Here is a 115,343-nt window from a genome sequence, read left to right as displayed (position 1 = left end):
TGCAGCATCACTTACCGCAAGCGCTGCAATATTTAGAAGAACAAATGCCCAAAGAAGGGTTTATTGGCGAGCATTTTTCAATGGCTGAAATCAGTGTATGGAGTATTTTAAGAAATGGTTGGATGGCAGGGCTGCGATTAGAGCAAGAGTACCCAAAACTCCATAATTACTTAATGCTAATAGAACACGAACCCATTGTCGCGAACATGGTCAGTGAAGAAGACCACGAGCTAAGTAGCTTTTATTGCTCCCCGATGAGTTTTGCGCAATCAGCCTCTTAATCAGTCAATACTAGACCTATGCTTAGCTCAGTTTCTTACAGTAGAGGTGTGCTTTAACATGGCACACCTCGCTCAGTGCTTGCTTTTACTATCGTGGTCAATAGATACAAGCTAGTTATGATCAACTTTAAAGCGGGCAATTTCTTCCACGCTCGCATCAGGCGTCGCGCCTTGTGATGCCTCAGTCGGAAAATCACGCTTTAGCTCAGCTTTGGATTTAAATTTGATTTCACCACCCGCTTCAACACTCATATGCTCAGCTTCTGTATTATGGCGCGATTGATACAACATCACAGCCTGCATAGTGGCATCACGTTGCTCGGGCGTAAGCGGTGTCCCGTCAGGCCATTTACCAATCTCCACTGCCGTCATCAAGCGCTGATAGACCTCAGGTGTCATCGCTTGCAAAATTTGTTCAACATCCATTCTAGGTAACTCCCACTCTATTCTTTCTCATCGCTGTTATTGTCGTATCAAGGCTTGGCTAATACGTAACTTTGTTATGACGCTATAGTAAGCGTAACGCTACCATTGCCGAGCCACTCAAAAGTGTCAAATCGTAGCGCTGAAAGTGCCCCGACGATCACAGCCTCTCAACCATTGACAACACTCCTCACAGTCACGATGACGGCACCTATGAATTTCGCAGCCGAGTGCGAGGACAATCATTGCAGTTCACTTCGAATCAATTGATAATTCACTTAATAAAAACAAAGCACTTGGATACTGAGATTCCTGAACTGTCCTCACACTTCTCTATCTTTTCATCCTATCAATAATGCTTTGCGCTAGAATAGCAGCTGCGTTTTTCCGCAATGCCGTCAGTCACCACAACAATGAGCAATCCATTAATGCGATCAGCTTTCACCGTCACATTCCGTCCCGCTTTACTTAAATACGTAACCATTGCCAGTTGCGCACTCATTTTAAGTGGTTGTTTTGAGCGCCACCGTTCAACCGATAGTCTGTGTGAAAGCCACCCTCAAATTTGCGAACAGTTAAATGTTCGGGATGGACAGTGCCGTTTGCAACGTACCAAGTTGATTTGGAAACGTTTTGATGTAATGAACAACCCAATCGATACTGAAAAGTTTAAAGAGCTTAAATTTACTTACGATTACCAGATGTGTTTGGAGTATGCGGCACGTATTGAGCCAACCGAGCACAAAGAGCGCAAGACCAAACGAATGAAAGCGCTGATCCACAGTTACGATTCCATCAAACGCCTTAATAATGAATTAGCAGAGTCCATCGATCCTGAAATCATCTACTATCGTTGGTCTCAAGGTGACAAGCGTGCCATGCGCCAGTTCTTGAAACTCGAAGGAAAACCTGCTTTAGAAACCCCAGAGTTACAGTTAGCGCTCGCGACTTATTACAACGGTAAAGATCAGGTCAAAACTCAAAACATTCTGCTGCACGCACTCAGCTTGTATCAGCAAGGTGACAAGATACAGCCAGAGATTATTCAGACTCTCGCAACGATTGCGCACCAACAAAAAGACAGTGCCAATGCTTACTTGTGGATCCAAGTAGGGAAAGAGTTTGATATGCCGTCAGCAGAGCAAGACAAACTTGCCCGCTTCTATCCAATGGCAGAAGACGCAAGAGAGGCGCTTGATAAAAAAGCCAAGCGTATAGTCAAAGCGCTGAAAAAAGGAAAGTTCCACTCGGGCTACCTGTAATAGCCTCTCAGAGAACAGCCGGATCAAAAAAGGTACCCTCGGGTACCTTTTTACGTATTAAGCTCGGGGTTAAGATTTAAAAATCAAAGATACCGAGTTTACACAATAGCGTTCACCCGTTGATGGCGGTCCATCGGGAAACACATGACCAAGATGGCTGTCACAAGCAGCACAACGGATCTCAGTACGCTGCATCCCATGAGAGTTGTCTTCTAGAAAGCGAATCGCTTTATTTTCAATTGGCGCATCAAAGCTGGGCCATCCACAACCCGAATCGTATTTGTTGTCAGATTTAAATAATGGCGCTTCACAACAAGTACAGTGATATAACCCAGTTTCACGATTATGAAGTAGCGTGCCACTAAACGGTGCCTCGGTGCCTTGTTCACGACAGACATGATACTGTTCAGGGGATAGGTGTTCTCGCCAGTACGCATCAGATTTAATTGTCATTGTTTTTCCTGTCTCTTCCTTTTTAAGCTGAGCAGCAAGCTGCTCATCTCTAATCATACGTAGAGTCATTCAAATTCGCTACCAAACCTCACCGAATAGCCTCACTACAAAATTTTGGCTCTCCACGACTATCCCAGTAGTAATAATTACAAAAAATGGCTCTCTTCAGTTTGTTTAACTAAAAAAGCAGCGGTTGAATGTTACAAAGGAAAATAATTCTCATCTCAGCCTAAAACCCATCGGGAGTCACAACTTGAAATGAGTGCAGTGAAAGTTTTGATTAAAAAGTTGCCACTATCCACAACTGTGGCACATACTTTTTGCGCTATGGCTATTTAGTTATCGGAGTAATCGACGCATCATCATATGAAACTACAACGATATTATGAAAAGTTAACAACAGCTCGTGGTGGCTAATTAATCAAGTTTCGTATGATTTGTCGGCAATGTAGTGGGAATGTAAAAAAGATCCGAACTTTTTTTTGACCTTAAGCAATTTAACCTCCTTTTTTGCTTGCAGGGTCACCCAGTATTCTGTAATTTTACTACCAGTTATCTTTCATTAGAAATTAAGTTGTGGAGCAACTACAATGACTATCAAAGTAGGTATTAATGGTTTTGGCCGTATCGGTCGTTTTGTATTCCGTGCAGCTCAAGAGCGTAACGACATCGAAGTTGTTGGTATCAACGACCTAATCGACGTTGATTACATGGCATACATGCTGAAGTACGATTCAACTCACGGCCGTTTCAACGGTACTGTTGAAGTTGAAGGCGGTAACCTAATCGTTAACGGCAAAACTGTACGTGTAACTGCAGAACGCAACCCTGCTGACCTTAAGTGGGATGCAATCAACGTTGACGTTGTTGCTGAAGCAACTGGTCTTTTCCTAACTGACGAGACTGCACGTAAGCACATCGAAGCTGGTGCTAAGAAAGTTGTTCTAACTGGTCCTTCAAAAGATGCGACTCCAATGATCGTTATGGGTGTTAACCAAGACACTTACGCTGGTCAAGACATCGTTTCTAACGCTTCTTGTACTACTAACTGTCTAGCGCCTATCGCTAAAGTTCTTAACGACAAATTCGGTATCGAATCTGGTCTTATGACTACAGTTCACGCAACTACAGCTACTCAAAAAACTGTAGATGGTCCTTCTGCTAAAGACTGGCGTGGTGGTCGTGGTGCTTCTCAAAACATCATCCCATCTTCAACTGGTGCTGCTAAAGCTGTAGGCGTTGTTCTTCCAGAACTAAACGGCAAACTAACTGGTATGGCTTTCCGCGTACCAACTGCTAACGTTTCTGTAGTTGACCTAACAGTTAACCTGAAAGAAGGCGCATCTTACGAAGCTATCTGTGCAGCAATGAAAGAAGCTTCTGAAGGCGAACTAAAAGGCGTTCTAGGTTACACTGAAGACGCAGTAGTTTCTCAAGACTTCATCGGTGAAGTTCAAACTTCAGTATTCGATGCTAAAGCTGGTATCGCTCTAACTGACAACTTCGTTAAAGTTGTATCTTGGTACGACAACGAAATCGGTTACTCGAACAAAGTTCTTGACCTAATCGCTCACATCTCTAAGTAATTGATACTTAGTCAGTGATGATAAAAGGCGGCATTTAAGCCGCCTTTTTTATATCTGTAATTTGGCTAGACATAGTGATAATCTCAGTCTCTCTTCTGGCTTAGTCATAATCAGGAGTCGCATTGAGAAAAGAGTAAACACAGCTCCCTTAAGCGGTAATAGTAGGCATGCTAATGTACCGATATGGCTTATGACCTGACGCCAGCTCTACCATTTGGTATGAATTTTAACTAGCTACAACCGTCTTCTACCAGAACCTCACTCACATCACGCTTAAAATAATTTTGAAGGATTCAAATCGAGTTACAAATTTAACAAATATGTTTTAATTTCTATTGATAATTTTAAATGAAAAATAAGTATTAGCTTGTATTGTTTTTTAACCACACCGCGTCAAGTAGCCATACAAGGTGATATTAGTAAGGAAATAATGATCATGGATTTACGTAATCTCCCAACCGTAAATGCTCTTTCTGATGCTGTTACTGTCTGCGAATACAATGGCATCAGCATCGTTCGTATCATTCACGAAAAAGTAGAAGCCGGCATTTCTCTGCACGGCGGTCACTTAATTTGGTTTAAACCAGCTCAACAAGATGATGTAATTTGGTTAAGTAAAGAAGCCATTATCGATCCGGCGAAAGCCATTCGTGGCGGTATTCCAGTATGTTGGCCTTGGTTTGGTAAAGCGGGTAACCCGTCGCATGGCTTTGCACGTAACAGCCAATGGCAGTTAAAAGAACACCGTGAGAATGAGAACGGTGTTATCGTTGCTCTTGGTTTGCAAGATACAGCGCAAACCCGTGAGATCTGGCCGTACCGCTTTGACCTCACCATCACCTTTGAACTCGGTGATGAGCTTAAAGTGTCACTCACTTCAACCAATACCGACGATAAAGCATGGTCTTATGGCGGTGCGCTGCACACCTACTTTGACATCGCGAGCATTCGTGAAACTCACCTCACTGGCATGGGTGCAAGTTACCTTGATGGTGTTCAGGGCGGTATTGCTTGTGAAGGTGGTGATTCACTAACGATTGATCAAGAAGTTGACCGTGTATATAACGCGCCAGAAGCTGTAGTGACGATTCACGATGCACCACGCCAACGTCAGATCCGAGTGGAAAACCACGGGCACAATGCGGCTGTAATTTGGAACCCTTGGCAAGCGCTATGTGAAGGCATGGCTGATATGGCAAATGATAGCTTTGAGACTATGGTATGTGTTGAATCAACCATCCATGGTGAAGGTGTAACCTTAGAGCCGGGGCAATCACACACCCTAGCGACTATCATTAGCTTGGCTGCGGTGTAACTTAAAGCCTGCAAGTAAAAGCAAGATAGAAAAGTAATAAGATGCGGCCTCAGTGCCGCATTTTTATGCGAGCATGCTAGTGTTCGCTTCTATTAATACCCAGCCGTTGCCATCAGGATCAGCAAAAGTCGCAAAGCGCCCACTGATCAAGGTAACAATTTCCGACAACCCTACTCCTCGCCCAGCCAGTTCATTGTAAGTAGAAGTAATATCATCGGTTTGTACCACTAAGCCTTGTACCGAACCCGCTTTCATTCCAGCGAATGGACGTACCAAACTGATCGTGGTTTCTGCGCCTTTAGGTGCCAATTGCACCCAACGCTTATCGCCCGAGGCATGATGGTCTCGGATCAATTCGAACCCCAATGCATCGCGGTAAAACAATAAAGCCTGCGCCTGATCTGACACCGGAATTGAAACAGTATCAACGCGAGAAATTCCCATAAAAACCGCCCCCAAAATAACACTACTTAACTAGCTTAAGTCAGAGTTGTTGATTTAGCTCACAAAAAAAGCAATAACCTCACAAAATAATCCATGCATAGATCCTATGCATGATAATGCACCAAAATGCAGCTGCAATTTGTCTCAACTCTGAATCATGTATGAAAAAAGCCAAAGATCTCGCATCTCAGACCAGAGAGCACATCTATGTGAAAATCGTGCATCTATTTGCAATTCAATTCACTGAAGTCGGAATTATTTTCAACACATCCGACTAATCACCCACATCAAGTACTCACATCACAAAAACGTTAAACAAATGTAAATATTTTCCATCCTAACCTTCTTGCTTATCCGATTTTTAAGGAGGATAGTAAGAATATGTCTAAAAAACACGCAGGTGTTAATCAACAAACAGGTTCCGAAATTTATTTAAAAACCAACAACTCAGTGACGCAATTTGATTAGTTAGGTCTAGTCTTAAAGATATGAGGGATGTGAAAGTTATCTGTTCTCGTCCTTTCTAATTGATCAGAGAACGATTCAGGGGGCATACCATGAGTATTTTTGACCATTATCGTCAACGCTATGAAGAGTCCAAGGATGAAGAGCTTTCATTGCAGGAATTCCTTGAAATCTGTCGCAACGACCGCAGCGCTTATGCAAACTCTGCCGAACGCCTACTAATGGCGATTGGTGAGCCAGAAATGATCGACACAGCTCAAGACCCACGCTTGAGCCGCCTATTCTCAAACCGTGTGATTTCTCGGTACAAAACCTTTGAAGATTTTTATGGCATGGAAGATGCCATTGAACAAATCGTGTCTTATCTTAAGCACGCCGCACAAGGTTTAGAAGAACGTAAACAAATCCTTTACTTACTAGGTCCTGTTGGTGGTGGTAAGTCATCTTTAGCTGAAAAACTTAAAAGTTTGATGCAAAGAGTTCCTATTTACGTACTGACTGCCAATGGCGAACGTAGCCCAGTGAACGACCACCCGTTCTGCCTATTTGAAAAATCTGAAGATGGTGAAATTCTAAATAAAGAGTATGGCATCCCTCATCGCTATCTCAACACCATCATGTCACCATGGGCTGCGAAGCGCTTACATGAATTTGGCGGTGATATTACCAAGTTCCGCGTAGTAAAAGTGCGTCCATCAATTCTAGATCAACTCGGTATTGCGAAAACCGAGCCAGGTGATGAAAACAACCAAGACATTTCATCGCTGGTTGGTAAAGTGGATATCCGCCAACTTGAGCACTTCTCGCAAGACGATCCTGATGCGTACAGCTACTCAGGCGCACTGTGTAAAGCCAACCAAGGTTTGATGGAATTCGTAGAGATGTTTAAAGCACCGCTTAAAGTGCTGCACCCTCTACTAACTGCGACTCAGGAAGGTAACTACAACGGTACTGAAGGCTTATCTGCCCTACCGTATGACGGTATCATTCTGGCGCACTCCAACGAATCCGAATGGCAAACCTTCCGTAATAATAAGAGTAATGAAGCCTTCCTTGACCGTGTTTACATCGTCAAAGTGCCTTACTGCTTACGTATTTCAGAAGAGACTAAGATCTACGAAAAACTACTGCAAAGCAGTGAGTTAGCTAACGCGCCATGTTCACCTAGTACGCTCGATATTTTATCGCGCTTCTCTGTTCTTTCTCGTCTGAAAGAGCCTGAGAACTCAAGCATCTTCTCGAAAATGCGTGTCTACGACGGTGAAACCCTTAAAGATACCGATCCAAAAGCAAAATCATACCAAGAGTACCGTGATTATGCGGGTGTCGATGAAGGTATGACCGGGCTATCAACTCGTTTCGCCTTTAAGATTCTATCGCGTGTCTTCAACTTCGATCACTCTGAAGTAGCGGCGAACCCAGTTCACTTGTTCTATGTACTTGAACAGCAAATTGAGCGTGAGCAGTTCCCACAAGACACCGCAGAGAAATACCTAGAGTTCTTAAAAGGTTACTTGATTCCTAAGTACGTTGAATTCATTGGTAAAGAAATTCAAACCGCCTACCTAGAGTCTTACTCTGAGTACGGTCAGAACATCTTTGACCGCTATGTGAGTTACGCCGACTTCTGGATTCAAGACCAAGAGTACCGTGATCCAGAAACAGGTCAGCTATTTGACCGCTCAGCACTGAACAATGAGCTGGAAAAAATCGAAAAACCAGCTGGTATCAGTAACCCTAAAGATTTCCGTAATGAAATCGTTAACTTTGTCCTTCGTGCCCGTGCAAGCAATGCAGGTAAAAACCCGAACTGGACTAGCTACGAAAAACTTCGCACTGTGATTGAGAAGAAAATGTTCTCTAACACCGAAGAGTTGCTACCAGTCATTTCCTTCAATGCGAAAACGTCAACCGAAGAGCAGAAAAAACACGATGACTTCGTCGCTCGTATGATGGAGAAAGGCTACACCCGCAAACAAGTACGCTTGCTATCTGAATGGTATCTACGCGTACGTAAGTCTTCGTAGCCGAAACGGACGTATAAGGGGGAGCTTATGGCGCATTTTATTGATCGCAGGCTCAATGGTAAAAACAAAAGCACGGTTAACCGCCAGCGCTTTTTACGCCGCCACAAACAGCAAATCAAAGAATCGATTGCTGATGCGGTAAACAAGCGCTCGATTACCGATGTTGAGAGCGGGGAGAATATCACTATCCCCTCTCGTGATATCAAAGAGCCGAGCTTTCACCAAGGACGCGGTGGACAACGTGAAGTTGTCCACCCGGGCAACGACCAGTTCTCACCTGGCGACCGTATTGAACGCCCTCAAGGCGGGGGCGGACAAGGTGGCGCAGGTGAAGGACAAGCGAGCCCTGACGGTGAAGGCCAAGATGAGTTTGTTTTCCAGATCTCCAAAGACGAGTATCTCGATTTACTGTTCGAAGATTTGGAACTGCCAAACCTAGAAAAGAACCAGATGAACAAAGTGGTCGAGTGGAAAACCTTCCGCTCAGGCTACAAGTCCACTGGGGTGCCGTCGAATATTGCAATCGTTAAGTCATTGCAAAACTCCTTGGCTCGTCGAACCGCTATGTCAGCAGCCAAACGTCGTCATTTACGTGAATTGGAAGCCGAATTAGCCCGTCTGAAGTCAACGGAACCGGCACAACCTTTTGAAGAGGAAAAAGTCAAAAACGAAATACTGGCATTGAAGGAAAAAATCCGAGCAGTGCCGTTCATCGACACCTTTGATTTACGTTACAAGAACTATGAACGCCGTCCGCAGCCCACCAGCCAAGCGGTTATGTTCTGTTTGATGGACGTTTCAGGTTCTATGGATCAAGCCACCAAAGACATGGCAAAACGTTTCTACATTTTGCTGTATCTGTTCTTGAACCGTACTTACAAGAATGTCGATGTCGTTTTCATACGTCACCATACGCAAGCAAAAGAAGTAGATGAGCACGAGTTCTTCTACTCCCAAGAAACCGGGGGCACTATCGTCTCCAGTGCGCTACGCATGATGGATGACATCATTAAGAAACGTTACCCACCGGGTGAATGGAACATTTATGCAGCGCAAGCCTCGGATGGTGATAACTGGGCTGATGATTCACCGGGTTGTCGTCAGTTGCTGAAAGAAAGCATTCTGCCAGTAACACGTTACTACTCGTACATTGAAATCACCCGTCGTGCCCATCAAACCTTGTGGCGCGAGTACGAAACACTGCAAGCCAGTCACGACAACTTTGCAATGCAAAACATACGGACTGTGGAAGACATCTTCCCTGTATTCAGGGAGCTATTTAAGAAACAAGTGAATCATCAATAGCCGATGTCTATGCGCTTTAGGGGAGTGAGTTTATGGTGACAACGACAAAGACAAAGACAAAGCCACTCAGTGATGGACCAGATTGGACTTTCGAGTTACTCGATAAGTACCACAACGAGATCAAACGTGTCGCCGCGCACTATCGGTTGGACTCGTACCCGAATCAGATTGAAATCATCACCGCTGAACAGATGATGGATGCCTATTCGAGTATCGGGATGCCAATCAATTATCACCACTGGTCTTTCGGTAAACGATTCATTGAAACCGAACGTGGCTACAAGCATGGGCAAATGGGGTTGGCCTACGAGATAGTGATCAACTCCGACCCTTGTATCGCGTATTTAATGGAAGAGAACACCATTACCATGCAGGCGTTGGTTATGGCACACGCCTGCTATGGTCATAACTCTTTCTTTAAAGGTAACTATTTATTTAAAACTTGGACCGATGCTAGCTCAATCATCGATTACCTACTGTTTGCTCGTAACTACATTACAGATTGCGAAGAAAAATACGGTGTTGATGATGTCGAAAAGCTACTCGATTCGTGCCATGCGTTAATGAATTTTGGGGTCGACCGTTACAAGCGCCCCCAAAAAATCTCATTAGTTGAAGAAACGGCGCGCCAGAAAGCGCGGGAAGATTACCTACAAACCCAAGTGAATGCCCTGTGGCGAACCATTCCAGTGTCGAAGGACAAAGAGGATGTGTCGGAGGAAGTGCGCTTCCCTGCTGAACCGCAAGAGAATATCTTGTACTTCATCGAGAAACACGCACCGCTACTGGAGCCTTGGCAACGTGAGATAGTACGAATTGTGCGTAAGATCAGCCAATACTTCTATCCACAAAAACAAACCCAAGTAATGAACGAAGGTTGGGCTACCTTCTGGCATTACACCATTTTAAACCACCTCTACGATGAAGGGCTTGTGACTGACCGTTTCATCATGGAGTTTTTACACAGCCACACCAATGTGGTGGCGCAACCGGAATATAATAGCCCGTATTACAGCGGCATTAACCCTTACGCACTGGGTTTTGCCATGTTCCAAGATATTCGCCGTATTTGTGAAGATCCAACGGAGGAGGATAAATACTGGTTCCCTGACTTTGCAGGTAAAGATTGGCTAGAGACGGTCCATTTTGCGATGGAAAACTTCAAAGATGAAAGCTTCATCAGCCAGTTCTTATCACCCAAAGTCATGCGAGATTTCAAATTGTTTGCCGTGAATGACGATGACCGCCATAACTATGTCGAAGTCAGTGCTATTCATAACGAAGAAGGCTATCGCATGATTCGTGAAAAGCTCTCTTCACAATACAATTTGAGCAATAACGAGCCGAATATTCAGGTTTGGAATGTAGCACTCAAAGGCGACCGTTCATTGACGCTACGCTATATTCCGCATAACCGTATTCCACTCGCAGACAGCCACCAAGAGGTACTCAAACACATGTACCGCTTGTGGGGTTTTGATGTGACCTTGGAAGAAGAACTCAGTGATGGCCGTAGCCAGATTATTGCTACCTGCCCGGTACGCAATACCCAATTTGGCGCTGATATTTAATCAGATGGCATTTCAATGAAAAACAGTAATTAATAGCCACATAACAAAAACGCGATGTTTCCTAAGAAACATCGCGTTTATTTATTCGGGCTTAGTAATAGCAAGCTTAATGCTTGCGCTCTTACTGCTCTTCTTCGTGCATGTAGCGAGCAATAGTTTCACGATTTTCATACCAAATCGCGCCACTATCACGGCCGTACTTCTTAATGCAATCTGCAACCATGTCATGACGATGTTCATCACACAGAGCTTTCAGATCACGGTAGAAGCTCAGTGCCAATTCACACGCTTCACGGCTCATGAAGTAGTAACCGCCTACACGAGTGTAGATCTTACGTAAACCGTTAATAGTTAGTACATACAGCGTGTTACCTGAGCGCGATGCCATACCTTGGAACAAGCGGTAATCGTAATAGTTAAATGCGCGTGCGCGACAAATTGCTTCGCACAATTCAGGTTGGTCTTTACCGTATTTATCAACGATTTTTTTCACTTCAGCTTGTAGCTCTAGTTTCGCTTCATTGTCTTCAATGAAATCAGCGAACGAGTCTGCATTAAGCAAAGCTTCGCAAGAATCGATGATCGAATCGATCAACTGGCTTGATTCTTCACTGTTACCTTTCACCGCATAGCGCATAAATACACTACTGATGTCGGTACGTGCAGAAAGCAAATCAGCCAACACGCGTTGTACGTCCTGACCTTCAAGCGTCACAAGCGTGTCTAGAATATTCAGACCCGAAGTGTCCATGTAATTATTTACACGTGTCGGTTTACCATGCTGGATGGTCAACCACCCATCACGCGCCAAACGTTGTAGCACTTCGCGAAGCGTCGTACGTGTAACACCAATCAGTTCTGAAAGTTCACGTTCTGCTGGCAAGATTGAACCCTGCGGAAAGTGATTATTCCAAATACTTTCAATGATGTACTTCTCAGCAAATGTTGCTGGGCTGTCAGCCTTTATAACCATTTAAATCTCTATCCAATCGCTTCTTGCTTATATTTATTCACTCATCATACCACTAGTTAAGGATATGACGAAATCTGCCGGAAAGCTCAATCTTATTTTGCTTTATGCTAAGAGCAAATTTTGACATAGCGCAAGTTTTACTGAAAGCAATAAATGTAAATTGCATGAGCTAATGTTCTAGCACACCTGAACTCCCGTTTTAGAATGTCAATGAATTAATATTCCATGGTTCATAAAGCATTTCTTGACTGATAATGATCAGGCTGTACAGTTAGCACCGAAATGAACTGGGAGCTGAAAGGAAGCTGCTGCCTGCTTTAAGTTAAATACCATCCAAATGGTCTTTAGCTTAGAGAGTCTCACTAGAATACTTAACCGCAATCCATGGTTAACCCTTCTCTTAATGACGACCAAGGCGCCTCTGCTGTCAGTCCATGTATACCCTGTGGGACTAGGCTCGTTTTTCCACCTCCTATTGGGTATCTTGTTACGCTACTTTGATTGCTTTATGGCATGATATTAAACCATTACAACTTAGTAGATTTTTATGCTTAATCCCTGATAGATAAGCATTGGTTAGTAAAATCTTCACTTTTAATATGTCAGCACATAGCAAGCCCTGTAAGTGGGCATCATTGTGGATGCGAGCTATTGAAGGGGGGAGATACGTTATAACTAAACCAATTGTGAACTAGATGGTGAGTTTACAAGAGACTGATTCATGGCTATTTCGCTGGGAAACGCCTTCGTTAAAAACTTTCTAGGTAAGGCACCTGATTGGTATAAAGTTGCGATTATTTCGTTCCTGATTATCAACCCGATTGTATTTTTTCTAATTGATCCATTTACTGCTGGTTGGCTGCTTGTGGTTGAATTTATATTCACCTTAGCAATGGCACTTAAATGTTACCCTTTGCAACCTGGTGGTTTACTTGCCATTGAGGCTGTTGCCATCGGCATGACTAGCCCAGAGCAAGTCAAGCACGAGCTAGTTGCAAACATCGAAGTATTACTACTGCTGGTCTTCATGGTAGCTGGTATCTACTTCATGAAGCAGCTGCTGCTGTTTATTTTCACTAAGATCCTGATTGGCATCCGCTCGAAAATTTTACTGTCATTGTCATTTTGTATCATGGCGGCTTTCCTTTCAGCTTTCTTGGATGCCCTAACGGTTATTGCTGTGGTTATCAGCGTGACTGTCGGCTTCTACAGCATCTACCACAAGGTCGCGTCAGGACAAGAGCCCCATGCCGCTCATGACCACACTCAAGATAGCCAAATCCACGAACTAAGCCGTGATGATTTGGAAAACTACCGTGCTTTCCTACGTAGCCTGCTAATGCATGCGGGTGTTGGTACGGCATTGGGTGGTGTAATGACCATGGTAGGTGAACCACAAAACCTGATCATTGCTGACCAAGCCGGTTGGTTATTTGGTGAGTTCATCTTACGTATGGCACCTGTAACTATTCCTGTCTTTATCTGCGGTATCTTAACTTGTGTGTTAGTTGAAAAATTCCACCTTTGTGGATACGGCGCCAAGCTACCAGAGAATGTCCGTAAGATCTTAAAAGACTACGACAACGAAGAGCGTAAACGTCGCACCAACCTTGATTACGCGAAACTAATTATCCAAGCCGTTATTGCGGTATGGCTAATCGTCGGCTTAGCGCTTCACCTTGCAGCGGTAGGTTTGATTGGTTTGACTGTAATTATCTTTGCAACCTCGTTTACTGGTATTACGGAAGAGCACGCGCTAGGTAAAGCCTTTGAAGAAGCACTGCCTTTCACCGCATTACTTGCTGTGTTCTTCTCTGTGGTTGCTGTGATCATCGACCAACAGCTGTTTACCCCAATCATTTCTTGGGTATTGAGCATGGAAGGTAGCGCTCAGTTAACCATGTTCTACATCGCGAACGGTCTGTTATCTATGGTATCGGACAACGTATTTGTGGGTACGGTATACATCAACGAGGTGAAATCAGCCCTACTTCATGGTGTGATTTCTCGCGATCAATTCGATATGTTAGCCGTGGCAATCAACACAGGTACTAACCTACCATCAGTGGCAACGCCAAATGGTCAGGCAGCCTTCTTGTTCGCACTAACATCAGCACTTGCACCGTTAATTCGTCTTTCTTACGGTCGCATGGTATACATGGCACTGCCTTATACCATCGTGCTAACTCTTGTTGGCTTGGCTGGCATCGAATTTATGTTAGTGCCAATGACCGAATGGTTCTATGATATGGGCTGGTTAGTGCACAACACAGCGGAAGCAGCTTCAAGTCTCGCTCCTGTTGTTGGACATTAATTGAATTTTTTTGACATTTCATAGTCTCAATAAGAATAAAGCCCTGATTGATCAGGGCTTTGTTATATTGTTTACTATCATTTGGTTATTGATGCCACCCGCTCCATAGCGCTGGCTTATTCAACATGTAAAGAGATGAATTAATGCAGTTCCTATACTCCTTTTCAAAAAGCCGACTGTCTTGGCTCCTCCTGTTTGCATTCGTGATCTTTTTTGAAGGCTGCGCGTTATTTTTCCAACACGTCATGAAACTTCCACCTTGTGTCATGTGTATCTATGAACGTGTGGCGATGTTTGGTATCGCAATCGCGGCTATCGTCGGTATGTGTGCACCACAAAACACTGTCGTGCGTTGGTTAGGTTTGGCTGGTTGGGGTTACGCTGCGTATGAAGGTTTAGTGTTATCGCTACAGCATGTCGATTACCAATTAAACCCATCGCCATTTAACACCTGCGCACTCTTTGTTGAATTCCCCGATTGGGCACCATTGAACCAATGGCTACCTGGCGTATTCGAAGCGTATGGTGACTGTGGCAAGATCGTATGGATGTTCATGGGGCAAACCATGCCACAATGGTTGGTGATCATTTTCGCAGGCAACCTTATTGCACTAGCGACGATTGTCATTGCCCAATTCTTTGGCATCAAAGCTGAACGTGAGCAAAAAACGGCTTAAGCGTTAATTGCTAGCGAACCATCAAATACAACAAGGGCGCTCCTAGGAGCGCCCTTAATTTATCTCGCCTCTATGAGCCTTACATTGCCAAAGCTTGTAAAGCATCAACAATTGGCAGATCTGCCGGACAAAGATCGTAACGACTGAGATCTTCTAGCAAAACCCACGCCATTGCCTGATGACTGTGTAACTCAACGTCACCTGCTTGCCAATGGCTTAAATAGCCTTTGAGCTCGATTACCTTATCGCCGTAGTCAAACACACTATCAGCCAACCACTGTCCTGTTACCGTGTTTATCGTGAGCTCCTCATGTAACTCACGCTCAAGCGCTTGCTCGGGTGTTTCTCCAGCTTCTACTTTTCCGCCGGGAAACTCCCACAAACCGCCTTGGCTCGCATTTGGCAATCGCTGTGCCAGAAAATAGTGACCGTCTTTAACAATCACCCCAGCTACGACGGTGATAATCGGCTTATCTACCTGTTGCGTCATTTATTTACCGCAGCATTGCTTGAATTTTTTTCCGCTTTCACACGGACAAGGATCGTTACGGCCTGTGTCTTTATATGGATTAACCGCTTGGGCAGCAGCACCAATTTGTAGCTCATCAGCCGCCATCACCACTTCCGTAACCATCAACTCAAGTTGTGGATACAAGCTTGCTGGCGCTGGCATATTATCAATCCCCGCCTCTGCCATTTGCGCAAGCGTTTCTTCTTCGTTCATCGCCAGCATTAGGGTTGTGATCAATGCCGAAAGCATATTCATCGTGCCATCAGATAGCGGCTGATCCGCCCATGCTGGCTCAATGTGTGGCCATACTGATAGAAAGCCTTCCGCAAAGTGCTGCAAACCTTCATGCACGCCTTCAGCTTCAGACCAAGCCACAGCTTCAGGTAAATCGTACTCACCCGCTTTAATGTGGCGGTACTGCATTTCGAAATGATTCAAGATGGCAACTTTATGTTCATCAGACACAGTCACATCTGTGTTTTCCATGCCATCATCCACCAGCACAGGTAGCCATACTTCTGGCTCCAGCGGCTTAGGGTTAGCATTGGCCGCCAACAGCGCACCTTCAATGAAAGCCGCAGGCATGCCTTCCCAGTCAGCAGGTAAAGTCATTAATGTTGTCATGTCTAATTTTCCGCGTTACCACAATATTCAAAGGCGGGATTATACAGCACCTTTTCATGACTACCAGCGCGACTGAAATTAAGATAGGTCAATAAATGCCATGATTTTGCCGCAAAGATGTTGAAATTCAATGCAAATAGAGGCAAAACTAGACGGCTTAGATGGAGAAGGATCGAAAGAACATGACGCAAAATACCACCCAAGCAGTCATCGCTGGCGCAAGCGGTTTAGTTGGCGATGAGTTACTTCATCAATTGCTTGCCCATGATGAGATCCGCACCGTGTATTCGCTTTCGCGCCGTGAGCTTCCTTTCCATAGCAAAAAGCTAGTGCAGATTGTTCATCCTGAGCTCAGAGTGACCGAATGGAGCGATCAACAAGCCACACCACAACTTGGCTTCATCTGTTTAGGCACCACCCTCAAGCAAGCTGGTAGCAAAGCCGCGCTCAAAGCGGTTGATTATGATTTAGTGAAAGACGTCGCCACGACGATGAAGATGATTGGGGTTCAACATATTATCGTCATTTCGAGCTTATTTGCTCACCCGCTCTCACCGTCACATTACCTGCGTTGCAAAGGAAAAATGGAAAAAGCCATCAAAGCAATGGGCTTTGAGCACTGTACCTTTGTCAGACCAGGGCCGCTAAAAGGTGAACGCTCTAAACCTCGTAGAGATGAAGTACTCACCCAGGGTATCTTGCAGGCATTGCAGCCTCTCCTTATTGGACCATTAGCGCATTTCACGCCAATCCCCGCCGAGCATTTAGCAAAAGTCATGCTAGAGCAAGCACTTCAGCCACTCTCCCACTCTCCAAGTGCAAATACGATCGTAGGAAAAGATCTTCTCGCCTAGATGACATCACTCGCATTCCACACTACAATCACGCCCCTTCACTAGGCGAGATGAATAAGAGCGATGCGAGTAATTTTAGGGCCGATGGAAGGCGTCTTGGATCATTTGATGCGCGAGATGCTAACCGACATTAATGACTACGATCTGTGTGTGACCGAATTTGTCCGCGTCGTCGATCAACTCCTACCCAATAGTGTGTTTTACCGCCTCTGCCCAGAGCTACGCCAAGGTGGTAAAACCAAGGCTGGCACCCCGGTTCGAGTCCAATTATTAGGCCAAGACCCACACTGGTTAGCGGAAAATGCTCACCGTGCAGATCAACTTGGTTCTGCTGGGGTGGATATCAATTTTGGCTGCCCAGCAAAAGCCGTTAACAAGAGTCGCGGCGGTGCTGTGCTACTGAAAGAGCCTGAGCAAATTTACCAAATCGTTAAAGCCGTACGCGCAGCCGTTCACCCGACAAAGCCTGTCACCGCAAAGGTGCGTTTAGGTTGGGATGATCCTGAGCACTGTTTTGAAATTGCCGATGCCGTTCAGCAAGCCGGAGCCGATGAAATCACGATCCATGCTCGTACCAAAGTAGATGGTTACAAAGCCGAGACCATTAAATGGGACTATATCGGTCAACTACGTCAAAAGCTGCGTATGCCGATCATTGCTAACGGTGAAGTTTGGAACTATCAGGATGGGCAGCGCTGTATTGAAACAACACAAACAGACGCCTTAATGGTGTGTCGTGGTGCCTTGAACTTGCCGAACTTGTGTAATGTGGTGAAACACAATGAAGCGCACATGAGTTGGCAACAAGTGCTTGCCCTACTCCTTAAATACTCCCAGTACGAGATTAAGGGCGATAAAGGGCTTTATTACCCGAACCGAGTAAAACAGTGGTTTGCCTACCTGCGCCACGAATACCCGCAAGCCAAAGCCTTATTCGCAGATATTCGTAGCCACAATAAAGCAGCGCCTATCGTGGAAATATTAAAAGGCGCACACGCTGAACTAGACTTATAGCCAGTCTAAATGCTCATTGTCACGCAGCGGGGTAGCATTTGGATCCGCTAACTCGCGCTGACAATTGTAACGATAGCTATAATCATCCCATAAGATATGGTCTAGGCTATCTTTTTTATCGTGACCACTTTCATCATTGAAGTGTCTGGTGCGAAGATCCATCTTAGTTTCACTCATAACCTACCCCATAGATTAAATGATGTGCTTACTCTATTTATAGACCATCACTAGTTACATAAATATGACACTAAGGTATAAAAAGCCTTATCGCTGAAGTTAGCCATTACTGCGCCAACTCTCCCCTGCACTTTATCCAAGCCCAAAACGACGAAAACCCCAGCAAAACTGAGGTTCTATAAATACTTTAATGTACTAACCGCTTATTAATCAGCGATTTGGGTGATTCAAAATGTGGTCTTCCCAGTCTATCACGTCAATTTCGTACACGATTTTACCGCGAACCGATTCATCTGCTTGGTGCATAGCTTCTTTAGAGCCAGTGATCAGCGGGTGCCACTCAGGTAAATCCTTACCTTCGGCTAATAGGCGGTAAGCACAAGTTTCTGGTAGCCAAACAAACTCATCAATGCGCTCACGCGTGAGCTTCAAACATTCTTCGCCAGAGGCAAAACGGTTTGGGTAGTCACGGCAAGAGCAAGTTTTGTCGTCCAGCAGGCTACACGCCACATTGGTGTAGTAAATATCGTCGGTGTCGTCGTCAATCAGCTTGTGCAGACAACATTTACCACAACCGTCACAAAGTGATTCCCACTCTGCGTCTGTCATCTCACGTAAATCTTTTTGCTGCCAAAACTGCGTCATACCTATCACCTTCAATCGAATTACTCTTTGCTAATAGCGCAAAGAAGGCGGTGTTATAACGAGCCAATCCGTAAAGTGCAAGCATTTGCGACTGCTAACCGCACAATTAGCACTGGAATAATAATCACTCTTATCTGCGGCGCTAATTCGATGCTTTTTACGACTCAAAAGGACTCATTTTTGACCCGCTTTACCAACAGTGGTAACGTGCGCGTCCTTAATTCAGCGCACTCAAATTATAGGTAACTTTATGGAATGTCGTTTAGGCTGCGGCGCGTGTTGTATCGCCCCTAGCATCTCATCTCCTATTCCCGGCATGCCAAATGGCAAACCAGCAGGAGTTCGCTGCGTTCAACTCAATGATGAAAATTTATGTAAGCTTTTTGGCAAGCCAGAACGACCAAAAGTGTGTCACCACTTTAAAGCCTGTCCTGATGTTTGTGGTTCGAGCAATCAACAAGCACTCGATAATATTACTGAGTTGGAAAATATTACCTAACATCATGACCTGTGGACATACAGGTCATGATATTGTCTAGTCATCTATTCGTTAGTGACTTTACCGGTCAAAATTCGTAATGCAGACTTAGCATGCTCTACCGCCTGATGGCCTGAGTAAGTTAAGTAGCCGCCGTCTTCTTGAGTCACTAATCCTTTTGCGTACAAACGCTTAGCTGCATCAATCATTTCAGGTGCGGCATCACTGTGCACCTTGATTCCTTCTAAATCGCTATGCATCGGAAATTTAACCAGAAGGTTAAGTTCTGAAACCAAATCGCTGTTATATGGCATAAATACCTCTTATATATGATCGTTGCGCTGAATTAATACTAGCGTGTTAAGCAAAGAAAACTAGGTGGCGAGATCAACTCTCTACCACTCGCTTTCAGCAATAAAGCGACCTAGCTCAAAGATTACGAAGATTCCTCATCCAAGCGAAGTGAATGAAACCTGCGTAGACTTTCACAAAAATCAGAGTTGAACAAAAAGCGTACAAGGCTCAGATACAAAAAAACCGCTCAAAAGAGCGGCTTTATAATCAATAGCTTGTATAGGTTAAGCTTGAATACCTACGATCAACCAAGGTGCATTCGGTGCTGTAAGGTCACGCTCAAGGTGCCAGATATCGGTAATGTCTTCTTCTATACCTTCATGGCTGTCTTTGTAACGTCCAGTAAACTGAATACTTAGCTGAGCAAGACTTGCGTTGTAATCGGCGCGAACCAACTCTGCATCCACATACATCACTTCAGTGTGCTGTTCACCTTCAAGCTTGGCACGCTCAGACGATAAATCAGCAAACAGTGCTGGTGATACGTACTCACGGATCTTCTCAAGCTCGTTATGGTTCCACGCGCCTTGAATGATACGGTAATGATCGCGAGAACCGCTTAGGAATGCATTCATATTAAAGTTCGGCGGCAAGTTAAACGGCACTTCGCTGTCACTTGATACAAAACCTTGATTTGCGTTTGCCGTGTTGGCTGCTGTATTCATCTCAGGCGCTTGGCGATATTGCTGGTTAGCTTGCGGCTGTTGCGGCGAGTTTCCAGCATACGCTTCACGATGCCCCATCGGCGTCGCTTTGTTACTGCGCATGGTTTTAAATAATTTAAAGATAACAAAGGCAATCAGGCCAAAAATCAGAATATCCATAAACTGGATACCTTCAAATGCACCGCCAAAGAAAGCAGCTAGCAGGCCACCTGCTAATAAACCACCAAGCAGACCACCCATCAGACCTTTTTTGCCTGACTGTGCTGCTGGGTTCGCATTTTGATTTTGTTTACCAATCGAGTCCGTTTGTTGAGGCTGTTGTTTTTTAGCAGGAGCTGTTTTGAAGCTCTTACCAAACGACTTACCGCCACCAAATTTCTTTGCATCTGCGTGCGGAGCAACAAATGCCACCGTAACAATCAGCGCAAATAGCGTAAAAAAGCGTTTCATCCAGTAATACCTTTGCCAATAATAAGCTCCCAGCATCCTAACGCTGCCAAAAGGAAAGTCAATCAAACAGGTATCTCAAAATGTTACGGCTGCTGTCATAAAGACACCTTTGCTTTATTTTCATCCGATTAGACTTTCTTCGCTAGTCAGCTAGTGCTAATACTTAACGTAAAGCGATAATATAGTCGCGCTTATATAAATGGCGTAAATGCTTTAAGGGGCACACCAACCATGCAAGTACAAGATACACATAGCAAACTCATCGGCTATCTATTGTGGATTTTTGGTTTTACTGGCGCCCACCGTTTTTATTACGGCAAGCCAGTGACTGGCACCCTGTGGTTTTTCACCCTAGGATTATTTGGTATCGGTTGGTTAATCGATTTATTTTTGATTCCGTCAATGGATCGTGAAGCTGATTTACGCTTTGAAGCTGGTGATATCGACTACACGGTGGCTTGGTTACTACTGACCTTCCTCGGTTTTTTAGGCGTACATCGTATGTATATGGGGAAATGGTTAACAGGCATCCTTTACTTGTTCACGTTCGGTTTCTTCTTGATTGGGATATTGGTCGACTTCTGGACGTTGAACGACCAAGTATCGATTGAAAACAGTCAAAACAATCGCGCTTAAGCGTCATTATTTTGACCAACAACAAGGCGTTAAGGCTAGAGTGAGAGTGGGCTCACAACCTGTTTTGTAATAAAACACCCAGCTTGAATTCACCTTGACCCTTAGTCCAGCTAGCGATTAAAATATCGAACATCGTTCTATATTATACTGTGATGTATCGGTGCTCTAATATAAGCAAAGCAATTAACTGCACTGATGTTTTTTACAAAATTTAAGAGATTATTTAATGGCAAGACGAAATGATCATACTCGTGAAGAGCTAGTGAGTATGACGCTAGAGCAAGTTAAGCTCTTCCTTAGCGAACGCCCTCATCACGAATTAAGTCTTCGTAAGGTTGCGGCTATGATTGGCTACGTACCAAGCACATTGGTTAATGTGTTCGGTAACTACAATCTATTGCTTCTACATTCTGTTGCCCAAACTCTTGATGAAATGTCAGTTGAAGCTGCTGCGGAAATGGAATCTGCAACTTCATCTGAAGATGCGCTACGTAAGCTAGCCTACTGCTACCTAAACTTTGCATCTAAGAATCCATACCGTTGGCAACTCATTTTCCAACACACGATGAACGGCGAAGAGCTACCTGAGTGGCAATCTGAGCGTATCAACAACATGACGGGGATGCTGGAAAAGCTGATCAAAGATATTAACCCAGATCTTGCTAGCGATGCCGTGCTAGAAGCTAGTCGTGTTATTTGGTCAGGCGTTCACGGTATTACACTACTGTCTGTTGATGACAAGCTTTTCACATCAACACCAGTTAACGGTCAAGCACTGATCGATAATCTATTAAACACCTACCTAGCCGCCTGGAAACAATAAGTAACCGAAAATGAGTAACACGCCACAGACGCGGCTATTAACAAAACAGCGTTTTTTACCTTATTTCCTGACGCAAGCGCTAGGTGCTTTCAATGACAATGTTTACAAGAACGTGTTATTGATTTTGATCGCCTTCGCTGCGCCGGGTGCTTTGCCGTTCAGCTCAGACTTAGCCATTAACTTAGCAGCAGGACTGTTCATTCTGCCTTTTTTCCTTTTTTCAGCATCTGCTGGGGTATTGGCTGATAAGTACGACAAAGCACAAATTATGCGAGTAGTAAAACTGGCAGAAGTCGTGATCATGGCCGTCGCGGCTGTTGCGCTTCTGTTTGAAAACTACTTGTTACTATTGGTACTGCTGTTCTTGATGGGCACCCAATCCACTTTCTTTGGACCTGCCAAGTATTCGCTATTGCCGCAACATCTAAAAAAAGAAGAACTGGTTTCGGGTAATGCCCTTGTTGAAACTGGTACATTCATTGCGATCTTGTTGGGTACCTTAATTGCCGGTGTGATTGCCAACCAAGAACAAGCTAAGCTCTTAGCGGCGATCAGCGTTGTGAGCTTTGCAGTAATGGGCTACCTCACCTCTCGTTGGATACCAGAAGCAAAACCTTCAACACCGAACATCACTTTTAAATGGCAACCGTGGAAACAAACACGCCATACCCTTGCGCTGGCGCGTAAGGACAAGACGATATTCCAATGTGTAATGGGGATCAGCTGGTTCTGGTTCTTAGGCGCCTGTTACCTAACGCAATTTCCTAACTTTGCCAAGATTTATCTAGGCGGTAATGCCGCTGCTGTATCTTTCTTGCTTGGCTTGTTCTCTATAGGGATCGCGATAGGTTCTATGCTTTGTGATCGCTTGTCTGGTCATCGAATCGAACCCGGTATCGTGCCATTAGGCAGCTTAGGCATCACTATCTTCAGTGCTGATTTAATGTTTGCTACCCCAGATAGTATTGCGGCAACTGAATCTTTTTTAAGTTTTGTCCAAAACCCTGAGCTATTACGCATCTTTATTTCGCTTACCATGCTTGGTGTTTCAGGTGGTATCTTTATCGTACCTCTGTACGCCATGATGCAGCACCGTGCAAAACCAGAAGAACGCTCTCAGATCATTGCGGCAAACAACATTTGGAATGCCTTATTTATGGTGGCAAGTGCCATTAGTGCCATTGTGTTCTTATCCGTAATTGAGCTTTCAATTCCGCAGTTCTTCTTCCTACTTGCGATAATGAACTTAGCGGTGGTGATTTATATCTATTATCAAGTTCCTGATTTCTTCTGGCGCTTTGTGGTATGGGTTGTGACTCACACTATGTACCGTGTCAAACACAGCGACTTGGATAAGCTACCGTCAAAAGGCGGCACCCTGATTGTGTGTAACCATGTTACCTATATGGACGCATTGTTACTGGCAGGTGCTACACCTCGCCCTATTCGCTTCTTGATGGATCGTGATATTTATCAGCTACCTCTGATCAAATCCTTCTGCGATGCGTGCCATGTGATCCCAATTGCAGCCAAAGATCGTCGCTCGATTGTGAAAGCGTTTAATGAAGTGAAGCAGCGTCTACGAAACGGTGAGGTGGTGTGTATCTTCCCAGAAGGACAACTAACCTACGACGGTGAAATGGGACCTTTCTTGCGCGGTATCGACATCATGCTGAAGACCACGGATCCTGATATCAAGATTGTGCCTATGGCACTACAAGGCTTATGGGGCAGTTACTTCAGTCGTGAAGGTGGCAAAGCACTGCTGAAAGTTCCAAAGCGCTTTTGGTCAAAAGTGAATATTGTGGCGGGTGATCCTATCCTAGCTGGTGAAGCAAACTCACAAACACTACGTGAGCGAGTTTCAGAGCTAAGAGATAACAAAGGCTGATTACTCTTCTCAAGCATAAAAAAAGGCGCTGGTTAGCGCCTTTTTCATATCTATTTGTAGCAAGTGAAAGCTCCGGCATCACTGCGTGCGAAGCCAACTTTGTACTTGAGCACGAGAGATTTTAATGCCACGCGCCATTAACTCTGAAGGTAGCGTAAAGTAACGAACGGGGCATTTAAAGCGTGTCACCGCTTTAGCCATATAGTTTGCTAACTCTTGTTCCAGCTCTGCTGACAACGCCGCTTTCGTCGCCAAAACTGCGACAGGACGCTGCCCAAATTCGGCATCGTCAATCGGCAGAACAAATGCTTGCAGCACTTGTGGGTGTTGTAGCAAGACTTTCTCTATCGATTCAGGCTGAATATTCTCACCACCGGAAATAAACATATTGTCAGCGCGACCTAAAATCACCAGCTCATCTTGCTGCCACTCTCCGAGATCACGAGTACGAAACCATGCATCAGTTGAAAGCTGATCAACGCTCAATTCAGGCTCTATCACAGGAAAAATAGTGCCGTTTTGGTAATACCCCAAACAGAGACTCTCGCCTCGCACCCAAATTTCACCGTCCTTAACCATCACTTCGCGATTAGGCAACACTTGCCCTACACCATTTGAAGCATCTGCTCGCTTAGCGGTTACTGTCGATGCCATCTCTGTCATGCCATAGCCGCACCAACATGCAATCCCCGCCGCTTCAGCTGCTGAAGTCAAGTCGGTAGGGATCACCGCACCGCCTAATAGCACTTCTTTTAAGCTCAACGAAGAAGAGCTAGTACTAATATCATCTGAGTTCTGCTCTTGAGCTTGCAGCACACGTTGTAGCTGAGTAGGCACCAAAGAAGCATGTGTGACCTTAGTTAGCTCTTGCTCCAAATCACCACCAGCCGGGATCGCCATCTGCGCCCCTTGCTGTAACCAGCGCCAGACAACGGCCATGCCCGAAACATGAAACAGCGGCAAAGATAATAGCCAGCTATCCCCTTGCTGATAATTCATTTTCTCCAGCAACCCTTGGGCACTCGCAAGATGCTGCGCGGCAGTATGAACTACGGCTTTAGGCATCCCCGTCGACCCAGACGTTAAAGTAAACGTCACCGCTCGACTCGGTTGCCAAGTCACAGGAACAAGATGCTGCTGATTGAGTTTCTCAAAGCTGATGTGTTGCCATTGCGCTGAAGCAACAAAATCCACACTTTCAGCTTGCCACACAACATTGGGTTGCAAAGCATCAAGTAAATCTGAGAGCTCTTGAGCTGAGAAACGCGGATTTAAGCCGAGATAACGCGCACCAACACGGACAGTCGCTAACAATAGCCATACCGCCTCAAGTGAATTAGGCGTGATAGCAGCAATCAATTGATCTCGTTTTACACCTTGAGCTAACAAGCCCTGAGCATAATCTTCTACTTTTTCGCTTACTTGTTGCCATGTATAGCTTTGCTCACCATACGACAAAGCGGCCATCATCGGCCGCTTTGTTGCCCAGTGTTGCCAGGGCCAAGTGGTGAAAGGAGCAAGCGTTGAACTTACTGCTGCCATACCACCTCTTGTTCTGAAAGTGGCATCACAGGCAATTCGCACTCAGGCCATGCTTGCTCAAGCTGTGCTTTGAACAACTGCATAGTATCAAGACCAGGGATCACATCTGCGGTTTGCCATTTAGCAAAACGAGCAAGTTGATTCAGACCCAAGCTTGATTCCATGCTAGAGCTGATGATCGCTGTCAGGCCTTGCGCGTGCGCTTGCTCAACCAATTCGATACAACGAGCTACCGAGCCGACCAACGTTGGCTTGATCACAATCGCCGCCACACCCGGCTCAGCTTTCACTTCAAAACCTTCATCACGCACGGTTTCATCCCACGCAATGTTGATTCCTGTTTCTTGGGCAAAAGCGAGACTCTCTTCTGGCGTCGTACATGGCTCTTCAAGGAAAGCAATACCACTGCGATGCTCTGGCTTCACATACTTAGCGAACTGATGCGCCTTCGTCGGAGTCCACTGGCGATTTGCGTCCAAACGCAGTTTCACCTCAGGAATCGCTTCAATAAACATGTTTGCCACGATACCGTCGCGTACCGCTTCGTACATGCCCACTTTGATCTTGGCGATTTTATCACCAGACATGGCATTAAGACGCACCACCAAATCATCAGGATCACCTGAACACAATGGGGCCACTTGGTAGTTACCTTCGACTGGTAACTCACCAGCTAGCTCCATGAGAGCCATACTCAAACCGAATGCGACAGATGGATATAGCTCACCAAAATCTTGTTCGCCAGTTGCTTGCCAGTTAGCTAGCCAAGCTTGCGCTTGCTCACCCGCTTGCTCTAACGTTTCATGGCTAAACTCAGGCAAAGGAGCAATCTCACCACGACCAATCGCATCACCATCACGTAGCTCAACAACCCAACCTTCACGGGTTACTAAACGCTGAGTACGCAAAATAACGCCAGTATCCATCGGCAGTTGGTAGCGGTACAGTTTTACACTTCTCATACCAGCTCGCCTTATGGGTTACGTTTGAATTTGCTAAAGTCAGGGCGACGTTTTTCGTTGAAAGAGTTACGACCTTCTTGGCCTTCTTCTGTCATGTAGAACATCATGGTTGCGTTACCAGCAAGTTCTTGCAGACCCGCTTGACCATCACAATCAGCATTCAACGCAGCTTTCAGGCAACGTAGTGCCATTGGGCTATGTTGAAGCGTTTCACGACACCAACGCACAGTCTCACGCTCTAACTCAGCGTAAGGAACAACGTGGTTAACTAGGCCCATATCCAGTGCTTCTTGCGCATCGTAGAAACGACATAGGAACCAAATTTCACGCGCTTTTTTCTGACCAACGATACGAGCCATGTATGATGCGCCCCAGCCACCGTCGAACGAACCTACTTTAGGACCCGTTTGACCAAACTGTGCGTTATCAGCAGCGATAGTCAGATCACACATCATGTGAAGTACATGACCACCACCTACAGCATAACCAGCAACAGCAGCAATCACAGGTTTTGGACAAGTACGAATTTGACGTTGGAAATCCAGTACGTTTAGGTGGTGAGTGCCTTGATCATCTTGGTAGCCGCCGTAATCGCCACGGATCTTCTGGTCACCACCAGAACAGAATGCGTCTTTACCTTGACCAGTAAGAACAATCACACCAACGTTTTCGTCGTAACGTGCATTTGCCAATGCATCGATCATTTCTTTTACTGTCTGAGGACGGAACGCATTACGAACCTGTGGGCGGTTGATGGTAATTTTGGCAATACCGTCGGCTGATTTTTCAAAAAGAATATCTTCATATCCTTCTGAACAATCCGTCCACTCAGCTGGCGCGTAAAGTTCTTCTTCTGTCAGACCTACTGTTCTAGCCATGATTCTTTCCTAATTTCTTCAATTACATTGCTGCGACTAACAGCAATTTTTAACAAACTCTTTGATGTACTGTGCGAACAACTCTGGTTGCTCAACATGTACGTTATGCCCCGCATCAGCGATAGCAATAGCATTCACCTCTGCCGCCGTTGCCAGACATTTAAATTTCTCATCGCGCTCACCATAAAGATAACAAAATGGCACAGTAAGCGTTTTTATCTTGGCAAGTAATTCCGGTTGCTTCGCTAAGCTTGTAGCCAGCATCATCTGTGCAACACAGTGACCAAGATTATCACTGCGTTTTGTGATCAAACTTTGTCTTTGGTCATGATCCAGTGATGAAAATACCGGTTGTTGATACCAATCCGATAAAACATCGGTCATGGGCTGATCGGCAAAACGATGAGCCCATTTTTGGTCATTTGCAAATCTTGTAGCACGTTCTGTCGGTGGTAACCCAAAATGACCACCTTCAACTACTAAGCCTATCAATTGTGGTTGCTTTTTTACGCGCTCGGGTGTCTGTGAGCCGGATTGATTAACCGCATGGTACATACCAACCCTAGCGCCCATCGAATAACCCACCAGCACATATTGTTCGACATTACGTTCAACCAGCGTCTGTAATAAACTCTGATTTACCCCATCAAAATCTGGTGCCGACACAGCATGACTGTGCCCATGGCCCGGTAAATCGATGGTCAAACAAGGGTAAGCTCGGCTTAGCTGATCGATCACCTGACGCCAGTCACTACCATTACCAAGCAAACCGTGCAGGAATACCAGCGTTGGTCGCGACGTACTTTGCACCGTCGCATGAGACTGAACATCCAGCGGATAAAAGCTTTCAGAATAAAGCCGCATCTCTTACCTCAGCCATCAAGGCTTTAAGTCGCTCACCGGCATCACCCGCAGGTGTTTTCACTTCGATAAGCGTCGTCCCCATATGATCTAGCGCTTCATATACTGCCGCTTGAGTTTGTTCAAGATCCGCTGGACAGCGATAGCTTAAATCAAACATGCGAGCAGCATGCTCAAAATCCAAGCCATGCGGCATACGATAGAAATCATCGCGCTGCTTTTCAGGGACAGGCAATAAATCAAAAATACCGCCACCATCGTTATTCGTGACGATCACCACCATTGGCGCTTGAGTTTGGCGTAACAATGCCAAGGAATTTAAATCGTACAAGAGTGACGTATCACCCAGTAAACAAATCATCGCCTGAGCATAATTCTCTTGCTGTCGACCACGCTGTACACCAGCCGCTGTTGCAATCAAACCATCGATCCCTGACGCTCCGCGATTACTAAAGGTCACCGCATTGGGCATGGTACCGCACATATCGAGCAAACGAACTATTAGGCTATTGCCAAGAAACCATTCTGCTGGTGCGGCTTCTCTCGTTTCATCGTGCTCTACAACCCACATCGGTAATTGTGCTGCTAAGCTCAGCTCTGACAAGTCTTGAGTATGCTGAGCCAACACCGTTTGATAACCATTCGCAGCAGTGACCAACGCTTGTGCCCAATGGGCGTTGCTTGAAGTGACTTGTGTTGCCAGCGCTTGTTGCGCCCAAGATTGGCAATTAGCTTGGATGCGTAATCCACGACGATGACTGGCATCAAGACGTGAACTAATAGGATCAACTAACCAATAGTTTTGCCACTCTTGTTTCGCAATCCATTGGCCAAGGCGCTTAGAAACCAGACGACCACCAAACTGCAGCAAGGTATCCGCTTGCGCTAAGTATGCTTGACATTGCGAGTTTTGCAGCCAGACATCAAAACCTTGATAGTCAGATGTGCCACCACTTTGGGGGTCGGCAAGTAACGGCCAGCCCAATTGATTAGCAAGTGCTTCTACATCGGCAAATTCTTGAGGCGCTAACTTACCCGCCACAATCACACCACGACCTTGAGCAAATGCTTGCCACACGCTTTTATCTATCTGTGGTTGTGCAAGTGAATTAGCTTGAAACGCAAGATAAGGCTGGCTATCTTGCTGCCAGTGAGTCACGGGGCGCAAGTAATCGCTAAAATCGACCGCTTCGCCATAAAGAGGCTCAGGGTAATGACAATTGAAATGCACAGCGCCACCATGAAGGATTTGCTGATGCATAGCTTCATCAAGAGTGGTCAGCAACCATGCAGGTGAAATATCGAGCGTTGGCGATGGAATATCGTAAAATGCAGTAACGTGAGATGAGAATATGCCGTGTTGAGTAATCGCTTGATTAGCACCACAATTAATGAGCTCTGGCGGACGATCAGATGTTAGCAACACCAACTTTTCTTTGGTTAATCCGGCTTCAGCAACTGCTGGTAACAAATTAGCGACTGCGGTACCAGATGTCACAATCACCGCCACCGGAGCTTGCTTAGCTTTCGCTACCCCCAAGGCAAGAAAACCTAAACCGCGCTCATCAAAGTGAGTATGCAAAGTCAGATGTTCATGCTTAGCGGCGGCCAAGGTTAGCGGTGTAGAACGAGAGCCCGGTGCAATACAAACATCTTGTACCCCTAACCGCGCTAACTCATCTAACATCAAGCTAGCCCAACATTGATTAAGCGCAGCACGATACGAAGTCGATGGCATCAAAGTTGCTGCGCTAGGCTGAAGCGGTGTTGCACTCATGCTGATTGACGCTCCCACTTCTCGGTCTGCTCAATATTGTGCTCGCTGTTACACACATCAGGTAAATTAGCATCAATTAAGCTGTACAAAGTCGAGGTCTTACGATCGAGCTCTTTCCATTCGCTATCGGCTGTAGAGCCCGGCACAATGCCAGCGCCAGCAAAAAGATGGATTTCTTCACCCATGATCAATGCACTGCGGATCGCAACACAAAACTCACTACGTTGACGGCTCAAAAAGCCCACCGCACCGCTATACCAACCACGCGCGAAAGGTTCATGTTCAGAAATAAAATCGAGCGCTTTATCACGCGGCAATCCAGCAATGGCTGCTGTTGGCTGCAAATTATCTAGCAAATCCGCGTTATACACTTGCTCGTGCAACTGACCATCGATGCTACGTTTTAAGTGCTGTACTTTACGCAGTCTTACTAGTTCAGGGACTTGTGCCACATTTAGCTGTTGGCAGCATGGGTTTAAACGCCCCACAATATCATCGACCACTAAGCGGTTTTCATAGCGGTTTTTGCTGTCGTCTAACAGCCATTGCGCCAGGCGACCATCTTCGGCTTCTGACACACCACGACCAATCGTGCCCGCTAAGGCTTCCGTTTTTAGATCATGGTGATGACGTAAAAACAAACGCTCTGGCGTCGAGCCAATGAAACAATGCTTAGCATCAAGCGCCATCATAAAATGGAAGCTATTGGTATTGCTGTTGCGACTCGCTTTCAGCAATTGCGCTGGCGAAATTGCATTATCGAGTTTTAACGTTGTGCGGCGAGCCAACACCACCTTCTCAAACACTTTCTGAGAAATGGCATCAAGCGCCTGACCAATCATGTTTGACCAGCCTGAAAAATCTGGCGCATAAGAGCGCGAGAGTACCTTCGCTCGAATTCTGCTGATTGAGGTCGTGGCATAAGTAAATTTATGCAGTGCTTTTACCAAGCTTTCACGACTTTGAGTTTCAGCAGGAATATTCGCTGCCAAGTGCCAAGCTTGATCCATTCGAATCACTTCGCATTGTGGCAAAAAGAAAAAAGAGGACAAACAGCGGCGATTACGATCGCTACGTCCGTCAAATGAACGCCCCCCCCAAACACGCTGATCATCGGCAAGGATCTTTTCCGCCGCCATCGGGTCGGTAAAGGTTTTGATTTGCCCAAGCGCCACGACTTCCTCTCGGCTATCACGCGATTGCCAATAAAACTTAGGAAATACAGGTTGAGCATCCATCCAATCGATAAGATCCGTGTTTGCAGGTAAATCCATCTTTACCGTCACACGATGTGTTGATGGGGAAGCGTGTTGAATTTTTAGGATTAGTTCTTCAACAGCAGTTTGTAACGCAGTCAAGGTAACCTCACTCAGCTCTATAGCACCTTTCGGCTCGTCCCTGGCTGATCGTTAATGCGCCTATCACTGGACACATAAATTCTACCTTCGTTATACCAAATAACGATATATGAAAGTCAACCCATTATCGTATTCGATGGCATAACCATAAAATGAATAAGTCATTCTACCCTAGTAATCTCTTTCTGACTAATAAAGTCATGATTCAACATGAGCTGTCACAAGCATTCACATTCCGTCATTAATTTGGTTACGATCTTGATACGGACTAGTATTAAAAATGTGATATCAACCAAGCATTTGCGTTTCTACCTTACGGGAAGGGGCTGCATAATTCTTCACCTAGCGAATTACACTGGATAAAACAGAATTTAATAACATAAAAAACTATTTTGCCTCATTATTTCCTGTAAGGTATTTATTTCCAACCGAATTATCGTGTAATTTATCGAAATAACATTATTTATTGTCAGGAACATAAAATGCAGAACATCGGGATGTCCTCCAAGCTCAACAATGTGTGTTACGACATTCGAGGGCCGGTGCTGAAGCATGCCAAGCGCATGGAAGAAGAAGGCCATAAAATTCTGAAGCTTAACATTGGCAACCCAGCCCCATTTGGCTTTGATGCTCCTGACGAAATCTTGGTCGACGTGATCCGCAACCTACCAACATCGCAAGGCTATTGCGATTCCAAAGGTATTTATCCTGCTCGTAAGGCGGTTGTTCAACATTATCAAAAGCGTGGACTGCTTGATCTAGACGTCGAAGACGTTTACATCGGCAATGGGGTTTCTGAGCTGATCGTCATGGCGATGCAGGCGCTACTGAACAATCAAGATGAAATTCTGGTTCCTGCGCCAGATTACCCGTTGTGGACTGCAGCTGTGTCGCTATCGGGTGGTACGCCGGTGCACTACACCTGTGATGAACAAGCCGACTGGTATCCAGATCTCGACGATATTAAGAAAAAAATTACTCCGCACACTCGTGGTATTGTGCTCATTAACCCGAATAACCCAACAGGTGCTGTGTACAGCCGTGATTTCTTATTGGAAGTGATTGAAATTGCCCGCCAACACAAGCTGATCATCTTTGCCGATGAAATCTACGACAAAATCTTGTACGACGGTGCACAGCACACCTCCATCGCCCCTCTGGCAGAAGATGTGTTCTGCGTGACCTTCAACGGTCTATCGAAGTCTTACCGTGTCTGTGGCTTCCGCGCAGGTTGGATGGTGCTATCAGGACCAAAATACTTGGCAAAAGGCTATATCGAAGGGTTAGAAATGCTCGCTTCAATGCGTTTGTGTGCCAACGTGCCTATGCAACACGCGATTCAAACCGCATTAGGAGGCTATCAAAGCATCAACGAATTGATCCTTCCGGGTGGGCGATTATTAGAGCAGCGCAACAAGGCCTACGATTTGATCACCCAAATCCCGGGAGTTAGCTGCGTCAAACCTAAGGGCGCTTTATACCTGTTTCCGAAACTCGATCAGAAGAAATTCAATATTGTGGATGATCAGAAAATGGCTCTCGATTTTCTACAACAAGAAAAAGTGCTGCTCGTTCACGGCACAGGTTTTAACTGGAAGAAGCCAGATCACTTCCGCATTGTGACGCTACCACGGGTTGATGATTTAGAAATGGCAATTGGGCGTCTTGAGCGCTTCTTGCACACATACCGCCAATAGCAGCAAGCGCTAACCTAAAGCCAAACGAAAACACGACTCTCTTAGCCCTAGCCTTTTCGCTGGGGCTTTTTCTCTATCCCACCTCGAACTAATACCACCCTCACAGCAAATTCTGTTATTTTTAATACATAATTCTATATCGCGTCTCAACTTCATAAGCTGTATATCATGAAACGTAGTCACTTCTTTGCTCATCTTGCTCGAATGAAACTGATCCAACGCTGGCCTTTGATGCGCTGTGTTGCCACTGAAAATATCTCAGAACATAGCTTACAAGTGGCTTTTGTTGCTCACGCCCTCGCACTGATCAAAAACCGAAAGTTCGATGGTAACCTCAACCCAGAACGTATCGCATTGTTAGGTATGTTCCACGATTGCAGCGAAGTGATCACCGGGGATATGCCAACACCGATAAAATACTTCAATCCCGCGATTGCCGAAGAATACAAAAAGATCGAATTAGCTGCTGAGAAAAAGCTGTTATCTATGCTCCCGGAAGAGTTTCACGATGATTATGCCCCGCTGCTCGATAGTGAAAAAATCAATCAACAAGATTATGCGATTGTGAAACAAGCCGATTCTTTGTGTGCTTACCTCAAATGCTTGGAAGAGTTAAACGTGGGCAACCATGAATTTGCCAAAGCCAAAGCCAACATTGAGCAAAACTTACAAAAACGCTCAACGCCAGAAATGGAATACTTCTTAGCAACCTTTGTTGATAGTTTTAACTTAACACTGGACGAAATCAGTTAATGACCTCATTCACGCTCGACCCTATTTGGCAGGAACGCAAAAGTAACGAGCAGAAAGCCCGCCGTAACGATCACCGCTCCGTCTATCAACGCGACCGTGCGCGGATCTTACACTCCGCCGCTTTTCGTCGCCTACAAGCAAAAACCCAAGTGCATGGCGCTGGTCATCATGATTTCTACCGCACCCGCCTTACACACTCGCTCGAAGCATCCCAAATCGGAACAGGAATTGTTGCCCAACTCAAAATAAAGCAACCCGAGTTTCGACCTCTATTGCCCTCCACCAGCTTAATGGAAAGCTTGTGCTTAGCCCACGACATTGGTCATCCTCCTTATGGTCATGGCGGTGAAGTGGCACTTAACTATATGATGCGCAACCACGGTGGTTTTGAAGGCAACGCACAAACCTTCCGTATTGTGTGTCAGTTAGAACCCTATACCGAACACTTTGGCATGAATCTCTGCCGTCGAACCTTACTAGGGTTACTAAAATACCCTGCTTTTATTAGCGACACCCGCTGTGACGTGCTACCGCCAGATGTAGCGCACTATCGTCACCTCAAAGCCAAAGACTGGCACCCCGCGAAAGGCATTTACAACGATGATGCCGCAACCTTTGAATGGGTTTTAGCCTCTTTAAGTAACAATGACAAAGCCTTGTTTGGGTTAATGCGCGAGCAAAGTGTCGCACCCAATCAGCACCAGAAGACCCGCTTTAAGTCCCTCGATTGTTCAATCATGGAATTGGCTGACGACATTGCCTATGGCGTGCATGATCTTGAAGATGCCATCGTGATGGGGATTGTTAGCCGTGAACAGTGGCTCGAAGTGGCGGCAAGTCAATTAGCAGAATGTGGTGAACCATGGTTAGAAGCACGCATTAGCGAACTCAGTGAGCAGCTGTTTGGCTCGCATCATCAGCGTAAAGATGCCATTGGTGCGTTAGTCAATGCACTGCTGACCTCGATTCATATCGCGCCTAGTATTCAAGACGGATTACACTGCTTTGATGAGCCGTTATTGCAGTGGAATGCTTTTTTGTCTGAACCGATGGAAGTCGTACTCAACATTCTCAAACACTTTGTGAGCGAGTACGTAGTGAAGAAGCCAGAAATCCAATTGCTGGAATATAAAGGGCAACAGCTCGTCATGGAGCTCTTCGATGCTTTTGCCGCGGATCCAGAACGCTTATTACCGGAAAATACACGTGAGCGCTGGCTCACTGCTGTCGCGCAAGGGGATAATGAGATGCGCGTTATTGCGGATTACATCTCGGGGATGACTGATGGCTTCGCACAGCGTCTATATAGCACGCTATTTCACCCAACCAATGCAATGAGTGTTGGCAGTGAAGGGCACGGTTTTTAACGCCACATATAAACCACATCCACAATCCATATAAAGAGTTAGCAGCAGGAACTTAAATAACCACTCTAACTCTTTAGTTAACTTAGCCTTTATTTAACTTGCAACAATGAAACCATGCCCAAATCGACTGGATCACTTACCTCGATAATTACGCTCAAATACCCCTTCCGGCATTTGCTGAATTTGAAACTCAATCATCTGATTAAACGTATCAAGCAAAGGCGTGAAGTTGACGTGTTGGCCCTCCAGCGCTGTTAAAGCAAGAAAACCCGCTTCCACCGTAGAGACACCACTATCACGAGGTGATTTTCTGATCCGGTAATTTCCCGCTACCACATTATCCAAACTCACCGTTGGCAATGAATGAAGGTTGCTCGATAGCTGCCACATCTTGTAGGCTTTTTTCCAAGTGCCATCAAGCAGTATCAAAGTCAGAGGCTTCAACTTTTCACCATTAGTCGATTGCACTTGCCGCTGCTCAGCCAATACAGAGATAGGCGTAGCATCATCTCCTGGGTATATTAGCCATGCTTCTTGCTCATTATCAGACAGTAACTGATTCAGCTTTTCATGGTTACTAAAGTCTTCGCCAACCAAAACATCGCAGCTTGCTAACGACAGCGAAAGGATGCGCGCGGTGCCAATTGCACGATTTACTTCAGAGGGATGTTGTAAAATATACAATTGCGTTTTAGCATCAATAGCTTGTATCCAGTGACAGATACAGGCTTTTTTTGCTTTTCCACATTGTTCGCAATATCGACTCATGAGGTTGCCTTGTCTACTCGCCGTTTTGTAATTGTTGCTACCCTATTGGGTATTTTGGCTCAGTTACCTTTTATCCACCCTTGGTTGGTGTGGGAACGTCAATTGATCCTGAGCGGAGAAGTGTGGCGCATACTAACAGGAAACCTAACCCATACCAATTGGTCACACCTTGTGATGAATGCTTTTGCCTTTATTATCATCACTTTTATCTTTCGTGCCCATATTGACGTAAAACGCTACAGTGCTGTCATTCTAATTACTAGCCTTGTAATTGGCAGTGCGATCTTTGCCAGTTCAATGCAATGGTATGCGGGGTTTTCAGGGGTATTACACGGCTTATTTGGCTGGGGAGCGATTCAAGATATCAAAGCCAAGACCAAAGGCGGACGACTCATGTTATTAGGCTTAGTGGCCAAAATTGGCTGGGAACAATACTTTGGCGGCTCAATGAGTACTGAGAGTTTGATTGATGCGCGTGTCGCAACTGAAGCGCATTTTATTGGTGCGATTTGTGGCTGTCTCTTAGCCCTTGTTCAGCTCTATTTTTACCCGCGCTACAAGGCGTTGAACTTAAGAAAATAAAGGAGAACCACATACCTCTCTCCTTAATTAACTTAAAACGGCAAGCTACAACTTGATACGTTCGCGATTTTTGTCAACTGTCGCTAAACCGATACCTTTCACTTTAGCGAGATCTTCCGGCACTTTGAAAGCACCAAACTGTTCGCGGTATTGAATAATACTTTTTGCCTTTTCAGGGCCAACGCCCACTAAGAGCTTATCCAGTTCTTCAGCATTGGCATCATTAATGTTTATGGTGATCTCAATCCCTTCATGACTGTCAGTATTAGCCGACACTGTCATTGGTGATAGCAAAGCTGCGCATACCACAATTATTCCCACTAGTTGCTTCATAGTTTCTCTCTCAATGCGATGTTAGGAAAAACCACTTATAGCGAGAAAAGCAAGCTAACCAAACAGTCAATAGATTTGATTGTTTACAAAAAACAACGGGCCACACATTGGTGGCCCGTTAAGCAATCTATTGATTACATTTAGTTTGTAGCTGAATCCAATGTTGGGTAAGCCACATCTGATGTATCACGAAGCACTTTTAGCGTCGCCATAATATCTTGCTGTGCATTCAGCTGCTCTAGCTGTTGTGCCATTTGGCTATCTACAGCTACAGGTTCAACATCAGCATCAACGACTTTATCTAGCGCAATGATCATCACATTACCCATTGCATCGCGGCTCATGCCGTAAACTGCTTTATCATCTGCTGGTTTCGCTAATTTAAACACCGCTTGTGCCAGCATAGGATCAGCACCATTACGGGCGATAGTTTGCGTATCAGCAAAGCTTAGGCCTTCGTTTGCAACAATCTCTTTGTTGCCTTCACGAAGCGCTTTAAGCAGCTCATCAGCTTTTGCTAGTGCTTCCTGCTCACCTTTCTGTGCTGCAAGCTTGCCTTTCACTGACTCTGCCACGTCTTCAAACGGCAATACTGTTTCAGGGCGAGATTCATCAACACGAACAACAATCACATGCTCTGGTGCTAATTCAATGAGTTCAGAGTTATAACCATCTTCAAGTACTTCAGGTTTCATCAGCTCAGTAAATACAGCAGGTTTTTTCAAGATCTCTGGCGCGTCCGCTTCAGAGATAAAGCCTGTAGTTTTTACTTCAGCACCAACAGCGGCAGCTGCGTCATCTAGCGTGTCTGATACTTCATAAGCTGTCTTCGCTAGCGTTTCTTGCATATTGTAAAACGCTTCGGCTGCACGTTGTTCACGAAGATCTGCAAGGATCTCGTCTTTCACTTGCGCTAGCGGTTTAACCACTGACGCTTTAATCGCATCTAGCTTAATGATGTGGTAGCCAAACGCAGACTTCACAACACCTGAAATATCACCTGTGTTAGCGAGTTCAAACGCTGCTTTATCAAACGCAGGATCCATCACGCCCGCTTCAAGCCAATCTAGCTTACCACCGTCTTTAGCACTGAAGGTATCGTCTGAATCACTTGCCGCTAATGCCGCAAAGTCAGCGCCGTCATTTAACTTAGCCAGTAACGCTTCAGCTTTCGCCTTCGCTTCATCGCTATCACCTTGAACAAGGATGTGACTAACTTGACGCTGTTCAGCGCTGCTATACTTAGCTTGGTGCTCGTTGTAGTAAGCTTCTAGGTCTTCATCAGACACTGCAATTGTGTCTTTCAAACCTTTACCTGAAAGCTCAACGTAAGACACTTTAACTTGCTCAGGACGAGTAAACTGTTGAGGATTTTGCTCGTAGAAAGCTTTAATTTCGTCGTCAGCAATCTTTGCATTCTTAGTGAAATCATCAAGAGATAAGGTCAGAGTGCGAACTTCGCGTTGCTGAGCTTCAAGCTTACGTAGTGCTGTTAACTCACTACTGAGCGCAAAATCACTAGTTTGGATCGCGCCTAGAAGTTGCTGACGTAGCATGTTGCCACGAACATACTCTGCAAATTGCTCAGGTGTGAAATTAGAACGACGAAGTAGCATATTGTAAGTATCGTTATCAAACTTACCATCACGCTGGAATTCAGGCATAGCCACAATCGCATTACGCACTTGCTCATCACCAATGCGAAGACCAAGCTCGTTAGCACGTTGCTCAATTAGAATGTCGTTAACCATGCGATCAAGTACACTACGACGGAACTGTTCACCGTAAGCAGGATCACCCAATAGCGTATTGAAGTAGTCGCCCAATTGAGCCTGCATGCGGTTTCTTTCGTTATCGTAAGCTTGTTTGAACTGACGCTCGCTAATTTCTTTATCGCCTACTTTTGCAGCTACTGGCTCTGAACCGCCGGCAAGGTAACTACCTACACCTGCGAATACAAAAGAAAAAATGATCAGGCTCAGAATGATCTTAACCCAAATGCTGCTAGCGCCTTCGCGCAATCGCTCCATCATAACTTGCCGTATCTCCTAATTATCCGAGCTGGCAGAACTGCGTTAATACTTGCTTATCAACAAGACTAACAATGATACCGGTATTAAATGTAAAAAAGCGCATCTCAGTGATGCGCCCTTCTGTCGGTTATTTCCAAGTCGAACTTGGTTAATGCGATTGTACGCAAATAACCTCAGGCTAACGCCCTTAGTTTACAGAATCTTTTAAAGCTTTACCTGGTTTGAAACCTGGAACTTTAGCTGCTGCGATTTGGATCTCAGCACCAGTTTGTGGGTTACGACCTGTGCGAGCAGCACGCTCACGAACAGAGAAAGTACCGAAGCCCACTAGCGCTACTTGATCGCCATCTTTCAGTGTTTCAGAAACAGCATCGATGAATGCATCTAGTGCACGACCTGCTGACGCTTTAGAAATATCTGCACCTTCGGCAATTTTATCAACTAACTGAGTTTTGTTCACGATTTCATCCCCTCTATGAACATTGTCCGTAATCTCCAAAATGGCACGGACAATCAAATTAACTTGGACCTAATTATACCAGTACATTCAACCGATGAAGCGTGTAAGCCTTGGTTTTGTTAGGCTTACAGCAAAATTAGACCTCACTTATAGCCAGTGCGAAAAACGCTGACAAGCCTTTTTATACCTGACAGCGTTTTTTCTTCACTTAACTTTGCTGCATGTCACTCTTTTGAGTGTCAACCAGCTCAATACCTGTTGGATTGTCTTGCAACGCAATGGTCAAGACTTCATCAATCCACTGTACTGGGCAAACCTTCAGATCAGCGATAACGTTATCTGGGATCTCTTCCAAATCACGCTCATTCTCTTTAGGAATAAGTACAGTTTTAATGCCACCGCGGTGAGCCGCTAACAGCTTCTCTTTCAGACCACCAATCGGCAGCACTTCACCACGTAAGGTAATTTCACCCGTCATTGCCACATCGGCGCGTACCGGGTTACCCGTTAAGCTCGAAACCAAAGCAGTACACATTGCGATACCTGCGCTTGGACCATCTTTTGGTGTCGCGCCTTCCGGAACGTGAACGTGAATATCACGTTTTTCGTGGAAGTCAGGATTAATACCAAGACGTTCCGCACGGCTACGTACCACTGTCATCGCTGCTTGAATAGACTCTTGCATCACATCGCCAAGCGAGCCGGTGTAAGTCAGCTTACCTTTACCTGGCATGGATTCAGTTTCAATGGTAAGCAAATCGCCACCCACTTCAGTCCAAGCAAGGCCGGTTACCTGACCAATACTGTTGCTTTCATCAGCTTTACCGTAGTCAAAGCGTTGAACGCCCAAGTATTCTTTCAGATTATCTTGGGTGATAGACACCTTAGTGACATCTTTGTTCAACAAAATTTCTTTCACTGCTTTGCGGCAAAGTTTAGAAATTTCACGCTCTAGACTACGCACGCCCGCTTCACGGGTGTAGTAGCGAATAATGCCCGTCAGCGCAGAGTCGTCCACTTCAATCTCAGCAGGCTTCAAACCGTTACGCTTGATTTGCTTGTCGAGTAGGTGGCGTTTCGCGATGTTTAGCTTTTCATCTTCGGTGTAACCCGATAGACGGATCACTTCCATACGGTCAAGCAATGGACCTGGAATATTCATTGAGTTCGAAGTAGCAACGAACATCACATCAGACAGGTCGTAGTCAACTTCTAGGTAGTGATCGTTAAACGCGCTGTTTTGTTCCGGATCTAGTACCTCAAGTAGCGCTGATGATGGGTCACCACGCATGTCTGAAGACATCTTGTCGATTTCATCCAGTAGGAACAGTGGGTTTTTCACTTCCACTTTGGCCATTTTCTGGATCAATTTGCCCGGCATAGAGCCAATGTAAGTACGGCGGTGACCACGGATTTCCGCTTCATCACGCACCCCACCCAGTGCCATACGCACGTATTTACGGCCAGTTGCCGCAGCAATCGACTGACCTAGTGAGGTTTTACCCACACCAGGAGGACCAACCAAACATAGGATAGGGCCTTTCAGCTTATTCACACGGCTTTGTACTGCGAGGTACTCAAGAATACGTTCTTTCACACGCTCTAGACCGTAGTGGTCTGCGTTAAGCACTTCTTCTGCTTTCGCTAGGTTCTTCTTAACTTTAGAGCGCTTAAACCAAGGCACGCTTAGCATCCAATCGATGTAGCCACGAACAACCGTTGCTTCCGCCGACATTGGCGACATCATTTTCAGCTTTTGTAGCTCTTGCTCAGTTTTTTCTTTCGCTTCAGCAGGCATTTTCGATTCTTCGATTTTCTTCTTCAAAGATTCGAACTCATCCGGTGCATCGTCAAGCTCACCCAGCTCTTTCTGGATCGCTTTCATTTGCTCGTTGAGGTAATACTCGCGCTGACTCTTCTCCATTTGCTTCTTCACGCGACCGCGAATACGTTTTTCAACTTGAAGCAAATCGATTTCTGATTCCATCATCGCCATCAAGAACTCTAAACGTTCTACAATATCGATGATTTCCAATACCTTTTGCTTGTCTGCCAGTTTTAATGGCATATGCGCAGCAATGGTATCAGCCAGACGCGCGGCTTCATCGATGCCGTTAAGCGATGTCAGCACTTCTGGTGGGATTTTTTTATTAAGCTTGATGAAACCTTCAAACTGGCTAATCGCAGTGCGTACCAGAACTTCCTGCTCACGCTCGTCCATTTCTGGCGTTAACAAGAACTCGGCTTCTGCACTGAAGAAGTCGTCATCAGTCAGGTTTTCAACTTTTGCACGCTGCTGACCCTCTACCAGTACTTTTACCGTACCGTCAGGGAGTTTTAGCAACTGGAGAATCGTCGCCACTGTACCTACATCGTACAGGTCTTCGATAGAAGGCTCGTCCGTGGCCGCTTCTTTCTGAGCCACCAACAGAATTTGTTTGTTGTTATCCATCGCCGATTCAAGGCAACGAATAGATTTTTCCCGGCCCACAAACAATGGAATAACCATATGAGGGTAAACCACTACATCACGTAATGGCAGAACGGGGATTTCAAGGCGTTCAGAACGCTCCAGGTTCATATTTTTCTCTCTTCCGTTCAGTTGTATACCTGAGTATATGGGGGTAAAGGCGCAAGATTCAACGGCAGAAACAACAGAAAATAAAAAAGGAGGCATTAGCCTCCTTTTTTTAGTCACTCTGGATGGTAATTAAGCAATTACTCAGCACCAGCAGCTTGATTTTCATTGTTTTCGTAAATCAGTAACGGCTCAGACTCGCCTTTAATTACTGATTCATCGATAACAACTTTGCTCACGCCTTGCGCCGATGGCAATTCATACATGGTATTAAGTAGAACTGCCTCTACGATTGAACGTAGACCACGAGCACCAGTTTTACGCTCCATTGCTTTACGTGCGATAGCCACAAGTGCATCGTCACGGAATTCAAGCTCAACGTTTTCAAGCTCTAGCAATGCCGCGTACTGCTTGGTTAGCGCGTTCTTCGGCTCACGTAGGATTTGAACAAGTGCATCTTCATCTAGCTCACTTAGGATAGCAGCCACAGGAAGACGACCGATGAACTCTGGGATCAGGCCGTATTTCACCAAATCTTCAGGTTCAACTTGCTCGAACAAATCACTTAAAGTACGGCTTTCATCTTTCGAACGCACTTCTGCGCCAAAACCAATGCCAGTACCTGTCGCAACACGTTGCTCAACCACTTTATCTAGGCCAGCAAATGCACCACCACAGATAAACAGGATTTTCGACGTGTCCACTTGCAAGAACTCTTGCTGTGGATGCTTACGGCCACCTTGAGGCGGTACAGAAGCAACAGTACCTTCGATCAGTTTCAACAATGCTTGCTGAACACCTTCACCCGATACATCACGCGTGATCGATGGGTTGTCTGACTTACGAGAAATCTTGTCGATTTCATCGATGTAAACAATACCACGCTCCGCTTTCGCTACGTCGTAATCACATTTTTGTAGTAGTTTTTGGATGATGTTTTCTACGTCTTCACCCACATAACCTGCTTCTGTCAGGGTTGTGGCGTCAGCCATAGTAAACGGTACATCCAGCATGCGTGCTAAGGTTTCAGCCAGCAGCGTTTTACCACTACCAGTTGGACCAATCAGCAAGATGTTACTCTTACCTAGCTCCACACCTTCACTGTTGGTGTCGCCATTACGCAAACGCTTGTAATGGTTGTATACCGCAACAGCAAGAACTTTTTTCGCATGGTCTTGACCAATAACATAATCGTCAAGATTAGTGCGAATTTCTTGTGGTGTCGGAAGCTCATTGCCATCACGCTTAGGCATCACTTCTTTAATTTCTTCGCGAATAATGTCGTTACATAGATCGACACACTCATCGCAAATATAAACAGAAGGGCCAGCAATCAGCTTACGAACTTCATGTTGGCTTTTGCCGCAGAAAGAGCAATAAAGTAGTTTCCCACTACCATTGTCTTTTCGCTTATCTGTCATTCGCTAACCTCTTTTCGGGTTTACCCCATCATTGCCTTGTTTTGAGTGTATAACAACTCTGGTTATTTTGCTCCCAAGCTGCTGTTAGCAAACTCGCAGAACTGCAACCATGGTTAGTCACGCTTACTCATAACAGCATCAACCAAGCCGTATTCAACCGCCTGATCTGCAGACATAAAGTTATCACGATCTGTATCGCGTTCAACCACTTCTAGCGGCTGTCCTGTATGCTCTGCAAGCAAGTTGTTAAGTTTTTGCTTGATGGTTAGAATTTCTTGTGCATGGATTTGAATATCCGATGCTTGACCTTGGAAGCCACCTAGTGGCTGGTGAATCATAATACGTGAATTTGGCAACGCAAAGCGCTTACCTTTTTCACCACCAGCAAGTAAGAATGCACCCATTGAACACGCTTGGCCCATACATACTGTGCTCACATTAGGCTTGATGTGCTGCATAGTGTCATAAATTGACATACCAGCAGTCACGCTACCACCTGGGGAGTTGATGTAAAGGAAGATGTCTTTATCTGGGTTTTCAGCTTCAAGGAATAGTAGCTGAGCAACTACTAAGTTAGCCATGTGATCTTCAACCTGACCGGTCAGGAAAATAACACGCTCTTTTAGTAGTCGGGAATAAATGTCGTAGGAACGCTCACCACGCGAAGTCTGCTCGACCACCATAGGAACTAGCGCATCCATAATTGGTGACATGGCGTTTTTTTCTTGGTAGCTCATAACGTTATATCCCTAAAATAAATGGCCCGAATGAAATAACTCACACGGACCATTGTTAGCAGAAGATTTCACGCAAAGTCAAATCTCTGCAGTAATTTCAGCAAATTAAGCAGCAGGTTGGTTCATTAGCTCGTTGAAGCCAACTTCTTTTTCTGTAACCTGAGCTTTAGCAATTAGCGCATCGATAGCTTGCTCTTCAAGAGCAACGTTACGCATGTTGTTCATCATTTGCTCGTTCTTCTCGTAGTATGCAACTACTTCAGATGGATCTTCGTAAGCAGAAGCCATTTCGTTGATTAGCGCTTTAACACGCTCGTCATCCGCTTTTAGCTCTTCAGACTTGATCACTTCACCTAGTAGAAGACCAACAACTACGCGACGCTTAGCTTGTTCTTCGAATAGTTCACGAGGAAGCTCTGGTGCATTCTTCATGTCGCCACCGAAACGTTGTGCAGCTTGTTGACGAAGAACGTTGATTTCTTGATCGATAAGTGCAGCAGGTACTTCGATGTCGTTTTGCTCGATTAGGCCGTTAAGAACTTGGTCTTTGATGCGACCTTTAACAGCTTGCTTCATTTCGCGTTCCATGTTCTTACGAACTTCAGCTTTTAGGCCGTCTACAGAACCGTCAACAACGCCGAACTTAGCAACGAACTCTTCAGTTAGTTCAGGTAGCTCTTGCGCTTCAACTTTGTGTAGTTTGATAGCGAAAGAAGCTGCTTTACCTTTTAGGTTCTCAGCGTGGTAATCTTCTGGGAAAGATACTTCTACAGTGAACTCTTCGCCCGCTTTCTTACCAACGATACCGTCTTCGAAACCAGGGATCATACGACCTTGGCCCATCGCTAGTGCGAAGCCTTCAGCTTTACCGCCTTCGAACTCTTCACCGTCGATAGAACCGTTGAAATCGATAGTTACACGGCTGTCAGCCACTGCAGCTTCTTCAGTCTCAGACCACGTAGCTTGTTGCTTACGTAGTGTTTCGATCATAGTGTCAACGTCTTCGTCTTTTACTTCTACCGCTGGTTTTTCAACAGCGATTTTGTCTAGACCTTGAAGCGCGATCTCTGGGAATACTTCGAAAGAAGCTTTGAATACTAGATCTTGACCTTCTGCAAACTCAACTGGAGTGAAAGTTGGTGCGCCAGCTGGGTTGATTTTCTCTTGAACGATCGCTTCGATGAAGTGACGTTGCATAACTTCGCCCATCACTTCTTGACGAACTGAAGCGCCAAACATGCGAGCAACCATTTTGATCGGTGCTTTACCTGGACGGAAACCATCGAAACGACGATTTTTAGCAATTTTCTGCAGCTCAACTTTTACTGCGTCTTCAATGTTTGCAGCAGGAACTGTGATAGTTAGGTGGCGTTCTAGGCCTTCAGTGGTTTCAACGGTAACTTGCATTTTATTTAACCTCAAAACTTACTCAGATATCTGAGTGATGTTGCCGATCAGTCTTACACTGACGGTGGCATCCTTTCGTGTTATGGCAGTATCGCGTGACACTCACCACAACGCCTTAATTCTGATAATTTCTAACACTACTGACCTTAAGGTCACTGAGATAGAAATTAAAAACGCGGCATTATAACGGTCTGACCCTCTCAGGTCGAGGCCAGTACTTATAAACCATGACTTCTCCACAAAATAGGGACAAAAAATCGATTTTCAAGGGAATTAGCAAAAAAAAGGCATTTAATTGCTGAAAATCCACACAGGCGCGCACTTTTGCTACACACTTGATATCCCTTTAGATAAATACCGCGCATACGAAAAAGGCCCCAGCATAAAATGCTGAGGCCTTAGAATAATGGCACGCCCTGTAGGATTCGAACCTACGACCACATCCTTAGAAGGGACGTGCTCTATCCAGCTGAGCTAAGGGCGCACGGGCAACGTGATTAACGTTACGGGGCGAAATTATACGTTGCTAAGATCCAAGGTCAACGCTTTTTGCCTTTTTTTAATTACATGAAACTTCAATCGGTTAAACTTACAGCACTCCACTCATTTTCACCCCAGGACTGCAGAATTATCAATCTAATCTGTGGAGATAAATCCACCATCAATTGTTTTAATCCCTTATTGTTTAGCAACAGGTAGACAAGCTGTCACCATTTTATCAAAACCATAAAACTTGATAATTCTTTGTTTTAACGCAATGCAAACGTTTGCGCTGTAGCTATTAACCCTAACTTCTGCGACAATAACGCCTAGTGACAAAAGTTAAATCATGCTTTGCTCGCTTTAACCTTTGTTATTCCCTTTTCATCGCGGTACTGGCTTATAAACCAGTATCAATGCGGTAGTTAGTTATAAGGATCACTATGAGCGCGCAAATTATTGATGGCAAACTTATTTCACAAACAGTTCGTCAGGAAGTGGCAGCCCGTGTTAAGGCTCGCGTCGATGCGGGGCTACGAGCGCCAGGGCTTGCGGTTGTTTTGGTCGGCCAGGACCCTGCATCTCAAGTTTATGTAGGTAGTAAGCGCAAAGCATGTGAAGAAGTCGGCTTTATTTCTAAGTCGTTCGATCTACCAGCAACCACCAATGAAACCGAACTCCTTTCTCTAATTGAAGAGCTCAACAATGACAAAGAGATTGATGGCATCTTAGTCCAGCTACCGCTACCTGCAGGTATCGATAGCACTAAGGTTCTAGAGCACATTACGCCAGAAAAAGATGTCGACGGTTTTCATCCTTACAATGTTGGCCGCCTTTGCCAACGAATGCCAAAACTGCGCTCATGTACGCCAAAGGGTATTATTACCTTGCTAGAGCGTTACAATATCCCAACCCGAGGTAAACATGCCGTAGTCGTTGGCGCTTCAAATATTGTTGGCCGCCCGATGACAATGGAATTGCTATTAGCTGGCGCAACCACAACAACTTGTCACCGTTTTACCCAAGTTCTTGAAGGTCACGTACGCCAAGCTGATATCTTGGTCGTTGCGGTTGGTAAACCAAACTTTATTCCTGGCGAGTGGATCAAAGAAGGTGCCACAGTGATCGATGTAGGTATCAACCGCGTTGAAACTGGTAAGCTTGTTGGTGATGTGGAATTTGAGGTTGCGAAAACCAGAGCCAAACACATTACTCCTGTACCTGGTGGTGTTGGCCCTATGACAGTAGCGACGCTGATTGAAAATACGCTACTGGCTTGCGAACAATTTCATAGCGAATAAGCTGTAACAAAGTAGCTAGCGATAAACGTTAGAATAATCACCAAGCCTTAAAATGCAAAAAGCAGCCAAATTGGCTGCTTTTTCATATCTAAATCACTTCAATCACTTAAAGCGTTTTAGCTAGCTCTTTGATGTAAGCCGTAAAGTCTTCACCCAGGCTATCGTGACGTAAACCGTACTCAACAAATGCCTGCATGTAGCCAAGCTTACTACCACAGTCATGGCTGACACCTGACATATGGAAAGCATTCACTTGCTTGTCACGCATTAGCATGTCAATTGCATCAGTTAGCTGAATTTCATCACCAGCACCAACAGGTGTTCTTTCTAGTAGTGTCCAAATTTCAGCTGGCAATACATATCGACCAACAATAGCTAAGTTCGAAGGCGCTTCTTCAACCTTAGGCTTCTCAACCACTTTGGTCATCGCAGCCGTTTCACCTGCTTTAAGCTCGGTACCGTTAATATCGGCAACACCATAGCTTGAAACGTCAGCCATTGGCACAGGCTCAACCATTACCTGACTAATGCCAGTTTCGTTAAAGGTTTTTACCATCGCAGCCATGTTTTCAGTACGCAGGTCACTCGCCGCGTCATCCAAAATGACATCTGGCAATACCACAGCAAATGGTTCATCACCCACTAGAGGATGTGCACACAGTACCGCATGGCCCAAGCCTTTTGCTTGACCTTGACGTACGTGCATAATGGTCACATCTGAAGGACAAATGTGCTGCACTTCTTCAAGTAGTTGACGTTTAACACGCTTTTCAAGTGTCGCTTCAAGCTCGAATGATGTATCGAAGTGGTTCTCGATTGAGTTTTTCGATGAATGTGTTACCAACACAATCTCTTTAATACCCGCAGCTACACACTCAGATACCACATGTTGAATAAGTGGTTTATCAACAATTGGTAGCATCTCTTTTGGGATTGCTTTAGTAGCAGGCAACATACGAGTACCCAAGCCAGCGACAGGGATCACGGCTTTGCGTACTGGGGAAGTCATCGTCATGTTCTATTCCATGAAAATATTAAAATTGGGCAAACTATAACAAAATACAGCTGCTATTGATAAACAACCAATAGGCTGAAATCAAACTAAGCTCGTAAAATTTAAAAACAACAGTGAAATATTGACTATTTTTTCGCTATTTCTTTATTATCCAAGCTAACTGTAACTTGTTTACCTAACAAGTTAATCAACATAAATGAGCGTTTCTCGCCATCCGGCTCTTGGTAAATCGCCTCAATACCTTTAAATTGTCCGCTCTCCAACACCAACTTCTCACCTTTAACGAATGGTAATGTTGAAAGCTTAACTTGCTGTTCAGGGGTGTTCTCATTCAGCATTAAGCCGTACAGAAGCTCAGGTCGAATTGGGCGAGGCATGCGGCCTTGGCGAATAAAATCAGCTACGCCGCGGGTTGAGCGCACAGTCGTATAGCTAATCTCTTCAGGATCAAAATAAACGAACATGTAGCTTGGAAAAAGTGGCTCTTCCACTTGAACTCGTTTACCACGCACAACTTTATTAATCATGACCTGAGGGTAATAGCACTCAACCCCTTGACGATCAAGGTTAAGCACAGCACGCTCTTGCTCACTGCGCTTACAATAAAGTAGAAACCACTGTTTCATCATTAATCCATCTAAATTTCAGTTCCATTTAAGGTTATCAGTTTCACCTCTTATTGCACAGTGATATCAGGTTAGTTGAACATTCCCTCTCCAGCGACTTTTTGGCAGAAGCGGCTATAGCCACCCGGCAACATTTGTAACAATAATGAAAAACATCAACTAGCAAAGCATCAACCCAAAATAAAACCAAAAAACAGAATAAACATCCAATATTAAAACAAAAAGCAGTCAATCCCATCATTTAACCTTGTGAAAGATTAGATTTCAAAATTGACCAACAAACAAGCAAATACTTAAAAATCAAAAGGTTACGTTTTTAATGTTTTGTTTTGCAAATGTAAAAACTTGCAGATGATAATTTTGTCCTTTATAAAAAAGAACGAATATGCAAACACATAACAACCCTTACAAAGAGAATAATTATGAGCAATCGAAGTAGCGGTACCCTATTAGGGCACCCAAAAGGCTTATTCTTACTGTTTAGTACAGAACTGTGGGAACGCTTCTCTTACTATGCGATGCGTGCCATTTTAGTATTGTACTTAACAGATAAGACCATGGATGGTGGCTTAGGTTGGTCGACTCAAAACGCACTTGAGTTATATGGCATCTACACCGGTCTCGTTTACATTACCCCTCTCATAGGTGGCTGGATCGCCGATAACTTTTTAGGCCAGCGTCGCTCCATTATCATTGGTGGTATCTTAATGGCGTTAGGTCAGTTCACACTGGCACTACCAAATAGCATGGTTGATCCGCATGCGATTACAGCTTTTTATCTTGGTCTTGCCCTGCTGATCATTGGTAATGGTCTGTTCAAGCCAAATATTTCAACCATGGTGGGTGACCTATACCAAGACGGGGATAACCGTCGTGATGGCGCATTTACTATCTTCTATATGGGTATCAACCTAGGCTCACTACTTGCTGGTATCATTGCTGGTACAGCGGCAGCAGCGTACGGCTGGAAAGCAGGTTTCCTTACTGCTGGTATCGGTATGCTTATCAGCCTTGTAACACAGCTAGTCTTTGCTGAGCGTCTACTTGGTGACATTGGTAAAGAACCTGCGGCAAAACGTGCAGCGGCAATGACCAAATCTGGTCAAAAAGAGCCATTAACCAAACAAGAACGTGACCGCATGAAAGTTATTCTTATCATGGGTATGTTCGTGGTCATTTTCTGGGCTGGTTTCGAGCAAGCGGGCGGCCTGATGAATATCTTTTCACAGCAATACACCGACCGTATGATTGGTAGCTTTGAGGTTCCAGCCGCTTGGTTCCAATCACTAAACCCGTTCTTTGTGATCACCTTAGCACCTGTTATTGCTGCTATTTGGGTTAAATTAGGTCCTAAAGAGCCAAGTTCTCCGGTGAAATTTGCAATGGGTCTGTTCTTCCTTGCGCTTGGTTTTGTATGCATGATCGGTGCAGTACTTCAGCAAGGTGGCGACCTAAATGTTAAAACATCCATGTTCTGGCTAGTTGGCGCGTACTTCTTCCATACACTTGGTGAGCTTTGCCTATCTCCAATCGGCCTATCAATGGTAACCAAACTTGCTCCGCTTCGTTTGGCATCACTGATGATGGGTGCATGGTTCGGCTTTAACGCTATCGCTAACTACGTGGCTGGTATTATCGGTGCTCACGTTGGTGAAGCTGGCCCAATGGCTATCTTTAGTGGTATCGCTATTGCAGCAACTGTGGCAGGTGTACTACTGCTACTATGCTCGAACCAACTTATTCGCTGGATGCACGGTGCTGAAGGCCATGTCGTTGAAGAATCTGAAGAGCTAACAACAAGCACAGCAAACGCGTAATCACGTTCTTCAAAGTCACTTACTTTGAATAACACGCTGTGCTAAAAAATGACAAAACGAAAAAGGTTGCCCATCGGCAACCTTTTCTTTATCTACGGATTTGATAACTAGGTTATCTCTACAGCTTCGAAGCTGCTTACCTCGTATTACAACGCTTAATGGTGACACTAAAGCTCGCTGAACCAATTTCACTAAGCGATAATCGCCCACCAGATTCAGCTAAATAAATAGTTTCAACCCTGTTGTTAGCAGCACTTTGCCCAAGCCAAGCTTGCGTGGAAATCGTATAGTTGCTGTCACTGGTTTGAAACACCGCTCCTAAGCCACTCGATAACACTTGCAAACTGCGATCACAAGCATCAAAAATCCCGAAAATACCGCGAATTGGTGACGCGTAGCCAGAATGGTGCATCCCCTTCTCTATCAAACGTACTAAATGGTTTAAATCACTTTCATCTGCCATCCGAGTTCGGAGGTAATCATTGAAAAAAGCACGAATGAGTAAGGTTGTTGCAGTACTGTTTTCACCAGCGGCGGAGTCAACCAGATAAAAGGCCAACCGCCCGTCCATCAACCAAGTGTAATCAAGCAATACTGGCTGCACATCGGCCGCTTGCAACACACAATAGTTTAGCTGCCAGTCGCCTTGACGAGATTCGGTTTCAGGCATTAATCCCAGCAACAGCTCTCGTGCCGCTTTAGGATTGGCTTGCAGCTCCTTAATATGCCATTCCAACTCTTCATCAATATCAACCCCATCGTCACCAATATTGAACCAATTGTTAGAAAAGTCTTGTTCTGCTACGGCTGAGTCTTCTGATTTAAGCACAGATAACATGGCAGATTTGAGCACCATAATGTTATCAAGCGGTTTGATCAGGAAATCTTTCACACCATGACGTAATGCATTAGCAACATCAGCCATATCACCAGTACCAGAAATGACAATCACAGGAACCATTGGGTATTGCGCTGCAATTTCTTCAACAAACTCCATTCCCGTCATCACAGGCATCGACAAGTCACACAATAGAATGTCAGGAATGGCATCACGCAACGCTCTTAACCCGTCTAGCCCATCATCAGCCTCACGCACCTGACATCCTTGGCTATTCAAAAAGCCAACGATCATATTTCGGAAGATCGGGTCATCTTCCACAACAAGTACGTCCTTACCCTCTAGCAATGGTGCCTTCCTCCATAATTGTACCGATGCATTCTCTTTACGAGTCTTATGTATCGCTGATTTTGGTCTATCAAGATCACTGTGCATAAGGATTCCTGATTGTCTATCAACCTATAGAAAGCATAGGTGCTAATTACACATTCGTCAGGACAGATAAAAATGCGGCGGCGGTTAAAAACTAAATCTCGAATCCAGTTCAAAAAAACACAGAAAAGTAGGCAATAGTTCGCCTTTCATGACACAATTTATCGTTCAATTTTGATTCATAACAAAACATAAGCGGTTAACAATCGCTTACAAGCTATTTTGTTATACAATTCCCTATTATGAGTTTTCAGTAATGATGTGTTATGAAACTTGACGATTTGAATTTATTCCGCGTTGTTGTCGAGCAAGGGAGCTACACCGCAGCGTCACGCAAGACCCAAGTACCTGTTGCCACCTTAACCCGTCGTATTCAGGCATTAGAAGAATGTTTAAGCATTCGACTTCTTAACCGACATGCGCGCAAATTGTCGCTTACTGAAGCTGGACAACGCTTTTACGATGACTGTGGTCCGTTGTTAGAACAACTGGTCAGTGCTACTCAGCACATTAGCGAAGAATGTAAAGGTGCAACAGGTAGGCTGCGCATTGCTGCGCCATCTAACCTAACCAAAGTAATGCTACAACCTATGCTCAATGCCTTCATGAAACAGCATCCTGCTATTCATTTAGAGCTTCATATGAGCAGCGAACCAGAGCAACTCGATCCTACCGATTGGGATGCGATTTTCCGTGTAGGTCCGCAGCGTGACTCGACATTGATTGCTCGTAAAATCAGTGCCGTTAAAGATATCTTGGTTGCTAGCCCGCTGTACCTAAAAGAAAAGCCAGCACCAAAACACGCGCAAGAGTTGCACGAGCACACCCTACTCAAAGGGAATCCGCTACTGCGCTGGCGTTTAAGCGATCATCAAGGTGAGACTATCACGATTAATGATCGCGGACGCTTTGAAGCCAACCAGCTCGACGTTGTTCGCCGTGCTTGCTGCGATGGCTTAGGTATCACCCTAATGCCGGATGTAATGCTAGAAGAGTTCATCGAATCTGGTGAACTGGTTCAGATCCTCAAAAACTGGTCAGCTAACCCACGCGAAGTGTTCTTACTTTACAATCACAGGGATTACCAACCTGAGAAGCTGCGCTTATTCATCGAGTTTGCCAGCCATTACTTCGAGCTAAATTAACAACACGCTCAGCATCACTTACCTTCTCAGACACGTTGTTATTTCACAACGTGTCTTACCCCCAAGCTTGCGATCCCTCACATTCCTGACTAAATGTTATTACTATGTAAGCGCATAATAGCGGTCGTACATGCCTTACCGACACCCGTTTTGTTAATGACAACTGCGTTCATTGATCGATTCATTAACCAAATAGGTATCAATAATACCAAGACACTTTTCTTGGTATCACATTGGACAGTAATGAGCTATGAGCGAAAACGTAAGCAGAGTCTAATATTACCCAGACAACTCACTGTCAATACTAATATTTGACCCTTGTACCTCGCTGTGACGTCCATCGTTCATACAAAATGAGGACAGGTTATGATTTTGGGACACCTTTTTGGGCTATATGCTCACCCTAAGCAAGAATGGAAGACAATTGATAAACAACATGAAGGGATCAGTAGTTGTATCAGCCATATCATGCTCATTGCTCTACTTCCCTCAACATTTGCTTATATTTCAAGCGTCTTTATCGGCTGGCGGATCGGCGTCGGTGAACCACTATACCTCACTCCTGCTAGTGCGCTCGGTATGTCAGTGGCTATGTACTGCGCACTCATTGCGGGTGTATTCGCCTTAGCCTACCTAAGCTACTGGATGAGTCACACCTTCGGCTCAACTCCAACGTTCACCCAGGCGCTCGAACTCGCCGCTTACACTGCAACGCCACTCTTTATGGTCAGCATTGCGGCTATCTACCCACAAGTCTGGTTCTTAATGATTGCAGGCTTAATCGGCGTCGCCTACTCCGTATACTTACTCTACACAGGCGTGCCTATATTGATGCACATTCCTGAAGAGCGCGGGTTTATCTACGCCAGCTCGATTGTGACTTGTGGCTTAGTGTTACTGGTTTCGATCATCGCATCTACCGTTATCCTGTGGAACCTTGGCCTTGGCCCTGTCTTTAGTCATTAAGCCTGATTAAGAGTAAAGGCTGTTCGCCATTAGAAACCATAACACAAACTAAAACGGGAGCCATATAGGCTCCCGTTTGTACTAACCGCTTATTACTTATGCTTTATCGCGACTTCTTAAGCCGCAAAGCACTCGCAGGTTACACACCTTCGTTGTGCAACTCTAAGTTAGCAAGATCTTGTTGGATCTCACGCTTAGTTTTTGAATCTTCACTGCGTAGCGATTCAAGGTAGTCAAGGTACGATTGATCGATATCGCCCGTCACATAGCTGCCATTGAATACCGAGGTCTCAAACAGCGTCACATCAGGGTTCCCTTCAGCAACCGCTGCCACCAAGTCTTCTAAGTCTTGGAAAATCAGGCCATCAGCGCCGATCAGTTTACTAATTTCTTCAACTTCACGACCGTGAGCAATCAGCTCATTCGCACTTGGCATATCAATACCGTATACGTTCGGGAAACGAACTTCTGGCGCAGCTGACGCTAGGTAGACCTTGTTGGCACCCGCTTCGCGCGCCATCTCGATGATTTGCTCAGAGGTAGTACCACGAACGATAGAGTCATCCACCAGCAAAACATTCTTGCCTTTGAACTCAGAGCGAATCGCATTCAACTTACGACGCACTGACTTACGGCGCATTTGTTGCCCCGGCATAATGAATGTACGACCAACATAGCGGTTTTTCACAAAACCTTGACGGTATGGTTTGTCCAATGTGCGGGCAATTTCTAGTGCGCTGTCGCACGAGGTTTCAGGAATTGGGATAACCACATCGATATCCATATCTTCCCACTCACGCTTAATTTTTTCACCCAACTTAGTCCCCATGCGAACACGAGCTCCGTACACCGAAATTTTATCGATAAACGAGTCAGGACGCGCAAAGTACACAAATTCAAACACACAAGGGTTCAGTACCGGATTCTCAGCACATTGCTCGGTGTAAAGTTGACCATCGAAAGTGATGTACACCGCTTCACCTGGTGCCACATCACGTACAAAATCAAAACCCACCGCATCCAATGCAACAGACTCAGATGCCACCATGTACTCGGTTTGTCCTTCGACTTCACGTTTACCCAAGCAAAGAGGACGAATGCCATTAGGATCGCGGAACGCCATTAAACCATGACCAATCAACATAGCAACGACCGCATATGCGCCACGAACCTGTTTATGAACAGCACGAATCGCAGTGAAAATATCTTGAGGAGTCACAGGAGAAGACTCTGTGCTGTCTAGCTCATGAGCAAGAACATTAAGTAGCACTTCAGAGTCTGACGTTGTGTTGACGTGACGACGCGCTTGTTTAAACAATGACTCACGAACTTCACCTGCATTTGTCAGGTTACCATTGTGCGCCAGAGATAAGCCGTATGGCGAGTTTACGTAGAATGGCTGTGCTTCAGAAGCACTGGAGCTACCCGCCGTTGGATAACGAACATGACCGATTCCCACATTTCCTTGCAGGCGTTGCATATGCTTGGCTTCGAATACATCACGCACCAAACCGTTAGCCTTACGCAGACGAAAACGATTGCTTTCTAAGGTAACAATACCCGCCGCATCTTGGCCGCGATGCTGCAGCACAGTCAGTGCATCATAGATAGATTGGTTTACCGGGGTTGACCCCACGATTCCGACAATACCACACATGTCCTAAAATCCTCGTCACGCATATAAAGCCGGCGCTAGTGCGCGCCGGTGAAAAAGCTTGATGTGTCTTTGATGTAGGAGAAGAACCATTCAATCACTACGCCGAATTGAGGGATCAATTGCGACTGTTTCCACCAGTCAGCATTTGAAAAGCTCGTAAAGGCGTCGATGAAGAACAACAGTGCTGAAACGATCAACACCCCTCTCACACCACCAAACACGATTCCCAAAACACGGTCTGTACCAGACAGCCCCGTCTTTTGTACCAGATGTCCTATCACATAGTTTACAACCGCGCCGACAATCAACGTGGCAATAAATAGAGCGGCGATGGCACTACCGTTACGTACCATTTCGTCTTTAATGTTGGTGAAGTAAGCAGCCAGTTGCGTGTAAAAATTACTCGCGACAAAAAATGCAGCAAACCAGATCACCAACGACAATGCTTCTTTAACAAAACCGCGGATCAAACTAACCAGCGCCGAGAAGCCAATTACGCCTAAAATTACGTAATCAATCCAAATCATCATTTGTTGTTTTCGCCTTGATGTTGCGTATTCTAACAGAAAAAATGAGAACGCAAACGTTTACCTAAGGGTTTAGTGGGTTAAATCTAAGCAATTGCCCTTTTAAACCGGTGATTTTTTCTAAATCTTTGAGCTGACCAGATAACTCCTCTTTGGAGACATTTGGTCCAACTACCACGCGAGCGTAGTCACCAGGTTTTAGCTCTTTTGGAAATACGTGAGCTTGGTAACCTGCTTTGCGAAGTTTAGCCACCAGCTTATTGGCATTATTTACATTGCCAAAAACACCTAACTGCACAACCCAACCACTTTCCTTATACCCCTGCTTTGGCGGTTCTACTTTAGTAGGCTCAACCGGTAGTGGGGCATCCTCAATTTGCGGCTCTTCATCAATCACCACAGTCACAGGCTCTTGCGGTAATTCAACGTCCACAAATTCAGGCTCAGGGATCGTTTCAAAGGCTTCTTCTGCGTTTATTTCAGGTTGAAGCGGAATGCTGGCAAATTGCTCTTGGTAATGTTGCTTCTTACCATCGAACAAATCTGGGAGGAAAATCACTCCCAGTGCCACTAAGATAATTGTGCCGACTAAACGGCTCTGAAACTTACTTGCCACTGTTACTCCTGTTTGGCTGCAATATGGCTAGCGATTTGGCCCACAGTGTAAAACGAGCCAAAAACGATTACCATCTCATCCGGTTGCGCTTGAGATAGGGCGTGATCATAAGCTTGTTCTGGGGTTGCAAAGCCTGAGACACCATCACCCACATGAGCAATAATCTCTTCTGCTTTTGCAGCACGTGGTCCTTCTAATGACGCGGGATACCATGCATCAACCACATCTGTCATCTCAGCTATGGTTGCAGCGATATCTTTATCATGCAGCATAGCGACAACCGCATGAATACGCGCCTTACCTTCTTTTTGCTTTAGCTTGACCAGTTGTTTAGCAAAGTACTGGGCTGAATGCGGGTTATGCGCCACATCCATGATCACCAATGGTTGCTCGCTCACGCGTTCCATTCGCCCAGCTAGCACCACCTTTTTTAAGCCATTCACGATATTGCAATCACTGATATCCAGCTCAGCCGTTCCTAACGCCATCAGTGCCGTAGCCGAATTCGGTAATGGCAGTGCCGGAACAGGAAGGTCATCAAGCTCAAAACAACCGCTATGCCAGCGCCAAGTGTCCCCCTCGACTTGATAGTCAAACTGATAACCCACTTGGAATAACTTGGCACCAATATCATCAGCATGGGCAGCGACACTCGCAGGCGGCGTTGGCTGACCACAGATAGCGGGTTTGCCGCTACGGAAAATGCCCGCTTTTTCATAGCCAATCACTTCGATGTCATCACCAAGCCAATCAACATGATCGATTGCAAGACTGGTGATAACCGATACATCGTGATCCACAATATTCGTCGCATCTAAACGACCGCCAAGACCAACCTCAAGCAAGACCACATCGACACCGTTCGATTTGAACAACTCGAGTGCCGCTAAGGTACCGAATTCAAACAAACTTAAACTAATCTCACCACGGTATTGTTCGATTTGTGCAAAAGCTTGGCTATGTGCATCATCAGCTAGCTCTTCGCCGTTAATACGCACTCGCTCGTTATAACGCACTAAGTGAGGTGAACTATAAACACCGACTTTGTAACCGGCATCAAGCAAAATAGCTTCTAAAATGGCACAGGTAGAGCCTTTACCATTGGTACCCGCAACAGTGATCACTTTCGGTGCGGGTTTGGTTAATTGGCCTCGTTCAGCTACCGCTTGGGCACGATCTAGCCCTAAATCGATAGCACTAGTGTGAAGCTGTTCAAGATATGACAGCCAGTCTGCAAGCGGCGCGGTTGCAGTTGGTGCTTTTAGGTTGGTCATTAAAAATTATTCGCTTAATCACTTACTTGTTGGTATGCACTATACCAAACTGCTGGAATCTAAAAAAACAAAAACGCCGATGAAAATCACTTTCATCGGCGTTCATAATATCGCTATAAGCGACACACTAATCTGTTGCTAAATTATGCGTCTTGCTCGTTGCTTGGCTCTTCTTCTTTCACTTCCGGCGCGCTATCTACAGATACCACTAGCGGAGAAGGTTGCGCAGTTAGCTTAGCAATCAAGCCACCAATACGCTGGCTCATTTCACGACGATCAACAATCATGTCAATCGCACCATGCTCAAGCAAGAATTCACTACGTTGGAAGCCTTCTGGTAGCTTCTCACGTACGGTTTGCTCAATAACACGCTGACCTGCAAAACCAATCAGTGCTTTTGGCTCACCGATGTTGATATCACCCAACATCGCAAGACTTGCCGATACACCACCCATTGTTGGGTCAGTCAGTACTGAAATGAAAGGTAGGCCTTTCGCAGACATACGCTCAAGCGCCGCACTGGTTTTCGCCATTTGCATCAGCGACATTAGGGCTTCTTGCATACGAGCACCGCCACTTGCCGAGAAACAAATGAGCGCGCAGTTGTTTTCCATTGCCGCTTCAACAGCTTTAACGAACTTCGCACCCACAACCGAGCCCATAGAGCCGCCCATGAATGAGAATTCAAACGCACACGCAACAACCGGTTGGTTCAGTAGCGTACCCTGCATCACAACGAGGGCGTCTTTTTCGCCACTGTTCTTTTGAGCCGCAGAGATACGATCTTTGTATTTTTTCGAGTCACGGAACTTCAGTTTATCTTGTGGTTCCATCTCTGCCGCAAGTTCCACTTGATTGTCTTTATCAAGGAAAGTTTCTAGACGGCGGCGTGCCTTCATACGCATGTGATGATCACATTTTGGACACACTTCTAGGTTAGCCTCTAGATCAGCGTGATAAAGCACTTGTTCGCAAGAAGTACACTTGGTCCATACACCTTCAGGGATAGACGCTTTGCGAGAAGAAACAATGTTGCTCTTCGTTAGGATCTTTTCAAGCCAGCTCATGAATGACCTTTTATCTTAAAATTCCCTCGCTCAATAGGTGCGAAGGAAACAAATTCGTTAGTTATCCCTAAGCTAACGCAGCGAGCTCAGGTTTATAAGAGTGGAATTAAAGCACAAAGTTGCCAATCTGTAGATAAAAAACTGGTTGTACCTTGTGGGATGGAAGCCAATATAGCAATGTAATATGCCCTCGGACACACTACATTGCTAAAAATGCTGACTTAATCAGCAATTAACCGACTAGATTTCGTTTCAGCTGCCATCTCTTAGTCTGTAATGAACAACGGACCTGCTGGCACTTTAGGGATGCCGAACTCTTCTGGGTAATCCACTTCGATCAAATACAAACCGCCCGGCTTAGCTGTTGCACCTGCGATGCTGCGATCTTTTTGCTCAAGTAACCAGCCCATCCACTCAGGCTTTTCTTCACCGCGACCCACTTTAATCAAGCTACCAGTAATATTGCGTACCATGTGGTGTAAGAACGCATTCGCTTTAATATCGATGATCACGTATTGACCATGACGTGTCACCTTCAAGTGGTGCAGGCAGCGCCACGGTGAATTCGCTTGACAGTAAGTCGCACGGAACGAGGTAAAGTCGTTCTCACCTAACAGGTACTGACCTGCTTCGTGCATTAGCTTCTCATCTAAATCACCGTGATAATGACTCACACCATGAGACAAAATCGCAGGGCGCAGTGCCGTATTACAAATAACATAGCGGTAACGACGTGCCGTTGCTGAAAAACGAGCGTGAAAATCTTCAGATACTTCTTTTGACCAACGAACAGCGATGTCTTTAGGTAAGTGGGTATTCACCCCCATCGCCCACGCTTTTAATGGGCGATCACAGTCCGCATCAAAGTGAACGACCTGACCAGTACCGTGAACGCCTGCATCCGTTCGCCCTGCACAAAATACTTCAACAGGTTGATTAGCAATCTTCGACAAGGCCTTTTCTAATTCGCCCTGAACACTGATCACATCTTGTTGGCGTTGCCAGCCACGATATTTTGCACCGTCGTATTCGATACCTAAAGCTATTCGCATAATTTACTTCGTCTTAACCAAGGCTTCTCAGCCTAGAATGAAAAATTGTTGAGGATTATAGCAATAATGCAGCCTCAATAAAAAAGCGCAGACTAAATAGTCTACGCTTTACGTTAAATCCGTTGCCTTAAATGGCACTCAATGGTTTAGCGTACCTTGGCGAGCAAAGCTTTAGCTTCATCAGCACTCTGCGCGTCACCATTTTGAGCGATATCTTGCAGCAAATCAGCAGCGCCTTCACTATCGTTCATCTCAAGGTAGGCTTTGGCTAAATCAAGCTTACTCGCATACTCACCTTGGCTATCTACATCATAGGCTGGCACATCAGAAAGAATATCAGGGAACTCATCCAAACCGACTTCAAGGTTCAGTGGCTCACTATCGATGTCCATCTCTTGATGCTCAAGCTCTGACTCTTTTAATAGCTCATCAATACTGATGTAAGGTTTAGCAGCGACACTGTCTTGCTCTTCAAGTAGCTCGCTATCTGCTTCAGGGTATAGCTCAACCTCTTCATCAGCTAGCAGTGAAGGCTCATCAATTTGCTCGCTGTTTGATTGTGCTTCAACAGCATCATCATCAAGATCATCGAGCAAACTATTAGCATCAAAGCGATCAACTTCTTCCACCTGCATTTGCGGCTGTTCAGACCAATCTTCGCTTGCTAATGAAGGCTCTTCAGATGCCGTTGCCCACACTTCGGCTTCGTCATCCGGTACGTCGAATGCATCATCATCAAGCACAGGCTCTTCGTTAAACAGTAACTGATCGCGCTCTTGACTCTCGATATCATCGATGCCAATTGGAATCGTATTATCAAGCTGATTTTGCGCTACTTGCTCATCCACTTGAGGATCAAAAGCCGATAAATCGATCTCAGATTCAACCTCAGGTTGAGCATCTCCAGCAACAGGCTGATCCAACATTAAGCTATCAGGATCAGTTAGCAAAGCGTCCATATCGAGACCAGCACTGTCCACCAAAGCTTGCTCCATTGTCGGTACAGGCTGTGGTGATGTTGGTACGACATTGCTATCAGTTTCCACTGGCGATGCTGTTTCAACTTGGTTTGACGCTTGGTTATCAAACTCAGGTTCTGATTCTTGTTTTAGCTCAGATTCAAGTTCAGGAGCAATACCCTGTTCGATATCATACTGCTCAAGCTCATGTTGCTCATCGAATGACGCTTGCAGCGCTTCATCTTCGCTAAACTCAGGCAAACTTGCAGGGTCTATCGTTTCAAACTCGAAACCTTTATCCGCTTTCGCGACATCGAATGCCGTTGGCTCATCGGCAGCAAATTCAGCCTCACTCTCATTTGTCTTTTCATGAGACAGAGAGCTAGCTTCTTTATGTTGCAGATCGGCATGTTCTTCAACTTGCGGCTCAGATTGTAAGCTAGGTTCAGGTGCTAGCTCATGAGCAACTGACTCTGCATCATGAGAGTGATGCGAACCTTGAGCCGCTTCTGCTGCCTGTTGTAATTGTTTGACGACATTATCCAGCATTGCCGGATCGTCTTGCTCGACCTCAACCTCTGGCTCTAGTGGCCCAGCTTCTGGGTCTGACCATGCCGACTCTTCATCAAACTCAGGCAAATCATTATCACTAATGAAGCTGTCTGCTTGATGTGATTGTGGCTCAACCTTGTCATCACTGGCTGATGCATCTTCTTCATCCAACGCCTCTAAATCATTAAACGCATCTTCCTCTGTAAATTCAGGGAAGTCCGCAAGATCGAGTACGGGTTCAGATTCACCTTGAGGCGCTAATTCTGTAGATTCTGGTGCTAATTCAGTTTGAGACGGCTCAGATACTGTCGTGTCAGGAACACTGTATTCAGAAGCACTTTGCTCAGAAGTAGTGTGTTCAGGAACAACGGCCTCGGCGGCTTCTATATCACTTAAAGCATTCTCATTTAAAGAAGTGTCACTCGAGTCATGCTCAGCTTGAGCATCTTCATGCTCCATCTCTTCCAGCCATTCATCAACACTACGACCAACAGGGAAACCTTGCTGCGTGTATTGCTCTAAATCAGCTTGGCTAAGGTCTTGACCACCCTGGCTATGTGTATCCTGCTCTAGCGCTGGTTGTTGCTGTTCAGCAACTTCAGCTTCGGCAGTTAACTCAACTTCTTCCGCGGTGTCATTCGCAGCTTGAACATCATGCTCTGTAGACACAGCTTCATCGGTTTGTGGCAGAGTATCATCGCCTGCATCAGCACCGTGCTCATTAAACAGTTCTTCAACTTCAGCTAATAACGCATCTTCATCGCTTGGCGCTAATGTCGACTCAGGTGAAGATGTTTCAGCAAACAGCGCATCAAGATCATCAACCGCTAACTCAGGTTCAAGTTCTTTATCTTGATGTTTAAATAAATCCTCTGCTGAAAACTCAGGCTCATCACTTGAATTAACATCTGCACTAGGATCTGGCTCTAAGTTTGCTTCAAACAGCTCATCAGCTTGAGGAGCCGTATCATTACTGTCAGTAGCTAGAGCATCATTTAAAATGTCATTAAATACTGTTGATTCAGGTGCAAAGTCGGCATCTTCATTGTCTTCTGCCGCAACATCAACAGAATCAGCCCCAGCGACGGGCTCGAATTCAGGATCTAGCTCAGTGTCGAGCACTGGCGAAGACGCATTAGAAGCCAATGAAGTGTCAAGCGAGTCAATCGGGTTATCAGCGAAAGCATCAAGGAACGCATTTCGCTCCTCATCCGCTAGCGGTTCATGAACTTCAAACGTACTATCTTCAGCTACGTTAGTATCGAGCATATCATCAGCTAACAACGCTTCAGTATCTAGCGCCGTCAATTCGCCTTCAAGCTGCTCAGCAACGGCCTCTTCAGATTGCTCTTCACTCGCATCTGGTAACTCTGAATCGATTGGCGCAAGCTCAGACTCCAGCTGTTGCAGGGTATCATTAAGCTCGCTCGACTCGAGTACATCTAGCTCGGTGGCAGATTCAACCGCAGGCTCTTGCTCATCAATATGAGTTAGTTGAGATGGCTGCTGAAATTGCGATTCGGGCGCTGGTTCTGGCTCTGCCTGTGACTCTACCGATGGTTCACTTTGATCTTCTGCTACAGGCGCAAATTCAGGTTCAGCCATTTGTGCCAACAAATCGTCGATATCACTATTATCGACAGTTTGATCCCCTGCGATCGACTGATCTTGCAAAGGCTGCGCTTCAGCTTCAGTCTGCTCAACTGGTGAGTCAAATAAGTCTTGGTCATCGAAGCCTGGCAATGAAGTTGAGGAATCAAGCTCATCACCTAGCAGTTCATCGAGTAACTCGGTACTGTTTTCATCGATCACCAATTCATCAATGTTGACGTCATTGCTTTCAATGTCATCAAAATCATTAACCAGACTACCAAGCTCAGGATCTAACTCGTCATCTTCATCGTCACCAACTAACTCATCGAGCAGCGCAGTGCTGTTTTCATCAATTTCAATGTCGCTATTAAATAACGATGACTCTTGCTCGTCTTCATTAAGCAATTCATCAAGCAAAGCCGTGCTGTCTTCCGAGATCTCGATATTCGACTCGTTATCTAAGCCAAGATCATCGTCATCCATCAGTTCATCGAGGAGCGCGGTGCTTGTTTCGTCAAGAAGCGTTTCGTCAAGCAGTGTCTCATCTAACAGAGCATCATCGTCTACCTCAGAGAACACATCATCTGGCAGCGCTACGTCTGCCGCTGTATCAGCAGAGCTAAAAACCGCCTCTGCTTTTGCCTCTTGCGCTTTTTCTCCAGCGGTGCTGTCACCTGCAAGCAAACCCGCTTCAGGATCTGCCATTGCACTTGCTTGTGCCAATGCTTCATCAATCGCCGCTTGTTCAGCAATTTCATCGCTAACCGCTTGTTCTGGCGAATCAAAGTTAGCAAATAGTGCATCTAACTCATCTTGAGCAACAACATCATTACTGTTATCGGACGCGCTATCTTCAACCACACTTGATGCACTGTCTTCTTGCTCAACTTCTGCCAGCAAATCATCCAACAGCGATTGATCAAGCATACCGTTTTCCAGCGCTTCATTGCTCTCGCTATCATCTTCGGCAGAGAGATCAAAATTAGGTTGCTCATCGCTACCGTCTTGTAACGACTGCTCCCACATCGCCGCTAGCGCTTCATCTGAGCTCAGTTCAGAAGACTGATCCATCTCATCAAGCGCACGCTCCATATCTTCCAGACCTAGCGCTTTATCATCACCAGTCACGGAAATACTGCTCGCCGCACCGATTGACGTATCGATATCAAAGTCATCGCTACCCAAATCTAGAGTATCGTCATCTTCTTTTAGGTCTGGGCTGTAAAGACTGTCTTCTGGCGAATCAAACAAGGCATCATCTTGAGCAAACAGATCATCGATATCATCGCCATCACTCAAGGCTAAATCACTGTCATCACTTGCAGCATCAGCCGCTGCCAACATTGGGTCTGCTGGCGGGATCATTGCAGGTTCAGTCGTTTCAGGACCTTCAAGCGACTTCGCTTCATCGCCCTTTTCTTCTTTACGACGACCAAACAGTAAATAAGACACGACACCGGCAATCAAAGCACCAGGAATAAATGCGGCTGCCGCTAATGCCCACGGATTTGCCGCTAAAGAGTCCAGCATCGAAGGTTCTTTCACTTCAGGCTGCACTACAATCGCTTTTTGCTGGGCAAGAAAATCTTTTATTTCATCTCGTAAGACTTCATCGTCTGATTGTTGATCACGCAATGCGGCGACTTCGTGCTGCATTTCTGACAGGCGAACACGCAGTAAGTGGTTACTTTCTAAGAGCTTAGTAATTTGGACATCGGATGCATCTAGCTGCTCTTGTAACTGACCCGCCATTTTTTCAGGCTTGGCTGGGATCAACGCGGTTTCAGATTCTGCAACTTGTGTTGATGATCTTGCCTCTACAGTTGCCGATTCAACAGTTGCCGCTTCGACTGCTGCTGGTGCGGTTGTTGACGCAGGCGCAACAGATGCGGTACGAGTTTGTGCCGGAGGAGTCGAACGTGAAGCTTGCGTATTAGTAGCTGCATTCGTATTTGTCGGACGCGTGCTAGTCGAGCGCGAAGATGCATTCGCAGCAGGCTGAGTATTACGGTTTGCTGACGCGGTACGAGTCGCTGGTGCTGGACGAGAACGTTGATCTTGCTCTAGACGCAATTTCACCGCATCGGTGTTTTCACGGCGAATTTGCGTCAGGGTCGGCATATTTAAACGGCTACCTGGGATCAAACCATGAATATTGCTATTTTCAAACGCGTTTGGATTGGCACGATAAATAGCACCAATCACTTGATAAACAGAAACTGAGCTTGATGGTCGATATGCGGAAGCGATCCCCCATAAGGTTTCGTTTGAGCGCGTTGGACCATACTGGTAGCTACTTCCTACATCTGGAGAAACGGAGGCAGCAGAAGCTTCACGGTATCGCTCAGATACACGTGGTAAAGGCTGATCTTCCTCTGGACCAATAATACGGACAGTATTCGCCTGAGCGGAGAAATGAATCGCTGTCGTAGCAATGAATGCAGGAAGAATAAAACGTTTAATCAGGTTAGATACGTCAGGCACGGCCTGGAGTCCTCTCTGGCGGAAACTCGAAATCAATTGGATAAATACAGTCAAAACTTTCAACACTGCACTTATCAAACAGATCTGTTGTTAGGGTATTACTATATCGGACAGCACGGCTGAAACTGTAGCACGGTTGTCAAAAATGTGGCGTTGCTGGAAAATTTAAGCAGACGAGGTGACACTTTAACCATAGTGGCAACCACAGTGACTACCACCTAGACATTACCGTCACCTCGCCTAATCAACCTACTTAACCAGTAAGCTTCTTAGCTCGCTAATTACAGGTAGTCTGCAATCAGACGTTCCGCAATTTGTACGCTATTCGTTGCTGCGCCTTTACGTACGTTATCTGCCACGACCCATAGGTTCAAACCGCATGGGTGGCTGATATCTTCACGTACACGTGCAACCATCACATGGTCTTTTCCAGGTGCGTCTGTTACTTGCGTTGGGAAGTCATTACCTTGGAACAACTCAATACCTTCTGCATTTTCTAATAGCTGTAGCGCTTCATCAATATGCACTGGTTGACGAGTTTCAATATGCACTGCTTCTGCGTGGCCATAGAATACAGGTACACGCACACAAGTTGGATTGACACGAATTGTCTCGTCAGCAAAGATTTTTTGCGTCTCCCAAACCATCTTCATTTCTTCTTTGGTGTAGCCGTTATCCATGAACTGATCGATTTGTGGCAAACAGTTAAATGCAATTTGCTTGTCGTAAGCATTGTTTTCCGCAGGAAGGCCGTTAAGTAGCTTCGCAGTTTGACCTGCTAACTCATCAATACCTTTTTTACCCGAGCCTGATACCGATTGGTAAGTCGCAACGTTAATGCGCTCAATACCGTATGCGTCATGAAGCGGCTTCAATGCCACCAACATTTGAATCGTTGAACAGTTAGGGTTAGCAATAATATTGCGGTTACGGTACTCAGCAATCGCGTCTGGATTTACTTCTGGTACCACAAGCGGTACATCGTAGTCGTAACGGAAGCATGATGTGTTATCGATCACGATCACGCCTTCATCAGCAGCAATCGGTGCCCAGTGCTGAGAGGCTTCAGCGCCTGCTGAGAACAACGCAATATGAACTTGTGACCAGTCGAAATCTGCAACGTTAGTTACGCGTACCGATTTATTCTTAAAGCGCACGGTTTCACCTGCACTACGCTCAGAAGCAAGCAGGTACAGATTACGAACAGGAAAATTGCGTTCCTCTAATACTTCAACCATTGCTTGACCGACAGCGCCAGTTGCGCCGAGTACGGCAATATCAAATTCCTGACTCATTGCGTTACCTCAATTGTAAAACCTAATTTAGCCAGCGACTCTACCCCAAAACTGGTCTCTCCCGCTACCGTAATCGCACTATATTCACGTCGATCCCAGTAATTTTTCCGCATCAAGTCAAAAGCCATTGCCATCTGTGCGCTATCACCTTGGGTTTGCACCATAGTACGGCGAAATAACGCGTCATCTTTGCGCACATCGTAGATAAGTTGGATCAAGGTAAATAGCTCAGCTTCGTCCCATTGCTTAGCCAAAGTAACAAAAGGAATTGGCGCTTGCGGTAGCAAGCTCGCTGCACTGACTTGAGTTAAATCACTCTCGCTATTTTCGCATGGCTGCTGAGCTAAAAACTCACAAAAACGGTTATAGACCATAGTAGTGCCACGCGCTTTACCCTCTAAACCATAGCCTGCGATATGTGGGGTGGCAAAAGCCAGTAAAGGTAAGAGTTCTAAATCGACTTGCGGCTCGAACTCAAATACATCCAGTACAGCAGTTAGCCTTTGACTCTGCGCTTGGAGGGCTGCTTTTAGTGCTTGGTTATCCACTACCGCACCACGTGCGGCATTGATCAAAATGGCGTTCGGTTGCATCGTAGCCAGAAACTCGGCGTCCACCAAATGATGACTCGGGTATTCGCCTTCTTTGGTTAACGGTGTGTGCAAGGTGATCACATCACATTGCTGGCGGATTTGTTCGAGGGAATGAAAAGTACGAGGATCACCATCTGCTTGTTTCAGCGGATCATTCAGCAAATAACGAATGCCCAATGCATCTAAGCAGCCTGCTAAGTAGGTGCCGACATTCCCCGCACCAATAATGCCGATGGTTTTGTCTAAAATAGAAAAGCCTTGCTGCTGTCCCAATACCATCAAGCTACTAAGTACATACTCCGCAACACCAACTTTGTTACACCCCGGTGCTGCGGTGAATGTGATCCCTTTCTCTGCCAATAAAGCTTGGTCAACATGGTCGTGACCCGCAGTTGCAGTGCCAACAAATTGAAGACGATTCGCTTTCGCTAATAAAGAGGCATTAACCTTAGTCACCGAGCGGATCATTAAAGCATCAATATCGATTAAATCGTCACTGGTTAACGTTCGCCCGGGTTTTAACGTCACATTGCCAAGCTGGCTAAAGAGTTGGTGGGCATAAGGCATGTTTTCATCGATAAGGATGTTCATTGATTCTCCATCAGCAATAAACCGAAAGCCCTATAATACCTTATCGCCTCCATAGCGGATACTAAGCAAAGAGAACACATTGATTCAGATGATGTTCAGTTGAGCTTGGTATTAATAGAGGGTTTCACTTGCGGGTGTAGCAGGTATAAAACAAAAAAACCCAGCTATGCTGGGTTAAAAGTCCGAGAAAAAGCATTTGCACGCTTTCCTTTACCTTGTTATTGCTAGTACTAGCACCTAACAAGGTACCGGTGCACAGCTATGCAAATGGTGCGTCTGTTTACAGGCACTGGCTAATCGTCATTGAATGGTAAGAAGCCTCTGGACAAGTCATCTTCTGTTCAGTGTTAGTCAGTGCCTACCTCGGAAAACTGTCAGGTTGAGCTGTATTAAGTCAGCTACAACCATGGGTAACAAGCTGGTGTGAGTTGTTGTTCACCTTATCACCAGCTTGATTCCTTTACCCGAAACTAGCCTTCGTACTTCTTGATCACTAGCGTTGCGTTAGTGCCACCAAAGCCAAAGCTGTTAGACATTACGGTTTTCAGCTCAACATCGCGCTTCTCAGTCACGATATCTAAACCTTGTGCCGCTTCATCTAGCGTTTCAATATTAATGCTTGGTGCAACAAAGCCGTGCTCTAGCATTAGCGTTGAGTAAATTGCTTCGTGAACACCCGCAGCACCTAAAGCGTGACCTGTCATCGCTTTAGTTGCAGAGATTGCTGGGCAGTTCTCGCTAAATAGCTCTTGAATCGCACCTAGCTCTTTCACGTCGCCGACTGGCGTTGATGTGCCGTGGGTGTTGATGTAATCCACTGGCGCTTCAAGATCTTGCATCGCCATCTTCATACAACGAACCGCACCTTCACCCGATGGTGCTACCATGTCGTAGCCATCTGAAGTCGCACCGTAACCTACGATTTCGCCGTAGATTTTAGCGCCACGAGCTAGTGCGTGCTCTAGCTCTTCAACCACTAGCATGCCGCCACCACCAGAGATTACAAAACCGTCACGGTCTGCATCGTAAGTACGTGATGCTTTCGATGGGTCATCGTTGTACTTAGTTGATAGTGCGCCCATTGCGTCGAACATCATAGTCAAAGACCAATCAAGCTCTTCACCGCCACCAGCAAATACCACATCTTGTTTACCCAGCTGGATAAGCTCAAGTGCGTGACCAATACAGTGTGCAGATGTCGCACAAGCTGAACTCATGGTGTAGTTCACACCACGGATTTTAAACGGTGTCGCCAAACATGCAGAAACGGTTGAAGACATAGTACGCGGTACCATGTATGGACCTACGCGCTTCACGCCTTTTTCACGCAGAATATCTACGGCTGCAACTTGGTTTAGTGATGACGCACCACCCGAACCCGCCACTAGGCCAGTTCGATCGTTAGAAACTTGTTCTTCAGTTAGGCCAGCATCGGCAATTGCCTGCTCCATAGACAGATACGCGTAACCTGCCGCATCGCCCATGAAACGCATCTTTTTACGATCGATGTGCTCAGAAGGCTTTAATTTAAGATCGCCCCAAACATTGCTGCGTAGTTTCATTTCAGCAAATTGTTCAGAGAAATTAATGCCTGATTTACCTTCTTTTAGCGACTCCAGCACTTCGTTTACGTTGTTACCAATGCTGGATACGATACCCATGCCTGTAATTACGGCTCGTTTCATGATGAATTCCTACTGATATTTAACGCAGATGATAATAACGGCTTTCTCACGCAGAAGTGGTCAGCTTTCCCTGAGTTCAGGTACAATCGACGACAATTTCCTATGATTTATGATGTTTGCCTCGCGATTTACGCTGATGACTCCGCCTAAATTACGCCTTCGAGCAGACATCTACTGCACCACGAATAAGAGGTTTCCCTTGTCTGATAAGACGCCAAAGCGCATTGAACATGCCGTTCTTGATTGGAATGAAGCAGGTACACCCGTTTCTAACGATTTTGACGATGTGTATTTCTCCAACACCAACGGGCTAGAAGAAACCCGCTATGTTTTCTTAAAACAGAACGGACTGCCTGAACGCTGGGAAACCTTCGACCGTCGTCGCTTTGTGGTAGCAGAAACGGGGTTTGGTACCGGTTTAAACTTCTTAGCGGTATGGCAATGGTTTAAAGCTTTCCGTCAAGCGAACCCAGACGCTACCACCAAAGAGCTTCATTTTATCAGCTTTGAAAAGTTTCCAGTAACCAAAGCCGATTTGATCAAAGCCCATCAATCTTGGCCTGAATTAGCGGAATTTGCCGAGCAACTTCACGCTCACTATCCAGCTGCTGTAGCAGGTTGCCAACGTGTAGTACTCGAAGATGGCATGATCACATTAGATTTGTGGTTTGGTGACATCAAAGATTGTATGCCGCAAGTGTGGTGCGGAGAAGAAGGCATTGTTGATGCTTGGTTCTTAGACGGTTTTGCGCCAAGCAAAAACCCTGAGATGTGGAACCAAAACCTGTTTAACAACATGGTGAAATTAGCGCGAACTGGCTGCACCACAGCCACTTTCACTGCCGCAGGTTTTGTCCGCCGTGGCTTGATTGAGGCAGGCTTTACCATGTCAAAAGCCAAAGGCTTTGGCACTAAGCGTGATATGTTGGTCGGCCACGTTGAATCTCGCCAACACGGCTCTAACGTCAAGCCTTGGTATCAACGCAACGCTGCCACCAGCACTGACAATGTGGCAATCATTGGTGGTGGTATTGCTTCCGCTTCGGTGGCAATCGCCCTGATCCGCCGTGGACTCAAAGTAAGCCTTTACTGCGCTGATGAACTGCCAGCTGAAGGAGCATCAGGTAACCGCCAAGGTGCTGTCTATCCACTACTTAGTGGCGATCAAAACCCAGTTTCTAACTTCTTTGCTCCTGCCTTTTTATATGCCCGTCAATTTGTTGAGCAAGCGACACACTACGGCGAGTTTGCCCACCAATGGTGTGGCGTGACCCAATTAGCTTGGGATGACAACACCACTAGAAAGCTTATCAACATGATGGCGGGAGAATTCCCACCAGAGCTTATTACTGCCCATGATATTGCAGAAACTCAAGCACTAACGGGGGTAGAAACGGGTCACTCAAGTGTCCACTACCCGCTCGGTGGCTGGTTATGTCCGCAGCAATTAACGCGCGTTTTAATTTCTCATGCTGAACAAACGGGTTTACTGACCAGTCACTTTAACTGTGATATCACTAACCTCACGCAGACAAACGAGCAATGGCAGTTAACTACAAACACAGGTGAGAGCTTCCAACACGACACCGTCATTGTTGCCAACGGTCATCGTTTCACTGAGTTCAACCAAACAGAAGAGATCCCACTGTATCCGGTTCGTGGTCAAGTCAGCCATATTCCGACGACAGAAACCTTACGCGAGCTCAAAACCGTACTTTGCTACGACGGTTACCTGACACCGAAAAACACCAGCTCTGATACTCACTGTATTGGAGCGAGTTATGGTCGTAACAGTACGAATGTCGAATTTAATCCTGACGAACACGCGAGCAACAAGCAGCGCTTGATCAACAGTTTGCCGAATGTTGAGTGGCCAAATCAGCTTGATATGAGTGACAACCAAGCACGTTGTGGTGTGCGCAGTGCAAGCCGCGATCACTTGCCGTTCGTTGGTGATATGTGCCAAATCGATAACTTGATCGAGCAATACGCCGATCTTAAATCACACCAAGACAGCGCGGCTCCTGTTCCGTGTTACCCAAACCTATTTGGCTTATTAGGGCTCGGTTCACGAGGGTTAAGTTCAGCACCACTCCTTGGTGAGTTACTGGCCTCCCAAGTTTGTGGCGATCCATTACCTGTCGCAATAAACGAGTTGGAAGCACTACACCCTGCGCGCCCTTGGGTTCGCCGCTTGGTCAAAGGAAAACAGCTGAATAAAGATAAGGCGAACTAAAGCAGACATAGCTTGGTTGAAAAACAAGAAGCGCGGTTTAGGCTAAGCCTAAACCGCGTTTTGTTTATGAATAATATAAATAATCTACCGATTGCGAGCATTACTCAACAGGAACCGTAACCGGTGGACCGGAATCTTCACCACCAGTATCAGCAACTGCCACTGCTACCACTACCGCAGCCACACCCACCGCAATCGCTGTTGCGGTTAGACCACCAGCAGAAGCAGCAAGCGCTGTATCAACACCAGCAGCCGTACCTGTGGCAGCCGTCGAATCAGCCGCAGCTTGAGTGGCTGTTTCTGTTACTGCAGACGATTGTGATGACGCATTCGTTGCGACACCCTCTTCAGCCCACACTGCAGTCGACACCATACCCACTACTAACATCATCCCTGCTACTATCGGCGCAAAAAACTGTTTTTTCATATCTACCACCTACTCCACATTCATTATGCTGTGGGTTATTGATATAGATATAAGTATAGCCAGCCTTACGTGCTTCGCCTGTTCTGAGCAAAGATTTCTGATAACAATTTAAACTTAAAAAACCACCAATCTTGAGCTTGAAAAAAAGCAACTAATGACAACTTATGCCTGATACCCAAGACGAACATTCAGGTTTGTTTTTACCGACAAGAGCTTAGCCGCAAGCTCTGTTTGGCTATCAGGCTCTCCATGTACCAAATAAATCTCATCTGGACCTTGCTTTATTTGTTGCACAAACGCCAGCAAATCTTTCTGATCGGCATGAGCTGAATAACCTGATAGCAAATGGACCTGCGCCTTCACTTCCACCGCTTGCTGATCGATAGTAACCTGCCTAGTTCCTGTTGCGAGTTCAGCACCTAGGGTACCTTTAGCTTGATAGCCTGATAAGATCACATCGGTTCGCTCATCAATCAGCAACTCTTTAAGATAATTCACGACTCGCCCACCGGTACACATTCCACTTGATGCCACAATAATCGCAGGCTCTGCCGAAACTTTTAGTCGATTAATTAATGCAAGATGGTCTTCATGGCTATCCACCATCACACACTGATGAAAAGAAAGCGGATGACGGCCTCTTATATAACGCTCTTTCGCTTCACTCGCCCACAACTGTTTATAGAGGTTATATTGCTCAGTAATTTTCGCGGCAAAGGGGGAATCAAAGATCACAGGGATCTTTGACCATAGCTGCGGATCATTTTGCTCTGCTAACTCCGCCAATATGTTTTCTAAATCAAACAGCAGCTCTTGAGTTCTTCCCACGCTAAAGGCAGGAATAATGATCGCACCACCATCTTCTAGTGAGCGCACTAAAATCGCTTTCAGTCTCGACTGACGATGCAGAATAGACTCATGAACATGATCGCCATAAGTACTTTCTAACACCAAAACATCAGCACGTTCAGGCGATACCGGATCAACCAGCAGTGGCGTATTTCGAGGGCCAAGATCACCAGAAAATACAACGATTCTGCTGTCGGGCAGTTTAATCTCAATATAAGCAGAACCTAAGATATGACCAGCAGGACGAAAGCGGATACTGATCAACTCACCACTTGGTAAGGTTAATTGTACCCAGCAATCAAAAGGGATTGGCTTAAGCAAAGAATGAAGGCGCTGGGTAACCTGTTGACACTGAGTTGAATTGAGACCTAATTGGATTTTCAATCCATCTTCAATCAGCAAAGGCAAGAGCGCAGCGGTGGCTTGAGTGGCGTAGATAGGAGAATGGAACCCAGCAGCCAGTAACCATGGAATACGTCCAACGTGGTCGATATGGCAGTGAGTCAGTAAAAGTGCACGAACCGAGTCTAGCGGAAAGTCGATATTGAGTGATGACTGAGCTTCTTTCCCCTGAAAAAGCCCGCAATCAATCAATAAGCTACTATTGCCGATAAATAACTCATGACATGAGCCAGTTACGCCTGTTTTGGCTCCATGATGTTTGATGTGCACCGCTTAAGCTCCACCTGATGTAAAAAGATGCAGGCATAATGACAGAGAACCTAGGCAATAAATGGTAATTAGTCGTCAGACTTAGAGAGAACTCGCAAATTATTCGGTTAATTTTTCGTAGTAATGAATAACCGCTTGAGCCATCACAAAATCAAACTCGGTATCGATATCAATTGAGCGCTCTGTAGGCATTTTATAGCTCAAACAAGATGAAGGATGCAGCAATCGCTCTTCGCATAAAACATGCTCAGTACGGGTAATATAGATCGCGCCATTTAGGCGATAATGTTGCTCACAATCTTGGCTACGCTTGAGCACTTGATCAAAAAGTGGCGAAATGAGCCCTTGCTCATCATCCACAAATGTCCATTGAATAGGATGCTCAACGGCTGTCACTGACACCAAACTTTCTACTTGCTGATCGCAATACATTTGCCAAGCCGTTTGAATATCAACCGCAGTTCGTAGTGGAGAGGTTGGCTGTAGCAGCACCATATCGTAATAGCACTCGCCTTGCGCTTGATGGTACTCCAGTTGGTGTTTAAGGACAGCAATACTGGTTGTGGTATCAGTGGCAAGTTCTGCCGGACGCATAAATGGTACTTGCGCTCCATATTGCTTGGCTACCGCCGCAATCTCGTCATCATCGGTATTCACGATCACACGTTCGAAAATACCACTCTGAATAGCCGCCTCGATACTCCAAGCGATCAGCGGCTTACCTTGTAGCGGTAACACATTCTTACGAGGTAGACGTTTGCTCCCCCCGCGTGCAGGAATAATGGCTATGGGTTTTGTCGATTTGCTCACGCTTAAAAAATCCCCATATCCATCATGTCAGCTTGAGCTCGGCGATAATCATCGATTCGGCCGATATCAAGCCAATACTCGCTAATTTCGTATGATGCCGCCTTACCTTTAGTCGCAATCACTTGTGAAAATACATCAGTAATATCAATTCGTTGGTTTTTCTCAACTTGGCGAACAACATCGTGGTTGAGTACATAAATCCCTGTATTGACTTTCACCTTGTGGGCCGGCTTTTCACTTAAACCATGAATAGCCCCACCTTGGCAGTCGATCACACCAAAAGGAATTTGGTATTCATATTCACGCACACACATGGTGGCATCAGCCCCTTGCTGATGATGGAAATCTAGCAATTTGGTGAAGTCTAAATTGGTCATGATATCGCCGTTCATCATGATCATTGGAAGCTTACTGATGTCATCAGGCAGCAAACCTAACGCACCACCTGTGCCTAATGGCTGTTCTTCATGAACATAAGTGATCGATACTCCCCACTTTTCACCCTTACCAAAATGAGCGCGGATCATGTCTGGGAGATAATGAGTCGAGATATAAAAATGACGGAAGCCAGCTTGAATAAAGCTTTGTAGAATACTTTCCAAAATCGGTTTATCACCGACCTTAAGCATAGGTTTCGGGCATGCATTGGTTAGCGGTTGTAACCTTGTGCCAAAGCCCCCCGCCATAAGAAACACTGGGTTGTCGTGCTGTACTGGATGCAATACCTGATTAAGTGTTTTCAGCCCAGTAAGAATACCGTTATCAAGCAATGGGACAGCAAGAATATCTTTCGCTTCCATCAAGGTTGCAAGCGCTTGATGAGACAAAGATGCACTCGCAGTAATTGGGCTTGTATTCATCACCTCAGTCACTGGCGAAGACATATCTAATCCACGCAGTAAGCCACGCCGTAAATCGCCATCAGTTACCGTGCCGAGTAATGTCATTTGGTGATCGGCAATCAATGCTATGCGCAAGGCTTGGGCGTCAATCACCGCAAGGGCTTCTCGTAATGTTGCCGAAGGTGGCAACACTGCTTTTTTCCAGTTCTTGATCATATATACGTCTCGCCTGCTAACACATCTCGATGTACTCTCGCCCCTGCAGCAACAACTACATTTTCTTCAATCATCAAGTTTTGGATCACCACCGCTCTTGCGCCAATGAAGCTGTTGGCTGCGACATTTACTTGCCCACATAAGGTTGCGCCTGGTGCGATATGACAATGCGCTCCGATCTGGCAATCGTGCTCAACAATCGCCCCAGAGTTAATAATGGAATTATCACCAATAACCGCCCCGGCTTGAATAATGGCCCCAGGCATTACCTGCACGCCATGTCCTAATTGGGCATAAGGCGATACCAGCGCTTGAGATGAGATAACGGAAGCAAAGCAATAACCTTGACGACTAAAGTGTTGAAACAGTTTATTCCGTAACCCTTGCCTTGGTAGTGCGCCAATGCCATTAACCAAAACCACAGTCTCAGGCTGGAACTGCATCACGTCATCATCGTCAGCAAAACAAGGTATAGCGTGCAAGCTATCACGTAAGACAGCATCAGTTACTTGTAGATCTGGGCTTACTAAGCCCGCGATTTCAGTGCGTTGCTGGCGGAGTATATCTACCAACACACTGGCATGACCACCCGCCCCTAAAATGAGGTGTGGTAGTTTAGTTTCAGCAGCTTGAACTGACTCGAGATTATTCATCTGAATAACTTCTGATTAATGGTTACGACTTGATCTAACTCGCTCGCTGCGATCAGTTCACCTTCGGTATAATCACGCTGCGCTTGCTGACCAAGTAACTGCCAATAACAGTAAGGGCTCACACCATCGCCTGGGCGCTTAATCACTAAGTTTTCACTAGTGAAACATTCGCCTTTGGCAATCGCCGAGCTACACACCACACTCTTACGCGCAACCGCCATGTTCTTAACTTCGGAAGGCTGTGGTGCTTTAATCTCACTACCCAACGCCAGTTCAACGCCCCGAATCGCTTGTACCATTTGAGTAAGTTCTTCCGGGTTTAAAGAAGCGACATGATCGGGACCAGGCAAGTTTTTATCCAGCGTGAAATGCTTTTCTATCACACTCGCGCCCCGAGCGGTGGCAGCAACGGGAACAGTTATTCCCTCACTGTGATCAGAATAACCAACGGGAAGCTCAAAGGTTGTCGCTAGCGTATCCATCGCTCGCAAATTAATTTCAGCCAAAGGAGCTGGATATTCAGTAGTGCAATGAAGCAAAGTCACATGTTTTTGCAGTGCCGCTTGACCTTGTTCTGAGCTAAAAGCACTGTCAAATGCAGCTAATGAAGGTGGCGTTTCTTGCTTGGCAGTATAACCAAAAGCGATGACACCTAGTGCCGCTTTGATTTCAGCTAATGTTGCCATGCCTGTCGAAACAATCAAATCACACCCAGTTCGCGCATGCGCTAATACCAAGGGTGCATTCGTGATTTCACCTGACGGGATCTTTAAGCGTTTGAGCTTCAAATCATTAACTAAAAACGACAGACTCTCACTATCAAAGGCCGTTGATAAAAACTCAATGCCCAAGGCCTCACATTGCTGTTTCAGGGCAAAATGTGCTTCAAAGCTCAGCTCTAAGCGACTTAACATCGCCAACTGCGACTCTTGCTGCTGAGTATTCGTCACTTGGTAATCGGCTTGCTTTGCATCTGCTGTCACCAAATTCTTCGCTTTGAACGTTTGAAATTTAACAATATCAGCACCCGCTTGATGCGCCGCACTCACCAGTTGGTGGGCTAATTCGATATCGCCATTATGATTCACGCCTGCTTCAGCAATAATTAATGTCATAGTCAGTATCTGTTTTATCAACTCAGGGGTGGCAAATCGTAAAATGTCTTTACTTCATTTAACGGCAGCGTTTGCAAAAGCTGAACAATTTGCCCACTGGCATTACCTTGACCATAAGGATTTTGCACTTTTTCATCATTCTGTTTGTAATCTTGCGAAATCGCGGCATCAATGGCTTGCGTTATCGCGTTTTGATTCGGCTCACAATGGATCACGCTAGTAGCGGCAATACGCCCTTGCTGGCGTGCGCCAATGTCTACAGTACCCACATCAAACGAAGGAACTTCAATGATCCCACTGGAAGAGTTACCAATCACAGCCGCAGCATGTTTCACCGCGCTTAAATAGCGTTGCTGACCTAATGATGGAATAGACGATACTCGTTCAGGTTGCGAAGCCGCATACGCTTCAAGCAAAGGAATGATCTGCCTACCGCCATCATCGGCATTAGGATAAGTCAGGATCACTTGATGTTCAGGATAGGAATCAAGCGCAGCAAGTAAAGCTTGAAAGGTTTCGACTGCCGGCTCTTGCGCCAATGTCACGGGATGGTATGTCACCAGCAGATAAGGCTGATTTAATGGAAATGAAAGAGATTCACTCAGTTCAGGTAATGACAACAACTGACTGCGTTGCAAATGGTCTAAACCCACAGCCCCAACATTAAAAACACGTTCAGGCGCTTCGCCAAGCTGGATAACACGCTGACGATACGCTTCCATGGATGTGCAGTGGTACAAACTCAGCTTAGAAATCGCATGGCGGATAGCATCATCGTAAGCACCTTCGCTGATTTCTCCACCGTGTAAATGAATAACAGGAATACGTAAAATCATTGCCGTTTGTGCGGCAGCTAGCGCTTCAAAACGATCGCCAAGGATCACCAGAGCATCAGAAGCCATACGTGAGAGCGCATCGGTAAAACCAATCACCCCAAGCCCTATACTTTTGGCTACGCCCGCAGCAGAGTCTGACGAGAGTAAGGTTTCCACCTTCTCATCAATAACGAAGCCATCTTGCTCTATTTGCTGATAGGTAAAGCCAAACTCAGGAGAAAAGTGCGCACCAGAAACCAACAATTGCAGATTAAGGTCATCTGCTGCTTGAATGTCTTTCATCAACCAATACAACAAACCGTATTCGGCTCGAGTACCAGTAAACACTGCGATCTTACGCATTCGCCTTACCTGCTATTCGTTATTTACTCAGTAAATGTGTACTGTGCATTGTAACAAAGCAATAGATAAGGCGAACAATAATATGAGCTTGGTGTCGATTAAATCGACATCAGAACAGGAGAGGAAGGAAGATTCACTAATCTCGCAGCATACCATTCAGAGTTGGTCAATTCGCCACGTAAGCAGTGTTGATACATTGGCAAAGTATGCATCAATTGCCAAACCGGACGTGTCATGACACCCGCTTGGTTAGTTTGCGCTAACAATTGGTCACGCGCTTGCAGATCCGGACACACGATCGCATTTAGCCAGTAATTAGACTGTGCATATTCTGGCTCTTGTACAAAGCAATGTTCCCTAAAATTAACATCTGATTCAAAAAACGACAGGTACTGCATAGCGAGTTCTCGTTTCTTAACAAGATAGTTAGGTAACTGCTCTAACTGAGCACACCCTAAGGCGGCATTGAGGTTCGGCATACGATAGTTAAAGCCCGCTTCATCATGATAAAACTCATAAGGATGTGCGACTTTTGCTGTCGTGGTGAGGTGCTTTAAGTGCTCGCCAGCTTGTTGGTCACGGCACAACACCATACCACCGCCACCCGTCGTAATAATCTTATTACCATTGAAGCTCAGCGCACCAAAACCACCCAAAGTGCCTGTATGCTGATCTTTATAATACGAGCCTAAACTTTCTGCGGCATCTTCAACTAATACCAAGTGCCATTGCTGACAAACCGCCAGCAATTCGTCCAATTGTGCCGGGTGACCAAATGTATGCATGGGTAAAATGGCACGGATCACTTGATTTGTCGCCCGAAGCACACACTGACCATCATCGCTAACAAACGCATGCTCCGCTAAATACTCAGCCAGTGCTTGTGGACACAACGAAAAACTGAAACGATTAATATCAACAAACAGCGGCTCTGCGCCCATGTGAAATAGCGTATTACAAGTGGCAACAAAGGTCAGCGCTTGGGTGATCACGATATCCCCTTGCCTCACCCCCGCTTGATAGAGCGCTGCATGCAACGCCGCCGTACCATTGACTGTCGCAACCGCTTTACCACTATTAGTGAAACGAGCAATATCTTGCTCAAACTGATCGACATAACGACCAACACTTGAGACAAAAGTGCTGTCTAATGTATCAGCGACATAAGCTTGCTCATTACCGTGAAATTGAGGTGCATGAAGCGGGATAAAATCATGAGTTTGATAGGTATCACGCACAAACTCAATCAGGGTTTTAGTTTCAATCGTCACGGGTATCACATCTTACTATCTAAATACTTACCAGTTTCTTTATGACCAAAATCCGGCAACATAGTGAAAAACAAATCCACAATTTGTTCTTTGGTCCAAGCTCGATTAGCTTTCATCTCACCTATCTTATCAGTGAAATGTTCAAGCAAGGCTTCATCATAAAGCGGCTCATTTTTAATGATGCCTAAATTTTCAAATCGCGCCATATCAAGCAGCTCTTGATCGGTGAAGAACTCTTCAAAATCTTTCTCCCCCGTCGTATCGCTTGATGTAAACAAACAAGGCCATTTACCTTGAGCCGGTAAGGTTGCAGCCAATTCACGCGCTTGATCTTCTGACTGACACAAAAATGCCTCATAACCACGCTCAGCAAGGTACTTCACCGCAATATCAGCAAATGAGATGAGATGAAGCGATTCACTTAGCTTAGGGAAGAAGATGTCTCGGTTTTCACCAAAAATGCACGACATTAAACACAGCTCACCCGATTCCTGAGGGGTCACAAAATAACGAGTGATATCGTTGGGCGCAACGATGGGTTGTTGCTTCAGCAAACGTTGATTAAAACCATGTAACAAAGAGCCATCAGAGAACGCCACATTGGCAAAGCGAGCAGTAGAAATGGCAATATCTTTACTACGGCGCATCAAGAACATTTCCATAATGCGTTTAGAGGCTCCCATCATGTTAACAGGGTTCGCCGCTTTATCTGTCGATACACAAAAGTACTTTTTCGCACCTAACTCAATCGCTTGCTGCACCGTCTTATCTGTGTTGAACACGTTAACATCAATCATGCGCATCAAGGTAAACGGGTCTTTCTCGCTACGGACATGTTTAAGGGCAGATAAGTTCAATACGTAATCATAACCCTGTGATTGTTTCATCAAAGCATCGAACTCTACTGAACCTATATCCAATGCAAACGTCTGAAAATCACCATTGATATAACCAAAAGAACTACGAATATCTCGAACTAGCTCAACAAGGTTATTCTCACTTAAATCAACCACATGAAGCGCTTGTGGTTGGCGTTTGAAAATCTCTTTTACAACCGCCTGACCGATAGAACCCGCCCCGCCAAGTACCAAAAAGCGCGATCGAGAAACCTCAGCGGCAAGTGCCTGCTGATGAGAAAATATATCTTGAGAAAACAAAGGGGACAAGCGTCCAATGAGGGAGAGCATAATGATAAGACCCAATTAAGCTAGAGAAGGGTATTCTAGCTTAATTGGGTTAGTAGGAGGGCAAATAATTACAGCTATTAATTTATTTATACAAACGAAAGCTCGTTAGCTTAACTGCCTACAAGTTCGCTTTTTTTCTCAAAAACGCTGTAATTCGCCAAACATAGGAAAGCAACACTGAGTACACACAGAAGCATGCAATAAATGCCCAGAACATGATGTACTCCGCAACATCATACACTTCGCCAAAAATACCGACTGCCGAATACATAATAGCAATGCAACAGATGGCAATTAAGGTTTGCGTTGAATTTAAGCCAAGACGTTGGAAGATGTGGTGTAAATGCTCACGATCAGGCTTAAATGGCGAATCACCTCGACGAATACGACGGATCATAATCGCAGCCATATCCATCAAAGGCACAGCGATAAACCACAAAGCAGTTACAGGGCGAAGCGGCGGTTTTGTACCATTTTGGCTAGCAACTAACAGCATCCAAATGACAGTAAAGCCAATTAGCATGCTGCCAGCATCCCCCATGAAGACTTTTTTCTTCTTACCAAAAAAACCAAGGTTAAGCAGAATATAAGGCACAATAGCTACAATAATAATGATACAAAAGTAAGCCAAATCCGGTTGACCATCAATCGTCAGCATCATGCCAAGAGCGCCGAAAGTTACAATGGATAAACCACCAAGCAGCCCATCAATACCATCAACCATATTGAACGCATTGATTGCGCCGATAACAGCAAAGACAGTAATAACATAGCCTAGCGGGCCTAGATCCAGGTTACCAGCACCAAATAGATTTCCAAGCGAGTGTAGTTCTAAACCAGCATAGTAAATCATTGCGATTGACAAGCCACCTTGAATCACAAGACGTAACTTAAAACTCACATCATATTTATCGTCTAGAGCACCAACAAAAGTCAGAACACAGATACAAAACATATACAACTGAGAATGAAGTAACACCTCTTCGTTGTAATACAAAAACTGAGCGAGTGTAATACAAATTGCTAAACCACCTACTAGCGGAATAGCGCCGTTATGAAGCTTCCTTTCATTAGGTTTATCAACTAAACCAACCGTTTTTGCGAACTTACGTAAAAGAAAAAGCGCGGTAAACGAAGAGAAAAAAACAAAAAATAAATCGATAGCCATAAAAATATTGTCTAATAAAAGCAGGTGTTATCGCACCTGCTCAGCCAACCAAGTAGATTATTTAATCAGAACCAAATAGATCGCGAGTGTACACCTTATCCGCTACATCAGCCAACTCTTCAGCCATACGATTGGAAACAATAACATCACAACTTTCTTTAAACTCAGCTAAATCTTTGACGACTTTTGAGTTAAAAAACTCATTTTCCATAAGTACAGGTTCGTATACAACAACCTCGATACCCTTCGCCTTAATGCGTTTCATAATCCCTTGAATTGAAGATGCTCGGAAATTATCAGACCCAGATTTCATAATTAAGCGATAAACACCTACACGTTTAGGGCTTCTCTTGATAATACTATCAGCAATAAAATCTTTGCGAGTTGTATTTGCATCAACAATCGCTCCAATAATACTGTTCGGAACATCAGCATAGTTGGCACGAAGTTGTTTAGTATCTTTTGGTAAACAATAACCACCATAGCCAAAAGACGGGTTGTTGTAATGACTACCGATACGAGGGTCTAAACCAACACCTTCAATAATTTGACGAGCATTCAAACCATGTGATTCAGCGTATGAGTCCAATTCATTAAAATACGCTACACGCATTGCTAAATAAGTGTTTGAGAATAGCTTAACAGCTTCTGCTTCTGTTGAATCGGTAAAAAGAACTTCGATATCCTTTTTATCCGCCCCTTCAACTAACAAGTTAGCAAAGACCTCAGCACGTTCACTACGTTCGCCAACAATTATACGAGATGGGTTTAGGTTATCGTAAAGAGCTCTGCCTTCACGAAGAAACTCTGGTGAGAAAATAATATTATCACACCCAAGCTCTTTCTTAATACGTGCAGTATAACCAACAGGAACTGTTGACTTAACAACCATAACAGCATCAGGGTTAATAAGCATAACGTCTTTAATTACATCTTCGACAGAAGATGTATTAAAGTAATTAGTATTAACATCATAATCCGTTGGCGTTGCAATAACTACATAATCAGCATCTTTATAGGCAACATCTTTATCAAGAGTTGCGGTGAAACTCAATGATTTATTAGCTAAAAAATCTTCAATTTCGACATCTACAATAGGGGATTTGTTACAATTTAACAAATCAACTTTTTCTTTAATAATATCAAGCGCAATGACATCATGATGCTGTGCCAGCAGCATCGCATTTGACAAGCCTACATAGCCTGTTCCAGCAATAGTAATATTCATATTAATCTAACCAATGGTCATAAGTTTTACAATACTTTACGATAAAACCTAACATAAAAGTAATACAATAAATTAATTCTGTATAATAATTTATTCCAGAGTGGCCTAGTACTTCTTTTTGAAGAAGTTGTAACAGCGAGTTCATGCCGCCGATACATTACTAGTGGTTTGAAAAGGAATGAAACAGTATAAAACTTTGACGCTACCAAACCTATCCATGTATCATGCCCTATAAAAGAGTTTGGTAAAGGTAATGCAGTCTCTAATACTTCTTTTCTAAAAGCCATACAACACCCATGAAAAGAACTTTTATATATAGTACGGTAGAAATTGAAGCTAGGCCTAATTATGTCGAAATAGGACTCACTTGGATTTTTATCTAAATCATCAAAAATCAAACAGTTTGAAACAACAAGATCGGCTTTTTTAAGAGCTTCAATATTAGCTCTTACTTTCCCATCAAGCCAGATATCATCCTGATCAGATAGAAAAATTATATCTCCAGAAGCATGCTCCAATGCATTAGAAAAATTCCTGTTGACATAATATACATTATTATAAATTAATGCTCTTTTTTCTTTGTCGTTGTTATTAAAATATACTTTTACTCGTGAATCATTAAAACCATGAATAATATCAATCGTTCTATCTGTTGAATTATCATCAGAAATGATAACTTCATCATAAGGACCAATTTGATCCAAAATGGAATTTAACTGTTCAAAAATGTATTTTTCACCATTGAAAGTTGCTAAGCAAACACTAATCACTTTAAGCTCCAAAATTCAGACAGCAAAATCTTCACGAAAGAAGTATTTCTTGTTCTATACATTAAGGATAAACAACGTAACAACGTAGTGACACCATACTCGAAATACTCTTTCAAACTTTTTTTTTCACACAGTCTTGCACATTGGCAATACAGTTTAAATCTTTGCTTTAATATCTCAGTATCACTTGAATCATTAGAAAAATCCTGTTCTAAAATATGATTAACAACATAAAACTCGTCGACCTTTTGGGATAAGCGTTCTATAAACTGAAAATCACTAAAATCTAGAAACACTTTTTCATTGTACCCTGATACTGAATCGAATGTTTGAAGATCTACAAGGATACCACTATTTATTGGTGCATACTTCGCAAGTGACAAACGTCTGGACAATAAATTTCGAACAGGTAAACCACGTTTAAACACAATGCGACATGGTGAACAAGGGGCGCCTTTAGCAGTTTTTAATTGCGGTGCGAAAATTTTTATATCAGGATTTCTAATATGAGCTCTTTGATAAGCACTAATAAGCTTGTCATCCAATTTTGTATCTTGGTCTAGAATTAACAACCAATCGTAATTATTTTCAATCGCGTATTTAGCTGCAACATTATAAGCCTTACTAACTCCTGGGTTTGAAGGATCATGATAATAGTTGACTTTATCATGCAACTTGGAATTACTTAGCGCTGCATTTAAATCAGGAGTATTGTCATAAACAAAAACTTCACGAAAAAAGCTGTTTCCAACAAGAAATTCAACAGCCTGAGATTCAATAACTTTTGTTTTATAAAGTACCACTATAGGTAAAATATTCATACGGTTTTAAAACTTCTTGAACATAAATAAAGTTAACAAATGATAATAATGCTATTAATACAGGAATTAAAACAGATAAAGATTTGGGACGAAAAAGATACAAAAGCAAAGGTATTAAATATATTTCAGTCACTGCAAAAAATTCAGATATTCTAAAACCCAATATTGGTGTAGATGAAAGTAGAAGCTTTGATATAATAGATAAATAAAAAACTCTAATGGCTATAGGCGAGACACGAGATATCTCTTGCAATCTATCGGAAAAAAATAGAGCTAGGAAGCAAACACTACTATAGACAAAAAACTGTATATTAAGAACATTGATGACTCTCTCAACTCCATCACTAAAATAGTGCTGAACTTTAATTTGTACAAAATCAATCGGAACATACGACAGCCAAGATAGACCTAATGAAGATAAGTTAAACACTACTAGGATTAATGAACCCAGATATATAGCAGTATATATAATCAGTTCTTTTGGGGTTATCTTATTTTCCCGGTACAAGAAAATAACCAATCCTAGTAATGCTGACATATGAAAAAGAGATGCCAGAGCAACTAACAAAAAAGAACGGAATCTGTTATTATTTGCAAATTCAATCAAAGCAATTAAAAAAAAGCCAGATGCAACTCCAATTCTAATTTGTGTCATTTCATGTAAGAACAAATAACCACAAGAATAAACAAGAAATGCGGTGCAAAACAATACACTACTTCCTGATGAATATCTATAAATAGCAATCAACTTTAAAGTACAACCTATTGCTCCGTAGACAATAAAAATTGCTATTGGATTAAGTGAAAACATATTAACCAGATTTGAGATAATCTTAAATGAATATTCAACATTATAATCTAGTGCATTTGTTAAATATGAATGTATGTTTAAGTAATTTTGATAATCTCGGTCGATATTACCTCTAAAACAAACTAGTGTATAAATATAAAAAATCAACACTAACAACATAGGTTTAATTATCAATTTCGTTCTAGCATTGATATCAAGTGATAAAAAAACCAACATCGAAAAAAAAACTGGAATAACAATATAATTAACCATAATTAATAAATTTATCTAACTTTGAAAATAAAGCTGCACGATTAATAATTTTATTAAGCATTCTTTTATGCGAGGTTTTCTTTGAGTGTGTTTTATAATGAAAAGTTTTATTTACAAACCGAGCATCGTGTTCTCCAAGAGACTTGATGCGCTCATTATTAGACCAGAAAGCATAAACCAAAGATAATTGATCTCGTCTTACACCATTCTTAAAATGAGAAAACCAACATTCCATAATCAAATATAATTTTGGACAATGCTCTCTTATAAGAATATTAGCTTCAAAAAAGTTTGTATCAATATATCCTTCTTTATAGTAATGCTTTACTTGCTTATTAATACGGTAGAAATTATCAAACCCCTCATTCTTCAAGACATTAGCTTCTTCATATAAAGACTTTCTCACCGGGTGTTCATATGCTAAAAAAAACTCGGTAGAAGATTCTAACTCTGAGTAAAGATAGGAGACATCATTTTTTACTATTATGTTTGCATCAATGTAAATTGAAGAATCATAGTCATCGAACAGTAATTGTGGCAGGATTTTGTATTTCCGGTTATATTCTAAACTGCTCTCGCCATTCTCTCTTGGGATTTTCATTAAACGCCAACCATCAGGAACAAAAATATCATCATCAGACACAACAATATAATCAACTCCAACAGCTTTGTTAGCTATAGGCTCTAGCTCATCATAACCACCAGAAAGAACCGTATATAACACTCTCTTCATAACTCTAATATGGGTACCTTTAGTACCCATTCTACTTATTTTGAATTTAATAACTTAACAAAATGCTCAACCCTTAGATTAGCACACCCATTTTGACAGAAAAACCCTTCTTCCAACTCATAATCATCGCCTGTTTTAACAAAACGGCATGGTTTATCGTTAATATACATTTGCGAAGGATTATATGAGCCAAAAATACTCTGAAGCTCATTCACATAGTACTCGCCATTTTTAGTTTCGAATATATCAACAGCCATTGAGTGAAATTTCCCATCGTCACAAATTTGTGACACCATATCTAATAACTTTTTAGGCGGTTGTGCCCAACCATCTAAATTATTACCACTAGCTAACCCGTTTGAACCAAGTAGCTTTTTATAACCGAAAAGCGAATCTCCTATTTTAATGATTCGCCACTCCCATAACATTTCAATCCACTCTTGAAAAAGAGCATACTGTCTTTGTGATTGGCCTATAAGAGGAACAGGAACAACAAAACGCTTCGACAATGGTGACTTGCCTAAAACTAAGTTATTATTAAAATAACCAAAGACACTATTAATAAAAGCTTTAGCTTCACGTTTATTTTTTAAAACCGAAACACCCGCTGATGATGCACCAATATTACTCTTTGTGATAATTGGGTAACTTGTTTCGTTTATAAAAGAAAGAGCCTGTGATTTTTTGAAAAACACATTTGTCTTCGCATGAGGATAACCATACAAATCAAGCCAAGAGTACATATTGCGTTTATTTTCATAAATGAATAGTTCATCAAAGCTAGGATATATGTCTTTACCCATTATTTTATTCAAAAAATAAAGGCGCTCGTCATACAAGCTCTTTCTTTCTTGTATTACACAAGGCGGACGAGCCAAAAATCCATCACAATCACTATTTTTGACTAAATCCAACCAATTTGTATCAATAAAGTTAATTGTTGTATAATCAACATTAAGTTCTTTACATGCGTTGATATAATTATTTTCATCATCAGGATTAAAACCAATTAAAATCCCTAACTTCATATTACCGACCTACAAGTTCATTTAATGAATAAATATTAAAACTATCTAACGTTCTTCCACAATCTCTGAAGTCTACCCCAAGAAGTGAACCCGCAATATTGATAAGTGATGTTGCTATAGGTGTTTCTACACTTGCATAACTAGCAAGGCTCTCAAGTAAAACCAACCCCATAGGAACATCTTCATAAATATATCTTGTGTTTACGCTATCAGGTCCCTTAGGCCCCCCTTCCATCGCATAAGACTTAAACACATCCATAGCATTTTGCTCTAAGTCTCTTTCATTCCTAAACTTACATTCTTCAACATAAGGTGACCCTACGCCTTTAAAATATGAAATAACACGATTTTTTTCACTATCTAATTGCTCGATCAAATTCCAAATAGCGGGTGTAAATGCCTCTTTATACATCCAGAACTCACCACTCGAATATTCAATACGAGAAGCTGACATAATTGCACCAATCGTATGTACAACTAAATTAGGGTTATGTAGTGCAGACTCGACTATGTTTGATCTTACTTTACAATATGTTGGAACCAGACTTTGACAAAAAGATAAAGCCTTGTCAGCATCACATTGTCTTAATACACCTATTGCGTTCCTAACATTTTGAAATAAAACTCTAACGCGGCCCGGTTCAATAATTCTCGCATCATAAGGAGTAGACTCACCCTCAATAACAGTAACACTTTCTGCTTTAGAGAAGTATAAACTCCCTAAATAACCAGGAATCACAAAAATATATTTTGTACTAGGTGATAGATTATCAAGGATTAACTTAGACAACTTCTCGTGCTGTAGCGTTTGTGTCATTAAAACTACGGCATCAACATCACTTAAACCTAATCCTAAGTCACGAGTTACAAGGTTTAACTTAGAAAAACCAACTTCATTATTATATTCATAATAAATTCCTTGCTGTTCTAATACTGCGTTAAAGTTTTCATCATGAAGTGAGTTAGATGTTTTAATCAAGTTAACATCATGACCTTGACGCGTAAACATACTAGCATGTGCACAACCAGCGTTGCCAGCTCCAACTATAGCAATTTTCATTTTTATTCTCCATCTTTATATAGCGCTGAATATTCCGAAACCATTTTTTCGACTCTAAATTTTTCAGTATAGATATCAAAGGCATTCTGCCCAAGCCTATCTCTTAACGTTTGATTATCAATTAATTCAAACATTGCCTCTTTCAAACCAGACACATCGTTACTTTTAAAAATCAAGCCGGTATTACGATCTAGTATAACTTCCGGAATTCCTTCTACATCGCTACCTATACATGGTATTTTAAAAAAGCCAGCTTCGACAAAAACTAGACCAAAAGCCTCCCACTTAGAAGGTTGACAGATAATATCAATTGAGGATAAAAATTTACTCTTGTCTTCAATCCAACCAACCATCTCTATATTTTCATTCAAATTGTATTTGCTAATTAAACTCTCACATTGAGATTTCAACTCGCCATCACCAGCTAATATAAAGTTAACTTTTGATAAATCCAGTTTATTCTCAAGTTTCAAAAGCTTAATTGCTTCGATAAATAAGAGTGGGTTTTTTTGCTCATCAAGTCGAGCCATGAAAGCAACATTTATGATGCTTTTCTTTTCTTTTTTAACTTGCAACTTTGAAAAGTCAACACCATTGTAAATAACTACATTTTTAAAAACAGGATAATATTTTCTGTAGTTCTGATTTACAAGAACATTAATATCGCCAAAAATACAAGAAACAAATTCTATTACATAATAGAATATTCGCTTAGAGTAAGTCATATGCTCATGGAAGGAAACCCCATGCACAGTATGTATTACTTTATTTATTCCAGATATTTTCGCTGCAATTCTTGCCACTACCCCTGGCTTTGTTGAATTCGTATGTACAATATCAAACCTCATCTGTTTGAAGATTTTTCTTAACTCCCAAAAAGCTTTTATATCATAACGGCTAATTTCTCTTTTTAGACTTTCAACCTGAATGATTTTCACATTATTTGCTTCAAATCTATCAACAAAGATCGAACTATTTGAATCTAGCTTTCCACAAATAAGATACTTATCGAATTTTTCATCAGGCAAGCCAGACAATATATCTAAAGATACCTGCTGTACACCAGAAAGCTTAGGTATAACTTGAACATGTGCAACTTTTAATTTATTTGCCACGAGATAACTCAGCCTTATTATTTATAATTTTGAAGTAAGCCCATAAGTAATATATAGAAAAAAGCATTCTTGCGATCGTAAGACCAAATGCACCACCTATCAATTCGTATTTTGCTATTAATACAGCACTTATCACTGCCGAAGATAATGATACCTGTAGTGATATTTTTCTATAAATTGAGTCATACCCTTTGGGCAATAAAAAGCCTTCACCAAATGAGCTAGCTATTGCTAAAAAAAACATACCTACAAGTAAAACATTTAGATAAGGGTTAATAGAAAACTCAGGGCCTAAAAAAACACCTAGCAGCTCATCTCCAAAAAAAAATAAAAAAGAAACTATTGGAGTTGAAATACACAGATTAACTAGTAACAATATTGGGACATGACTCCCTTCGCTTCTTGCTAAAGATGGGAATACTGACTTAGATATAATACCTTGAATAACAGATATTATTCCACAAATTCTTGTCCCAACAGCGAATAATGCAAACTGGCTAGAGTTATATAAGCTACCCATAATAATTACAGGTAATGCATTATATAAATTAGGGGCAAGTAACCCTACAAACACATTAAATCCAGAGTGCAATCTATAACTGATGTTACGGAAAGAAAACAATCGCCCCCCATATTCTCCAATTACATATCGGGATAATAACCCACCAGCAATCAGTATCGGATACGTGCTACCAAACAACACCAAATTAATATCTTCAGGGGATTCTACAAAGAGGACGATAATAAGTAAATTTGAAATTCTAGCAGCAAAAGTGACAAGCATCAGCACTTTCGTTTTACCAACAGCCTGATAAAACCAAGAAGTCATCATTATATAGCCAATTATATAAGGTATACCGAACACAATCAGATTATAAAACTGGCTAAACTCAAGAAATAAATAAGCATATGAGATCGAGATAGTAGAATAAAATATCCCTATAAGCCATCGCACACCTTGCAACTCTTCAAAGCTATTTACTATATCTACTCGTTTTGATAAGCCTGCAACTTCTCTAACACCTACGTATTGAATACCATAATCAATTAAAGTTTGTCCGAAAAACAATATTGATATAAATAATAAATATTGCCCATACACATCAGCACCTAAAGCCCGAGTTAATATTGGCATAGTCACAATTGGAATTAACAGACCTAAAAAATCAATTACTGAAAAACTAATTATATTGCTTAGTATCTCTTTTTTTATACGTCTCATAGATATATTGCTTTATCAAAAGCAGAACCAGTCCGATCTTTATCTGATAAAATTACATCACCAGATAATGGCCAATTTATCGATAGTTTGTCATCATCCCAAATTATAGACTCTTCTGCTCTTGGGTTATAATAATCCGTGCACTTATATACAAACTCAGCTTCTTCACTTGTAACATAAAAACCGTGAGCAAAGCCTTCCGGTACCCATAACTGACGTTTATTTTCAGCCGATAAATATTCCCCCACCCACATACCAAAAGTCGGAGATCCTTTTCGAATATCAACGGCAACATCAAACACTTCACCAGAAACAACTCGAACTAATTTACCTTGTGTGTTTTCGGTTTGATAATGCAGACCACGTAGGATACCTTTCTTTGACTTAGAATGATTATCTTGTACGAATTGTGTCGGTTTACCCGTTACCAATTCTTCAAATCGCTTTTGACTCCAGGTTTCCAGAAAAAAACCACGCTCATCGCCAAAAACATTAGGTTCAATTATCTTCACATCAGGAATGTGAGTCTCTATTACTTTCATTTTATTATCCTGTATACGCTTTAATATTTTCTAATGCGGCTTTCCAATCACTCGCTTCAACAGAAAACGTCTGTGTGATTTTATCAGTGCTTAACCGTGAATTATTTGGGCGTTTCGCTGGTGTTGGGTATTGCTCAGTCGTAATGCTATATAAACTTGGTTTTTTAACGATAATGCCTTGCTCAACAGCAACGTCAAATATCGTGTCCGCAAACTCAAACCAACTTACATGTGGTAATCCTGAAAAATGATAAACACCGTACTCAATCCCTTCACCTTGATTGATACGTTGCGCTATATTTATCAGGGTACTCGCAATATCCGCTGCATAAGTTGGACCACCAAATTGATCACCAACAATACTTAGTGCATCGCGTTCTGCGCCTAAACGCAACATAGTTTTGACAAAATTATTTCCGTTTTCACCAAACACCCAAGCAGTACGTAGTATAATGTGCTTTTCACATGCAGATGCAACTGCACGTTCACCTGCTAATTTGCTTTCACCATAAACCCCTTGTGGATTAGTGATGTCAGTTTCGGTATATTCGCCTTCTTTGTTGCCTTCAAAGACATAATCCGTTGAGATATGCAACATCGCTGCGTTAACACTTTGTGCCGCATGTGCTAAGAATTTGGGTCCATTACAATTAATGGCATGAGATAGTTCAACTTCCTCTTCAGCTTTATCGACAGCAGTATGGGCGGCAGCATTTATAATAATTGTTGGTTGAAATTCAGTAACTGTCGCCTGTACAGCTTTTTGACTAGTGATATCAAGGTGCTCTTTATCTAGCGCTAGCACACTTACATTTTCATTTTTTGCTAATTGTTCAGTAAGATAATACCCAACTTGACCATAACAACCGGTTACTAATATGCGCATTTAATTCACAGCCTTTTTCTGATTATCATTTACTAACCGGGTTAAATATTGCCCGTATTCATTTTTCATCATAGGCTCAGCTATCGTTAGCACTTGCTCGTCATTTAACCAGGCATTGCGCCATGCAATTTCTTCTAAACACGCTACTTTTAAGCCTTGTACGTTCTCAATAGTTTGTACAAATGAAGATGCCTCATGTAAGCTTTCATGCGTGCCTGTATCTAGCCACGCAAAACCACGGCCTAATAGTTCAACATTCAGTGAACCATCATTTAAATACATTTCATTTAGTGTGGTGATTTCAAGCTCACCGCGGTGAGATGGTTTAACTTGCTTGGCCATTTCAACAACACGGTTGTCGTAAAAATATAGCCCAGTAACTGCATAGTTTGATTTAGGGTTCTCAGGCTTTTCTTCAATAGATACAGCTTTCATGTCTTTATCAAATTCAACCACACCAAAACGTTCAGGGTCTTTCACTTGATAACCAAACACAGTTGCTAAGCCTTGCGAAGTTAGCTCACCTGCATGTTTAAGCTGCTCACTAAAAGATTGACCGTAGTAGATGTTGTCGCCAAGAACTAAGCACACACTATCCTCACCGATAAAATCCTCACCAATAATGAAAGCCTGAGCAAGTCCATCAGGGCTAGGTTGGACTGCATACTCAAGGTTAATACCAAAATCAGATCCATCACCTAACAGACGCTTAAAACCAGCGTTATCCTCAGGAGTTGTGATAATTAAAATATCTTTAATGCCTGCAAGCATTAATGTTGATATTGGATAAAACACCATAGGCTTATCGTAAATAGGCAGTAGCTGCTTTGATACACCACGCGTTAACGGGTATAGACGTGTACCTGACCCACCAGCTAAAACAATCCCTTTCATTACTTACTTTCCTCAATTTTTTCTGAATCGAGACCTAAGCGCTCGCGTTGATAACTCCCATCTTGAACATGTTTGCACCACTCTCTGTTGTCCAGGTACCATTGAACCGTTTTCTTCAACCCGGTTTCAAAAGTCTCTTCTGGTGCCCAATCTAGCTCACGTTGCATCTTACTTGAGTCAATCGAATAGCGTCTGTCATGACCTGGTCGATCTTGCACGTAAGTTATTTGCTGTGAATACGCCGTTTCTTTGGGCACTAACGTATCTAAAATTAAGCAAATAGTTTGCACTACTTCGAGGTTTTGCTTCTCGTTGTGGCCTCCGATATTGTAGGTCTCGCCGACCTTACCTTCGGTTACTACTTTGTACAGTGCGCGAGCGTGATCTTCTACAAACAGCCAATCACGGATCTGATCGCCTTTACCGTAAATCGGAAGATCTTTGCCTTCAAGAGCGTTAAGGATGACTAGTGGGATCAGTTTTTCAGGGAAATGGTAAGGGCCATAGTTGTTAGAACAGTTGGTAACTATTGTTGGTAAACCATAGGTTCTTAACCATGCGCGTACTAAATGGTCACTTGATGCTTTTGACGCAGAATATGGGCTCGATGGCTCATACGAAGTAGTCTCCAAAAACATCGGTAACTCTGTACCTTCAAGTACTTCATCAGGATGTAGTAAATCACCATACACCTCATCGGTTGAGATGTGGTGGAAACGAAACGCTTGCTTCGCAGTGTCATCTAACTGGTCCCAATAATTGCGCGTCGCTTCAAGTAAGGTGTACGTACCTACAATATTGGTTTCAATAAACGCCGCTGGCCCCGTAATAGAACGGTCCACATGACTTTCTGCCGCCAAATGCATGACCGCATCAGGTTGATGCTGAGCAAAAACACGATCAAGCGCAGCTCGGTCACAAATGTTGACTTGCTCAAATGCATAACGTTCACTTGTTTCTACAGAGATAAGTGACTCTAAGTTACCTGCATATGTAAGGCAATCCACATTAACAACACTGTCTCTTGTATTCTCAATAATATGACGCACGACAGCTGAGCCGATAAAACCTGCGCCTCCAGTAACTAGAATTTTCACTATTTTAGCCTACTTTGAAATAATACTTTCCATAATACAAAAACATATTTTGCAATGGAGGGTTTTTTATTTGTCATTTAATGAATGATGCCTCTCAGTCTATTTATTTAAACTGAAGAGGATTTGTTTGATTTTGATACAAAATATCACAACACCATCATCAAATCTCTTTTTTACTTACTTAAGAGGAAAAGCCTCCAATATATTTCACAAGGTCAAAAGATAAGTGCATGTAGGCTCCTATCTTTTATTATGACTCATCGATTCACGTTATTTTTTTGACTCATAACTATAATTATAGTAACCATAGTTACCGCCATAATAACTACTTGCCTTACGTACAACAGCATTCAAGATAAAACCTTTAACTTCAATACCATTTTGTTCAAAGCGCTGCTTAGTAACTGCTATTTCTTTTGCTGTATTTTGCCCAAAACGCCCGACAAGTAATGTTGTACCAGCATGAGCACCAACAATTGCAGGATCTGTTACTGCAAGAATCGGTGGCGTATCGACAATAACAATATCGTAATTTTCTGATGCCCAGTTCATTAACTCTTTAAAGCGAGGATGCATCAATAATTCAGATGGATTCGGTGGCACACTACCGCGGTTAATAAAGCTAAGATTTTCAACTCCTGGATTCTTAATTAGATTTTCAATCGAAGTTTGACCAGAAAGAAAATCAGACAAACCAACTTTATTCTCAACTGATAATTGCTGCTCCATTCGACCTTTACGCATATCGGCATCAATTACTAATACTTTTTGTCCTGCTTTAGCAACAACTGCCGCCATATTCGAAGATACGAATGATTTACCGATACCAGGACTCGGACCTGAAATCATTAAGATATTATTTTTCGCTTCCATCATCGCAAAATGCAAACTAGTACGTAAACTACGCAAGGCTTCAATGGATAAATCAGCGGGATTAGAAACCGCAAGTAACGTTTGTTCTACAGGCAATACCGTTTTCTTATTACCACGTTTCTTTTCAATCTCTATTTGCCAATCAGACATAGGTACACTTGCATATACAGGCAGACCTAAAGCTTCTATATCATCAGGGTTTTCCACACCACGATGGAAAGCGGCACGTAATAAAGCAATCGCGACAGCTAACATACCACCAAGTAAAGTTGCTAATACAACAATCAAAGACTTTTTAGGTTTTACCGCTTTGGTGTATGACTGTGCTGAATCCAAGATCCGTACATTACCAACAGTGCTCGCTTTAACAATATTCAGCTCTTGAACTTTATTTAGTAGCTGTACATAGATTTGTTGGTTAACCTCAACATCACGAGTCATTCGCAGAATTTCACGCTGCGTCTTAGGTAACTTTTGAACTTGGCGGTTCAACCGTTCACGTTCACCTAATAAAGTTTGACGCTTTTCAAGTAAGGCACTGTATGCAGGGTGCTCTTTCGTAAAGCGCTGTGAAATTTCACTTTCTTTAAATGTTAGTTCATTTAGCTGTGCTTCAAGCTTTACCATTACATCAAGTGTTGATTTTGCTTCAAGGCCTAAATCAATGGATTCGTTTTCTTGACGGTAACGATTCAACTTATCTTCAGCTGAAACCAACTCAGTTTTAATATCAGGTAAATGCTTACGTAAAAAGTCTAAACTATTCTCAGCCTCAGCAGAGTTTCGTTCAACATTTTGCAAGAAGTAATTTTGGCTAACATCATTAAGAATACTCTCAATTTTTCTACGACTTTCACCTGTAAGTGATAACTGTAAAATACCAGTTTGTTTTCCGCGTTCAGTTACTGATAAATCTTGTTGTAAAGCTTGAATTGCATCCAAGCGTGAGCGTTTAAGTACCGAAAATTCACTTCCACTATTACCAACAAAATTTGATACAAATATTCTAATATCACTTTTTTGAGCTAATTCATTCACTTTACCAGTCAGAATTTCACGCTCTTCCATATCCAGTAATGAGTATGAACCTTTTTCTTCATTCATAACAACAAGCTTAAACGGTTTGCCCACGAAGTAATCAGGCACATCAAAGCGAGTGATTGAAAGAGATGTATTTGAATCAGAAAGTCGAGCCAAACCTTTACCTATAACAGGAATATATTTGGGCTCAACAACCGTCGTTAAATTTAACTTATCTACCGTTTTCCCTAAAACCATACGAGATTTAATAATCTCAATTTCAGTTGTAGCTGATGATTCTTGAGCAAAAAACTCTCCCATCTCACCTAAACCAGGCATACCGTTACTTTTGGTTTCAACTTGTAGTAAAGCATCCGCTTTATAAATAGGGGTTGCTAACAACGCGTAGCATACACCTGCAATAGTAAAGATCGCGGTAATCGCCACAATCATCCAACTGCGATCGACTAAAATACCAAACAACTTACCTAAATCAATTTCATCTGATTCAGTTTGCTTGGGTGGTAAATTTTGAGTAATGCTCATTCAAATTTCCAACAATGAGTATTTAATATTAAACGACAAGCACAACCAACTAACTAAGCTGTTTATAACTTCTTAGCCCAAGCCTGTGCCGCTTCATTGATTAATCGGTATGCATGATCAAAAGCCTCACGACTTTGACGATATGGATCTGGTATATCTTGCTGTCCAATCCATTGACCAAACAGCATAGTTTTTCCACGTACTTCTGGGGCAATATTTGCCACTGCATCAATATGTCCTTTTTCCATTACCAGAATAAGGTCAAAATCTCTACACAGTTCACTTGTTAGCTGCTGAGCGACATGCCCATCAAGGCTTAAATCATGCTCTTCAGCGACTTGACAAGCCATGTTATCAGCAGCCTTTCCTACCAAGGCGCCTACACCAGCAGAAGCAATTATTTTATTTGGTAACAATTTTTTTAAAATATATTCACCCGATGGCGAACGACAAATATTACCCACACAAACAACCAAAATCTTATTAAACATTACCACGTCCTCATTATATTTACGCCTTCAGTCAAGTTCTTAAACCCACTGATAGTTGGTAGTAACTGTTTAACGACACGGTTCCAACGAGAAATAGGGGCAGCTGTCACGTAAACAATATCGTAAGGCTGTAATTCAAATTCGGTACCAATCACAAGAGCAGCTGCATCTTTAATATTCAATTGGTAAATATCTGCAACAGCTTGTTGGATTGTATCTCCACCTTTCCCTGACTCTAATGACTTACTTAAGTTACTTCGAATAACAAAAATTCCGGTTGCATCCGCTTCAAGTTCATTAATACCGCCAACACCGCTCAGTGCTTCTGTGAGACTCATACCTGCACGGTCAATTTTCAGCAGTTTAGGCTCTTTTACTTCGCCCATCACGAATACTTTTTGTGCATCATTACGTGGTACATGCACAATATCGCCAGGCTCAAGCAAACGGTTTTGCATTAAGTCGCCACGTTGCATTAATGCATATAAAGACAACCGCTGCTCTTCACCATTTCGTGTTAGCGTAACATTTCGCCAATCTGCGTCAGAGTTTAAACCACCAGCACGATTAATGGCATCAAGAAGAGTAAGTGGCACATTGGTAATGGCTTGTTGACCCGGCTTACTAACTTCACCGGTTATATAAGTTTTTTGGGAGCGAAAAGCTGCCACATTAACATCTACTTGTGGCGCTTCAATAAACTTGGCTAAGCGTCTTGACATTTCATCTCGAACTTGGGTTACCGTTTTACCCTCGACTTTCACTAAACCAATGTAAGGGTAAAAAATAGTACCATCTGCATGTACCCAATTTCCCGACTCACTAGAACTACGATAAGAGCCCGCAGGAATTGTCAACTCAGGATGATCCCAAATTGTCACGTTAAGGATATCACCCGGACCTACTCGATATTGGTAACGATTCAGCTGTGCATCTAAGGCTGGGTTCGTTCTTGAGACAAAACGAGGCTTTCTTAACTCATTAACCAGCCCAGTAGTTAATGGATAGACATTTATATTTTGGTCAAATTGCGCCGTGTCTTGTTCATGGTTTTCAACCACATTCTTAGTATCCATACTAAGATGTGAGCCAGGCACAGCACAACCTGCTAGCAATGACGCCGCCACAGTCGTGACAAGTAACTTCTTCTTAACGTTCATGAGGGGTATTTTTATCTTTAGTTTAGTTTTAGCAGTGATAGCATAGCACCCTACTTGAATTCAGACACGCTACCGCCCTTGGGATATCAGCCCCCAATCTGCTATCGAAGTGGTTTTATTTGTATTTCAATTACCTTAGGTAAATACGGTCGTGCTGTTTTTCAACACGTTAGCGGATTAGGTACGAACCCGATCGCCTAACTATTGAGTATACAAGTTAGACAAATACTCTTACCCTTAAGCCCCATATATAGAGACCACCCAAGATAACTCGCATATTCTACGCAATCGAGCATTTAAATTAAAGATTGACTTTTTGCATTACAGCTAATTTCTCGACAATGTTCACAAATAGTAAAGCCAAAATAAATTTACACTGAGATCACCTATACCTGAAATGCTAATTTTATGCTTATAATTTCTGAGTTTGCTATATGCAGTTATTTGACCTGCGCATGCTACGCCATTGCTTAAAATCTGTTATCCACATATTATTACTTCGGATGTTCCTTAATCCAAACATAAATTAAGCTTAAATAAAGGATAAGCGAATGAAAACAAAAGCATTAGCGCTAATTGCCGCGCTTGCACTTTCTGGTGTAGCACAAGCTGCTACTGAAACTGCTGGTACTGCTGGAGCTTCTACAACAACTACGGCTTCAACAGCAGCAACAACAGGTACAGCTACTGGTACAGCAGCAGGTACTGCGGGCGCAGCTACAGCTGCAGTTGGCGGTGTAACAGCAACTACCGTCGCAGTAGGTGTCGCAGCAGCAGTGGCTGTTGTAGCTGTTGCTGACTCTGGTAGCAACAACTCAACAACATCAGTTTCAGCACCTCAAGCATAAGTTTTAGGCGCTTAATACCAACCACATCAATACATTTTACTTTGTGGTAATTGTAATGATGTGGTTTTTCTTAAAATCAGATAACCAAAAGTTGCGCCAGGATGCGAAGATCTCACTTCACAATCCCATTCAGTGGGTTTTTTTTATGCCTGACATTAATCTCAGGCTGTAGCCAAAAATTCCAAGATGTTAATGACACCGCCAAGCTCGCCTTATTAGGTGATGATGATACTGTCCTTTCAACTAGCAAAATTGAACAGCTCCCCTACGCAAGTATGTATGCTCGGATTGGTGATGGGCCGCAAGCTTTCATGGTATTGGCTTTTGCAGAACACAACTCAGTTCAAAATACACAACCTTCATCTCTAGAAATTTCACAAACCATACAATTAAAGTGGTTATCTGCGGACAAAGGCTTAATCGTCACTCAAGCCGGACGAATTATAAAAACAGCGTCACTTTCCGAAGGCAACTTGATCGCAATAAACAGTAAAACCACAGACCCTTTAGCTCTTGGGCTTCATAAATCCTCGACTCCTAAATACTGGACTCGTACTATTGATTGGCAACCAGGTTATCATTTTGGCTATACCCTGCGCTCCACATTTTCAAATGGTATTGAACAGATAGTTATGGTCAATCAAAAACCAACTAAGAGCTTGTATTATACTGAAAGTGTTAATGTTCCCAGCATTGAGCAAAGCTACCAGAATGAATTTTGGGTAGATCCGCAGACTGGTGCAGTTCTCAAAAGTCGTCAGAAGCTCGCCCCAAATCTTCCTGTGGTCGAGTTTTCAATATTGAAACCATTTTCTTAAGGGTAATATCTTGAAATCATTACTTACCCCGCTTCTGCTTATTATGTTTTCTCTAATGCCACTGGCTACGGCTACGGCTACGGCTACGAATATAAACGTGCATTCTGAACCGACAAAATCCGTCACTGAAGTACGTATACACACAGGCCAAATAGAAAATAAGCATATTACTCTTAGCTATAATGATGCTGTACGAACCGAGCAAGTACTAAGAGATGCTCAATTGCAAATAGCCAAACATTCACTTTTGAACAGCCCAATCTATTGGCTTCAAGCCGCAATTTTCACTCAGCCATTAGAGCAAGAGAAACAAGGTTTATTAGACTTAATATCGGCTCAACAAAATAACTTTAAGCAAGCTGATGAACGTTTCCTTGCTCTAAAAAAACTGCATCAATTTATCGCAAGTAGCCACTTTGCAAGACGAGAAAAACTTTCACTTGATTATGATCAAGTACGAATCCAACCAAACGCGAATCCATTGTTATCAGGAGCGCTAACTCTACAGTTACCAGCTCGCCCTCACCAAGTATTTGTACTCGGTGCTGTAAAAAACTCGGGGGCAGTAACTTGGGAGGAACGTAAGTCAGCGGATGATTACCTTGAGCAAGCTGAGACTATTTCAGCGTCAGATAACAACACAGCAATCGTCATTCAGCCCGATGGTCGAATTGAAAGTCATCCTGTGGCTTATTGGAATAGCCGCTACCATGCCATCGCACCAGGTGCGATTATTTACTTACCATTTACTGGCTGGTTCTCAGATTTTGAACAAGTTAATCAAATGGTAGTTGAACTGTTAAAAGAGCGGGTATTGTAATGAATAAAAGCCACATATTTAAGTTATCCGCTATCACGCTTGCACTGTCTTCAATGGTAAATGCCCATGCTGATGAGTTTGACTCTCCAGTATTTATGCCATCTCAATCTGACTTTGGTGGCGTAGGTTTGATGCAAATGCCGACAGGGCGAGTTGCCAAAGAAGGCGAGTTTACTTTAGGCGGTACATTTAATAATGAATACCATCATTACACTGTATCGCTACAGTTGCTACCTTGGATGGAAACCACGATTCGCTATACCTTAGTGCAAGATTTATTGTACAGCGGTGATGAGGGCTTCAGTGGTCAAACAAAATACACAGATAAAGGCATTGATGTTAAGTTTCGCCTGTTAGAAGAGAGTTTCTGGTTACCAGAAACCTCCATTGGACTACGCGACATTGGCGGCACAGGGTTATTTGATGGCGAGTATATCGCCGCGAGCAAACACTGGGGGCCTCTTGATTTGACCTTAGGCATCGGCTGGGGCTATATAGGTAACAGCGCTAATCTACGGGGTGATAAATCTGCCGGACGCGATTGCGGTCGTGATACAACACATTCAGGTAAAGGTGGTCAAGTCGATTACAAGCGCTGGTTCACTGGTTGTGCAGCTGTTTTCGGTGGTATCGAATACCAAACACCGTGGGCACCATTGCGCCTAAAAGCTGAATGGGATGGTAACGATTATAAAAGTGATTTCCCAGTGACACAAAAGCGCATCACAATGCCGCAAGATAGCCAAGTCAACTTAGGCGCGTTATACCGTTTAGGCAGCTGGGGCGACATGCGTTTAAGTTACGAACGTGGGAACACTTGGACCTTTGGCGTTAACCTCAAGACTAACTTCAATGACTTAAGCACAACATGGTTTGATGAGCCGAAAACTGTTTATGCCTCAACTAAAAAAGAGGCAACAATTAGCACTACTGATTGGCAACGAGTAAAAGAACAGCTCGCAACCAATGCTGGCTATGATGATGCCGCTATTTACATTAGCCAAAAAGATGATTTAACAGGTTCACCGTCAGCTATAACTATCGTTGGCAACCAGACTAAATACCGTAACCGAAGTGAAGCCCATGAGCGTGCGGCATTAGTTTTAGCCAATTCAGGGATTAATGTTGATGAGTACCGCTTAGTCGAAACAAGTAATAATCAACCAACCACACAAACACGCATTGATGCTAAGCAATTTGCCAAAGTCGCTAACCATGAGTACGTCAATGCCAAAGTTGAAGATGCGAGCTCTACGACAACACCGACATCAGTCCAAGGGCGACAAGTCGCCAATAAAGATAATGACTTTGACTGGGGAATCGCGCCGACGTTACAGCAATCATTTGGTAGCCCCGAAGCATTCTACTTGTTTAATGTCGGTGTTAACGCCAATGCTTCATACTGGTTAGGCAATCATATTGAAGCAAGTGGCTCGCTCTATATTAATATTTACGATAACTACGATCAGTTCAAATACCAAGGACCGCCACCTGACGGTACTGACCTTAAACGCGTACGAACTTTAGTACGTAGCTACATTAGTGATAACCCTGTCCGCGTTGATAACTTGCAATTAACCTGGATGGATCGTTTTGGCGATAACTTCTACAGCCAAGCGTATGGCGGTTATCTTGAAATGATGTTTGGAGGTATTGGTGGGGAAGTATTATACCGCCCGATGAACAGCAACTGGGCTGTAGGTTTCGATGTTAACTATGTTAAACAACGTGACCCAGACTCACAATTTGGTTTCTACGATCAAGAACGGCAATTTGACCCAAGTACAGGCCGTTACTTTAGAGTACAAACAGGAACGCTAACTGGTCATGCAAGCCTATATTACACCCCACAATGGAGCCTGCTACCTGACAGCTTGCTAAAAGTAAGTGCTGGACAATACCTGACAGAAGATAAAGGTGTCACTATTGATTTCTCAAAACAGTTTGATAGTGGGGTAATTGCCGGCGCGTTTGCTTCATTTACTAACCTTTCAGCTGAAGAGTTTGGTGAGGGGAGCTTCACTAAGGGCTTCTATGTCTCAATACCATTTGACTTGATGACGGTAAAACCTAGCACTAATAGAGCAACGATCTCTTGGATACCGCTAACACGTGATGGTGGTCAGATGCTAAACCGTAAGTACGGTTTGTACCAAATGACGGATGCTCGATCGCCTTGGTATAGTCGTAAAGTCACCAATTAACATTCATTTAATGAATAAAACAACGCAACTGTTAAAGAGGTTTATAAAGTTTTTTCCGACAACCTCATGACAAATAGGGGTGATTTTGGTTAAAATCGTCCCCTATTTTTGGCTAAGCGCCATAACTAGTCTAAGATTTTGATTTATAAGCTTAGCTTAATTAACCTCATTGGAAATTATTGTGTCGACTGGTAGCAAAGAAGTAATGCAGCACTATCAACATCCGCCATCTGCCCCACAATTTAGTGGATTCCATCGCCAAGACGATGAGATTGATCTATTTGAGCTTTTCAATGTTCTATGGGTTAACAAAGTAAAAATCATTGCAATTTCAATTGTATTCTCTCTATGTGCTATTGTTTATTCATTGACAGCTCAGCAATGGTGGACATCTAAAGCCATTGTTATCCCCCCTCAAATAAGTGACTATTCAGCTTATCAATATCAAGTTAGACAATTTCAACCTGTATTTGATATTTATCAACAAGACGGTACAGTTCTGGTCAGCCAAGATCTTGAACCACTTGTTGATAACGATCAACTATTTAAACAATTCATTAATAGTTTCAACTCATTAGCCAATAAAAAAGCTTTTTTGCTCAGTAATGATGATTTTAAAAGCTATCTGCAACAAAATAAGATTGCAGAGCCAGAGGCAATTTCACGAACACTTGATAGCTGGTTTGTAAAGATAAAGGCTGTGCCTAGTGATAAAAAGCGTCAAGATATTTACTCTATCTCGCTTCAAGCGACGACGGATAAGTCTAGCTATGAGATGCTAACTAGTTATATAGCTTTTGTTTCGAAACAAGTTTTTAGCGATAACATGGCCGATTTAAAAGCAGTTACATTTGCTAAAGAAAATGAGTTAAAGCAAATGTTGACGATTTTTGAGTCTCAAGCTGAGAGTTATATCGATGTTGAAAAGCAACGTTCTAAGCTTTCGCTTGAAATTGCCAAAGCCGCTAACTTAGATCAACCTATAGCTAATATTAGTGATAACAAATTATTTGACATCCAGCTTGGTTCTTCAGCATTAGAAGCTAAAGTTAAAGCGCTGGATAGCATTAATAATTTAGGTGTTGTCGACCCTAACATTCAGCAAATTCAGGCTAAACTTCAGTTGATTCGCAACACTAAAATTGATGTTAACATTAAGTTTAAAACATTCCGTTTCCTAGAAAATGTGGAAATGCCTATGGGCCGAGACAAGCCTAAACGAGCACTTATCGTAGTTCTAGGCACGCTACTTGGTGGTATGCTAGGCGTAGCTTGGGTGCTTATTCAACACGCTTTTAGTAAACGTAAAGAAGAAAAATAGTACTTTTCTTCATCTCAATTGCCAAAAAAAGGGAGGTTATCTGATGATAACCTCCCTTTTCAAATTTAAGAAACGGACATAAAAGTTACAGACGTTTCAACTGCTCCCACATCGCTTTCACAATTACTTGATCAGCAGGGCTAAGCTCTGATTGTGCCTCAGCAATGCTGGTTTCAACTGCTTTTTTCATTTCTTCTAGGCAAGTGATTGCTTCTTGCTCGCAGTTGGCAGCGGATAGTGAAATGTGGCCACGTAAATAGCCGCCGGCAAATAGTTCATCGTCAGATGCGGTTTCAACCATTTGGTCGATGTGGTTTAGCAACTTTTCTTCGTATTGCTGAATCATGAAAGTCTCTCTACTTACGTGGAATAATTATGTTGTTACAAAACAAGTTCAGGGAAATTTGTTTCTGTTAGTGGTACTACTTGATAGTGAGCACGTAGTTGATCAGATAGCTGTTTAGCACGTTCTGGCATTGCTGTGTGTAGATACGTGAACACTTGCTCCCTAACTTTTGCGGTAAAGCCTACCCTATCTGGCTCGCAATCACCACTCAAGTTATCGCAGCTCACGCTGAATGGAAAACCGCAGCTTGCAGCTAAAATCCACTCTACGGCTTGGGGTTTTATCTCGACCTTTTCAAACTCAGCTTGCACCTCAGCTGTACGACCATCAGGTTCATACCAATAGCCATAATCTTCAAGTAAGCGACGTTGAGAGCCAGCAATACACCAGTGAGCAATTTCATGAAGAGCAGAAGCAAAATAGCCTCGAGCAAAGATTATTCGATGGTGTGGGTGCTCTTTATCCGCAGGAAGATAAATAGGCTCATCACCGCCGAGTAGCAATTGCGTGTTGTAGCTCTCTAAAAAGGTGTCATTAAAGACAGAGATAAGATCGTTGTAATCGTGTGACATACCGCAGTTTCAATCTTTGTTATGGGTTGTAACTTTGTCGCTATGATAACAAGCCCATTTCAAGTTTGCTCAATCTCTTTTCATGTTGGACGAGTTTCAAAATCACAAGGACGAATACCCCTGACATTAAAAGCTCCACACTACTCGAATCTCAAACCACCTCAATAACGCTTAAGCATTCACTTTTTCTAACTATGTATCTGATGTGTTTCATTCCCCACTCTATACATGAACCAGATTAATGTATGGGCTTTTTTATTTCATTAGATAAGCATTGAGATCACATTTACAATCAGCCCCACTTTTCGCCTTAAAAGCGTTATAGTGGTTTAAAATCAACCATTAACAGGTTATATAACCATCTAACACGCTCGTATTTAGATTGATTATTACTCATGCTATTAACAACACTCTACATTATAGGAATTACAGCAGAAGCTATGACAGGAGCTATTGCTGCAGGTAAGCGTCACATGGATTGGTTCGGTGTGATGTTAGTTGCCAGTGCTACTGCCATTGGTGGTGGTACGGTTCGAGATATTTTATTAGGTCATTATCCATTAGGTTGGGTGGCAAACCCTCAGTATCTTGCGATCACCTGTCTTGCAGGCTTGTTCACAACTATGGTGGCTAAGTGGGTTATGCGTTATCACAAAATTTTTGTGATTCTTGATTCAGTTGGCTTGATTGTTTTTAGCATTATCGGTTGTCGTATCGCGATGGACATGGGCTTACCTGCGATGATCTGTGTGGTTTCAGCTGTTGTAACAGGCGTGTTTGGCGGTTTACTGCGTGATTTAATTACTCGCCGCCCGCCAATGGTACTTCATAAAGAGCTTTATGCATCCGTTGCAGCATTAGCTGGCGGTATGTATTACACAATGATGCACTTTAACTACCCTGAGTTGATTGCCACAGTCGCAACACTCGTCATTGGCTTCATCATTCGTATGGCTGCAGTTCAACTTGGCTGGCGTTTACCTGTATTCAAACTAGAAGAAGAGAGCCAGCAAGCCATCGCAAAAGCTGAAGTACAAACTGAATCGAAGTAACTAACTGCAAATAGAAAAAGGCGAGAGTGGACATTCACTCTCGCCTTTTTAGTATCTTGCGAATTTCTTAGCGGCTCTCACCCAAAAGCTCAAAACAAATTGAGCTCATAGTTTTAATACCTTAGGTGCTAACTTAAATTTTTGGTGTTGCGGTAACAACATTGGCATTTTGCCCACGATGGCGCAGCAAGTGATCCATCAAAGTGATCGCTAACATCGCTTCTGCAATTGGCACGGCGCGAATACCGACACATGGGTCGTGACGACCTTTGGTTACCACTTCCGCTGTCTCACCTTGCTTCGTGATTGTCTCACCCGGCACTGTAATACTTGACGTAGGCTTCAGCGCAATATGAGCAACAATGTCTTGACCCGATGAAATCCCACCTAAAATGCCACCAGCATGATTGGTTTTGAAACCTTGAGGCGTCATTTCATCACGATGTTCACTACCACGTTGCTCAACCACATCAAAACCATCACCAATCTCAACGCCTTTTACAGCGTTAATGCTCATTAAAGAGTGAGCAACATCAGCGTCAAGACGATCAAATACAGGCTCACCTAAGCCTACAGGTACATTACTTGCCACCACCGTTAGTTTGGCGCCAATCGAATCACCGTCTTTTTTCAGTTTTCGGATCAGTTCATCAAAAGCGTCTACTTTGTCGGCGTCAGGACAGAAGAATGCATTTTGCTCGATTTGCTGCCAATCAACTTTTTCGATTTTGACATCACCCATTTGCGACAAATAAGCACGCACTTCAATACCGTGTACTTGTTTGAGGTATTTCTTCGCTACAGCACCCGCAGCAACACGCATTGCAGTTTCACGGGCAGAAGAACGACCACCACCACGGTAGTCACGTACCCCATATTTCTGATGGTAGGTATAGTCTGCATGACCTGGTCGGAATAAGTCCTGAATGTTTGAATAGTCTTTTGAGCGCTGATCAGTATTTTCAATCAATAAACCAATCGATGTTCCTGTTGTTTGACCTTCAAACACCCCTGACAGAATTTTCACTTCATCCGGTTCACGACGTTGCGTCGTATACTTTGACGTTCCCGGACGACGACGATCCAAATCGTGCTGCATGTCCGCTTCAGTCAAGGCTAGCCCCGGTGGGCAACCATCAATAATGCAGCCCAGCGCAAGGCCGTGGCTTTCACCAAATGTTGTAACTCGGAATAGTTGTCCAATAGTATTGCCAGCCATTACTTCCCCTGTCTGCTTGCGACTGTGTCTTTGTTTTCATTAATGAGTACATAGTGCAAATTCGCCCAACGGATTGCAAGCGTTAATAAATGGTCAACAAAAAAGGCTAAACACCGTAGCATTTAGCCTTTCAAACTAGGAATTCATGATAGAAAAAGAATTAGCTCTCTTTCTTAGATTTCCACTTCTTGATGCCACTTGATACTGGCTTACGACCACGAGGCGCATTATTGCCATTAGCGCCTCGGTTACTATTGTTACCGTTACGGCTATTCGTGTTATGACTGTTACGGTTATCGCCAGAACGATTATTGCTGTAACGATCATCGCCTTGGCGCTGACTGCGTCCACCTTCGTTACGATCTTGCGAACGACCGTGAGAGCGTTGACCTTGGCGGCGATTATCACCAGCATCGCGATCGAAGCGGCTACGCTCGCCCTTACCTTTATAAGTCTTAAAGTTTGAGCGCTCACCTTCTTGCTTGGTTTGTTTCGCCTGTTGGCGGCTATCAAACAGTTTGGCATCAGTTGGCTTGGCAATCTGCTTACCTTCACCATCAGTGCGAGAGGCTTCTTCTGTGCTTGAAGAGTCTGCAATCATGGCATTAATTTCAGCCATTTCCGCATCCGTTAGGTAACGCCATTTACCGTTAGGTAAACCATCAATCGTCACATTCATGATACGCACACGACGAAGCTTATAAACTTCGTAGCCAAGAGCTTCAACCATACGGCGGATCTGACGGTTCAAGCCTTGTGTCAGTACAATACGGAAGGTGTAATCTGTCTCTTTAGTCACCTTACACGGCAGAGTAACCGTATCTAGGATCTCAACCCCAGATGACATCTTGCTGATGAACTCATCGGTGATGATACGGTTTACACGAACCACGTACTCTTTTTCGTGGTTGTTGCCAGCACGCAGGATCTTGTTAACGATGTCACCATCATTGGTCATGAAAATCAGACCGTCAGAGAACTTATCCAGACGACCAATTGGGAAAATACGCTTGCGGTGACCAATAAAATCAACAATGTTGTCTTTAATGTGGCGTTCGGTAGTACAAGTGATGCCCGTTGGTTTATTCAGCGCAATATAAATTGGTGCTTCTTTGGCACGCAGTGGGCGACCATCGACCAAGACTTCATCTTGTGGCATTACTTTCATACCCATCTCTGGCTCTTTGCCATTGATGGTCACGCGTCCTTGATCGATCAGCTTGTCCGCCTCACGGCGTGAGCAATAGCCAGTGTCACTGATAAATTTGTTTAAACGAACGGCTTTTACCTCGTTCTGAGACTGTGTGTTCGGCGTCTGATTTTGAGACGTCTTATTCTGAGACATAGCTTTCTTCTACTACTGTGCGTTTTGCAACGGGATCAAAGGAACGGAAAATGGCCTGCAATTCTACCTAAACTCAGCTCAAATAGAAAAGAAACTCCGCTTTGAATATAGCCCTGAATTGAAATAGCGACGTCATTTCCAGCCATTAATCCCCATCCACATATCGTTCAGGCATAAAAAAGGGTCGCACGAAGCGACCCTATCGAAATTAAATCAGCTCAATATAGCCAGATTCAGGGCTATTTATTGTCAGTGATAGGCAACTCACCATGACTAGTTCGCGCCACGTAATCCTGTTGCAAGGCAATCTCTAGCTGCTCAGCAACATAACCTGGAGACTTAGTATTAGCCGATAACAAACGGTACATTGCTGGGATCACAAACAAAGTCACAAACGTCGCAAACGCCATCCCGAAGAACACCACAGTACCTACAGCCATTCGGCTTTCAGAGCCAGCACCGCTAGATAGTATTAGCGGCACAGAGCCAAATAACGTGGTGAATGCGGTCATCAAAATCGGACGTAATCGGCGTTCAGAGGCATCAATAATTGCTTGTTCGAATGCCACCCCTTTATCACGTAACTGGTTGGCAAACTCGACAATCAAGATACCGTTTTTGGTCACCATCCCGATCAACATGATCATCCCGATCTGACTGAAAATGTTCAGGCTTTGATCAAGGAAGATCAATCCAGCCAAGCCACCCAATACCCCCATCGGTACGGTCAACATTACGACTAGCGGGTTAATGAAACTTTCAAACTGAGCAGCTAGTACCAGATACGCGACCAATAACGCCAAGCCAAATACTAATAAAATGCTACTTTGGTTCTCACGGAAATCTTTCGACTCACCCGCATAATCAATAGTGATATCTTTTGGTAGCTTCGCTAACGCTTCGCTATCTAGATATTCCAATGCTTGACCTAGAGTGTACCCTGGCACCAAGTTAGCTTTCAGAGTGATCGCTTTCTGCTTTTGGTTATGGCTAAGCTTTTGTGCCGACGCAATTTCTTCCACACTCGCTACCGACTCCAATGTCAGCAATTCACCGCTACGTGAGCGCACATAAATCTGACTTAAATCGGTCGCATTGTTAAAGCTATCTTCATCACCGCGCAAATACACATCGTATTCTTCACCACGCTCAACAAAAGTCGTTTCAGTTGTACCGCCCAGCATCACTTCTAGCGTCTTCGCGATATCAGCAACTGGAATACCAAGTTCAGCGGCACGAGGGCGATTCACACTAACCAACAACTCAGGCGTTGTCACCGCGTAGTCTAAATCCGCGCCTTCCATCATAGGGCTAGCTTCCGCCAACGCTTTTAGCTCTGTCGCCCATTGGAATAACTCATCGTAATCAGCGCCATTGAGTACAAACTGAATGGGCTCAGAAGAACCGCCACGAAAGCCCGGCATAAATGGCCACACACGCACATCTGGAATGCCCGCTAAAGCTTTACGTACTTGCCCCAGCGCATCTGCCGCACTGACATCACGCTCTAACCAATCTTCCAACTGCATGATCACAAAGCCCGTCTGATCGCCTGCGCGACCGCCAAAAGCAGGGGTTTGAATACTGATAGATTTAATGACGCCTTCACCCACCATCGGCAGCAAGCGACGCTCAACCTCTTCAATATTACCCACCATGCGGTTGTAACTGGTCCCTTCCGCACCTTTTACAAAAGCAAAAATCACACCGCGATCTTCCTGCGGCGCTAATTGTGCAGGTACAGATTTCAGCAACACGAAACTCAAACCGACACAGGCTAACACCACCACTGGCGCACCGTAGCGATAACGCACTGCGGCTGTTACCCACTTACGGTAGCCCGCTTCAAGTTTAGCGAACCCTGCATCGACCCATTGGTTGAACTTGCCGTGTTTAACATTGGCTTTGAGCAATTTGCTGCCCAGAACAGGGCTCAGAGTCAGTGCCACGATTGATGAGAAAATCACAGAAACAGCGAGCAGTACTGAAAACTCAGTAAACAGCGGCCCTACCATGCCATCCATAAAGGAAATTGGTAGGAATACCATCACCAACACCACGGTGGTGGCGACAACCGCGAACCCTACTTCGCGGGTACCTTTAAATGCTGCCAATAAAGGCGGCTCGCCACGTTCGATATGGTGATAAATATTTTCGACCACTACGATGGCATCATCGACCACCAAGCCGATAGCCAAAATAAGTGCCATCAAGGTCAGTAGGTTGATCGAAAAGCCAAGGAAATACGCCACCATAAAGGCAGAGATTAATGACACAGGCACAGTGATGGCTGGGATCAAAGTCGCCCGCGCTTGACCGATAAAGATATACAACACCAACACAACCAGCATGCCAGTAATAAAGAGTGTGCTGTAGACCTCGTTGATTGAGCGTTCGATAAATACTGTCGAGTCGTAATCAACGTACAAAGATGTGCCTTCAGGAATAAAGCGCTGCATACGCTCTACTTCTTTATACACTTCTTTCGATACATTCAACGGGTTGGCATCTGTCATGGTAATGATGCCAAGGCTTAAGTTTGCGACACCGTTATTTTTAAAGGTCGCATTCTCGTTTTGCGCCCCAATTGAAACGTCAGCCACATCTTTAAGGTAAATAGGCGAACCACCTTTCGCAGTACGCACTACCAAATACGCAAAATCTTCCGCGCTACGATACAAACGCGCAGTACGCACCGACATGGTCGTCATGTCGTTACGAACAATACCACCGGGTAATTCCACGTTTTCTTCATTCAGTGCCGTCACAATATCTTGAGTAGTAATGCCGCGCCCTGCCATTTGCTCAGGCTTTAACTTCACATACATTACTCGATACAAAGCACCGCTCAAATCTACCGAACTGACGCCGTTGATTAAGCTAAAGCGATCAGTAAGGACACGCTCGGCATAATCGGTTAACTGAGTGCGGTCCATTACACTTGAGGTCAAATTCACGTAAACAGCAGGTTCGCCGGTGCCGTTGTCTTTCGATACCACAGGATCATCGGCTTCATCAGGCAGACGACGCTGCGCACGCGCAACAGCATCTCGAATATCACTGACCCCTTCGGTTAGGTTCCAGCCCATCTCAAATTCCACTTTGATCCGAGATGAACCATTACGGGTGGTCGATTGAATATTATCGATCCCACTGATACCAGATAACTCATCTTCAAGCGGTGTCGTAATGCGACTTTCTATAATGGTCGCCGATGCACCTTTATAGGTGGTGCTAATCGATACCACAGGGTTTTCGACATCCGGCATTTCGCGCACCGTCAGTTTCGAGAACGATACGACCCCAAAGATCACCAACAACAGGCTAAGTACGACCGCCACTACAGGGCGTTTAACGGAGACATCAGATAACCACATCAGGCACCCGCCTCCGCTTTAGTCTTTTTTGGCTCTGCCTGCTTGGCAGTAAGGTCATTGACCTTGGCACCATCACGCATGTTCACCAAACCTTGTACCACGATACGATCGCCAATCATTACACCCGATTGGATCACAACTTCATTTTCAATTCGCGCACCTAACTGCACTTGGGTACGGTGAGCAATACCAGCCTCATCCACAACATAAACAAAACGTTTAGAACCAGAATACTCCAAGGCTTGTACTGGAATAATTGCAGCGTCTTGCGGAACAAAATGTAGGTTGGCCGTCATCAACATGCCTGGTTTTAGCTTTTTGTCTTGATTATCAAAGTTTACTCGCACGCGAATATTGAGCGTATCTTGCTGGACACGCGAATCAATCGCGACAATTTCACCTTCAAACACTCGAGTCGACCATGCCTGACTATTCGCTTGCACCTTCATGCCTTGACGCAGGTAAGAGAGATATTGCTCTGGCACCTGAATATCAAGGCGCATCTTGGCTAAATCATCAAGCGAGAAAAGCTCACTACCAGAAGTCACTAAATGACCTTGGCTAAAATCAATCAAACCAACGGTGCCAGCAAAAGGAGCGCGTATCGCATGATCATTTAATTCTGCTTTTGCAGCATCTAAACGGGCTTGCGCAATCTGTACGCTAGCCAATTGGGCGTTTAGTTCTGTTTGTGTCAACGCGCCGCGCTTAACCAAGCGTTCAAATTCGGTGTATTTACGTTTTTCATCAGCGAGGTACGCTTTCGCTTCGTTATAGCTGGCTCGCGACTTGGCATCATCAAGCTGGATCAGTAGATCACCTTTCTTGACTTGGCTATTCACACCAACCGCAATATCGTTAACTTTTGCTGACACTTCTGCCGCTAACATTACCGAGCGCTGCGACTCTAACTTGCCAACTAAAGACAAAGATTGTGCTACTGGCTCAGACGCCACAATACCTGTCGTTACCGCAATCGAACGTTGCGCTGCCATTTTTTTTGCTGATTTTTCAGCAGCCTGAGATTCACCGTTGAATACAAACTGACTTCCGCCAGCTAAAGCAAGAGCAACGGCTGCGGCAACAATTATCTTTTTCATGACAAAAAACCATATATTTAGCTATTACTGAATGATATCGGACTTAATAGGCCAACGGAGTAAAGAAATGTAAAGTTAAGCAAGATTTAAGCGAGTCATCGCAATATGTTGAAAAATCAAGCAAGCACGCAAAATTTCAAGAAAAAAGGTTTACAGCCTCAGAGGTTTTGCTATTATCCGCTCCGCACTTGTGGAGGGGTTCCCGAGTGGCCAAAGGGAGCAGATTGTAAATCTGCCGGCTCTGCCTTCGATGGTTCGAATCCATCTCCCTCCACCATTATTTATAGAATTACGCTGTAAGCGGGTTTCTCGGCTTAAGCGCCAACACAATTCAGCAACCCCCCGTGGAGGGGTTCCCGAGTGGCCAAAGGGAGCAGATTGTAAATCTGCCGGCTCTGCCTTCGATGGTTCGAATCCATCTCCCTCCACCATTATTTATAGAAATACGCTGTTAGCGGGTTTCTCGGCTTAATCGCCAACACAATTTAGCAACACCCCGTGGAGGGGTTCCCGAGTGGCCAAAGGGAGCAGATTGTAAATCTGCCGGCTCTGCCTTCGATGGTTCGAATCCATCTCCCTCCACCATTATTTATAGAATTACGCTGTAAGCGGGTTTCTCGGCTTAAGCGCCAACACAATTCAGCAACCCCCCGTGGAGGGGTTCCCGAGTGGCCAAAGGGAGCAGATTGTAAATCTGCCGGCTCTGCCTTCGATGGTTCGAATCCATCTCCCTCCACCATCATTTAGAAATACGCTTTTGCGGGTTTCTTGGCTTAATCGCCAACACAATTTAGCAACACCCCGTGGAGGGGTTCCCGAGTGGCCAAAGGGAGCAGATTGTAAATCTGCCG

The 115,343-nt window shown here is 43.9% G+C and carries 99 protein-coding genes and 5 tRNA genes (1 of these 104 running past the window's edge); 34 read left to right on the top strand and 70 right to left on the bottom strand.

Annotated elements, in window-relative coordinates; genetic code table 11:
- On the top strand, positions 1 to 281 hold the 3' portion of the coding sequence (locus tag A3K86_RS13585; protein WP_068331941.1) for a glutathione S-transferase family protein. Its footprint begins 394 nt before the window's first position; the window shows 281 of its 675 coding nt (coding positions 395-675); the start codon falls outside the window, past its left edge; the stop codon is at positions 279 to 281.
- 111 nt (positions 282 to 392) lie between these two features.
- Here A3K86_RS13585 and A3K86_RS13580 read toward each other — a convergent pair whose 3' ends face one another.
- A complete protein-coding gene (locus A3K86_RS13580) occupies positions 393 to 707 on the bottom strand; it encodes a YeaC family protein (RefSeq protein WP_068331937.1) in 315 nt (104 codons plus the stop codon).
- A gap of 425 nt (positions 708 to 1,132) precedes the next feature.
- Between A3K86_RS13580 and A3K86_RS13575 the strand changes: the two genes are divergently transcribed.
- Entirely contained in the window at positions 1,133 to 1,966 is an 834-nt protein-coding gene (locus tag A3K86_RS13575; protein WP_084406610.1) for a DUF2989 domain-containing protein, read from the top strand.
- 69 nt (positions 1,967 to 2,035) lie between these two features.
- Here A3K86_RS13575 and msrB read toward each other — a convergent pair whose 3' ends face one another.
- Complete coding sequence (gene msrB / locus A3K86_RS13570; protein WP_068332588.1) at positions 2,036 to 2,419, bottom strand: peptide-methionine (R)-S-oxide reductase MsrB; 384 nt, start codon at positions 2,417 to 2,419, stop codon at positions 2,036 to 2,038.
- 590 nt (positions 2,420 to 3,009) lie between these two features.
- Between msrB and gap the strand changes: the two genes are divergently transcribed.
- Entirely contained in the window at positions 3,010 to 4,005 is a 996-nt protein-coding gene (gap, locus tag A3K86_RS13565; RefSeq protein WP_068331934.1) for a type I glyceraldehyde-3-phosphate dehydrogenase, read from the top strand.
- A 436-nt stretch (positions 4,006 to 4,441) separates the two neighbouring features.
- A complete protein-coding gene (locus A3K86_RS13560) occupies positions 4,442 to 5,320 on the top strand; it encodes a D-hexose-6-phosphate mutarotase (RefSeq protein ID WP_068331931.1) in 879 nt (292 codons plus the stop codon).
- A gap of 63 nt (positions 5,321 to 5,383) precedes the next feature.
- On the opposite strand, the gene A3K86_RS13555 is transcribed toward A3K86_RS13560, so the two are convergent.
- The gene (locus A3K86_RS13555; RefSeq protein WP_068331928.1) at positions 5,384 to 5,764 is read right to left on the bottom strand and encodes a VOC family protein; all 381 of its coding nucleotides are present in this window, start codon (positions 5,762 to 5,764) and stop codon (positions 5,384 to 5,386) included.
- Between the two features lie 557 nt (positions 5,765 to 6,321).
- Here A3K86_RS13555 and A3K86_RS13550 point away from each other — a divergent pair.
- From A3K86_RS13550 to A3K86_RS13540, 3 genes are read left to right on the top strand one after another with little or no spacing between them, the layout of a single operon-like run.
- Complete coding sequence (locus A3K86_RS13550; RefSeq protein WP_068331925.1) at positions 6,322 to 8,256, top strand: PrkA family serine protein kinase; 1,935 nt, start codon at positions 6,322 to 6,324, stop codon at positions 8,254 to 8,256.
- A 27-nt stretch (positions 8,257 to 8,283) separates the two neighbouring features.
- The gene (locus A3K86_RS13545; RefSeq protein WP_068331922.1) at positions 8,284 to 9,561 is read left to right on the top strand and encodes a YeaH/YhbH family protein; all 1,278 of its coding nucleotides are present in this window, start codon (positions 8,284 to 8,286) and stop codon (positions 9,559 to 9,561) included.
- A 32-nt stretch (positions 9,562 to 9,593) separates the two neighbouring features.
- Positions 9,594 to 11,132 (top strand): SpoVR family protein, encoded by a 1,539-nt coding sequence (locus A3K86_RS13540; RefSeq protein ID WP_068331918.1) that lies wholly within the window; start codon positions 9,594 to 9,596, stop codon positions 11,130 to 11,132.
- A 121-nt stretch (positions 11,133 to 11,253) separates the two neighbouring features.
- Here the strand turns inward: A3K86_RS13540 and fadR are convergent, their stop codons facing one another.
- On the bottom strand, positions 11,254 to 12,105 hold the full coding sequence (gene fadR, locus A3K86_RS13535; RefSeq protein ID WP_068331915.1) for a fatty acid metabolism transcriptional regulator FadR: 852 nt from the start codon (positions 12,103 to 12,105) through the stop codon (positions 11,254 to 11,256).
- Between the two features lie 721 nt (positions 12,106 to 12,826).
- Between fadR and nhaB the strand changes: the two genes are divergently transcribed.
- Both nhaB and dsbB read left to right on the top strand, forming a co-directional pair.
- Complete coding sequence (gene nhaB / locus A3K86_RS13530) at positions 12,827 to 14,419, top strand: Na(+)/H(+) antiporter NhaB (protein ID WP_068331911.1); 1,593 nt, start codon at positions 12,827 to 12,829, stop codon at positions 14,417 to 14,419.
- Between the two features lie 143 nt (positions 14,420 to 14,562).
- Positions 14,563 to 15,096 (top strand): disulfide bond formation protein DsbB, encoded by a 534-nt coding sequence (gene dsbB / locus A3K86_RS13525; protein ID WP_068331908.1) that lies wholly within the window; start codon positions 14,563 to 14,565, stop codon positions 15,094 to 15,096.
- Positions 15,097 to 15,175: 79 nt separating this feature from the next.
- On the opposite strand, the gene A3K86_RS13520 is transcribed toward dsbB, so the two are convergent.
- Together A3K86_RS13520 and A3K86_RS13515 are read right to left on the bottom strand one after the other, a co-directional pair.
- Positions 15,176 to 15,586, bottom strand: coding sequence for a (deoxy)nucleoside triphosphate pyrophosphohydrolase (locus tag A3K86_RS13520; RefSeq protein ID WP_068331905.1), 411 nt, complete (start codon positions 15,584 to 15,586; stop codon positions 15,176 to 15,178).
- Positions 15,587 to 16,231, bottom strand: a complete 645-nt coding sequence (locus A3K86_RS13515; RefSeq protein WP_068331902.1) for an SEC-C metal-binding domain-containing protein — start codon at positions 16,229 to 16,231, stop codon at positions 15,587 to 15,589.
- A 182-nt stretch (positions 16,232 to 16,413) separates the two neighbouring features.
- Here A3K86_RS13515 and A3K86_RS13510 point away from each other — a divergent pair, with 182 nt between their 5' ends.
- Complete coding sequence (locus A3K86_RS13510) at positions 16,414 to 17,085, top strand: NAD(P)H-binding protein (protein ID WP_068331900.1); 672 nt, start codon at positions 16,414 to 16,416, stop codon at positions 17,083 to 17,085.
- 63 nt (positions 17,086 to 17,148) lie between these two features.
- A complete protein-coding gene (gene dusC, locus A3K86_RS13505) occupies positions 17,149 to 18,099 on the top strand; it encodes a tRNA dihydrouridine(16) synthase DusC (RefSeq protein WP_068331897.1) in 951 nt (316 codons plus the stop codon).
- Here dusC and A3K86_RS22670 read toward each other — a convergent pair.
- Positions 18,094 to 18,276 carry a hypothetical protein gene (locus tag A3K86_RS22670; RefSeq protein WP_107270351.1) on the bottom strand — a complete coding sequence of 61 codons (183 nt, stop codon included), beginning with the start codon at positions 18,274 to 18,276 and terminating at the stop codon, positions 18,094 to 18,096. The two genes, dusC and A3K86_RS22670, sit on opposite strands and share 6 nt — an antisense overlap.
- Before the next feature lie 210 nt (positions 18,277 to 18,486).
- Positions 18,487 to 18,921, bottom strand: coding sequence for a YcgN family cysteine cluster protein (locus tag A3K86_RS13500; RefSeq protein WP_068331894.1), 435 nt, complete (start codon positions 18,919 to 18,921; stop codon positions 18,487 to 18,489).
- A gap of 250 nt (positions 18,922 to 19,171) precedes the next feature.
- On the opposite strand from A3K86_RS13500, the gene A3K86_RS13495 reads away from it, so the two are divergent.
- A complete protein-coding gene (locus A3K86_RS13495; protein ID WP_068331891.1) occupies positions 19,172 to 19,420 on the top strand; it encodes a YkgJ family cysteine cluster protein in 249 nt (82 codons plus the stop codon).
- Positions 19,421 to 19,464: 44 nt separating this feature from the next.
- Here A3K86_RS13495 and A3K86_RS13490 read toward each other — a convergent pair whose 3' ends face one another.
- Both A3K86_RS13490 and A3K86_RS13485 read right to left on the bottom strand, forming a co-directional pair.
- Positions 19,465 to 19,713, bottom strand: coding sequence for a TIGR02647 family protein (locus A3K86_RS13490; protein ID WP_068331886.1), 249 nt, complete (start codon positions 19,711 to 19,713; stop codon positions 19,465 to 19,467).
- A 264-nt stretch (positions 19,714 to 19,977) separates the two neighbouring features.
- Entirely contained in the window at positions 19,978 to 20,868 is an 891-nt protein-coding gene (locus tag A3K86_RS13485; protein ID WP_068331883.1) for a Tim44 domain-containing protein, read from the bottom strand.
- 231 nt (positions 20,869 to 21,099) lie between these two features.
- On the opposite strand from A3K86_RS13485, the gene A3K86_RS13480 reads away from it, so the two are divergent.
- The 3 genes from A3K86_RS13480 (at position 21,100) to A3K86_RS13470 (ending at position 24,218) form a co-directional block, all read left to right on the top strand.
- Positions 21,100 to 21,504 (top strand): NINE protein, encoded by a 405-nt coding sequence (locus tag A3K86_RS13480; protein ID WP_068331880.1) that lies wholly within the window; start codon positions 21,100 to 21,102, stop codon positions 21,502 to 21,504.
- Between the two features lie 226 nt (positions 21,505 to 21,730).
- On the top strand, positions 21,731 to 22,327 hold the full coding sequence (locus A3K86_RS13475) for a TetR/AcrR family transcriptional regulator (RefSeq protein ID WP_068331876.1): 597 nt from the start codon (positions 21,731 to 21,733) through the stop codon (positions 22,325 to 22,327).
- 10 nt (positions 22,328 to 22,337) lie between these two features.
- Positions 22,338 to 24,218 carry an MFS transporter gene (locus A3K86_RS13470; RefSeq protein ID WP_068331873.1) on the top strand — a complete coding sequence of 627 codons (1,881 nt, stop codon included), beginning with the start codon at positions 22,338 to 22,340 and terminating at the stop codon, positions 24,216 to 24,218.
- Between the two features lie 78 nt (positions 24,219 to 24,296).
- Here A3K86_RS13470 and menE read toward each other — a convergent pair whose 3' ends face one another.
- Genes menE through A3K86_RS13440 form a run of 6 tightly spaced genes read right to left on the bottom strand, consistent with a single transcriptional unit; the run spans position 24,297 to position 31,596 of the window.
- Positions 24,297 to 25,760 (bottom strand): o-succinylbenzoate--CoA ligase, encoded by a 1,464-nt coding sequence (gene menE, locus A3K86_RS13465; protein WP_068331870.1) that lies wholly within the window; start codon positions 25,758 to 25,760, stop codon positions 24,297 to 24,299.
- Complete coding sequence (gene menC / locus A3K86_RS13460; RefSeq protein WP_068331867.1) at positions 25,748 to 26,722, bottom strand: o-succinylbenzoate synthase; 975 nt, start codon at positions 26,720 to 26,722, stop codon at positions 25,748 to 25,750. Before menC ends, menE begins: the two co-directional genes overlap by 13 nt.
- 11 nt (positions 26,723 to 26,733) lie before the next feature.
- The gene (gene menB, locus A3K86_RS13455) at positions 26,734 to 27,600 is read right to left on the bottom strand and encodes a 1,4-dihydroxy-2-naphthoyl-CoA synthase (RefSeq protein WP_068331864.1); all 867 of its coding nucleotides are present in this window, start codon (positions 27,598 to 27,600) and stop codon (positions 26,734 to 26,736) included.
- Between the two features lie 36 nt (positions 27,601 to 27,636).
- Positions 27,637 to 28,464, bottom strand: coding sequence for a 2-succinyl-6-hydroxy-2,4-cyclohexadiene-1-carboxylate synthase (gene menH, locus A3K86_RS13450; protein WP_084406609.1), 828 nt, complete (start codon positions 28,462 to 28,464; stop codon positions 27,637 to 27,639).
- Positions 28,448 to 30,238 carry a 2-succinyl-5-enolpyruvyl-6-hydroxy-3-cyclohexene-1-carboxylic-acid synthase gene (gene menD, locus A3K86_RS13445; RefSeq protein WP_084406608.1) on the bottom strand — a complete coding sequence of 597 codons (1,791 nt, stop codon included), beginning with the start codon at positions 30,236 to 30,238 and terminating at the stop codon, positions 28,448 to 28,450. The genes menH and menD overlap by 17 nt, the downstream gene beginning before the upstream one ends.
- Complete coding sequence (locus A3K86_RS13440) at positions 30,235 to 31,596, bottom strand: isochorismate synthase (RefSeq protein WP_068331861.1); 1,362 nt, start codon at positions 31,594 to 31,596, stop codon at positions 30,235 to 30,237. Before A3K86_RS13440 ends, menD begins: the two co-directional genes overlap by 4 nt.
- Positions 31,597 to 32,078: 482 nt before the next feature.
- On the opposite strand from A3K86_RS13440, the gene A3K86_RS13435 reads away from it, so the two are divergent.
- From A3K86_RS13435 to A3K86_RS13425, 3 genes are all read left to right on the top strand, one after another.
- Positions 32,079 to 33,293, top strand: a complete 1,215-nt coding sequence (locus tag A3K86_RS13435; protein WP_068331858.1) for a pyridoxal phosphate-dependent aminotransferase — start codon at positions 32,079 to 32,081, stop codon at positions 33,291 to 33,293.
- A gap of 168 nt (positions 33,294 to 33,461) precedes the next feature.
- Complete coding sequence (gene yfbR / locus A3K86_RS13430; RefSeq protein WP_068331855.1) at positions 33,462 to 34,046, top strand: 5'-deoxynucleotidase; 585 nt, start codon at positions 33,462 to 33,464, stop codon at positions 34,044 to 34,046.
- Positions 34,046 to 35,413, top strand: a complete 1,368-nt coding sequence (locus tag A3K86_RS13425) for an anti-phage deoxyguanosine triphosphatase (RefSeq protein ID WP_068331852.1) — start codon at positions 34,046 to 34,048, stop codon at positions 35,411 to 35,413. The genes yfbR and A3K86_RS13425 overlap by 1 nt, the downstream gene beginning before the upstream one ends.
- Positions 35,414 to 35,545: 132 nt before the next feature.
- On the opposite strand, the gene A3K86_RS13420 is transcribed toward A3K86_RS13425, so the two are convergent.
- Entirely contained in the window at positions 35,546 to 36,181 is a 636-nt protein-coding gene (locus A3K86_RS13420) for a tRNA-uridine aminocarboxypropyltransferase (RefSeq protein ID WP_068331849.1), read from the bottom strand.
- Between the two features lie 9 nt (positions 36,182 to 36,190).
- On the opposite strand from A3K86_RS13420, the gene rrtA reads away from it, so the two are divergent.
- On the top strand, positions 36,191 to 36,763 hold the full coding sequence (gene rrtA, locus A3K86_RS13415; RefSeq protein WP_068331845.1) for a rhombosortase: 573 nt from the start codon (positions 36,191 to 36,193) through the stop codon (positions 36,761 to 36,763).
- Positions 36,764 to 36,808: 45 nt separating this feature from the next.
- On the opposite strand, the gene A3K86_RS13410 is transcribed toward rrtA, so the two are convergent.
- The 8 genes from A3K86_RS13410 to A3K86_RS13375 form a co-directional block, all read right to left on the bottom strand.
- Positions 36,809 to 37,096, bottom strand: a complete 288-nt coding sequence (locus A3K86_RS13410; RefSeq protein ID WP_068331842.1) for a ComEA family DNA-binding protein — start codon at positions 37,094 to 37,096, stop codon at positions 36,809 to 36,811.
- A 140-nt stretch (positions 37,097 to 37,236) separates the two neighbouring features.
- The gene (gene ppiD, locus A3K86_RS13405) at positions 37,237 to 39,129 is read right to left on the bottom strand and encodes a peptidylprolyl isomerase (RefSeq protein ID WP_068331839.1); all 1,893 of its coding nucleotides are present in this window, start codon (positions 39,127 to 39,129) and stop codon (positions 37,237 to 37,239) included.
- Positions 39,130 to 39,316: 187 nt separating this feature from the next.
- Positions 39,317 to 39,589 carry a nucleoid-associated protein HU-beta gene (hupB, locus tag A3K86_RS13400; RefSeq protein ID WP_068331836.1) on the bottom strand — a complete coding sequence of 91 codons (273 nt, stop codon included), beginning with the start codon at positions 39,587 to 39,589 and terminating at the stop codon, positions 39,317 to 39,319.
- Positions 39,590 to 39,797: 208 nt separating this feature from the next.
- Entirely contained in the window at positions 39,798 to 42,170 is a 2,373-nt protein-coding gene (gene lon / locus A3K86_RS13395; RefSeq protein WP_068331833.1) for an endopeptidase La, read from the bottom strand.
- Between the two features lie 137 nt (positions 42,171 to 42,307).
- A complete protein-coding gene (gene clpX / locus A3K86_RS13390) occupies positions 42,308 to 43,588 on the bottom strand; it encodes an ATP-dependent protease ATP-binding subunit ClpX (protein ID WP_068331830.1) in 1,281 nt (426 codons plus the stop codon).
- 113 nt (positions 43,589 to 43,701) lie between these two features.
- The gene (gene clpP, locus A3K86_RS13385) at positions 43,702 to 44,325 is read right to left on the bottom strand and encodes an ATP-dependent Clp endopeptidase proteolytic subunit ClpP (protein WP_068331825.1); all 624 of its coding nucleotides are present in this window, start codon (positions 44,323 to 44,325) and stop codon (positions 43,702 to 43,704) included.
- Between the two features lie 105 nt (positions 44,326 to 44,430).
- Positions 44,431 to 45,732 carry a trigger factor gene (tig, locus tag A3K86_RS13380; RefSeq protein WP_068331822.1) on the bottom strand — a complete coding sequence of 434 codons (1,302 nt, stop codon included), beginning with the start codon at positions 45,730 to 45,732 and terminating at the stop codon, positions 44,431 to 44,433.
- A gap of 407 nt (positions 45,733 to 46,139) precedes the next feature.
- Positions 46,140 to 46,216 (bottom strand) — tRNA-Arg (locus tag A3K86_RS13375).
- A 439-nt stretch (positions 46,217 to 46,655) separates the two neighbouring features.
- Between A3K86_RS13375 and folD the strand changes: the two genes are divergently transcribed.
- Entirely contained in the window at positions 46,656 to 47,513 is an 858-nt protein-coding gene (gene folD, locus A3K86_RS13370; protein WP_068331819.1) for a bifunctional methylenetetrahydrofolate dehydrogenase/methenyltetrahydrofolate cyclohydrolase FolD, read from the top strand.
- Positions 47,514 to 47,619: 106 nt separating this feature from the next.
- Here folD and galU read toward each other — a convergent pair whose 3' ends face one another.
- Positions 47,620 to 48,528: a UTP--glucose-1-phosphate uridylyltransferase GalU gene (gene galU, locus A3K86_RS13365; protein ID WP_084406606.1), complete on the bottom strand. Its 909-nt coding sequence runs from the start codon at positions 48,526 to 48,528 to the stop codon at positions 47,620 to 47,622.
- 125 nt (positions 48,529 to 48,653) lie between these two features.
- On the bottom strand, positions 48,654 to 49,154 hold the full coding sequence (gene rfaH / locus A3K86_RS13360; RefSeq protein ID WP_068331816.1) for a transcription/translation regulatory transformer protein RfaH: 501 nt from the start codon (positions 49,152 to 49,154) through the stop codon (positions 48,654 to 48,656).
- 422 nt (positions 49,155 to 49,576) lie between these two features.
- On the opposite strand from rfaH, the gene A3K86_RS13355 reads away from it, so the two are divergent.
- Positions 49,577 to 50,971: a peptide MFS transporter gene (locus A3K86_RS13355; protein WP_068331813.1), complete on the top strand. Its 1,395-nt coding sequence runs from the start codon at positions 49,577 to 49,579 to the stop codon at positions 50,969 to 50,971.
- 136 nt (positions 50,972 to 51,107) lie between these two features.
- Here A3K86_RS13355 and A3K86_RS13350 read toward each other — a convergent pair whose 3' ends face one another.
- Complete coding sequence (locus tag A3K86_RS13350; protein WP_068332579.1) at positions 51,108 to 52,157, bottom strand: response regulator; 1,050 nt, start codon at positions 52,155 to 52,157, stop codon at positions 51,108 to 51,110.
- Between the two features lie 350 nt (positions 52,158 to 52,507).
- Between A3K86_RS13350 and A3K86_RS13345 the strand changes: the two genes are divergently transcribed.
- A complete protein-coding gene (locus A3K86_RS13345) occupies positions 52,508 to 53,386 on the top strand; it encodes a LysR family transcriptional regulator (RefSeq protein ID WP_068331810.1) in 879 nt (292 codons plus the stop codon).
- A gap of 366 nt (positions 53,387 to 53,752) precedes the next feature.
- Positions 53,753 to 54,352 carry a Yip1 family protein gene (locus A3K86_RS13340; protein ID WP_068331807.1) on the top strand — a complete coding sequence of 200 codons (600 nt, stop codon included), beginning with the start codon at positions 53,753 to 53,755 and terminating at the stop codon, positions 54,350 to 54,352.
- A gap of 139 nt (positions 54,353 to 54,491) precedes the next feature.
- On the opposite strand, the gene purF is transcribed toward A3K86_RS13340, so the two are convergent.
- The 10 genes from purF to fabB form a co-directional block, all read right to left on the bottom strand.
- The gene (purF, locus tag A3K86_RS13335) at positions 54,492 to 56,009 is read right to left on the bottom strand and encodes an amidophosphoribosyltransferase (RefSeq protein ID WP_068331804.1); all 1,518 of its coding nucleotides are present in this window, start codon (positions 56,007 to 56,009) and stop codon (positions 54,492 to 54,494) included.
- A gap of 35 nt (positions 56,010 to 56,044) precedes the next feature.
- Positions 56,045 to 56,536, bottom strand: a complete 492-nt coding sequence (locus tag A3K86_RS13330; protein ID WP_068332576.1) for a CvpA family protein — start codon at positions 56,534 to 56,536, stop codon at positions 56,045 to 56,047.
- A 64-nt stretch (positions 56,537 to 56,600) separates the two neighbouring features.
- Positions 56,601 to 57,152 (bottom strand): SPOR domain-containing protein, encoded by a 552-nt coding sequence (locus A3K86_RS13325; protein WP_068331798.1) that lies wholly within the window; start codon positions 57,150 to 57,152, stop codon positions 56,601 to 56,603.
- A 2-nt stretch (positions 57,153 to 57,154) separates the two neighbouring features.
- A complete protein-coding gene (gene folC / locus A3K86_RS13320; protein ID WP_068331795.1) occupies positions 57,155 to 58,426 on the bottom strand; it encodes a bifunctional tetrahydrofolate synthase/dihydrofolate synthase in 1,272 nt (423 codons plus the stop codon).
- Positions 58,427 to 58,569: 143 nt separating this feature from the next.
- The gene (gene accD / locus A3K86_RS13315; protein ID WP_068331793.1) at positions 58,570 to 59,493 is read right to left on the bottom strand and encodes an acetyl-CoA carboxylase, carboxyltransferase subunit beta; all 924 of its coding nucleotides are present in this window, start codon (positions 59,491 to 59,493) and stop codon (positions 58,570 to 58,572) included.
- Positions 59,494 to 59,759: 266 nt separating this feature from the next.
- Positions 59,760 to 60,545: a tRNA pseudouridine(38-40) synthase TruA gene (gene truA / locus A3K86_RS13310; protein WP_068331791.1), complete on the bottom strand. Its 786-nt coding sequence runs from the start codon at positions 60,543 to 60,545 to the stop codon at positions 59,760 to 59,762.
- A 146-nt stretch (positions 60,546 to 60,691) separates the two neighbouring features.
- Positions 60,692 to 66,133 carry a FimV/HubP family polar landmark protein gene (locus A3K86_RS13305; protein WP_068331790.1) on the bottom strand — a complete coding sequence of 1,814 codons (5,442 nt, stop codon included), beginning with the start codon at positions 66,131 to 66,133 and terminating at the stop codon, positions 60,692 to 60,694.
- A 281-nt stretch (positions 66,134 to 66,414) separates the two neighbouring features.
- Positions 66,415 to 67,428: an aspartate-semialdehyde dehydrogenase gene (locus tag A3K86_RS13300; RefSeq protein WP_068331789.1), complete on the bottom strand. Its 1,014-nt coding sequence runs from the start codon at positions 67,426 to 67,428 to the stop codon at positions 66,415 to 66,417.
- Positions 67,425 to 68,612: a 4-phosphoerythronate dehydrogenase gene (locus A3K86_RS13295; protein ID WP_068331787.1), complete on the bottom strand. Its 1,188-nt coding sequence runs from the start codon at positions 68,610 to 68,612 to the stop codon at positions 67,425 to 67,427. Before A3K86_RS13295 ends, A3K86_RS13300 begins: the two co-directional genes overlap by 4 nt.
- A 470-nt stretch (positions 68,613 to 69,082) precedes the next feature.
- Positions 69,083 to 70,297: a beta-ketoacyl-ACP synthase I gene (fabB, locus tag A3K86_RS13290; RefSeq protein ID WP_068331781.1), complete on the bottom strand. Its 1,215-nt coding sequence runs from the start codon at positions 70,295 to 70,297 to the stop codon at positions 69,083 to 69,085.
- A 199-nt stretch (positions 70,298 to 70,496) separates the two neighbouring features.
- Between fabB and mnmC the strand changes: the two genes are divergently transcribed.
- Positions 70,497 to 72,533 carry a bifunctional tRNA (5-methylaminomethyl-2-thiouridine)(34)-methyltransferase MnmC2/FAD-dependent 5-carboxymethylaminomethyl-2-thiouridine(34) oxidoreductase MnmC1 gene (gene mnmC, locus A3K86_RS13285; RefSeq protein ID WP_068331780.1) on the top strand — a complete coding sequence of 679 codons (2,037 nt, stop codon included), beginning with the start codon at positions 70,497 to 70,499 and terminating at the stop codon, positions 72,531 to 72,533.
- Positions 72,534 to 72,633: 100 nt separating this feature from the next.
- Here mnmC and A3K86_RS13280 read toward each other — a convergent pair whose 3' ends face one another.
- The 26 genes from A3K86_RS13280 to A3K86_RS13155 all read right to left on the bottom strand — a co-directional run bounded on the left by A3K86_RS13280 (position 72,634) and on the right by A3K86_RS13155 (position 99,470).
- The gene (locus tag A3K86_RS13280) at positions 72,634 to 72,960 is read right to left on the bottom strand and encodes a hypothetical protein (RefSeq protein WP_084406604.1); all 327 of its coding nucleotides are present in this window, start codon (positions 72,958 to 72,960) and stop codon (positions 72,634 to 72,636) included.
- A gap of 162 nt (positions 72,961 to 73,122) precedes the next feature.
- The gene (locus A3K86_RS13275) at positions 73,123 to 74,481 is read right to left on the bottom strand and encodes an MBL fold metallo-hydrolase (RefSeq protein ID WP_068331778.1); all 1,359 of its coding nucleotides are present in this window, start codon (positions 74,479 to 74,481) and stop codon (positions 73,123 to 73,125) included.
- Positions 74,482 to 74,580: 99 nt separating this feature from the next.
- On the bottom strand, positions 74,581 to 75,291 hold the full coding sequence (locus A3K86_RS13270) for an acylneuraminate cytidylyltransferase family protein (protein ID WP_068331770.1): 711 nt from the start codon (positions 75,289 to 75,291) through the stop codon (positions 74,581 to 74,583).
- Positions 75,292 to 75,293: 2 nt separating this feature from the next.
- Positions 75,294 to 76,349, bottom strand: a complete 1,056-nt coding sequence (locus tag A3K86_RS13265; RefSeq protein ID WP_068331764.1) for a nucleotidyltransferase family protein — start codon at positions 76,347 to 76,349, stop codon at positions 75,294 to 75,296.
- Positions 76,346 to 77,002, bottom strand: coding sequence for an acetyltransferase (locus A3K86_RS13260; protein WP_068331761.1), 657 nt, complete (start codon positions 77,000 to 77,002; stop codon positions 76,346 to 76,348). Before A3K86_RS13260 ends, A3K86_RS13265 begins: the two co-directional genes overlap by 4 nt.
- On the bottom strand, positions 76,999 to 78,117 hold the full coding sequence (neuB, locus tag A3K86_RS13255; protein ID WP_068331758.1) for an N-acetylneuraminate synthase: 1,119 nt from the start codon (positions 78,115 to 78,117) through the stop codon (positions 76,999 to 77,001). Before neuB ends, A3K86_RS13260 begins: the two co-directional genes overlap by 4 nt.
- 17 nt (positions 78,118 to 78,134) lie before the next feature.
- Positions 78,135 to 79,295: a UDP-N-acetylglucosamine 2-epimerase gene (neuC, locus tag A3K86_RS13250; RefSeq protein ID WP_068331755.1), complete on the bottom strand. Its 1,161-nt coding sequence runs from the start codon at positions 79,293 to 79,295 to the stop codon at positions 78,135 to 78,137.
- Between the two features lie 98 nt (positions 79,296 to 79,393).
- On the bottom strand, positions 79,394 to 80,560 hold the full coding sequence (locus tag A3K86_RS13245; RefSeq protein ID WP_068332569.1) for a LegC family aminotransferase: 1,167 nt from the start codon (positions 80,558 to 80,560) through the stop codon (positions 79,394 to 79,396).
- An 11-nt stretch (positions 80,561 to 80,571) separates the two neighbouring features.
- Positions 80,572 to 81,753 carry a UDP-N-acetylglucosamine 4,6-dehydratase gene (locus A3K86_RS13240; RefSeq protein WP_068331746.1) on the bottom strand — a complete coding sequence of 394 codons (1,182 nt, stop codon included), beginning with the start codon at positions 81,751 to 81,753 and terminating at the stop codon, positions 80,572 to 80,574.
- A gap of 118 nt (positions 81,754 to 81,871) precedes the next feature.
- Positions 81,872 to 82,921, bottom strand: a complete 1,050-nt coding sequence (gene wecA / locus A3K86_RS13235; protein WP_068331744.1) for a UDP-N-acetylglucosamine--undecaprenyl-phosphate N-acetylglucosaminephosphotransferase — start codon at positions 82,919 to 82,921, stop codon at positions 81,872 to 81,874.
- A gap of 61 nt (positions 82,922 to 82,982) precedes the next feature.
- Positions 82,983 to 84,149, bottom strand: a complete 1,167-nt coding sequence (locus tag A3K86_RS13230) for a nucleotide sugar dehydrogenase (RefSeq protein ID WP_068331738.1) — start codon at positions 84,147 to 84,149, stop codon at positions 82,983 to 82,985.
- A 26-nt stretch (positions 84,150 to 84,175) separates the two neighbouring features.
- Positions 84,176 to 84,919 carry a glycosyltransferase gene (locus A3K86_RS13225; RefSeq protein WP_068331736.1) on the bottom strand — a complete coding sequence of 248 codons (744 nt, stop codon included), beginning with the start codon at positions 84,917 to 84,919 and terminating at the stop codon, positions 84,176 to 84,178.
- Positions 84,916 to 85,740 (bottom strand): glycosyltransferase family protein, encoded by an 825-nt coding sequence (locus A3K86_RS13220; RefSeq protein WP_068331733.1) that lies wholly within the window; start codon positions 85,738 to 85,740, stop codon positions 84,916 to 84,918. The genes A3K86_RS13225 and A3K86_RS13220 overlap by 4 nt, the downstream gene beginning before the upstream one ends.
- Positions 85,709 to 86,710, bottom strand: coding sequence for an EpsG family protein (locus A3K86_RS13215; RefSeq protein ID WP_232322004.1), 1,002 nt, complete (start codon positions 86,708 to 86,710; stop codon positions 85,709 to 85,711). The genes A3K86_RS13220 and A3K86_RS13215 overlap by 32 nt, the downstream gene beginning before the upstream one ends.
- An 85-nt stretch (positions 86,711 to 86,795) precedes the next feature.
- Complete coding sequence (locus A3K86_RS13210) at positions 86,796 to 87,566, bottom strand: glycosyltransferase domain-containing protein (protein WP_084406602.1); 771 nt, start codon at positions 87,564 to 87,566, stop codon at positions 86,796 to 86,798.
- Positions 87,567 to 87,571: 5 nt separating this feature from the next.
- Complete coding sequence (locus A3K86_RS13205; RefSeq protein WP_068331724.1) at positions 87,572 to 88,564, bottom strand: ATP-grasp domain-containing protein; 993 nt, start codon at positions 88,562 to 88,564, stop codon at positions 87,572 to 87,574.
- Position 88,565: 1 nt separating this feature from the next.
- Positions 88,566 to 89,624: an NAD/NADP octopine/nopaline dehydrogenase family protein gene (locus A3K86_RS13200; protein ID WP_068331721.1), complete on the bottom strand. Its 1,059-nt coding sequence runs from the start codon at positions 89,622 to 89,624 to the stop codon at positions 88,566 to 88,568.
- Positions 89,625 to 89,626: 2 nt separating this feature from the next.
- Entirely contained in the window at positions 89,627 to 90,739 is a 1,113-nt protein-coding gene (locus A3K86_RS13195) for a glycosyltransferase family 4 protein (protein WP_068331714.1), read from the bottom strand.
- Entirely contained in the window at positions 90,729 to 91,961 is a 1,233-nt protein-coding gene (locus A3K86_RS13190) for an oligosaccharide flippase family protein (protein ID WP_068331712.1), read from the bottom strand. The genes A3K86_RS13195 and A3K86_RS13190 overlap by 11 nt, the downstream gene beginning before the upstream one ends.
- On the bottom strand, positions 91,958 to 92,503 hold the full coding sequence (rfbC, locus tag A3K86_RS13185; RefSeq protein ID WP_068331709.1) for a dTDP-4-dehydrorhamnose 3,5-epimerase: 546 nt from the start codon (positions 92,501 to 92,503) through the stop codon (positions 91,958 to 91,960). The genes A3K86_RS13190 and rfbC overlap by 4 nt, the downstream gene beginning before the upstream one ends.
- Before the next feature lie 4 nt (positions 92,504 to 92,507).
- Positions 92,508 to 93,389 (bottom strand): dTDP-4-dehydrorhamnose reductase, encoded by an 882-nt coding sequence (gene rfbD, locus A3K86_RS13180; protein ID WP_068331706.1) that lies wholly within the window; start codon positions 93,387 to 93,389, stop codon positions 92,508 to 92,510.
- Entirely contained in the window at positions 93,390 to 94,283 is an 894-nt protein-coding gene (gene rfbA / locus A3K86_RS13175; protein WP_068331704.1) for a glucose-1-phosphate thymidylyltransferase RfbA, read from the bottom strand.
- Positions 94,283 to 95,380, bottom strand: a complete 1,098-nt coding sequence (gene rfbB / locus A3K86_RS13170; RefSeq protein WP_068331702.1) for a dTDP-glucose 4,6-dehydratase — start codon at positions 95,378 to 95,380, stop codon at positions 94,283 to 94,285. The genes rfbA and rfbB overlap by 1 nt, the downstream gene beginning before the upstream one ends.
- A gap of 270 nt (positions 95,381 to 95,650) precedes the next feature.
- A complete protein-coding gene (locus tag A3K86_RS13165; protein ID WP_068331699.1) occupies positions 95,651 to 97,819 on the bottom strand; it encodes a polysaccharide biosynthesis tyrosine autokinase in 2,169 nt (722 codons plus the stop codon).
- Positions 97,820 to 97,881: 62 nt separating this feature from the next.
- On the bottom strand, positions 97,882 to 98,310 hold the full coding sequence (locus A3K86_RS13160; protein ID WP_068331696.1) for an arsenate reductase/protein-tyrosine-phosphatase family protein: 429 nt from the start codon (positions 98,308 to 98,310) through the stop codon (positions 97,882 to 97,884).
- The gene (locus tag A3K86_RS13155; RefSeq protein WP_068331692.1) at positions 98,310 to 99,470 is read right to left on the bottom strand and encodes a polysaccharide export protein; all 1,161 of its coding nucleotides are present in this window, start codon (positions 99,468 to 99,470) and stop codon (positions 98,310 to 98,312) included. Before A3K86_RS13155 ends, A3K86_RS13160 begins: the two co-directional genes overlap by 1 nt.
- A 551-nt stretch (positions 99,471 to 100,021) precedes the next feature.
- On the opposite strand from A3K86_RS13155, the gene A3K86_RS13150 reads away from it, so the two are divergent.
- The 5 genes from A3K86_RS13150 (at position 100,022) to A3K86_RS13130 (ending at position 105,481) form a co-directional block, all read left to right on the top strand.
- Positions 100,022 to 100,318, top strand: a complete 297-nt coding sequence (locus tag A3K86_RS13150; RefSeq protein WP_068331688.1) for a hypothetical protein — start codon at positions 100,022 to 100,024, stop codon at positions 100,316 to 100,318.
- Positions 100,319 to 100,419: 101 nt separating this feature from the next.
- Positions 100,420 to 101,136 (top strand): YjbF family lipoprotein, encoded by a 717-nt coding sequence (locus tag A3K86_RS13145; protein WP_068331684.1) that lies wholly within the window; start codon positions 100,420 to 100,422, stop codon positions 101,134 to 101,136.
- Between the two features lie 10 nt (positions 101,137 to 101,146).
- Positions 101,147 to 101,956, top strand: a complete 810-nt coding sequence (locus A3K86_RS13140; RefSeq protein ID WP_084406601.1) for a capsule biosynthesis GfcC family protein — start codon at positions 101,147 to 101,149, stop codon at positions 101,954 to 101,956.
- Entirely contained in the window at positions 101,956 to 104,160 is a 2,205-nt protein-coding gene (locus tag A3K86_RS13135; protein ID WP_068331680.1) for a YjbH domain-containing protein, read from the top strand. The genes A3K86_RS13140 and A3K86_RS13135 overlap by 1 nt, the downstream gene beginning before the upstream one ends.
- A 181-nt stretch (positions 104,161 to 104,341) precedes the next feature.
- Positions 104,342 to 105,481: an LPS O-antigen chain length determinant protein WzzB gene (locus tag A3K86_RS13130; protein ID WP_232321994.1), complete on the top strand. Its 1,140-nt coding sequence runs from the start codon at positions 104,342 to 104,344 to the stop codon at positions 105,479 to 105,481.
- Between the two features lie 85 nt (positions 105,482 to 105,566).
- On the opposite strand, the gene A3K86_RS13125 is transcribed toward A3K86_RS13130, so the two are convergent.
- Both A3K86_RS13125 and A3K86_RS13120 read right to left on the bottom strand, forming a co-directional pair.
- Positions 105,567 to 105,827 carry a YfcL family protein gene (locus A3K86_RS13125; protein WP_068331679.1) on the bottom strand — a complete coding sequence of 87 codons (261 nt, stop codon included), beginning with the start codon at positions 105,825 to 105,827 and terminating at the stop codon, positions 105,567 to 105,569.
- A gap of 35 nt (positions 105,828 to 105,862) precedes the next feature.
- Positions 105,863 to 106,399 (bottom strand): elongation factor P hydroxylase, encoded by a 537-nt coding sequence (locus tag A3K86_RS13120; protein WP_068331677.1) that lies wholly within the window; start codon positions 106,397 to 106,399, stop codon positions 105,863 to 105,865.
- A 395-nt stretch (positions 106,400 to 106,794) separates the two neighbouring features.
- On the opposite strand from A3K86_RS13120, the gene A3K86_RS13115 reads away from it, so the two are divergent.
- Complete coding sequence (locus A3K86_RS13115; protein ID WP_068331674.1) at positions 106,795 to 107,451, top strand: trimeric intracellular cation channel family protein; 657 nt, start codon at positions 106,795 to 106,797, stop codon at positions 107,449 to 107,451.
- A gap of 133 nt (positions 107,452 to 107,584) precedes the next feature.
- On the opposite strand, the gene aroC is transcribed toward A3K86_RS13115, so the two are convergent.
- The 4 genes from aroC to A3K86_RS13095 form a co-directional block, all read right to left on the bottom strand.
- Positions 107,585 to 108,670: a chorismate synthase gene (gene aroC / locus A3K86_RS13110; RefSeq protein ID WP_068331672.1), complete on the bottom strand. Its 1,086-nt coding sequence runs from the start codon at positions 108,668 to 108,670 to the stop codon at positions 107,585 to 107,587.
- Positions 108,671 to 108,830: 160 nt separating this feature from the next.
- Positions 108,831 to 110,015 carry a 23S rRNA pseudouridine(2604) synthase RluF gene (gene rluF, locus A3K86_RS13105; protein ID WP_068331665.1) on the bottom strand — a complete coding sequence of 395 codons (1,185 nt, stop codon included), beginning with the start codon at positions 110,013 to 110,015 and terminating at the stop codon, positions 108,831 to 108,833.
- A 239-nt stretch (positions 110,016 to 110,254) separates the two neighbouring features.
- Positions 110,255 to 113,392, bottom strand: a complete 3,138-nt coding sequence (locus tag A3K86_RS13100) for a multidrug efflux RND transporter permease subunit (RefSeq protein WP_068331658.1) — start codon at positions 113,390 to 113,392, stop codon at positions 110,255 to 110,257.
- Complete coding sequence (locus A3K86_RS13095) at positions 113,392 to 114,492, bottom strand: efflux RND transporter periplasmic adaptor subunit (RefSeq protein ID WP_068331655.1); 1,101 nt, start codon at positions 114,490 to 114,492, stop codon at positions 113,392 to 113,394. Before A3K86_RS13095 ends, A3K86_RS13100 begins: the two co-directional genes overlap by 1 nt.
- Before the next feature lie 192 nt (positions 114,493 to 114,684).
- On the opposite strand from A3K86_RS13095, the gene A3K86_RS13090 reads away from it, so the two are divergent.
- The 4 genes from A3K86_RS13090 (at position 114,685) to A3K86_RS13075 (ending at position 115,231) form a co-directional block, all read left to right on the top strand.
- Positions 114,685 to 114,769, top strand: a tRNA-Tyr gene (locus tag A3K86_RS13090).
- A gap of 69 nt (positions 114,770 to 114,838) precedes the next feature.
- Positions 114,839 to 114,923 (top strand) — tRNA-Tyr (locus tag A3K86_RS13085).
- Between the two features lie 69 nt (positions 114,924 to 114,992).
- A tRNA-Tyr gene (locus A3K86_RS13080) sits at positions 114,993 to 115,077 on the top strand.
- 69 nt (positions 115,078 to 115,146) lie between these two features.
- Positions 115,147 to 115,231, top strand: a tRNA-Tyr gene (locus tag A3K86_RS13075).
- The last annotated feature ends 112 nt before the right edge of the window (positions 115,232 to 115,343 follow it).

The organism is Photobacterium jeanii, assembly GCF_001650345.1.
Taxonomy (GTDB): domain Bacteria; phylum Pseudomonadota; class Gammaproteobacteria; order Enterobacterales; family Vibrionaceae; genus Photobacterium; species Photobacterium jeanii.
The sequence above is the reverse complement of the archived record's forward strand: the minus strand, read 5'-3'. Positions and strand labels throughout refer to the sequence as shown.

Bases quoted from the DNA above. Each gene is read 5' to 3' on its own strand.
- wecA (WP_068331744.1), bottom strand. From the start codon at position 82,921: ATGGCTATCGATTTATTTTTTGTTTTTTTCTCTTCGTTTACCGCGCTT.
- neuB (WP_068331758.1), bottom strand. From the start codon at position 78,117: ATGACATTAATTATTGCTGAAGCAGGCGTGAATCATAATGGCGATATC.
- yfbR (WP_068331855.1), top strand. From the start codon at position 33,462: ATGAAACGTAGTCACTTCTTTGCTCATCTTGCTCGAATGAAACTGATC.
- A3K86_RS13295 (WP_068331787.1), bottom strand. From the start codon at position 68,612: ATGAACATCCTTATCGATGAAAACATGCCTTATGCCCACCAACTCTTT.
- A3K86_RS13500 (WP_068331894.1), bottom strand. From the start codon at position 18,921: ATGACGCAGTTTTGGCAGCAAAAAGATTTACGTGAGATGACAGACGCA.
- neuC (WP_068331755.1), bottom strand. From the start codon at position 79,295: ATGCGTAAGATCGCAGTGTTTACTGGTACTCGAGCCGAATACGGTTTG.
- A3K86_RS13220 (WP_068331733.1), bottom strand. From the start codon at position 85,740: ATGAATATTTTACCTATAGTGGTACTTTATAAAACAAAAGTTATTGAA.
- lon (WP_068331833.1), bottom strand. From the start codon at position 42,170: ATGAACCTGGAGCGTTCTGAACGCCTTGAAATCCCCGTTCTGCCATTA.
- fabB (WP_068331781.1), bottom strand. From the start codon at position 70,297: ATGAAACGAGCCGTAATTACAGGCATGGGTATCGTATCCAGCATTGGT.
- ppiD (WP_068331839.1), bottom strand. From the start codon at position 39,129: ATGATGGAGCGATTGCGCGAAGGCGCTAGCAGCATTTGGGTTAAGATC.
- menC (WP_068331867.1), bottom strand. From the start codon at position 26,722: ATGAGAAGTGTAAAACTGTACCGCTACCAACTGCCGATGGATACTGGC.
- A3K86_RS13120 (WP_068331677.1), bottom strand. From the start codon at position 106,399: ATGTCACACGATTACAACGATCTTATCTCTGTCTTTAATGACACCTTT.
- A3K86_RS13475 (WP_068331876.1), top strand. From the start codon at position 21,731: ATGGCAAGACGAAATGATCATACTCGTGAAGAGCTAGTGAGTATGACG.
- A3K86_RS13480 (WP_068331880.1), top strand. From the start codon at position 21,100: ATGCAAGTACAAGATACACATAGCAAACTCATCGGCTATCTATTGTGG.
- A3K86_RS13190 (WP_068331712.1), bottom strand. From the start codon at position 91,961: ATGAGACGTATAAAAAAAGAGATACTAAGCAATATAATTAGTTTTTCA.
- A3K86_RS13215 (WP_232322004.1), bottom strand. From the start codon at position 86,710: ATGTTGTTAGTGTTGATTTTTTATATTTATACACTAGTTTGTTTTAGA.
- clpP (WP_068331825.1), bottom strand. From the start codon at position 44,325: ATGAGCTACCAAGAAAAAAACGCCATGTCACCAATTATGGATGCGCTA.
- rfbA (WP_068331704.1), bottom strand. From the start codon at position 94,283: ATGAAAGGGATTGTTTTAGCTGGTGGGTCAGGTACACGTCTATACCCG.
- A3K86_RS13210 (WP_084406602.1), bottom strand. From the start codon at position 87,566: ATGGGTACTAAAGGTACCCATATTAGAGTTATGAAGAGAGTGTTATAT.
- A3K86_RS13345 (WP_068331810.1), top strand. From the start codon at position 52,508: ATGAAACTTGACGATTTGAATTTATTCCGCGTTGTTGTCGAGCAAGGG.
- A3K86_RS13555 (WP_068331928.1), bottom strand. From the start codon at position 5,764: ATGGGAATTTCTCGCGTTGATACTGTTTCAATTCCGGTGTCAGATCAG.
- menH (WP_084406609.1), bottom strand. From the start codon at position 28,464: ATGCGGCTTTATTCTGAAAGCTTTTATCCGCTGGATGTTCAGTCTCAT.
- A3K86_RS13145 (WP_068331684.1), top strand. From the start codon at position 100,420: ATGCGAAGATCTCACTTCACAATCCCATTCAGTGGGTTTTTTTTATGC.
- A3K86_RS13435 (WP_068331858.1), top strand. From the start codon at position 32,079: ATGCAGAACATCGGGATGTCCTCCAAGCTCAACAATGTGTGTTACGAC.
- A3K86_RS13540 (WP_068331918.1), top strand. From the start codon at position 9,594: ATGGTGACAACGACAAAGACAAAGACAAAGCCACTCAGTGATGGACCA.
- A3K86_RS13155 (WP_068331692.1), bottom strand. From the start codon at position 99,470: ATGAACGTTAAGAAGAAGTTACTTGTCACGACTGTGGCGGCGTCATTG.
- folD (WP_068331819.1), top strand. From the start codon at position 46,656: ATGAGCGCGCAAATTATTGATGGCAAACTTATTTCACAAACAGTTCGT.
- A3K86_RS13095 (WP_068331655.1), bottom strand. From the start codon at position 114,492: ATGAAAAAGATAATTGTTGCCGCAGCCGTTGCTCTTGCTTTAGCTGGC.
- A3K86_RS13135 (WP_068331680.1), top strand. From the start codon at position 101,956: ATGAATAAAAGCCACATATTTAAGTTATCCGCTATCACGCTTGCACTG.
- A3K86_RS13340 (WP_068331807.1), top strand. From the start codon at position 53,753: ATGATTTTGGGACACCTTTTTGGGCTATATGCTCACCCTAAGCAAGAA.
- A3K86_RS13490 (WP_068331886.1), bottom strand. From the start codon at position 19,713: ATGCCATATAACAGCGATTTGGTTTCAGAACTTAACCTTCTGGTTAAA.
- A3K86_RS13580 (WP_068331937.1), bottom strand. From the start codon at position 707: ATGGATGTTGAACAAATTTTGCAAGCGATGACACCTGAGGTCTATCAG.
- A3K86_RS13575 (WP_084406610.1), top strand. From the start codon at position 1,133: ATGCGATCAGCTTTCACCGTCACATTCCGTCCCGCTTTACTTAAATAC.
- A3K86_RS22670 (WP_107270351.1), bottom strand. From the start codon at position 18,276: ATGAGTGAAACTAAGATGGATCTTCGCACCAGACACTTCAATGATGAA.
- fadR (WP_068331915.1), bottom strand. From the start codon at position 12,105: ATGGTTATAAAGGCTGACAGCCCAGCAACATTTGCTGAGAAGTACATC.
- nhaB (WP_068331911.1), top strand. From the start codon at position 12,827: ATGGCTATTTCGCTGGGAAACGCCTTCGTTAAAAACTTTCTAGGTAAG.
- A3K86_RS13330 (WP_068332576.1), bottom strand. From the start codon at position 56,536: ATGATTTGGATTGATTACGTAATTTTAGGCGTAATTGGCTTCTCGGCG.
- A3K86_RS13230 (WP_068331738.1), bottom strand. From the start codon at position 84,149: ATGAATATTACTATTGCTGGAACAGGCTATGTAGGCTTGTCAAATGCG.
- A3K86_RS13115 (WP_068331674.1), top strand. From the start codon at position 106,795: ATGCTATTAACAACACTCTACATTATAGGAATTACAGCAGAAGCTATG.
- A3K86_RS13265 (WP_068331764.1), bottom strand. From the start codon at position 76,349: ATGATCAAGAACTGGAAAAAAGCAGTGTTGCCACCTTCGGCAACATTA.
- A3K86_RS13125 (WP_068331679.1), bottom strand. From the start codon at position 105,827: ATGATTCAGCAATACGAAGAAAAGTTGCTAAACCACATCGACCAAATG.
- folC (WP_068331795.1), bottom strand. From the start codon at position 58,426: ATGACCAACCTAAAAGCACCAACTGCAACCGCGCCGCTTGCAGACTGG.
- A3K86_RS13100 (WP_068331658.1), bottom strand. From the start codon at position 113,392: ATGTGGTTATCTGATGTCTCCGTTAAACGCCCTGTAGTGGCGGTCGTA.
- accD (WP_068331793.1), bottom strand. From the start codon at position 59,493: ATGAGCTGGCTTGAAAAGATCCTAACGAAGAGCAACATTGTTTCTTCT.
- A3K86_RS13470 (WP_068331873.1), top strand. From the start codon at position 22,338: ATGAGTAACACGCCACAGACGCGGCTATTAACAAAACAGCGTTTTTTA.
- A3K86_RS13560 (WP_068331931.1), top strand. From the start codon at position 4,442: ATGGATTTACGTAATCTCCCAACCGTAAATGCTCTTTCTGATGCTGTT.
- purF (WP_068331804.1), bottom strand. From the start codon at position 56,009: ATGTGTGGTATTGTCGGAATCGTGGGGTCAACCCCGGTAAACCAATCT.
- A3K86_RS13510 (WP_068331900.1), top strand. From the start codon at position 16,414: ATGACGCAAAATACCACCCAAGCAGTCATCGCTGGCGCAAGCGGTTTA.
- A3K86_RS13160 (WP_068331696.1), bottom strand. From the start codon at position 98,310: ATGTTTAATAAGATTTTGGTTGTTTGTGTGGGTAATATTTGTCGTTCG.
- menB (WP_068331864.1), bottom strand. From the start codon at position 27,600: ATGGCTAGAACAGTAGGTCTGACAGAAGAAGAACTTTACGCGCCAGCT.
- A3K86_RS13165 (WP_068331699.1), bottom strand. From the start codon at position 97,819: ATGAGCATTACTCAAAATTTACCACCCAAGCAAACTGAATCAGATGAA.
- menE (WP_068331870.1), bottom strand. From the start codon at position 25,760: ATGGCAGCAGTAAGTTCAACGCTTGCTCCTTTCACCACTTGGCCCTGG.
- A3K86_RS13495 (WP_068331891.1), top strand. From the start codon at position 19,172: ATGGAATGTCGTTTAGGCTGCGGCGCGTGTTGTATCGCCCCTAGCATC.
- tig (WP_068331822.1), bottom strand. From the start codon at position 45,732: ATGCAAGTTACCGTTGAAACCACTGAAGGCCTAGAACGCCACCTAACT.
- A3K86_RS13205 (WP_068331724.1), bottom strand. From the start codon at position 88,564: ATGAAGTTAGGGATTTTAATTGGTTTTAATCCTGATGATGAAAATAAT.
- A3K86_RS13425 (WP_068331852.1), top strand. From the start codon at position 34,046: ATGACCTCATTCACGCTCGACCCTATTTGGCAGGAACGCAAAAGTAAC.
- A3K86_RS13515 (WP_068331902.1), bottom strand. From the start codon at position 16,231: ATGACAACATTAATGACTTTACCTGCTGACTGGGAAGGCATGCCTGCG.
- A3K86_RS13410 (WP_068331842.1), bottom strand. From the start codon at position 37,096: ATGAAGCAACTAGTGGGAATAATTGTGGTATGCGCAGCTTTGCTATCA.
- A3K86_RS13240 (WP_068331746.1), bottom strand. From the start codon at position 81,753: ATGCTCTCCCTCATTGGACGCTTGTCCCCTTTGTTTTCTCAAGATATA.
- clpX (WP_068331830.1), bottom strand. From the start codon at position 43,588: ATGACAGATAAGCGAAAAGACAATGGTAGTGGGAAACTACTTTATTGC.
- aroC (WP_068331672.1), bottom strand. From the start codon at position 108,670: ATGGCTGGCAATACTATTGGACAACTATTCCGAGTTACAACATTTGGT.
- msrB (WP_068332588.1), bottom strand. From the start codon at position 2,419: ATGACAATTAAATCTGATGCGTACTGGCGAGAACACCTATCCCCTGAA.
- rfbC (WP_068331709.1), bottom strand. From the start codon at position 92,503: ATGAAAGTAATAGAGACTCACATTCCTGATGTGAAGATAATTGAACCT.
- menD (WP_084406608.1), bottom strand. From the start codon at position 30,238: ATGAGTGCAACACCGCTTCAGCCTAGCGCAGCAACTTTGATGCCATCG.
- A3K86_RS13355 (WP_068331813.1), top strand. From the start codon at position 49,577: ATGAGCAATCGAAGTAGCGGTACCCTATTAGGGCACCCAAAAGGCTTA.
- A3K86_RS13260 (WP_068331761.1), bottom strand. From the start codon at position 77,002: ATGAATAATCTCGAGTCAGTTCAAGCTGCTGAAACTAAACTACCACAC.
- A3K86_RS13280 (WP_084406604.1), bottom strand. From the start codon at position 72,960: ATGAAAAAACAGTTTTTTGCGCCGATAGTAGCAGGGATGATGTTAGTA.
- dusC (WP_068331897.1), top strand. From the start codon at position 17,149: ATGCGAGTAATTTTAGGGCCGATGGAAGGCGTCTTGGATCATTTGATG.
- A3K86_RS13485 (WP_068331883.1), bottom strand. From the start codon at position 20,868: ATGAAACGCTTTTTTACGCTATTTGCGCTGATTGTTACGGTGGCATTT.
- A3K86_RS13520 (WP_068331905.1), bottom strand. From the start codon at position 15,586: ATGACGCAACAGGTAGATAAGCCGATTATCACCGTCGTAGCTGGGGTG.
- gap (WP_068331934.1), top strand. From the start codon at position 3,010: ATGACTATCAAAGTAGGTATTAATGGTTTTGGCCGTATCGGTCGTTTT.
- A3K86_RS13550 (WP_068331925.1), top strand. From the start codon at position 6,322: ATGAGTATTTTTGACCATTATCGTCAACGCTATGAAGAGTCCAAGGAT.
- A3K86_RS13200 (WP_068331721.1), bottom strand. From the start codon at position 89,624: ATGAAAATTGCTATAGTTGGAGCTGGCAACGCTGGTTGTGCACATGCT.
- rluF (WP_068331665.1), bottom strand. From the start codon at position 110,015: ATGTCTCAGAATAAGACGTCTCAAAATCAGACGCCGAACACACAGTCT.
- A3K86_RS13150 (WP_068331688.1), top strand. From the start codon at position 100,022: ATGAAAACAAAAGCATTAGCGCTAATTGCCGCGCTTGCACTTTCTGGT.
- truA (WP_068331791.1), bottom strand. From the start codon at position 60,545: ATGCGAATAGCTTTAGGTATCGAATACGACGGTGCAAAATATCGTGGC.
- galU (WP_084406606.1), bottom strand. From the start codon at position 48,528: ATGACGATGACTTCCCCAGTACGCAAAGCCGTGATCCCTGTCGCTGGC.
- rfbD (WP_068331706.1), bottom strand. From the start codon at position 93,389: ATGCGCATATTAGTAACCGGTTGTTATGGTCAAGTTGGGTATTATCTT.
- rfaH (WP_068331816.1), bottom strand. From the start codon at position 49,154: ATGAAACAGTGGTTTCTACTTTATTGTAAGCGCAGTGAGCAAGAGCGT.
- A3K86_RS13545 (WP_068331922.1), top strand. From the start codon at position 8,284: ATGGCGCATTTTATTGATCGCAGGCTCAATGGTAAAAACAAAAGCACG.
- dsbB (WP_068331908.1), top strand. From the start codon at position 14,563: ATGCAGTTCCTATACTCCTTTTCAAAAAGCCGACTGTCTTGGCTCCTC.
- A3K86_RS13420 (WP_068331849.1), bottom strand. From the start codon at position 36,181: ATGAGTCGATATTGCGAACAATGTGGAAAAGCAAAAAAAGCCTGTATC.
- A3K86_RS13300 (WP_068331789.1), bottom strand. From the start codon at position 67,428: ATGAGTCAGGAATTTGATATTGCCGTACTCGGCGCAACTGGCGCTGTC.